This window comes from Nocardia violaceofusca NBRC 14427, from assembly GCF_963869435.1.
Lineage (GTDB): Bacteria > Actinomycetota > Actinomycetes > Mycobacteriales > Mycobacteriaceae > Nocardia > Nocardia aobensis.
Window position 1 is genome coordinate 281,485 of sequence record NZ_CAWMPM010000013.1, and the last position, 108,416, is coordinate 389,900.

Genomic DNA, 108,416 nt, shown 5'->3' on the forward strand with positions numbered 1-108,416 from the left:
ACGCCGATCCCGCTCTCGTCGACGTGCGCGATATCGGTGTCAGCTACTTCCTCGCCGGCATCATCGGCGTGCTGACCTATCACATCGCGTATCCGTGGCGGTGGGTGTATGTCGTGGCGGCCACGGCCTGTTTCGCCGCGCCGCCGCTGATCCACCTGACCTTCACGGGAGTCGGCCACTTCTCGGCCTTCCTGATCGGCCTGGCGTGCTACCCGCTCACCCGGACCCGGACCGCGCCGACGTGGAATCCGGCGCGGGCGTGGCGGGACCGCCACCGTCGCGCGCGCGCAGTCTAGTTCATCGGTGCGCCCCTGGAAAGCGAAGTGGCGCTGAGTGTTTGCGGCGTGCTAAGAGAGTGGACGTGTTGTGGTCTGCGCGTGTTCATCTCCACCCTCGTGTGTCGGTACCGGCGCCCCTTCGCGGGAACCGGCGTTTCGCGTGGTGACCGGAGGTATCGCGCGCGCCCGGATCGTCGCGCCGCCGCGGCCCGCAGCGGCGCGTTCGGCGTCGGGTCGGCCGGCGTCGGGCCGGGCCGAGACCGCGTCGAAGAGGACCGTCTACCGCGGTGACCTGGACGGCTTGCGCGGTGTGGCGATCGTGCTGGTGGTGGTGTTCCACATCTGGTTCGGCCGGGTCTCGGGCGGCGTGGACGTCTTCCTGGTGCTCTCGGGATTCTTCTTCACCGGACTGCTGGTGCGCCGCGCGGAGCGGGGAGCCGTCGGCATCGGATTCACACTGCGCCGCACCGGGCGGCGGCTGCTGCCGGCGATGGTCGTCGTCCTGGCCGCCGTCGTGGCCGCGACGATCTCCACGCGGCCCTATACGCAATGGTCGGATCTGGCGGGGCAAACCCTGGCGTCGCTGTTCTACTACCAGAACTGGCGACTCGCGACGAGCTGGTCGGACTACCTGGCCGCGGATCCGTCGGTGAGTCCGCTGCAACATCTGTGGTCGATGGCCGTGCAGGGACAGTTCTATCTGCTCGCCCTCGTCGTGGTGGCTGCGGTCGCCGCCGTGCTGCACCGTATCGACCGCATCGCGCTGCTGCGTCCTGTTCTGGCCGTTCTGATCGCACCGGCAGCCGTCGTGTCGCTGCTGTACGCGGCCCACGGGGCGGCAACGCATCAGGGCTGGAACTACTACGACAGCGGCGCGCGGCTGTGGGAGTTGCTCGCGGGGGCGGCGCTGGCGCTGGCCGGACCGGCCCTGCTGCTGCCGCGGATGCTGCGGGCGGTCACCGCGCTCGCCGGTCTGGCGGGCGTGCTGTTGTGCGGCTGGCTGATCGTCGACGGCGCCAACCGCTATCCCGGCCCCGCGGCGCTGGTCCCGGTGCTCGCCGCGGTGGCGGTGATCGCCTCCGGAAACAACGTCGCCGCGGGGGACATGCCGTGGCCCACTCGGATTCTCTCCTCGCGGCCGGCGCAGTGGCTCGGCGAGATCGCCTATCCGCTCTATCTGTGGCACTGGCCGATTCTCATCTTCTACCTCGCCGAATCGGGTCGCCCGCACGCCGGGCTGCGCGACGGCGCGCTGGTCGTCGCGGCGTCGCTGCTGCTGGCATGGGCGACGCACCTGCTCGTCGAACAGCCGTTGCGACTGGGGGCGCGCAGTACGCCGTTGAGTTCGTCGCCCCTGTATCGGCGCGGCGCCGGCACGCTGGTGTGCGCGGTGGCCGTTACCGTGGTCGCGGCCACGGGGGCATGGCAGTTCGGTGTGGTGCGCATGCATCCGGCGCCACCGACGCGGCCGCTGGATCGGGTGCTGTATCCGGGTGCGGAGGCGCTGGCGGCGGGGGCGCCGACCCCGCAGGCGCCGATGCGGCCCACGGTCTTGCAGGCTCCCGGCGAACTACCGCCGCCGACGCTCGACGGCTGTATCGCCGACTGGGACACCCGCGCGGTGGTCACCTGCACCTACGGCGATGCGAGCGCCACCCGCACCCTGGCGGTGGTGGGCAGTTCCCATGCCGAACACTGGGTTCCGGCGCTCCAGGAGCTCGCCGCACAGCATTCCTTCCGCATCCAGGTGTATCTGAAGATGGGCTGCCCGCTCACCCTGGCCGACGACGCCACCTACAAGGGGGAACCGATTCCCGACTGCCGGGACTGGTCGCGCGCGGTCCTGGACCGCCTGGCCGTCGACCGTCCGGACTGGGTGTTCACCACCGGCAGCCGGCCCCGCACCGGAACCGGCGACGAGACACCGCCCGAATATGTGGACGTGTGGTCGGCCCTGGCCGAACGCGGGCTCGACACCGTCACCATCCGCGACTCACCGTGGTTGCGCCACAACGAGATCCGTTACGCGGCGGCCGACTGCCTGGCCGGCGGCGGCGACCCGGTCAGCTGCGGTATGCGCCGCAGCGATGCGCTCGATCCGGTCGATCCGCAGCTCGAACCGGCCTCGCGCTACCCGAACATCTTCCCGATCGACCTGAGCGATGCGTTCTGCGATGCGTCGGTGTGCCCGGTGGTCGCCGGCAACATCCTGATCTACCACGACGAACACCATCTGACCTCGAGCTATTCGCGCTCGCTGTCTGGGGCTCTCGGCCGGGAGTTGGGACCGCTGCTGCACTGGTGGTAGTGCCGCGCGTCACGTGGGGCGACACCGCGGCTCGATAGCCAGTACCGTATTCCACGAGTGGCTCGAGCAGGAGGTGCCCGCACGTGGTGGGCGTTGAACAGGGTGGGGCGCGCCGGTGGGTGATGGCCGGGGTACTCGCGGTCGTCGTCGCGGCGATCGGCTTCGGTTCCGTGGAACCCGCGGCGCCGGATGGGCATGCCGGTCCGGCGGTGCCGGGCCTGAGCATCCAACCGGCCGAAGCCGGTGTGCCGATCCGGATCGCGTACGGCCGTGAAGCCGATACCTTCGGTGACCTCTATCTGCCCGCCGGTGGGCCGCTGTCCGGATCGTCCGGCCGGTGTCCGGTGGTGGTGCTGATTCACGGCGGCGGCTGGGCGCAGTACCGCGATCTGACCCAGTTCTCCGCGCAGGCCCGGCAGCTCGCCGAATCCGGTGTGGCGGTGTGGAATGTCGAGTATCGGCGGGTCAACGGCGCCGGCGGCTGGCCGGTGACGCTGACCGATGTCGACGACGCCGTCGCAGCCTTGGGCACGGTCGTCCAGCAGCGCGCCGGGGGCCGGCTCGATCTGGACAACGTCCATCTCGCCGGCCATTCGGCGGGCGGACAGCTGGCGGCATGGGTCGCGGGCCGCCGGACCGACGGCGAGGCCGCATCGCGCGGGTTGCGCATCCGCAGTGTGACGCTGATGGCCGCGGTACTGGATCTGGACTACGCGGTGGCGCACGGCAACGACGGATTCGTGCGCAAACTGCTGGGCGGTCTGCCCGACGAGGTACCCGACCGGTACCGGTATGCCTCACCGATCGTCAATCTTCCCCGGGGCGTGCACGTCACGGCCGTGCACGGCGACGCGGACCGGGTGGTGTCGGTCGAACAGAGCCGCCGCTACGCCGAGGCCGCCCGCCGCGCCGGCGACCCCACCGACCTGCACATCCTGCCCGGTGTCGGGCACGCCGAATTCACCGATCCGGGCTCCGCGGCATGGTCGGTGGCGCGGGTGGCGATTCTCGCGAGCGTCGCGGAATCGGCCTAGCCGGACACCGTCCCTGCCGCGCCCGGCCGCGACCGATAGTGTGGATTCGTGACGATGGCGGACAGACAGTACGGCGGCCGTGCGGTGACCGAACGCCGGGCCGAACGCCGTCAGCGTTTCATCGTCGCGGCGACGAAGGTGTTCGCCGAGCGCGGCTACGCGAACTGCTCGCTGGCCGATGTGTGCGCCGCGGCCGGACTGTCGAAGCGGCAGTTCTACGAGGAGTTCCAGACCCGCGAGGATGTGCTGATCGCCGCCTACGACCGGGTCCAGGACGAGGCCGCCGCAGCGGTCGTGCGGACTCTGGGCACGCTCTCACCGGCCGATCCGGCGCAGGCGATGGCGGTGGTGCTGTCGGCTTACCTCGACTCGATCACCTCCGATCCATACCGGGCCAAGCTGGCGTTCATCGAGGTGGTCGGCGCGAGCGACCGGATGGAGCAGCATCGCCGTGAACGCCGGCACGGCTGGGTCACCCTGCTGGAGATGGTGGTCGTGCCGATCGCGGGCCAGGGCGCGCGTCTGCGCGGCAGCGCCGCACTGTCGGCGAGTGTGCTGATCGGCGCGGTCAACGGTCTCGCCCACGAATGGTTGCTGATGCAGCCTCGTCCCGACGTGAGTGAGCTGACCGATCTCCTCATCCCCGTCGCGCTGTCGTTGATCGAGACCTGATCCGGTCGGTCAGCGACCGACTTCACGCGGTGCGCCGCACGGATTCCGTGGTTCACCCTACTGTTTACTGCATGGTTGCCAAGCGCTCGGAGATTCGTGTGGACAGCGAATTCGCGCGGTTGCGGACGATGGTGGTCGCGCGGTCGGAATTCCGTGGCCCGGCCGATCGGGCGGCGCTCGGTCACAGCCCGCCGGTGGAACCGCAGGCCGCCGAGATCATCGATGCGCTGTGGGGCAGGCGATTCGACGAGGTCTATCCGCAGCATCAGGCGGCCTGGGAGGCCGAACGCGACAATCTCGCCGCACTGCTGGAGTCGCACGGTGTCGAGGTGCTGCGCCCGCGACTGCTCACCGAGGCCGAGAAGCAGGCCCAGGCGCGGACGGGATATGCCAACTTCTTCGTGCGCGACCCGTGGTTCACCGTCGGTGCGAACGTGATCGAGGGTTCGCTGCAGTTCCCGCACCGTCGCCTCGAGGTCCTGACCAGCCGGCCGGTGCTGTGCGAGCGGGTGCTGGAGTCCGCGGCGGCCTACGTCTCGATCCCGATTCCCGAGGTGGCGCCGGCCGGTCAGGCCGGTCCGGGCCCGTACCTCGAGGGTGGTGACGTGGTGGTCCTGGGCCGTACCGTCCTCGTCGGCGTATCGGGTATGGCCACCGATGCCGCAGGGATCCGCTGGCTGGCGAAATACCTTGCGCCGCACGGTTTCACGGTAGTGCCGGTGCGCCTGCCGCCGCACGTGCTGCATCTGGACTGCGCGCTGGGGCTGGTCCGCGAGGGCCTGCTCGTCGCCTGCCCGGACCGGCTCCCGGACGGACTACCCGAACCGCTGCGGGGCTGGGAGTGTGTCGAGGTCGACGAGGACGAGGCGGCGCAGATGGCGACCAACGGCCTGCCCATCGACGCAGACACCTACGTCACCGATCCGGCGTTCGAGCGGGTCGGCGTGCAACTCGAACAGCGCGGCCTCACGGTGGAATATCTGGATTTCGGTGTATCACGCTTGTTCGGCGGTGCCTTCCGGTGCAGTACTCAGCCACTGTCGCGCGTCGACTGATCGGCGCCTATCGCGCGGGATCGAGCGAGTCCAGTTCGGCGCGCAGCTGGTCGACCTCCGCCGCGACCTCATCGCGAAGTTCTTCGCGCTCGGCCAGGCTCAGCCGCAGACTCTCGATCGTCTCGTTCATCGCCGCGAGTCGCCGGTCCGCGCCCTCGAGATGCCATTCGAGCACCGAACGCCGGTCGACGTCGGTACTGGCCGAACCCACCCACTCGACCAGATAGTCCAGCCACTGTGGTTGTTTCGGCATCGGCTCGTCGTCGTCCCAGCCGCGGCGCAGTGCTGGCTTGGGGGAGAGGACGCGCTCACTGTCGCCACCGTCCGGGGTGGGGGCGTGCAGCTGGATCAGGCTCAGCTTGCCCGCGCTGGTCACCACCGCGGTCACCCGATATCGCCCGGCGAGATGCATTCTGAGTTCGGCGGTGCCGCGCCCGTCGGCGTCCATCGCGCCCAGCCACGGGCCGTGCGCCGCGCTGAGAATCGATTCGAGGATGCCGAGCTGGCCGACGCCGCGTCGCAGGCGGGTCGCTCGCTTGCGCAGCTCCTCGGTCGTGGCGGTCATCTGATCCCAGTGCATACCCACGAACATAGTGGTCCCGCCGCGCCGGTTCCCCACCTCCGGTGAAGTGGGGAACCGTCCCGATCACTGCGCGGGCGTCGCGGCCTGCGCACTTCCGCTCGACAGTGCCTTCACCAGATCGGTGATGCCGGACGCGGAGCCGGTGCCCGTGGGGTCCGGCTCGCCCGGCGCCACCACCGGTGTCGCGGAGACGGCGTCGTCCGCCGCCGCGATGCCCGCACCACCGCACAACGCGGCCGCCGCGGCGGCACCGATCAGGGTCAGAGTTCCGAGTTTCTTCATTCGGATGAAGTCCTATTCCGTGGATGTCGTTGTGAATGCGGCTGCCGCATCGTCCAATTCACTACATCCGGACGAATCGGACCAGCCCCGAGTATCCGGGGCAGCAGTGCCGGGGGCGGCCGCCGTCGGTGCGCCGCAGGCTCCGGCCGATGCCCGGTGCTCAGCGGCCGGTGCCGTGCAATGCCGTGGCGGTGCGGGAATTCGGCGTCGACGCCGGATCCGGATAGGTGCCGAGCAGCCGGTCGGCGGTGCCGGAGCTGGTGACGGTGAACCAGTAGTGCTCGTTCTTGAAGTGATGCAGCCGGTGGTTGCGCCGGACCGCGGTGTAGAGGCGGGTGCGCGGCTGATAGTCGGTGTGGATCAGATAGTGGGTCCACTCGTAGGCCAGACCCAGCACGCCGACCACGGTCAGGAAGGTCGCTCCCAGTCCGATGCGCGGAAACGCCAGCACCGCAACGAGAACGAGAGCCGGGAAGAGCCAGAGGAAGGTCTGCCACGGGATGAAGATCAGGTCCACCCGGCGCGGATCGGCATGGTGTTCGCGATGTTTACGCGCGAGCAGTGAATCGAGGGTGAGCCTGCCGATCCGGCGGGGACGCCAATGCAGGATGCACACGTGGATCATCCACTCCGTCACCGGGAAGAACGCCAGCATCACCCCGGCGACCAGGGCGTCGGTGAGCTGCCAGTCGCCCACCGCGATCCGGGCGGCGAGCGCGCCCGCCAGCAGCGTGGCGATGATCCACGGCGAGGGGCGGCGCACGAAGACGCCGAAGGCGTCGGGCAGCGTCGTGGTCCGGCGGGGGGAGCGGGTCTCAGCGGTCATCGTCCGCACCTTCCATCGTGCGTATCACGGTGTCGAATTGTGTTGCGGCGACGCGCAACAGCGTGTCCGCGGCGGTGCGGGCAGCGGCGGGGTCGCCGCCGGCGACGGCCGCGGTGAGCCGGCGGTAGTGGTCGATACTGCCGACCTCGGGGGCCATTACACCCGCCAGCGCGACAATCGCGGGCTCGTAGACCTCACGCAGCGTGTTGAACAACAGCCGGAACACGATCGATCCGGTGCCGTCGACGATGTGGTCCCAGAATTTCAGCGCCTCGAGTTGCTGTGCGACCGGCTCCTGCTGTGCGGCAAGCGATTCCAGGCAGTCGCCGAGTTCGGCGTGCAGTTGCGCGCCGCCGTGCTCGGCGGCCAGGGCGGCGACCTCCCGGCCCAGGACCAGCCGCGCCTGCAGGATGCTCGCGACCACGGTGTGGTCGAACTCGCCGTTGCGCACGATGAGCCGGGGCAGCAGATCCAAACCGGCCGCACGACGGAAGTCGCGCACCGTGGTCGCCCCGCCCTGGCGCACGTCGATGAGCCCGGTGTGCGCCAGCTTGCGCAGTGCCTCGCGCACAGTCGGCCGCGACACTCCGAGTGCCTCGGCGAGCTGCCGTTCGGCCGGAAGGGTGGCGCCCGCGGGAAGTTCTCCGTCGAGGACCTCGGTCACGAGCTGGTCGAATACCGCGTCGGGGACCGTCTGCCGGTCGATCCGCTGAAAGGCCATGATCGGTACGGTAATCCCGCCATGGTCAGAGGTCAAGTGGTCAGACCAGTTCACTCGGTTTATTCCGGGGGATCCCCGCCTTCCGGCTACGATCGAGCTGTTCCGTCAGGTGCAGTGCTCCCGAGTTTCGCCCGGTGGCGGCTGTCGGGCCGGACCGGCTTTCGTACCCCGCCCAGTCGATCGAGGAGGATGTCCGTGACCGCCGATGAATCCGTGACCGAGAAGTCCGTACCCGCCGGGCAGCCGGAGACCGTGAAGGGGCCGATCGTTGTCGCCGTGGACGGCTCGCCGACCTCGCTGCAGGCGGTGGCATGGGCGGCCCGCGACGCGGCACTGAGCGGAGCACCGCTGCAGATCGTGCATTCGATCGCGATTCCGGCGAGTTTCGGTCCCGGCCTGGCCGCCGGTACGGCACAGCCGGATTGGTTGCGCACCGACGGTGAGCAGATCCTCACGCGCGCGACGGAGGTGGCTCGAGACATCGGCGGGCCGGATATCGATATCGACGCCGAACTGGGACTGGAACTGATCATCGGCGACATGCTGGTGCGATCGGAGACCGCCGGCGCACTGGTCGCGGGCAGTCGCGGGCGCGGTGCGTTGCAGCGCGGGCTGCTGGGGTCGGTCAGCTCGGCGCTGGTCCATCATGCGAAATGTCCGGTGGTGATCGTCAAATCCCATTCGGCCACCGACCCGGTCGCGGCGCGGCGTCCGGTGCTGGTGGGTGTCGACGGCACCGAGAACAGCGATCCCGCCGTCGACGCGGCCTTCGCCGAGGCGCACCGGCGTGGTGTGGAGCTGGTGGCGCTGCATTCGTGGAGCGACACCACCGGTCTCGACATCTCGATGTTCGGCTGGGATACGATCGTCCGCGCCGAACACGCCATGCTCGCCGAGCGGCTCGCGCCGTGGCGCGAACGGTATCCCGAACTGCCGGTCACTCTGCAGGTGGTGCGCGACAATCCCGCGAAATCGCTACTGGAGCAATCGGATTCGGCGCAACTGGTGGTCGTGGGCAGCCGCGGCCGGGGCGGATTCGCCGGAATGCTGCTCGGCTCGACCAGTGTGGCGCTGATCGGTTCGGTCGAATGTCCCATCATGGTGGTGCGCCGCTGACGGCGCACCACGACGCCCCGACCACGAGGAGATGTCATGTGCGTCCCGACCACCTGTACGACCTGCGGCAAGACCACCTGGTCCGGCTGCGGCGCCCACATCGACGAGGTGCGCGCGACGGTTCCGGCCGACCGGTGGTGTGGCGGGCACACCGACCCGGCGCCGGCGAAGCGCTGGTGGCAGCGCGGCTGACTCAGTCCTCGGCGACGATCACGTGGACGTCGATGTTGCCACGCGTCGCATTCGAGTACGGGCACACCTGGTGTGCCTTGTCGGCCAGCGCCTGAGCCTCGTCGCGAGACAGGTGCGGCAGTGACACCTCCAGGGTCACCTCGAGACCGAAGCCGCCCGCGTCGTTCGGGCCGATGCCGACCTTCGCGCCGACCGCGGAATCGCTGACGTCGACCTTCTCCTGCTTGCCTACGAGACGCAGCGCGGAGTGGAAGCATGCGGCATACCCGGCGGCGAACAACTGCTCCGGGTTGGTGCCCGCACCGCTGCCGCCCATTTCCGGCGGCGTCGCGAGGTCGACGTCGATCTTGCCGTCGGTGGTGCGGGCGTGGCCGTTGCGGCCGTCTCCGGTGGCCAGTGCCTCGGCGGTGTAGAGGATTGCCATATCGGTCATCGCTTTCTCTCGGTGGATGCGCCTTCGGCATCCGGTTCGGTATCCAGCGCGGCAGTCAGCCGGGCCAGTGTTTCGCGCAAGGTCACCAACTCGTCCAGGGACAGTCCGCCGCCGAATGCGGTGGCCATGCGCGCCGGAATGTCGCAGGCGCGTTCTCGCAGTGCGTCCCCGCGTTCGGTGAGCCGGATCTCGACCCGCCGTTCGTCGTCCGCGGCACGCCGGCGTTCGACGAACCCGGCGGCCTCCAGGCGTTTCAACAGCGGTGAGAGTGTGCCGGAATCCAGGGCGAGGGCGGAGCAGAGATCGCCGACGCCGCGCCCGTCGCGCTCCCACAGCGCCAGCATGACCAGATACTGCGGATAGGTCAGCCCCAGTGCGTCCAGCTGCGGCCGATAGCGGGCCGTCACCGCGCGGGAGGCGGCGTACAGCTGGAAGCACAGCTGCTGGTCCAATGCCAGCGGATCGGTCATGTAGATAAATGTAGGACGCAATAAAGTTGTGCACAACCTAAATGGGCTGTGTGCTGGATCACCTGTGATTGTCGCCTTGGTCGGCCGATGAGCGGCGGAACCGGCTCGGGCGAGATGTCGCCGTGGTCGGCGCCGTGGGAAGTTTCGGCGGCGCCCTGCCCATGGCGTACGGCGGTGATACTCGGTACATAATCCGTCTCAGTCCGAGCGTGTTCTCAGGCCGACGTCGCCCGCACGACCATCTCCGCGATCTCGTCGTCGCTCAGGGTGCTGCGTTCGACGAGTATGTGCGACAACACGGTCCGCACGATGATCTCGGCGGCTTGTTCCGGTGTCACGATCAGATCGCCGGCGCGTTGCAGCGACAGAAGTGGGGTCAGTAGCGCGGCCACGGTTTCGACGAGAGTGCGCTCGGACTCCATACGGGTGACCGCCGCGTTCAACAGCCACTGCGGTTCATGACCGCGGATGTATCGGAACGCCTCGTGGGCCCGCAGGTAGCGCAGTGCGAAAAGTGTTGCCGTGCGGGCCAATTCCGGTGTCGGTGCCGTCATGTCGACCACCTGGTACGCGGCGGCGATCATGGTGCCGATCTCGCGCCGGACGAGGGCGGCCACCAGTCCGTCCTTGTCGCCGAACTCCCGGTAGGTGGTCGCGCGCGATACGCCCGCGCGCCGCGCCACGTCGGTCAGGGTCAGGTCGGTCAGGCCGGATTCCGCCACGAGTTGCAGTGCGGCATCCATCAGTTCGGTCGCGGACCTGGTCACCGCCTCATTCTGCCTGCTCTGCCGGTGAAGGCGGGAATGGTGGTTGTTTCCTCGTACTTCTGAGACTAATTTGTACCACAGTCTCAGTGGTGCGATGAAGGTGGCTCGATGGCGAGAATCGGCGAACATGCGGTGGTCGTGGGGGCCGGAATGGGCGGTCTGCTGGCGGCCCGCGTGCTCAGCGACCACTACGACCGCGTGACCGTGATCGAGCGCGATGCGCTGCCCGACGGTTCGCAGGCGCGCCGGGGCGTCCCGCAGGGCCGGCATGTGCACGGGCTGCTGCCGCGCGGAAAGGACCTGCTCGAGGAGTTCTTTCCGGGATTCGAGGCGCAGCTGCGCGCCGCCGGGGCGGTCGACTGCGATGTGCTGGGGGAGGTCACCTTTCAGATGGCCGGGCGCACACTCGCGCAGGTCTCCACCGGCTATCGCGGTCTCCAGGCCAGCCGTCCGCATGTGGAACACCATGTGCGGCAACGTATCCTGTCGATTCCGAATGTGACGGTGCGTGATCGGTCCCAGGTGTCCGGTGTCATCACGAATCCGTCCGCGACGCGCGTCACCGGCGTCACCGTGCACGAGGCGGGCGGGCGGGAAGACCTCACCGCCGACGTCGTGGTCGCCGCGACCGGGCGCGGCGGGGTCGTCCCGGCCTGGCTGAGTGCCCTCGGCTATCCGCGACCACCGGAAGAGGGCACCACCATCGATATCGTCTACCGCAGCGCGTTCGTCGAACTCGAGCCGGGTGCGCTGGGGACCGACAAATCGCTGACCATCGGCGTGCGGGAACTCCCGCCGCGGGCCCTGGCTCTGTTCGCGGTGGAGGGGCGCAATCGCTACGTGCTCACCCTGATCGGGCACGCCGGCGAACAGCCACCCGCGGATCCGGCCGGCTTCCTGGACTTCGCGGCGGCCCTCGTTCCGCCGGACGTGCGCGCGGCGTTACGGCGCGGCGAACTGCTCACCGATATCGCCACCTTCCGCTACAAGGCCAACCTGCGCCGACGGTACGAACGGCTCGACCGGTTCCCGTCCGGCCTGCTCGCGGTCGGCGACGGTCTGTGCAGTTTCAGTCCCGTCTACGGCCAGGGCATGACGATCGCGGCGATCCAGATGCGGGTGCTGCAACGCTGCCTCGCCGCGGGCGGCGAACGCGACCTGGCCAGCCGCTTCTACACCGCCGTCACACCCGAGATCGATAACGCCTGGCAGCTCACCGTGATCGCCGACAGCGCGATGCCGCACGTCGGCCCGCACCCCGATCCGGCGATCCGCGCCGCGGTCGCGGTCCTCGACCCGGTGCTGGCCGCGGCCGAGCGTGATCCGGTCATCGCCGCCACCCTCTATCGCGTGATGGGGCTGACCCAGCGGCCGACCGCCCTGTTGCGTCCCGACCTGGTCGCCCGCATCGGGCTCGGCGCGGCGCGCGCGGCCGGCGAGGCGGCGCTGGTGGAGGCCGGACGCCGGGCCGGTCGAATCGGTGGGTTCGGCGCCGCGCTCGGCCCGGTACGGTGCCTCGCCGCCGGGAAACGCCGGTGACGTGAGCCTCAGGTGAGACCGAAACCGCCGGCCGGGTCGGTCCAGCGGGTGGCGTCGACCGTGGTGAGCAGTTCGGCCATGGCGCGCACGGCCGCGCGCATGGCGTCGACCGCGGCGGTTTCCTCGGGGTCGGTGGTCCAGGTCATGATCGGCTCCTGACGATTCAGCGGAGGGCAGTGGGGATCTCGGTGTGGTGGGTGGTGCGGCGTTGGTAGGCGTCGCCGGCGCGCAGGACGGTGGCTTCGCCGAAATGGTTGCCGGACACCGACATCGACAGGGGCAGACCGTCGGCGGTGGGGCCGATCGGCAGCGCGAGGGTGGGGTTGCCCAGTGGGTTCCAGTACGGGGTGTGCAGACTCGACAACACTCCCATCGGTTGCAGTTGATCCAGATCGGCTATCGCGGGGGCGCCGAGGTGTCCGGTCGGCGTCACCACCAGGTCGACCTTCGTCAGCAGTTCGGCCATCCGCTGCCTGCCGATGCGGCGAACCCGTTGAGCCTGAACATAATCCGGTCCGCTGACCGCATCCCCGCCGGCGAGGATGATGCGGGTGGCCTGTCCGTAGTCCGCCCAGCGTTCGCGCAGCGCGGGCCGGTGGTAGGCGTGCGCCTCCGCCAGCATCACCACGACATCGACCGCGGTCAGTTCCCGGTACATCGGCACCTCCACGGGTACGATCCGGGCGCCGGCCGCGGCGAGCACGGCCACGGCGTCGGAAAACCGTTGTGGCTGAGCGGGATCGATCCCACCGTCGGCGAACCGATCCAGATCGTCCACGCCGATGGTCAGTCCGCTCAGATCCCCCGTGAGCGCGCCCGGATAGTCGTCGACCGGTGTGTGCGCACTGTAGGGATCGGCCGGGTCGTATCCCGCCAGCACCGACAGCAGCAGGGCGCAGTCGGCGGCCGAGCGGGCCATCGGACCCGGATGGTCGAGGGTGTACCCCAGTGGAACCACGCCGGACTTCGGGACGCGGCCGAAGGTCGGCTTCAATCCGGTGATCCCGTTGAAGGCTGCCGGAATGCGGATACTGCCCGCCGTGTCGGTCCCGACCGCGCCCAGGAACATCCCGGCGGCCACGCCGCTGCCCGATCCCGAACTCGACCCGCCCGCCCAGCGGGACGGATCCCACGGATTACGCGGTACCGGAAAGGGTTTGGCCGGATCCGGGAGGCCGATGGCGAATTCCATCGTGGTCACCTTGCCGGTGACCACGGCGCCGGCCTCCTCGAGCCGGCGGACCACCGTGCAATCGCCGTGGGCGGCGCCCCACCCGGGATCGAGAACCAGGCTCTGCGCGGTGGTGGGCGCGGCGGCATGGGCGAGAATGTCCTTGATTCCCATCGGGATCCCGGCCAGCGGGCCGAGCGCAACGCCGGCCGCCAACTTCTCGTCGATGCGCGCGGCCTGTGCGACCGCGCGCTCGTCGAATCGCGACAGGTAGACGCCGAGCGTCGCGTCGTGTGCGTCGGCGGCGGCGAGGGCCTGTTCGATCAGCCGGGTGGCGGTGGTCTCGCCGGATCGCAGCGCCGCGGCGGCCTCGGTCAGTCCGGAGAGTACGGGTGGGTCGGCGAGAGTCATGGTCGTCCTTACCTCGGCGGGCGGTGGTGTCAGCGGGACAGGGTGGCGGTCATGTCGAGCCGGGGGATGGCGCCGAGTTCGAGCTGGATCTCGGCGCGGCAGGAACCCAGCGCGTAATCGACGGCGATACCGTCGCGGGTGCGGATGGTCTGTTCCACCAGCAGCACCGGCTCACCGGGCAGGATGTGCAGCAGTGCCGCGGTGCACTCGTCGGCGCGTGCGGCCTGGACGCCGACGTCGCTGCCGCCGACATCCACCCGGCCGCCGCGCAACAGGCTGTAGAAGTCGTCGCCGAACGTGGCCTGATCGATCCGCGTCGCCTCCGGCGCGCGCAAATAGTTGGTGAATACCGCGAGCGGGCGATCGTCGAGCAGCAGGACGTATTCGACGCACAGGCAATCGTCTCCGGGCCCGACATCGGCCAGATGGGCGGCGATCACCGGCGGCGCCGGGATCCAGGCCCAGTACAGCAGGCGTGGCGAGATCCGGCCGAGGGCCAGATGTTGCTCGAGCGTCCGGCCTTCCGGTGGCAGCGCGCCGGATACGACGTAGTGCTCACCGACCGCGACCGTGCCCACTCCGCGGCGGCGCTCGATCAAACCGTCGGCACGCAGCATGCCGAGCGCGGCGCGGACCACGTCGCGCGGGAGATGATGGCGCGCCATCAATTCCGGCTCGCCGGGCAACCGTCCGGCGCCGAACGAGCCCGCCCGCAAGTCCGCCCGCAGCAGATCACGCAGGCGCCGGGCGGGCAGTTGCGCTGCGGCCGGCAGGATTTCGCGCATCTGATCGCCGAACACCCGGCGGTCGTGAGCGGCTCGATCGGAGTGGAGCTGTTCGGAGCGGTGGTGCATGCCGGTAGCGTGCAGAGAATCCGCGTTACGCGACAAGGACTTCCGGTAAAGACCTGGTTACGCGGCCGACCGGGTCGGTGCGCAGCGGCGTTACCAGCGGTTTCCGGTGGCGCCGGACGGTATTTCGCGGTCGCGCGGCACGATGCGGTGCCGTCCGCAACCCCGGTATCGGAAGTTACGCGGGCGAATGGTGGGAGTGACACCGCCCGGGTGATCTGTCCGATCCGTTCAAGACGTGCGCGGCGGCGGCGAGGTTGACTGCGTGCGGAGAACGACGAGAACGGAGGTATCGGGGTGCGAGCACAGATCCATGCGATCACGCTGGGCGTGCGCGATCTGGAGGTGTCGTTGCGGTTCTACCGAGCGCTCGGATTGGAGTCGCCGGGGATCATCGGAACCGAATTCCGGCCGGATGCGGAGAATCCCGGTGGGGCGGTGGTCATGTTCACGCTCGGCAACGGGGTGACGCTGGCGCTGTACGGGCGCGACGATCTGGCCAAGGATGCGGGTATCCCGCCGGAACGTATGCACGGTTCCGCGATGAGTCTGGGCTGGTTCGTCGGCAGTGACGCCGAGGCGGAACGAGTTCTGGAGCTCGCCGGCGCGTCGGGCGGCACGGTGGTCCAGCCCGCGCGCACGCGGCCGTGGGGGATCTACGCCGGCTATTTCGCCGACCCCGACGGGCATCTGTGGGAAGTCGTGCACTTCGCTCGATCCGAAGCCCAGCCGGGAGCTGACTAGCCCGGTCGTCAACCCTGCGCGGAGTCGCCGCCGTCGCGGTACAGCGCGGCGATGGCGGAGATATCGGCGCCGGGATTCGTTCGCGCCGCATCCTCGTAACGCGTGCGGACGATTTCCGCCAACGGCAGGTGGGCACCCGCCTCCGCGGCGATGTCGACGGCGAGTCCCGCGTCCTTGGCGCCCAGGACGGTGGTCCACCATCCGTCCGGGGACGCGGTGAGTACGGCGTCGAAGCGGTTCGCCACCGCCGGGGCGACGACAGGCGCGTCGGCGAGCAGTTCGCGCAACTGGTCGTCGCCGAGTCCGCCGGAACGCCCCACGGTGAACGCTTCCGCCAGCGCCGCGACTCCGGAGATCAACAGGAAGTTCGTCGTCACCTTGGCGGTCAGCGCGTGTGCCGCAGAATCGTAGTGGCGCACCCGCTCGGAGAGCGTGCCGAGCAGCGGTGCGAGCCGGTCCCGCAGTTGCGCGGGCCCACCGGCCAGCAGCGTTGCCTTCCCGGCGGTGACCGTACCGGGCCCGCCCACGATCGGGAGCGCCAGAAACCGGTCACCGAAGCCGTCGGCGAGGGCGGCGCCCAATGCCGGGGAGACGGTCGAACAGTCGATGTACGGGGTCCCGGAATCGAGAGATGTCTGCAATTCGCCGAAGGCCACCGAGGTCACCGCCGCGTCGTCGGCGAGCGCGGTGAGGGCCGCGTCCACTCCCGACACGGCCGCCGCGACAGTTCCGGCCTCCGTCGCACCGGCCGAAATCAGTTCTCCCGCTTTACCTTCGGTACGGTTCCACACCGTCACCCGATGTCCGCCGTTGAGCAGGCGCGCGGCCACGGCGCGGCCCATCCGTCCCATTCCCAGTACCGCGATATGCACTGTTGCCTCCTCGTCCGGGTCGCGGTCGGCACATGGCACCGACCCTGTCCTTCCCACTGTCCCGCAGTTGTGCCGCACGGGTCGCGTTCGGCCTCGGTGATAGGCGAATCGTACAAGTGACCAGGAACGGCGCTGCGGTAGTATCGCCGGTGGGTGCGGCGAAGCGATTCTGCGCCACCATTTTTCGGTGCATTGCTGCGTTCGGGGGTGGTCCCGGGCAACTCCGGACCTCGAGCCTGGTTGTGATATAGATCACAATTCAGTACCGGCGCCGACTTTTGTGCTGAAAACCCTTTCCAACTGCTTTGCGTTATCTTTACTATTAGGCGCGTTGGGCCGCTGCCGGGCATCCATGTCCGGATGCGTCGCAGGCGCAACACATCTCGCGTCATCCGCTTCGCCCGCCCGCTCTCGATGCCAGTACATGTTCCACCGATGGACCGAACCGACACCGGTTCGGCGAAGGAGAAATATGTCCACCGACACCGACTCGGTCCGACGGACGTCACCTCGGGGCCTTTCGGTCGTTCTACGCCACGATCTACCCGCCTCCGTGGTGGTTTTCCTCGTCGCGCTACCCCTGTCCATCGGTGTGGCCGTCGCCATGGGCGCGCCGGTCGCGGCCGGTTTGATCGCCGCTGTGGTCGGAGGTCTGGTCGCCGGGCTGTGTGGCGGTTCGGTACTGCAGGTCAGCGGCCCTACCGCCAGCCTCACCGTCGTGGTGGCCGAATGCATCCACCAGTTCGGCTGGGCGACAACCTGTTTCATCACCGTCTGTGCCGGTGCGCTGCAGGTGGTGTTCGGCCTGAGCCGGATCGCGCGCGGCGCACTGGCCATCGCGCCCGTGGTGGTGCACGCCATGCTCGCCGGTATCGGCGTCGTGATCGCACTGCAGCAACTGCACGTCCTGCTGGGCGGGCAGACGTTGAGTTCGTCGTGGGCGAGCATCGTGCAGCTGCCGCATCAGCTGACGGTGATGCACGCCGGCGACGCGCTGGTCGGCGGGGTGGTGATCGCGATCATGCTGGGCTGGCGCTATCTACCGGGCCGGATTCGTGCGGTCCCGGCCCCGCTGGCCGCCGTGGTCGCGGCGACGGCGCTCGCGATGGTGGTGCCCACCAGCGTGGAACGCATCACGCTGCACGGGTCGTTGTTCGACGCGATGTCGTTACCGCAACTGCCGCACGGTAATTGGAGTGCGGTCGTGCTGACCGCGTTCACCATCGCGCTGATCGCCAGCGTGGAGACGCTGCTGTCGGCGGTGGCCGTCGACCGGTTGCGGCCGGAGTATCGCACCGACCTCGATCGCGAACTGCTCGGCCAGGGCGTCGCGAACATGACCTCCGGCATGCTCGGCGGCCTGCCCATCGCGGCGGTCATCGTCCGCAGTATCACCAACGCCAAGGCCGGCGCGCGGACCAAGGCCTCCACCATGCTCAGTGGCGTGTGGGTGCTGGTGTTCTCCGTCGCGCTGGTCGAGGTGGTGCGCCAGATCCCGAAGGCCGCTCTGGCCGGACTGTTGATCGTCATCGGTATCGGATTGGTGAAACTCGCGCATATCCGCCTCGCGCGCCGCGCCGGTGATCTGATCGTCTATGCCGCAACGGTTCTCGTGGTGATCTTCGGCAACCTGCTGCTGGGTATGCTGATCGGGCTGGTGCTGTCGTTCGCGCTGCTCATGTGGCGGGTGGTGCGGGTGGTGATCGTGGCCGCGCCGGTCGGCGACACCGGGCGCTGGCTCGTGACCGTGGACGGTTCGGCCACCTTCCTGGCCCTGCCGCGGCTCACCGCTCAGCTGGCGCGGATTCCCGCAGGCGTTCCGGTCACCGTGGAGATGACCGTCGACTTCATCGACCACGCCGCCTCCGACACCCTGCACGAATGGGCGCAGCGACACGAAAGCCTCGGCGGCACGGTGCAATTCGTCGAACTGGGCGCCGTGCGCATCGCCGACCTCACCGCGGGGCCACCCGCGCGCGGCCACGCCCGGCGCGTGCTCGACGACGTGCTCGCGCCCTGGCGTCCCACGACCCGCACCGATCGGATCGCCGCCGGGATCGCGGCCTATCACCGCGGGCACGCCCACATGATGCGGCCGCATCTGGACGAACTGCGGCACACCCAGGATCCGGAATCGCTGTTCGTCACCTGCGCCGATTCCCGCATCGTGCCCAACGTGATCACCAACAGCGGCCCGGGTGACCTGTTCACCGTGCGCAATATCGGCAATCTGATCCCCGCCGACGGGCGCGACACCTCGGTCGAGGCCGCGCTGGTCTACGCACTGAACAAACTCGACGTGCGCTCGATCGTCGTCTGCGGGCATTCCGGCTGCGGCGCCATGGACGCACTGCACCACGGTCTGCACACCGGCTCGGGTCTCGACGACTGGCTCGCCCACGGCCGCCCCGCGCTCGAGCGCTTCCGCGCCGGGCATCCGGTGGCGGCGGCGGCCGCGGCCGCCGGATACGGCGAGGTCGACCAGCTGGGCATGGTGAACGTCGCCGTGCAGATCGAGACACTGGCCGCCCACCCCGTCGTGCGGCGCGGAATCGAGGCGCGCGGTGTGGTGCTGTCGGGCCTGTTCTTCGATATCGCCACCGCCCGCGTCCTCGCGATCACGCCCGACGGTATCGCCGATATCGACGACCTCCGCCAGCCCGTGCCGGTCCCGGTTTCCTGAAAGGAGCATTCCCAGTTCTGGCAATTTCGCCGGATGGAAACGCGCGCCGAGCGGGCGCACAGTGGTGCCGGTGCAGGTCGGAGCTCCAGGCGAGTGAGGGCCGTCACATCGAATCCGGAACGTGTGCGAGGCTAAAGATCCTTTTCTAAGCCTTTGCTTAGTCTTTACTATTAGGGTTGCCCTCGCTTCCGGCTCACTGCTGGACAACGACGTCTCGCAGCTGAAATCGATGCCTGGAGAACATGTTCGACCGACCGGACCGCCGCGGCGGCTCCGGTGAAGGAGCAATATGTCCACCGACACCGTCGCTACGCCCAGACCCTCGGCCCCGCCGGGCCCCAGCTGGTCGGACCGGATGAACTCCGTCCTACGACACGATCTGCCCGCTTCCGTCGTCGTCTTTCTCGTCGCTCTGCCGCTCTCGATCGGCATCGCGGTCGCCACCGGCGCTCCGGTCGCGGCCGGACTCATCGCCGCCGCCGTGGGCGGCATCGTGGTGGGAACCCTGGGGGGCTCCGTCCTGCAGGTCAGTGGCCCGGCCGCCGGCCTGACCGTGGTCATGGCCGAGACCATCAATCAATTCGGCTGGAAGACAACCTGTTTCATCACCGTCTGCGCGGGCCTGCTGCAGATCGTGTTCGGCCTGAGCCGGATCGCGCGCGCCGCGCTCGCCATCGCACCGGTCGTCGTGCACGCCATGCTCGCCGGCATCGGTATCACCATCGCCTTGCAGCAGGTTCATGTCCTGCTCGGCGGATCCTCGCAGAGCTCGGCGTGGGAGAACGTCGCCGAGTTGCCGAATCAACTGCTGCACCTCAGCGGTATCGACGTCGTGATCGGCGGGCTGGTCATCGCGATCATGCTCGGCTGGCGCTGGGTGCCGGCCAAGATCCGCGTGGTTCCCGGACCGCTGGTGGCGATCGTGGTCGCCACCGCGCTGTCGCTGGTGCTGCCCGGAAACCCCGCCCGCATCACGATGAGCGGGTCGCTGTTCGACGCCGTCGGCCTGCCGGACATGCCCAGCGGAGACTGGAGCGGTGTCGCGCTGGCGGTGCTGACCGTGGCCCTGATCGCCAGCGTGGAAAGCCTGCTGTCGGCCGTCGCCGTCGACAAGATGCACAACGGACCCCGCACCAACTTCGACCGTGAGCTCATGGCGCAGGGTGCGGCCAACGTGACCTCGGGCATGATCGGTGGCCTGCCGGTCACCGGCGTGATCGTGCGCAGTGCGACCAATGTGACCGCCGGTGCGCGCAGCCGGGCCTCGGCGCTGCTGCACGGCGTCTGGGTGCTGCTGTTCTCGATCGCCCTGGTGGGCGTGGTCGAGCAGATCCCGAAATCGGCGCTGGCCGGTCTGCTGGTGATGATCGGCATCCAGCTGGTGAAGCTCGCTCACATCAAGATCGCGCACCGCACCGGCGAACTGGTGATCTACGCGGTGACCATCGCGGCGGTGGTGTTCTTGAACCTGCTCGAAGGTGTGCTGATCGGTCTGGTCGTCGCCTTCGCGCTGCTGCTGTGGCGCGTGGTGCGCGTCTCGGTCGAGGCCGCTCCGGTCGAGGGAACCGACCGGTGGCTGGTGAGCGTGGACGGCACCTGCACCTTCCTCGCCCTGCCGAAGTTGACCGGGCAGCTGGCCAAGGTGCCCGCCGGCGCGGACGTCCTGGTGGAGCTGACGGTCGACTTCCTCGACCACGCCGCCTACGACGCCATCCACTCCTGGGCGCAGCAGCACGAAAGCACCGGCGGTACCGTCGAATTCGTCGAGATCGGGACCGCGCGCATGGCCGATGCGGCCGAGCGTCCGCCGCGGCGCGCCCGGGCCCGCGGGCTGCTCGACGATGTGCTGGGGCCGTGGCGTTCCGAGGGTGGCAATCCCGTCGCCGCCGGTGTCGCCGCCTACCACCGCAGCCACGCCCACGTGATGCGGCCGCACCTGGACGAATTGCGCGACGGTCAGGACCCGGACTCCTTCTTCCTGACCTGCTCCGACTCGCGGATCGTGCCGAATGTGATCACCAACAGCGGTCCGGGTGACCTGTTCACCGTCCGCAACATCGGCAATCTGATCCCGGCGCGCGGCACCGATGTGTCGGTGGACGCCGCGTTGAGTTTCGCGCTGCACAATCTGTCGGTGCGCAACGTCGTGGTGTGCGGACATTCGGGCTGCGGTGCGATGAACGCCCTGCTGTCGGACCGGTCCGCCGGTCCCGATATCGACGACTGGCTGGCCCACGGCGCCGAGGCCCTGCAGCGCTACCGCGGCGGCCATCCGGTGGCGGCGGCCGCGGCGGCCGCCGGGTACGGCCCGGCCGACCAGCTGAGCATGGTCAACGTCGCGGTCCAGCTGGAGACGCTGCGGGAGCATCCGGTCGTCGCACGGGCCGTCGACGAGCGCGGTGTTGCGCTTTCGGGCCTGTTCTTCGATATCGGAACCGCACGGGTCCTCGAGGTCACCACGACCGGCATCGCCGAGATCACCGATGCCGAGAGACCCGGAATACCCGCCCGGAATCCGACCCACGCCTGATCCGGGCGCAGGGTGCGCGAGTTCGTCGGCCCGACAGCCGAACTCGCGCACCCGTCCACCTTCGCCGCGGCAGCCGTCCCGCCACGACCCGGGGACGGCTGCCGCGGCGCGCCTGAGCGTCGGCGTCGCCCGCGCCGATACGCTGAGCGGCGCACCCCGAAACCCTGCCGCCGTCTCGATCCGAGCGCGCCGGACATGCCATGGTGGACGTGGTGCATTCGCTGGATCGATGTGGATCGGAGTCGGATGGAAATGGTGGCGCAGTCGGCGGCGTCCGGGATGCCCGCCCAGGTGGCGGGCATCAAACTCACCGAGCCCGCGTGGCTGTCGGAACGGATCGCCGATATGGGAATCTCCTGGGGCACAGGCGATTCCCGTGTCTCCGGCACGCTGTGGTGGTGTATGGCCGCCTCGGCGCTGGTGGATCCGATCACCGAGGCCTACGCGACCGGCGCACCGGCACCCGACCCCACGCTGGAACGGCTGCGCTGCGAGATCCGGCCCGACGGTGGCATCGAGCGGACCGCGTCCGAATCGGCGGGCGATTCCGAGGCGGTCGGCGCCGCGCTGGGCGACACCCTGCGGCGCGTCATCCCGGTCGTGGCTCGGGTGACCGGCGCCGGTCCGGCAGCGCTGTGGGCGATCGTCGCCGACGCGATCGGCAACCGGGCCATCGACGCGGGCGACCCCGAGGCGGGCGCCCGGCTGGCCGCCCAGGTCGGGGAGCGGCTGCCCGCGCCGCGATTCACCGACATCGAGACGCGCACATTCGTGCGGCGCATCTCCTGCTGCCTGGTCTACGAGGTGCCCGGTTGCGATATGTGCACCAGCTGCCCCAAAAGGCCCGCTGCCGAGCGCGAGCGGCTGCTCACCGAGCTGGCCCGGCGCGGGTGAGCGGGCCGCGGCCGCTTGGCGGCCGGTCCATCGGCGCACGACCGGTACTGTCCCGATAGCATTGGTCGCGCCGGTGAGATTTCTGTTCGTCGACCGGCCCGGAACAAGAATGCCGACATGTCTAAGGAGAGCGCAGCCGTGACCACCTCAGCCCGCATAACCCCCGCCGCCCTCGTCCGGGTGCCGGCCGGGACGACGGCGGGCGCCGCGGTGCGCGAAGCGGGCCTGGCCACCAAGGGGCCTGATACCGTCGTCGTCGTCCGCGACGACGAGGGCAACCTGAGGGACCTGTCCTGGGCGCCCGAGACCGACGTCGAGGTCGAGGCCGTCACCGCCGGCTCCGAGGACGGCCGCAGCGTCATCCGCCATTCGGCCGCCCACGTGCTGGCCCAGGCGGTGCAGCAGGAGTTCCCCGAGGCCAAACTCGGCATCGGCCCGCCGATCAAGGACGGCTTCTACTACGACTTCCAGGTCGAGCGGCCCTTCACCCCCGAGGATCTGGCCAAGCTCGAATCCCGGATGAAGAAGATCATCAAAGGCGCGCAACGGTTTTCGCGCCGTGTGGTCGAGGTCGACGAGGCCCGGGTGGAATTGGCGAAGGAGCCGTTCAAACTCGAGCTGATCTCCGATAAATCGGGTATCGACGATCCGGAGGTCATGGAGGTCGGCGGTAAAGAGCTGACCATCTACGACAATCTCGATCCGCGCTCCGGCGAGAAGGTGTGGGGCGATCTGTGCCGCGGCCCGCACATCCCGACCACGAAATTCATTCCCGCGTTCAAGCTGACCCGCTCCTCGGCGGCCTACTGGCGCGGTGACCAGAACCGCGAGGATCTGCAGCGCATCTACGGCACCGCCTGGGAATCGCCGGAGGCGCTGGAGAACCATCTGCACGTCCTGGAGGAGGCCGAGAAGCGCGATCACCGCAAACTCGGACTGGAACTGGATCTGTTCTCGTTCCCGGACGAGCTGGGTTCGGGCCTGCCGGTGTTCCATCCCAAGGGCGGCATCATCCGCAAGGAGCTCGAGGACTATTCCCGTCGCCGCCACATCGCGGCCGGCTACGAATTCGTCAACACCCCGCATATCACCAAGGGACATCTGTTCGAGGTCTCCGGACACCTCGACTGGTACCGCGAGGGCATGTTCCCGGCCATGCATCTCGACGCCGAGTACAACGACGACGGCACCGTGCGCAAACCCGGCCAGGACTATTACGTCAAGCCGATGAACTGCCCGATGCACAATCTGATCTTCCGCTCGCGCGGCCGGTCGTATCGGGAGCTGCCGCTGCGGCTGTTCGAATTCGGGTCGGTGTATCGCTACGAGAAGTCCGGTGTCGTCCACGGGCTGACCCGGGTGCGCGGCATGACCCAGGACGACGCGCACATCTACTGCACCAAAGAGCAGATGCACGCCGAACTGACCTCGACGCTGCAATTCGTGCTGAGCCTGCTGCGCGATTACGGTCTCGACGATTTCTACCTGGAATTGTCGACCAAGGATCCGCAGAAATTCGTGGGCTCCGACGAATTGTGGGAGGAGGCCACCGAGACGCTGCGCAAGGTGGCCACCGATTCGGGCCTGGACCTGGTCCCGGATCCGGGCGGCGCCGCGTTCTACGGTCCGAAGATCTCCGTGCAGGCCAAGGACGCGCTGGGCCGTACCTGGCAGATGTCGACCATTCAGCTCGACTTCAACCTGCCCGAGCGCTTCGGCCTGGAATACACCGCCTCCGACGGCACCAAGCAGCGCCCGGTGATGATCCACCGCGCCCTGTTCGGGTCCATCGAACGATTCTTCGGCGTGCTCACCGAGCATTACGCGGGCGCGTTCCCGGCCTGGCTGGCGCCCGTGCAGGTGGTCGGCATCCCGGTCGCCGACGCGTTCGCCGACCATCTGGACACGGTGGTGGAGGAACTGCGTGCCCACGGGGTGCGGGCCGAGGTCGATCGCAGCGACGACCGGATGCAGAAGAAGATCTTCAATCACACCGCGCAGAAGGTGCCGTTCATGCTGCTGGCCGGCGAGCGCGATGTGAACGCCGGTGCGGTGAGCTTCCGATTCCGCGACGGCACCCAGGTCAACACCGTGCCGGTGGCCGATGCGGTGGCGACCGTCGTCGACTGGATCTCGCGGCGCGACAACGCCTCGCCGAGCGCGGAAGGATTCGAGGTCCGGACCGGTGGGGCGTGAGTGAGGGCATGGTGGAAGAGGCTGTGACGCAACAGGATCCGGGTCGGATCGTCGACACGGGAGCGGGGGACCCGGACCGGTTGCAGCGATTGTGGACGCCGTACCGGATGTCCTACATCACCGGTGCGGTCGCCGATCGCGACAGCCGCAACGGCCCGGCCGACGCCGACGCGCCCGCCGGCGCGGAGGAGACGACCTCGGCCGGGCTGAAGCACCCGTTCACCGAGATCCCGAAGATGTCGGACGAGGACGGACTGGTCATCGCGCGCGGCGAATGGGTGTTCGCGGTGCTCAACCTCTACCCGTACAACCCGGGCCACATGATGGTGGTGCCCTACCGGCGGGTGGCCGACCTCGAGGATCTCACCCCGGAGGAGAGCGCCGAACTGATGGCGTTCACCCAGCGGGCGATCCGGGTGATGAAGAAGGTGTCGCGACCCGAGGGTTTCAACGTCGGGCTGAATCTCGGCGGCGTGGCCGGGGGATCGCTGGCCGACCACCTGCATCAGCACATCGTTCCCCGCTGGGGCGGGGACGCCAATTTCATCACCGTCGTCGGCGGGGTGAAGGTGATGCCGCAGTTGTTGCGGGAGACGCGGGCCCTGCTGGCCGGGGCGTGGCACGAGGCGAAGGAAGTCGAGTAGCGTGCTGAGCTTCTTCGGTCGGGAGACGTTCGCCAAGGCGACCGCGCCGCTGGGACGGGCGCTGGTGAGCACCGGGCTCACGCCCGACGCGATGACGCTGATCGGCACCACCGCCTCGATCGTGGCCGCGGTGACGCTGTTCCCGACCGATCACCTGTTCTGGGGAACGATGGTGATCTGGCTCTTCGTCATGTTCGACATGCTCGACGGGGCGATGGCCCGCGCTCGCGGCGGCGGCACCAAATACGGTGCGGTCCTCGACGCCACGTGCGATCGCGTGGCCGACGGCGCCATCTTCGGCGCGCTCGCCTGGTGGTCGGTGTATCACGAGCACAGCAAGCACCTGTTCGTAGCGACGCTGGTGGTCCTGGTGACCTCGCAGGTGATCTCCTACGCCAAGGCGCGGGCGGAGGCGAGCGGGCTGTCGGCCGACGGCGGGATCATCGAACGCCCCGACCGCCTGGTCATCGTGCTGGTCGGGGCCGGCTTCACCGGCATCGGTGGCTATTTCGGCATCGAGTGGCTCACCTACGCGGTGTATGTCGCGATGTACATCCTGGCGGTGCTGAGCATCGTCACCGTCTTCCAGCGAGTCTTGGCGGTACGGAATTCGGCCGGTGCCCGCGATGTGATCGCGCCGGTGACCAAGGCCGACTCCGATACGGCGAAATGAAAGTGGTAGGGGCGTGACACAGATGAGGGCCGCGCTGACCGACCGGGCCTACGCGGCCGGGTGGCGACTGGTACGGGGACTGCCCGAACGCACCGCGCGCCGCGCGTTCGACGTCGGCGGCGACTGGGCGGCCCGGCGCGCGAACCGTGCCGCCCACCGCGGCGAGGGACCGAATCAATTGCGCCGCAACCTTGCCCGGGTGCTGGACGTCGACCCGCTCGAGGTGCCCGACGAGTTGGTTCGCGCCTCGATGCGCTCGTATGCCCGGTACTGGCGCGAGGCGTTCCGGCTGCCGACTCTGGACCATGCGGCGCTGGCGGATTCGCCGCTCATGCCGCCACCCCAGGGCATCGAAAATCTGGACGTCGCGCTGGCGCGGGGGCGCGGTGTGGTCTTCGTGCTGCCGCATTCGGGGAACTGGGATATGGCCGGGGTGTGGCTGGTGCAGCACTACGGCGGCCTCACCACGGTGGCCGAACGGCTGCAGCCGGAATCGCTGTTCGAGCGCTTCGTGGCCTACCGGGAGAGCCTGGGGTTCGAGGTGTTCCCGCTGACCGGCGGAGAGCAGCCGCCGTTCCGGCAGCTCGCGCAACGGTTGCGCGACAACAAGGTGGTCTGCCTGATGGGCGAGCGCGATCTGACCGGCAAGGGTGTTCCGGTGGAGTTCTTCGGCGAACGCACCTGGATGCCGGCGGGCGCGGCGAAACTGGCCATCGAGACCGGCGCCGCGCTGATGCCGGTGCACGCCTGGTTCACCGTGGACGAGCAGGGCCGCGAGGGGTGGGGGCTGAAAACCGAAGCGCCGCTGGATGTTTCGGCCGGTGTCGCGGCGGCCACCCAGCAGCTGGCGGACCGGTTCGCCGCCAATATCGCCGAACACCCCGCCGACTGGCATATGTTGCAGCCACTGTGGGAACGGGATCTGTCCGCCCAGCGCCTCGAGCGGATCGCGGCAGCGCAGGCCGTGCGCGGCGATGAGCGGTCCGCCGGAGACGCGGTGTCATGAGAATCGGCATGGTCTGCCCGTACTCGTTCGACGTGCCGGGCGGTGTGCAGTCACATGTCGTGGAGTTGGCGCAGGTACTGATCGAGCGCGGCCACAAGGTGAGCGTGCTGGCGCCGGCCTCCGACGACACCGAACTGCCGGAATTCGTCGTCTCGGCCGGGAAGGCGGTGGCGATTCCGTACAACGGTTCGGTGGCGCGACTGTCGTTCGGGCCGACCGCCTACACCCGGCTGCGGCGCTGGATCGCCGACAGCGACTTCGAGGTCCTGCACGTCCACGAACCCAACGCCCCGAGTATCTCGATGCTGGCGCTGAAGGTGGCCGAGGGACCCATCGTGGCCACCTTCCACACCTCCACCACCCGCTCGCTGGTGCTGGCGACCTTCCAGGGGGTGCTGCGGCCCTACCACGAGAAGATCAGCGGGCGGATCGCGGTGTCGGAGCTGGCCCGGCGCTGGCAGGTGGAGGCGCTGGGCAGCGACGCGGTCGAGATCCCGAACGGGGTCGACGTGCCGGCGTTCGCGAATGCGCCACGGCTGCCGGGATATCCGCGTACGGGCGGGACGGTGCTGTTCCTCGGCCGCTACGACGAGCCCCGCAAGGGGATGGCCGTGCTGCTGGGCGCACTGCCGAAACTGGTCACCCGCCATCCCGACGTGGAGATCCTGATCGTCGGCCGCGGGGACGAGGAACGGCTGCGCCGGGAAGCGGGGGAACACGCCGGACATCTGCGTTTCCTCGGTCAGGTCTCGGATGCGGAGAAGGCGTCGGCGATGCGCAGCGCCGATGTGTACTGCGCGCCGAATCTGGGCGGGGAGAGTTTCGGCATCGTGCTGGTGGAGGCGATGGCCGCCGGAACCGCCGTGGTGGCCAGCGAATTGGACGCCTTCCGTCGGGTGCTGCGCGACGGGACCGCGGGAGTGCTGGTGCCGGTGGGTGATTCCGCGGCGCTGGCCGAGGCGATCGACGGATTGCTCACCGACCGCGAGCGCCGCGAGGATCTGGTGCGCACCGCGGATCAGGTTGTCGGCGAATACGATTGGCCGGTCGTGGCCGAACAGATTCTGCGGGTGTACGAGACGGTCACCGTCGGCGACGCCCGGGTGAGGACCGCTGGATGATCACCTTCTCCGCGACGACCATCCTGGTCCTCGCGCTGATCGCGGCGGTCATCATCGCCATCGGAGTCTGGGCCTACTCCACCGCCAACCGGCTCGACCGCCTGCACGTGCGCGGTGACCAGGCCCGCGATGCGCTGGAGGCGGCCCTGGCGCGGCGCGCGGTGGTGGCCCGCACGGTCGCGATCTCGATGGCCGGGCCGTTGTCGGAGTCCACGGCGGCCGAACAGTCCACCCGGCTGATCGCGCTGGCCGACCGCGCCGAACGCGCCGACTGGAGCGATCGGGAGACGGCGGAGAACCAGCTCGCGGCCGCGCTGTCGGCGGTCGACATCACCTCGTTGCGTCCGCAGCTGGTCGCCGAACTCGCCGACGCCGAGGCGCGGGTTCTGATCGCGCGCCGCTTCCACAACGACGCCGTGCGCGACACTCTGGCGTTGCGTACCCGCCGCCCGGTGCGGTTGCTGCACCTCGGCGGCACCGCGCCGCTGCCCACCTATTTCGAGATCGCGGAACGGGTCACGCCGGCCGCGACCACCGGCCTCGAGGTCGACACCGTCCGCACCTCGGCCCGGGTGGTGCTGCTCGACGACGAGGACCGCGTGCTGCTGATGCGCGGCCACGACCCGCAGACCCCCGATTCGCCGTTCTGGTTCACCGTCGGCGGCGGCATCGAACCGGGGGAGACGCTGCGAACCGCGGCGGTGCGCGAGGTGTGGGAGGAAACGGGTCTGGCGCTGGACTCCACGCTGCTGCGCGGCCCGATCTGGCGGCGAGTCGCGGTCTTCCCGTTCAACGGCGAGCTGATTCGCTCCGAGGAGTTGTTCTTCGTCGCCCGGGTGCGCTGGTTCGATCCGAAACCCGCCGACCCGACCGTCTGGGAACGCCGCTGCGTGACCGCCTACCGCTGGTGTCTGCCGCCGGATATCGCCGAACTCGACCGGATCGGCGAAACGGTGTACCCGTACCACCTGGACAACCTGCTGGCCGAGGCGCTCACCGCCGCCGGTTCCGATCTCGAGCCGGAGGTTCGGTCCATCCGCTGAACCGCGGCGATTGTTCGCGTCGACTCACGCCGCAGCGTATCCGGTGAACGCGTCCGCGAGCACGACAACCATCCGGCCGCCCATCGCTTCCACCCTGGAGCGCAATCTCGGATCGCCGCTGGGCGGCAGCGACATCGACCAGGCGGTCGAACCGTCGCCGGCGTCGATCGCGTGCACGGTGATGCCGTCCGTGAGAACGAGGTGGCGACCGTCGGTGAGGCCGTCGCGCACCGTGTTCGCGAACCCCGCGGGCTGCTGCCACACCTGGTTTCCGTCGACGAGATCGAGGCCGGTGAGCGCCGTCGCGTCGGGCGATCGGACGATCACCGTGTGATCCACCACCCCTTCGACCGCGCCCTGGCGGCCCGCGGACTCGTCGCGGCCGATCTGTGGATTGGTCCACAGCACTCGGCCCGTCGTCCGGTCGTAGGCGCTCTCACCGGTGAGGATAGGCGGTGGGGACGCGGTCGCGGTCGGGTACCACTCGAGCAGGAAACTGGGGTTGCCGACCTCGGTGATCAGGTGACCGTTGCGATCGAGAAGGGTGACTCGTCCCGCGCTTCCGCCGCGATCGATCACCTGCGTGGCGATGATCCCGCCGTCGAATACGGCGCCGACGGGTGCGGTGAACAGCGGGTCGCCGGTGCGCAGATCGTAGACGCGAACGCCGCGGTCGTGGCCGTCCCGGAAGTAGTCCGGCGCATCGAGTCTCGGCCTGACCGGGTCGCCGGGAACCGGTGTCGGATACGTTCGGCGCCAGCTCGCCTCGATGTCGGCAACGGTTCCCCGCGTGACCACGGCGGTCATCGAGTCGGCGGTGCGACCGGCGACGGACACCACACCGTCGCGCACCGCAACGTCGATCACCTCGAAGTCCGTCGCGTGGTCCGTGGCGATCGCGCCGGTAGCGGCGTCGATGATCAGCACTCGGTGCGTGCCGCGGCAGGTCAGCTGTCCGTCGAAGACGCGCTCGTTACAGTTGAGGAGCTCGCCGGCGTCGATCTTCCACCGCACCGCGCCGGTGTCCGGATCGATACCGTACAACCGCACGGGACCGACCGCCGGTGCGGTACCGGGCCCGGGCACGCCGGGTACCGCGGTGGCCGCGACGATCATCGGCCCGGCATCCATCGGCGAACCGTGCCCGTGGTAGCTGTCCAGGCTGTGCGGCAACGCCAGCAGGACCGCACCGGGCTCATCGGACAGGTCGGCAGCGCGCAACGTCCATCGTGGTACCGGAGCGGAGTCGAGCCGAGGGGAAATTCGGAACCGGCCACCGGCCGCGGGGCCCTCCGGCGCCTGCTCCGGAGATCGGTTCACCCACACGACCGTCGCGACCGCCGCCACGACAGCCAGGATCAGCACCATGATCCCGATCCGGCGCGCGCCGGATCCGGTGAGCCGGCGTGCTGCCGTGTTCATACCCGCGACCTCTCTGTCGCTCCGGCCGGACCCCGGCCGAACTGTGCGAAAGCTGCAAGGTATCAGGTGTGTTCGAGACCCGCGACCACGAAGACCTCCCGTCGCAGGCAAGGCCGTAGCGCGAAAACGGACCGCTCACAGCCGATCTCGGATGTATCGGGATGCGGTGACGGAGCCGGCCGGCCGGGACCTGCCTCCGGCTGTTCGGTCAGTGGTGGCTCGACAGCTCGGTCGCGGCTGCCAGCTCCGGCAGGGGAATGGCCGGGTCGGACCAGGTGTCCGGGTCGTGCGTGGTGCGGGCCGCGATGAGAGTACGGGCGGTGCGCAACTCGGCCGGGCATGCGACGGCCGCGGCGGCGACCAGACGCCCGGCGCGCAGGCTCAGGGCGATGAACCGGCCGGGGGTGTCGGTGGTGCGGACCACGACCTCGTCCTCGGGCTGCGGCCGACCGGCGAATTGCATGGAGACGCCGTACTGGGTCGTCCAGCCCCAGGTGACCTCGTCCGACGGAACGGTTTGTCCGAGAATCGATTTCGCGACGGCGATGCCGTGTGCCTGGGCACTGTTCCAGTGTTCGGTGCGCCGGTGGACCCCGAATTCCGGATCGTAGACGGCCGCCGCGTCACCGGCGGCGAAGATGTTCGATGCCGAGGTGGTGTAGGACTCGTCGACGAGGATGCCGTCCCCGACGGCGAGTCCGGCCTGGCGGGCCAATCCGGTATCCGGTTCCGCGCCGATCGCGACGAGGACCGCCGCGGCGGTCCACCGGCGTCCGTCGACGGCGGTGGCTGTGACATCGCCACCGCCCCCGTCGATCCGGTCCAGCACGATCGCGTCGTGGATGTCGACACCGTTGTCGGCGTGCAGGTTTCGGCAGTGCTCGCCGACCACCCGCGGCGCAACCCGCTCCAGGGGCGCGTCGGCGGCGTGCACGATCGTCACCGCCGCCCCCAGTCCGCGCGCCGTCGCGGCGGCTTCACATCCGACCAGGCCGCCACCCACCACGAGCAGCGATCCACCGGTCACCACGGCCGCGCGCAACGCGTCGACATCCGCGGCGGTACGCAGCGTGTACGCGCCCGATTCGGGGCCGGGCAGTTCTCGTGCGCGGGCACCTGTCGCGAGCAGCAGCGCGTCGTAGCCGAGGGTTTCGCCGGTGCCCAGACGGATGCGGTCGCGGTCGACGTCGATGCCGTCGACCGTGGTCCCCAGGCGGACCTCGACCTCGAGTTCGCGCCACGATTGCGCGGACTCGAGCAGGAGCCGGCGTTCGTTCGCGGTGCCGGCGAGCAACTCCTTCGAGACCATCGGGCGGCGGTAGGGCAGCCGGTCCTCGGCGCCGAGCAGCACGATCTCGCCGGTGTAGCCCTCGGTGCGCAGGGTGCGGGCGGCGGTCGCGCCCGCGATCCCGGCGCCCACGATGACGATGCGTCCGGTCATGCGCGACTGACCTCGACCATCTCGAAATCCGCCTTGGCCGCACCGCAGTCGGGGCAGGACCAGTCGTCGGGAATGTCGTCCCAGCGGGTGCCCGGCGCGATGCCGTCCTCGGGCCAGCCGAGGGCCTCGTCGTATTCGAATCCGCATTGCAGGCAACGGAACAGCTTGTAGTCGGTCATGTCAGGGACCTTTCGTCGGGGCCGGGTCGTGGGTGGCGAGATCGGCGTGGAAATCCGGCTTCTCCCGCACGCCGCAGTCGGGGCAGCACCAGTCGTCGGGGATCGCGGACCACGCGGTGCCGGGTGGAAAGCCCTCGCGCGGGGCGCCGTCGGCTTCGTCGTACACGTAATCGCAGACGGGGCAACGGAATCGGGACATCAGGCGACCCCGTACTTCGCGAGGATCCGATCGCGCTTGCCGGGCTGGACGTTGACGCGGGTGATGTCACCGCCGTAGTGGGCGAGCACCCGCTCGTCCATCACGCGGCGCCACAGCGGCGGGAAATACGCGACGGTGATCATGCTGGCGTAGCCGCTGGGCAGATTGGGCGCGCCGTCCATACTGCGCAGGGTCTGATAGCGCCGGGTGGGATTGGCGTGATGGTCGCTGTGGCGCTGCAGGTGGTAGAGGAAGATGTTGGTGACGATGTGGTCGGAGTTCCAGCTGTGCTCCGGCGTGCAGCGTTCGTAGCGTCCGGCGGCCGTGCGCTGCCGCAGCAGGCCGTAGTGCTCGAGATAGTTGACCGTCTCCAGCAGCGAGAATCCGTAGACCGCCTGCAGTACCAGGAACGGCAGCACCCCGGGACCGAAGACCGCGGCCAGCGCGCCCCACAGCACCACCGACATCAGCCACGCGTTGAGCACGTCGTTGTGAATCGACCACGGCCGCTTGCCCATTCGCTGCAGCCGGGTCTTCTCGAGGGACCACGACGAGCGCAGGCTGCCCCACACGCTGCGCGGCAGGAAGGTCCAGAACGATTCGCCGAACCGGGAACTGGCCGGATCCTCCGGTGTCGCCACCCGCACATGGTGGCCGCGGTTGTGCTCGATGTAGAAATGGCCGTAGAACGTCTGCGCCAGCGTGATCTTCGACAGCCAGCGCTCCAGTTCGTCCTTCTTGTGGCCGAGTTCGTGCGCGGTGTTGATGCCGACACCACCCATGGTGCCGATGCTCAGAGCCAGGCCGATCTTGGATATCAGGCTCAGCCCGCCGTCGACGCCCAGCCAGGACAGATCGGCCGCGCTCCACAGATAGCACGCGAACACCAGGCTGAGCAGCTGGAACGGGATGTAGGCGTAGACGCAGTAGCGGTAGTAGCGGTCGTTCTCGAGCTGTTCCATCACCTCGTCGGGGGGATTCTGCCCGTCGGGCCCGAAGAATCGGTCGAGGATCGGCAGCAGCACGTACACCAGCAGTGGTCCGATCCACCACCACACGGACGCCGCGTGGTGCCAGCCCAGCTGGTGGAACAGCCACACCAGGCCGGTGGCGAGCAGGACCGCGGTCGGCGGGACGAGGCCGAACAGCCAGAGATGGCGCTTGCGGTCGCGCCACTGCGGCGGTGCGGTCCGGGTCGGATCGCCGATTCGGGATGTGGTCACGAAATTCTCCTCACGAACGGTGCGCGGAATGCGCGATGGAACGGTGCGTCCGGCGGACGGAGTGCGCGGACGGGGCGGGAGCGGCGCCTCACCCACCTCGATGTATTTACACTTTCTGAAGAAGTGTTCTCATTGAATACAGATCCATGCAAGTTGTCAATAGTGCGAACATTTTCGTGGACCGTGTACGATCATGGGCGTGGCTACCGTGCCGAACTTCCAGTCCGATATGCGCCGACTTCTGCGCGAGCGGGTCATCGAGACCGCTCGCGGCCTGGTCTGTACCGAGGGCTGGGGTGCGGTGAACATGTCGCGGGTGGCCAAGGAGGTCGGCGTCAGCCGGCCGGTGCTGTACAAGGAGATCGGCACCAAACAGGACCTCGCCGAGGTGGTGATCGCGAACGAGGTGGACGTCTTCCTGATCGGTATCGCCGAGCAGCTGGCGGCCCACCCGGACGATGTGATCGCCGGCCTGATCGCGGCCGTGGAGTTCACCCTGCGCAGCGGCGCGGACAATATGCTGCTCAAGGCGGTGCTGTCGGGCCGTTCGGCGCCCGATACCGCGCTGTTGCCGGCGCTGATGACCGAACCGGAACCCGTGCTCGGCCGGGCGATCGCCGCGGTCACCGCGACGGTTCGCGCGCAATACGAGCTGGCGTCGGTGGGTGAGGAGGAGCTGGCGTCGGCCGCCGAAACCGTTGTGCGCCTTGCCCTCAGTCATCTGTTCCAGCCGACCGGGCCGGTCGAACGGGCGCTGGAGCAGATCCGGGTCGTCGCCGTCGGGCTGCTCGAGCCGCTGCTGGCCGAGGTGTGACGGTGGGACGCGTTGGCGGTCAACACATTTCGTCGGAAATCCGCCGATCTCGCCGATACCCGGCCGTTGCCGGTGTGTGACAGGTCACCATCGGTTAGGGTCGAAACCGGTTTGCCGCACACCGAATCCGGCGAACCGGTGTGTGGAGGTGAGGTACCGAATGCATATGTCCTATCTGTTGTACGACTTCCTGCTGCCGTATATCGGCGAGCAGGCCGCGACGTACTGGGCGCAGCTGTTCGTCGTCGACCCGATCTGACGAACAGGTGGCGCCGGCCTGCGGTTTCGCACCGCCCGGCGCCACGGGTACCTGCCTTCGGCGCGCTCGTAGCGACGCCGTAGCGGCCGCCCGGCCCGGGGCGTGATCCCGGCCGTGGGAGGCGGACCAGTCCAGTGCTCTCGGACTGGCTATCTAGTGGCCTGATCGGGGCGCCTAGAATCGTGGAGGTTCGCATCGCAGCGATGCCTCCTCGAACGAATCCCCGATAATCAGGAGTTTGCCCGTGACAACGCCCGACACCACCTCGACGACCGGCACCGCCCGCGTGAAGCGCGGCATGGCCGAGATGCTCAAGGGCGGGGTGATCATGGACGTCGTCACCGCCGATCAGGCCAAGATCGCCGAGGATGCCGGCGCGGTCGCGGTGATGGCGCTCGAGCGGGTTCCCGCCGACATCCGCGCCCAGGGCGGCGTCGCGCGCATGAGCGACCCGGATCTGATCGACGGCATCGTCAACGCCGTCTCCATCCCGGTCATGGCCAAGGCGCGCATCGGCCACTTCGTCGAGGCGCAGATCCTGCAGAGCCTCGGCGTCGACTACATCGACGAGTCCGAGGTGCTGACCCCGGCCGACTACGCCAACCACATCGACAAGTGGCAGTTCACCGTGCCGTTCGTCTGCGGCGCCACCAACCTGGGCGAGGCGCTGCGCCGCATCACCGAGGGCGCGGCGATGATCCGCTCCAAGGGGGAGGCCGGCACCGGCGACGTGTCCAACGCGACCACCCACATGCGCAAGATCCGCGGCGAGATCCGCCACCTGCAGTCGCTGCCCGAGGACGAGCTGTTCGTGGCCGCCAAGGAGTTGCAGGCGCCCTACGAGCTGGTCCGTGAGATCGCCGAGACCGGCAAGCTGCCGGTGGTGCTGTTCACCGCCGGTGGTATCGCCACCCCCGCCGATGCCGCGATGATGATGCAGCTGGGCGCCGAGGGTGTCTTCGTCGGCTCCGGCATCTTCAAATCCGGCAACCCGGCCGAGCGTGCCGCCGCCATCGTGAAGGCCACCACCTTCTACGACGACCCCGATGTGCTCGCGAAGGTATCGCGCGGCCTGGGTGAGGCCATGGTCGGCATCAATGTCGAGGAGATTCCGGAGCCGCACCGCCTCGCCGAGCGCGGCTGGTAACCGTTCGGACACCGCTTCCGAGACAACCACGTCGCCGGGTCGTCCTGCACAGGACGGCCCGGCGTCGTCGTTCCCGGGCGTCACCCGCCGGCGACTCCCAGCGTGACCGGCTCGGTCCGCCCTGCGAACTTCGCGATCGCCGCCGGCGTCACCGGTGTGAAGAAGTTGACCAGGTTGCCGTCGGGATCGCGGACCAGCAGCGAGCGGTTGCCCCAGGGCATCGTGGCCGGCTCGGCGACCACCTCGGTGCCGGCGCCGGACAGCTCGCGATACACCCGGTCCACGTCGTCGACGAGGAATTCGGTGATCACGCTGTGGTTGTCCGACGCACGGGCGGAGCCGGGTGCGAACAGGGCGACGGTACGAGTGCTCGCGAGCGCGAGGGTGGCGACGCCGGTCTCGAGTTCGGCGAAATCCTCGTTCGCCCACCGAGCGCGTAATCCGGTGGCGCGCTCGTAGAACTCGGCCAGACGCGCGACGTCCGCGGTGATGATGCGGATCGAGACGAAATTCATGGGCTGCTCCTTGCCGTTCGAGGGTGTTTTCCGCAGCGTAGGAGCAATAGGGGACAGAATCGGTCCAGTATTCGCACTAGGGTCGAGATCATGGCTCGACCGACGGGACGCGTGCTGACCCTGCTCGAATTGCTGCAGTCCGGCGGCACCCGGACCGTGGCCGAACTCGCCGACCGGCTCGGGGTCGAGGGACGCACCGTGCGCCGATACGTGGACCACCTGATCGATCTCGACATTCCGGTGGAGTCGGTGCGTGGTCGCTACGGCGGCTATCGGCTCGCCCCCGGATACCGCCTGCCGCCGCTGATGTTCGACGACGACGAGGCGTTGGCGGTCCTGCTCGGCCTCCTGGCCGGCCGCCGAATCGGCTGGGCCGCAACGGATGTGACGGCGAGCGAGACGGCGGCCGCCAAGATTCGGAGGGTACTTCCCCAGCCGTTGCGCCGACGGCTCGACGTGTTGGTGGAATCGCTCGCATTCACCGATGCGCCGGCCGAATTCGCTTCCGCGGACGCCGCGGTGCTGCTGACGATCGCCGACGCGATACGCCACCACCGGCCGGTCACGCTCCGCTATACCGATCGCCACGGCCGCGCGAGCGAACGCACGCTGCACGCCTACGGGCTCGTCGCGCATTCCGGACGGTGGTACGTCACCGGTGTGGATCCCGGGCACGGCGGGGATCGCACCTTCCGCCTGGATCGCATCACCACCGCCCGAACCCTGCCGGGATCGTTCGACGCGCCCGGCGATATCGATCCGGTGCGGCGGGTGGTGTCCGGATTCGCCGCCGCCGACTATCGATACGACGTGCGGCTGCGCATCTTCGCTACCGTCGAGCAGATCCGCGCCCACCTGCCCGCGACGGTGGCGACTCTCGATGCGGCGGAGGACGCGGACGACGCGGCGGACTCGGACGCCGAGCGCTGGTGGGAAGTCGGTATCCGGGCGGAGCGGCTCGACTGGCTGCCGCCGGTACTCGCCGCACTCGATCGCCCGTTCGAGGTGCGGCATCCGGGGGAGTTGCGCGAACTGATCCTGGGGCTCGCCGCTCGCCTCGCGGAATCGGCCCGCCGCGGCGTCGTACCGGCCGGCGACTGAGGAACCGACCCGGGCGTCGGGGCCGATCCGGCCCTCCGGTGCCGACGGCTCGTGCCGGATGATGCGGCACGCTCGGTTCGTTCGCATCGCGCCGCGTCGAGCACCGTGGTGATCGGCACCCGGCAGCACATCCCCACGGCGTGAGCTCTCAGTGGTCGCGCGGCCATTCGTGGCCGCCGGAACGATGCGAGCGGTCGCCGAATAGCTTGTCGGGTACTGTTTTCCGGAAGTTGCCGGCTCCTGATGCGATGGGGCTCGAGGAGAATACAGCGAAGGGTGCACAACGAATGGTTGTGGGTGGAGCTGCGAGAACGGATCTCGACCTGGCAGCCGTACGCGCCTTCGTGGCCGCGGCCGAGGAACAGCAGTTCAGTCTCGCCGCCGTGGTTCTCGGCATCAGCCAGCAGGCGGTGTCGAAGCGAATAGCGAAACTCGAGGCCCAGCTCGGCGTGGCGCTGTTCGACCGCGTACCCGCCGGAATCGTGCCGACCGCCGCCGGTACGCGGCTGCTGCCGCATGCGCGCGCACTGCTGGCGGTGGCCGACACCGCGGTGGCGGCGGTCGGTGAGATGCCGCGCCCGCTGCGCGTCGCGGTACAGGGCGAGCGGCAGGGCGCGACCGAGCAGATGCGGTTCTACCTCGACCGCAATCCCGCCGCCGATACCGAGATCGTGATCTCGAACGTCTTCGTGACCTCGCGGGACATGGTGGTGCACGGCCGCGCCGACGCGGCGTTCGCCCGGCCCTCGGGTGGCCCCCGCCCGTTGCCGGCCGATATCGCGGCCGTGCCCGCGTACGTGGATCCGGCGCATCTGCTCGTCGGCCGAGATCATCCGCTGGCCGGGCGGTCGGCGGTGCCACTGGCCGAACTGGGCGCGTACACGGTGTGGATCCCGGGCGCCGGGGTGGCATCGGAGTGGGCCGACTTCTATCGCGAACTGAGCGAATTCTGCGGTGTCACAATCGATACCACGCCCCGCGACCGCACCCGGTTCCCCGGGCCCGACGGCATCGAAGCCATGCTCGCCCGCATCGCGGGCTCCGACACCCTGGCCACCGTGAGCAGCGACCACTTCCGCAATCCGTGGCATCCGCACATCCGGCGGGTGCCGATCGTCGACCCGACACCGGCCTATCCGCACGCGCTGCTGTGGTCGACGGCCAACACCCATCCGGGATTACCGCATCTGATCGAGCATTTCCGCACGACCTACAACCGCGACATCGCCGCCGGATGCTGGCTCCCCGTCGCCGACCGCGAACGTTTCGCCGGCTGACCGCCGCGAATGCCTTTGCGCCCCTGCGCATCCGAGGTGGCGACGCGGATCAGGCGCCGATCCGCAGCGCCGGGCGGTCCGGATGATCCCAGCGAACATCGAAGGTGGGCACGTCGTCGTGCTCGCGGTCGTGACGCAGTAGAGCGGGCACGGTCCACCGGTCCGCGGAATCGGTTCGCCGCAGCAGTGCCGCCTCCGACATCTGCAGCCGCACGGTGATATCGAAATCCAGTCCCCGGCCGAGCAACATCGGACCCGCGACCACCAGTACGAGACCCGGTTCGGCCGACTGCGTGCGCGCCCGGGCGGAACGGTCCTCGGCTTCGTCCCACAGCGCGGGCAGCCACCGCCCGCGCCGGCGCACCGCCTCCAGCACTTCGCGATCGAGCGCGGCGTAGTCGAACCAGGCTGTGCGATAGGTCATCTCGTCGCGCCCGAACTCCAGCCGCAGCGATGCCGGGCGAACGAAGTCGTGCAACCACACCCGCGCGGCCGGCCGCCCGAGCGTGCGGATCCGTTCGACGATCCGATCGGCCGGTTTCCGTGGTCCGGCGCCGTCGGCCCCGTCGACGGCCATCACGACCGGCCCCGGCAGCGCGAGGGTGGCCGCGACGACCCGCTCGACCAGCCCGTCCGCGGCGATCGGTTCGTATGCGGGCATCCGCCTATCATGCCCGCCACGGCGCGAATCGCGGAGAGTCGCCCGCCGCGCGCGTTTGCCATCGCATAGCCTGAGCGGGTCGATTCCGGACACGGCGGACACCTGCGAGGCGATCGAACACCTCGCGCAGGCCCGGCGGCACCGGTGATCGACGGTTGTCGCGAAGTCGAGGAGGTCGGAGTCCGTGGCGGTGCTGGTCCCGCGTGAACGTCCGAAGCGGTGGTCGCTCGACGACATCGTCGTCACCGATCCGCCGATCATCCGCCGGGCGATCGGCGCGGCGAGTATCGGCAACATCACCGAGTGGTACGACTTCGGTGTCTACGCGTATTTCGAGCCGACCATCAAGGACGTGTTCTTTTCCCATCTCGGGGACACCGCCGGCACGATCGCCACGTTCGGCCTGTTCGCGGTGGCGTTCCTCGTGCGTCCCTTCGGCGGCATGTTCTTCGGACCGCTGGCCGACCGCATCGGCCGCAACAAGGTGCTCGCCACCACGATGATCCTCATGGCGGCCGGCACCTTCGCCATCGGCTGTATCCCGGATCAGAACACGATCGGGATCTGGGCGCCGATGTTGTTGTTGTGCGCGCGGTTGCTGCAGGGTTTCTCGACCGGCGGCGAATACGGCAACGCCATGACCTTCATCGCCGAGTACGCACCCGACCGGCGGCGCGGATTCCTCGGCAGCTGGCTGGAATTCGGCACCTTCACCGGATATCTGCTGGGCGCCTTGGTCGTCACGCTCGCCGACGCCACCCTCACCGACGACCAGCTGCTGTCGTGGGGCTGGCGACTGCCGTTCTTCGTCGCCCTGCCGCTGGGTGCGGTCGGCGTCTATCTGCGGATGCGACTGGCCGACACCCCCGCGTTCGCCGCGCTGGAGAAGGAATCCGAGGAGCGGGAGAAGGCGAACAAGACCGGCGACGAGGCCAAGATCCTGGCCCGGCTGTGGCCGTACGTGCTGGTCTGTATGGGTCTGGTCGTCGCCTGGAACGTCACCAACTACATGCTGACCTCCTACATGCCGACCTACGTCACCTCGACCGTGCCCGACAGCACCGGCGGCGGCCTGTCGTCCTCGGCCTCGCAGTGGCTGCAGATCGCGGTGATGGTCATCGCGCTGCTGACCATCCCGGTGATCGGCCTGATCTCGGACCGGGTCGGCCGCAAACCGATCATCTGGACCGGCGTCATCGCCCTGATGGTGCTGGCGTTTCCGATGATTCTGCTGGTACGCACCGACAACGCGTTCGCCGTATTCCTGGGCCTGCTGATGATGGGGTTGACCCTCATCTGCTTCAGCGCGACCATGCCGTCCACCCTGCCGTCGCTGTTCCCGACGAAGGTGCGCGGCGCGGGGCTGTCGGTGTCGTTCAACGTGGCGGTCTCGCTGTTCGCCGGCACCACGTCGGTGGTGGTCGGCGCGCTCGTCGGCGCGACCGGCGATCTGAACTGGCCGGCGTACTACCTGATCATCGCCGGGCTGGTGGGTGCGGTGTCGGTGTATTTCCTGCAGGAGCCCAACGGCAGGCACATGTGGGGGTCGGCGCCGGCCGCGCAGTCCGAGGAAGAGGCGCGGGAACTGATCGGATCGCAGGGCGAACCGGCGTCGTGAGCGCTGTCACGGCGGAGAGTCGCTCGCCGGAGCGGGTTCGCCATCGCTTAGCCTGAGCGGGGCACAGGGCGGAAGGACGGTACATGGCGACGATCGAAGAGGCACTGGAGATCGAGCGGCTCGAGCGGGACATCTTCCGCGGCGCGATCACCAAGTCCCAGCTGGCGCGGACATTCGGCGGCCAGGTTGCCGGGCAGGCGCTGGTCTCGGCCGTGCGCACCGTGGAACCACGCTTCGAGGTGCATTCGCTGCACGGATACTTCCTGCGCCCCGGCAATCCCGCCGAGCAGACCGTGTACCTGGTGGAACGCATTCGCGAGGGCCGCTCGTTCTGCACCCGCCGGGTCACCGGTGTCCAGGACGGCGAGGCGATCTTCACCATGTCGGCCTCCTTCCACGTTGGCGACGAGGGCCCCGAACATCAGGATGTGATGCCGGAAGTCCCACTGCCGCAAGACATTCCGGACGAACGCGCCTCGATGAGCCCGGAGCGGCTGTGGCTGATGCGGGAATGGGAGCACTGGGACATCCGGCTGGTGCCGCAGGACGCGGTCGTCCGTCGCGACGGCCTGGCCTCCCAGCAGCAGGTCTGGTTCCGCTACCGCCACCCGCTGCCCGACGACCCGCTGTTCCACGTCTGCACCCTCGCCTACATGAGCGATATGACCCTGCTCGGTTCGTCGAAGGTCACCCACCGCGACGAGCCGACCCAGGACGCGTCGCTGGACCACGCGATGTGGTTCCTGCGTCCCTTCCGCGCCGACGAATGGCTGCTCTACGACCAGAACTCCCCGTCCGCGGGGTACGGCCGCGCGCTCACCAGCGGGCGGATCTTCAACCAGCGCGGACAATTCGTCGCGCAGGTCGTGCAGGAAGGGCTCATCCGCAAGCTGCGCCGGTAGGTGAGCGGCGCCACAACCACGACGGCCGCAGGCCACGACCGCGCCGCGCGACTCGTATGCTCGTGCCGTGAAACCGACCATTGGCGTGCTGGCACTGCAGGGTGACGTGCGTGAGCACTTCCACGCGCTGGCCGCGTGCGATGCCGAACCGGTGAGTGTGCGACGGGAATCGGAACTGGAATCCGTCGACGCGCTCGTGCTGCCGGGCGGCGAATCGACCGCGATCAGCAAACTGCTCGAGGTGTTCGGGTTGCTGGAACCGCTGCGGGCACGGCTGCGCGCGGGCATGCCGGCCTTCGGCTCCTGTGCCGGGATGATCCTGCTGGCCTCGGAGGTGCTCGACACCCGTCCCGACGCGCAGTCGCTGTCCGGCATCGATATGACGGTGCGGCGCAACGCCTTCGGACGCCAGGTCGATTCGTTCGAGACCGATCTCGACTTCACCGGCCTCGACGATCCCATCCGCGCGGTGTTCATCCGGGCGCCCTGGGTGGAACGCGTGGGCGCCGGCGTCGAGGTGCTGGCCCGGGTCCCGCACCGGCCCCGGCCGGGCACCGTGGTCGCCGAGGGCCCGTCGGTGGGTGACCCGCAGGATGCGGCGGGCCGGATCGTCGCGGTCCGGCAGGGCTCGGTCATCGCGACCTCCTTCCATCCCGAGGTGACCGGAGATCTGCGCGTGCACCGGCTGTTCGTCGACTCGGTCCGGGCCGCGGTGGGTGCCGGTACCTGTCGTTCGCCGTGCACCCCGGCCGGGCGGTGGGGGACCGGGCAGTAGACTGCACAGCGATCGCCGGAACGCAGATCGCGAATCTGCCCGGGCCTCGAGCACACCGACCTGAAGGAAGTAGGGAATGAGCGGCCACTCCAAATGGGCCACCACCAAGCACAAGAAGGCCGTGATCGATGCCAAGCGCGGCAAGATGTTCGCGAAACTCATCAAGAACATCGAGGTCGCGGCGCGCACCGGCGGTGGTGATCCTGGCGGAAACCCGACTCTCTACGACGCCATCCAGAAGGCGAAGAAGTCGTCGGTTCCCAACGACAACATCGAGCGCGCCCGCAAACGCGGCGGTGGTGAAGAGGCCGGCGGCGCCGACTGGCAGACCATCATGTACGAGGGCTACGGGCCCAATGGTGTTGCGGTGCTGATCGAATGCCTCACCGACAACCGCAATCGCGCCGCCGGTGAGGTGCGCGTGGCCATGACCCGCAACGGCGGCAATATGGCAGATCCGGGTTCGGTGGCCTACCTGTTCCACCGCAAGGGCGTCGTCACGCTGGAGAAGAACGGGCTCAGCGAGGACGACGTGCTGACCGCGGTGCTCGACGCGGGCGCCGAGGAGGTCAACGACCTCGGTGATTCGTTCGAGATCATCAGCGATCCCAGCGATCTGATCGCCGTGCGCACCGCGCTGCAGGAAGCCGGAATCGATTACGACTCCGCCGAATCCGGCTTCCAGCCCTCGGTGTCGGTCGCGGTCGACGCCGACGGCGCCCGCAAGGTGTTCAAACTCGTCGACGCGCTCGAGGACAGCGACGACGTGCAGAACGTGTACACCAACGTCGACGTCTCCGACGAGGTCCTCGCCGAACTCGACGACTGATCCGTACCGCCGCGGGCCGCTGCCGGATGCTCCGGCGGCGGCCCGCGGTGTATCAGGTGTGCACGGGCAGCCCGAGCCGCGCCGACACCCAGGGCAGCGACGAGGTGAACGCGGCCGCCGCGAACTGCCAGGTGTGCCCGCCCGGCGTGGTGTGGATGGTGCACTCGATGCCGACCGCGCGGCCCTGACCACATAGTTTCTCGGCGGCGCCCACCTCGCCGGTGTCCATGACGCCGTCCTGGCCGCCGACGCCGATGCGGCTCTCGTCGACCTGCGGCATGTGGAAGTGGCCGCCGCCGGGGTCCTTACCGGTGTGATCCTGGCGATGCGGCGGTGTCAGATCGTCGAACAGACCGGCGACACCGGTGTAGGGGCCGTGCTTCGCCATCACCGTCAACGGGTCGAAGCGGTCGTAGGCGGCCGCATCGCCGCCGTAGAGCCGCGCGATCGTCTGTTCCCTGGTGCCGGAGGTCGGGCCGAGATCGCCGGCGATGTCGACGAAGGTGTGGAACAGCTCCGGATGCATCACGGTCAGATCGGTGGCGCAGGTGCCGCCCATCGACCAGCCGATCACCGCCCACTTCGCCGGATCGGCGGGGACACCGAAATGCGAATCCACATAGGGCACGACATCTTTCGTGAGGTGGTCGGCGGCGGCGCCGCGCGGGCCGTCGACACATTCGGTGTCGTTGTTGAAGCTGCCCGAGGAGTCGACGAAGACCAGGACCGGGGCGCTGCCGTTGTTCGCGGCGGTGAACGCGTCGATGGCGGGCATGATCTGGCCGCTGCGCAGCCAGTCGGCGGGGGTGTTGAATTCGCCGCCGATCATCATCACGGCCGGCAGGGCGGGCGGCGCGGGCCCCGCGAACCAGGCCGGCGGCAGGTAGACGTATTCGGTGCGGTGCTTGAATCCGCTGGCGGCGTCGCCGGTGTCGATCGGCACCACCACACCGTGGGCGGGGTGGGTGTCGCGCATCGCGGCGAGTTCGTCCTGATCGGTCTGGTGGGGTAGCGGTCCGGCGGTCAGCGCACTCCACGCCGACTGCACGCTGGGGTAGTAGCCCACCCACTGGTTGAGCACCACCGCCGAGCTGGCGATCGCGAACGGCACCGCGACGATCGCGGCGGTGCGGTGCCACCAGCGCGCACCCGGCCAGCCGACGACCGCCAGGGTGATCGCGGCGACGGCCGCGCCCACGCAGATCCACAGCTGCACCGGAGCGGGATCGGAGGCCAGGCCCTCGTTGTTCATCACGGTGCGGGCGGTGAAGGCGGCCACCACACCGAGCGCGAGACAGATCGGGACCCGGATCAGCCACCACCGCCGGCCCCAGCGCGCGATCGCGATCACGAGCAGGACGGCGGCGACGATCTCGATGGTCAGTGGCAGCCAGCCGTGCAGCAGCGAGACGCCGTGATGAAAACCGTTGTAGGGGTTCAGTTTCGCCGAGGGCAGTTGCGGCGGCGGGGGTGGCGCCACCGCGGTGGCGGCGGCGGGCGCGGGCGCGGCGGGGGCGGTCGGCGCGGGCGTCGGCACATCCATGGGCGCTGGGAACACGGCGTAATTGTCGGTGGCGTTCCTCGAGAAACGCTGTGAACTCGCTCGGAGTCCGGTACGGCCGGGAGGTGGCGTAGTCCGCCGCCGTGTGAGCCCGGCGCGGGCACAATGGGACATATGGCCGAGATCGTGCTGGTGCGCGGGGATATCACCGAACAAGACGTGGACGCCGTGGTCAATGCCGCCAACTCCCGGTTGCTGGGTGGCGGCGGTGTCGACGGCGCGATCCACCGCAGAGGCGGACCCGAGATCCTGGCCGCCTGCGAGCAGTTGCGGGCGACGACCTATCCGGACGGGTTGCCCACCGGCGCGGCCGTGGCGACGACGGCGGGCAACCTGCCCGCCCGCTGGGTGATCCACACCGTCGGCCCGGTCTGGGCGGCCCAGCACGACCGCTCGGGCCTGCTGGCCTCCTGCTATCGCGAATCCCTGCGTGTCGCAGAAGAATTGGGCGCGCGCACGATCGCCTTCCCGGCGATTTCCACCGGTGTCTACGGCTGGCCGCTCGACGACGGCGCCCGGATCGCCCTCGACACCGTCCGGGCCGTCCGCACGGGCGCCACCGAGATCCGTTTCGTTCTGTTCGACGCGACCGCGCATCGAATCTTCGAATCCGCGCTGGCCGCATCGGAATAGGCGGGTTCGCCACCCCGCGGTACGCGGGCTAGCCGCGCTCGGGCTCCGTGTCGGTGGCCGCCGGTGCCGGGGCTCTCGGTTAGACTTCGAACAATTGTTCGCGACTCGACAGGGGTGCATTTCGTGCGCGTGATGGGTGTCGACCCCGGGCTCACCCGGTGCGGCCTGAGCATCGTCGAGGGCGGGCTGGGGCGGCAGGTCACCGCGCTCGACGTCGACGTGGTGCGCACACCCGCCGATATGGACCTCGCGCAGCGGCTGCTCGGCGTCGCCGACGCCGCCGAGCACTGGATGGACACCCACCGGCCCGAGGCGGTCGCGATCGAGCGGGTCTTCTCCCAGCACAACGTCCGCACCGCGATGGGCACCGCGCAGGCCGGCGGGGTGATCGCATTGGCGGCGGCACGTCGCGGCATCCCGGTCGCCTTCCACACCCCGAGCCAGGTCAAGGCCGCGGTGACCGGCAACGGCTCCGCGGACAAGGCTCAGGTGACCGCCATGGTGACCCGCATCCTAGGCTTGCAGACGGCGCCGAAACCGGCTGATGCGGCCGACGCTTTGGCGCTGGCGATCTGCCACTGCTGGCGGGCGCCGATGCTGGAGCGGATGGCGAAGGCGGAGGCCCAGGCCGAACAGGCGCGACGCAGATACGCCGAAAGGCTTGCCCAGCAACGAAAGGCGGTGACCAGGTGATCGCGTCGGTGCGCGGTGAGGTGCTGGAGATCGGTCTCGACCACGCGGTGCTGGAAGCCGCGGGCGTCGGTTATCGGCTCAACGCCACTCCCTCCACGCTGGCCGGTCTCACCCGCGGCGACGAGGCCCGCCTCTACACCGCGATGATCGTGCGCGAGGATTCGATGACGCTCTACGGCTTCGCCGACACCGAGGCGCGCGATCTGTTCGGACTGCTGCAGACCGTTTCCGGTGTCGGTCCCCGGCTGGCGATGGCGGTGCTGGCGGTGCTCGAGCCCGAGGCGCTGCGAAAAGCGTTGGCGGAGAGCAATGTCGCGGCACTGACGCGGGTGCCGGGAATCGGAAAGCGCGGTGCCGAGCGCATGGTGGTCGAATTGCGCGACAAGGTGAATCTGGTTCCCGTGCAGTCCGCACCGCCGGGCGCGGCGCCCGCCCCGGTCGTCACTCCGGTGCGTGATCAGGTCGTGGAGGCGTTGATCGGTCTCGGCTTCCCGGTGAAGCAGGCCGAACCGGCCGTCGACGGCGTCCTCGCAGAACAACCCGAGCTCGGGACCTCGCAGGCGCTGCGAGCCGCCTTGGCGATTCTCGGCCGGAACCGGTGACGCCGATGCACGAAGACGAATTTCCTTCCGGCGCCGAGGATGTCGAGACCGGCGCGGACGGGGGCGAATCCGCGGTTACCGCGAACTATCTGACGTCCGACGGTGACATCGAGGCCGGGCTGCGCCCCAAATCCCTCGACGACTTCATCGGCCAGCCCCGGGTGCGCGAACAGCTGGCCCTGGTGTTGCGCGGTGCGACCCAGCGCGGCGGCACCCCCGACCACGTCCTGCTGTCCGGCCCGCCTGGACTGGGCAAGACCAGTATGGCGATGATCATCGCCGGCGAGCTCGGTACCGCACTGCGCATCACGTCCGGTCCTGCCCTGGAACGCGCGGGTGACCTGGCCGCGATGCTCAGCAACCTGGTCGAGGGCGATGTGCTGTTCATCGACGAGATCCACCGCATGGCCCGCCCGGCCGAGGAGATGCTGTATCTGGCGATGGAGGATTTCCGGGTCGACGTCGTGGTCGGCAAGGGACCGGGAGCGACCTCGATTCCGCTGGAGATCGCGCCGTTCACCCTGGTCGGAGCGACCACGCGCTCGGGCGCGCTGACCGGCCCGCTGCGCGACCGCTTCGGTTTCACCGGCCATATGGACTTCTACGAGCCCGAGGAACTGCAGCGCATCCTGCAGCGCTCGGCGGCGATCCTCGGGGTGCGCATCGAATCCGACGCGGCGGCCGAGATCGCCGGCCGCTCCCGGGGTACGCCCCGCATCGCCAACCGGCTGTTGCGCCGCGTGCGCGACTACGCCGAGGTGCGGGCCGACGGCCTGGTCACCCGGGACATCGCCAAGGCCGCGCTGGCGGTCTACGACGTCGATTCGCTGGGGTTGGACCGGCTCGACCGCGCGGTCCTCGGTGCGCTGGTCCGCGGCTTCGGCGGCGGACCGGTCGGGGTGTCGACGCTGGCGGTGGCCGTGGGGGAGGAGGCCGCCACCGTCGAGGAGGTGTGCGAACCGTTCCTGGTCCGTGCCGGGATGGTGGCGCGCACCCCGCGCGGGCGGGTCGCCACCGCCGCGGCCTGGGAACATCTGGGCCTGGTGCCGCCGCCGGATCTGGTCTTCGGATCCATCGAGGTCCGGGGCCGCGAAGCCCAGCCCACGCTCGACCTGTTCGACTGATCCGGTCCGGCCCGGTCGTAGGGCCGCGCTAACTCACCAGCGCCGCGACCGCATCCACGAAGGCATCCACCTCGGCGGAGTGATAGGCGCGGACACCGGCCCCGGCCGTGCCGAATTCGGGCCTGATCGCCGCGACGTCCCATCCCGTGGCGGTCTGTGCCAGCACTGCCGCCACGCGCTCCCGGAACGCGTCGACCTCGTCGGCGACATATCCGCTCCGTCCCAGCGGCGGGGCCGAGAACCGCAGCCGCGAGACGTATTCCGCCGAGGGCGGCCACGCCACCTGCGGCCGGGCCGGGCCGTAGCGCGCGAATTCCAGTTCCACACAGGCGCGATCGAGAAACGCGTCCACCTCGTCGCGGTCGTAGTCGCGGCGGCCGGGGGCGGCCAGGCCGAATTCGTGCCCGCGAATGGCGGCCGCACTCAGCGCGGCCCGGCCCGCGAAGGCATCGGCGAGGGCGGCGCAGAACGCGTCGACCTCGGCGGGGTCGTAGCCGCGGTGCCCGATCGGGGCCCGCCCGAATCGGATCCCTCGCACATACTCCGGCGTCACCCGCACATTGTTACTACACCGCTCCGCCGGCGCGCACCCCGTCGATCAACAGTCGCGGAATCGCCTGGGCCAGACCCGCGGTCGACTCCGGATCGGGATCGCGCAGCCCGTGCACGATGGCCGCCAGCAACATGCCGGTCACCGCCTTGGCCGTATTGGCGGCGTCGAGATCGGCCCGCAGATAGCCGAGTTCCACCCCGTGTTCGAGATATCCGGTGGTCAGCGCGTCGGCGGTGTCGAGCAAGCCGTAGAGCCGCATCGTCAATTCCGGATCGATACCGGTCGCCTGGAACAGCAGCAACTGCGCGACCCGCCGGTCCTCGAGGAAGATCCGATGCAGCGCCACCCCGATCCGGTCCAGCTGATGCCGGTAGTCATCGAGTGAGGTCGCCGCGTCGGGCGCGTTCTCGGTTCCGAGCGCTTCGATGATCCGCGCGGCCAGATCGTCGATCACGTGGTCGATGATGTCGCGTTTGTTCTCGAAGTAGCGATAGAACGTCCCGTGCCCGATTCCCAGGGCCATGGCGATATCGGCGATTCCGGTGGCGTGATAGCCCTTGTCGGCGAAGCAGGCGAAGGCGGTGTCGATGATCTGTTGCCGCAGTTCGGCCTTGCGTCGCTCCAGATGTGTGGATGGCTTCGGCACGGAGCCGATGATACGGTGTTCCGCAACGGAATGATGTGTCATTCCGTATCAGATACGTCAGGTAACAGGGAGGTTCGGCGTGGCACCTCGATACGACGCCGTGGTGGTCGGTGCGGGATTCGGCGGTATGGGGGCCGGGATCCAGCTGGATCGTCTCGGCCTGAAGAATTTCGTGATCCTCGAACGGGAGGACGGCCTGGGCGGCACCTGGCACGTCAACCACTACCCGGGCCTGGCGGTCGACATCGCCTCGGTGACCTACTCCTATTCGTTCGAACCGAATCCGCACTGGTCGCGACTGTTCGCCCCGGGCGCCGAGCTCAAGAAGTACGCCGAGCACATCGCGGACAAATACGACCTGCGCCGCCGGATGCGGTTCAACCAGGTCGTCGGCGGTGCTCGCTGGGATTCCGAGCACGCGTACTGGGTGGTGTCGGTCGAGGGAGGCGAGACCCTCACCGCGCGCTATCTGCTCACCGCGACCGGATTCCTGTCCCAGCCCTACACCCCGCCGTTCCCGGGCATCGACAGTTTCGCCGGCAAGATCATCCACACCACCGCCTGGGAGGATGACTTCGACCTGACCGGCCGGCGCGCCGCGGTCATCGGCACCGGCGCCACCGCCGTGCAGCTCGTCCCGGAGGCCGCGAAGAAGGTCGCGGAACTGACCGTGTTCCAGCGCACCCCGATCTGGGTCGTGCCGAAGGTCGACACCGCCATCCCGAAGCCGGTCCAGCAGCTGTTCGAGAAGCTGCCGCTGACCCAGAAGGCGGCCCGGCTGGTCAACACCGGCGCGCTGGAACTGCTGATGGTCTCCGGCGTGCTGCACTACAAGCAGGCCAGATTCGGCAACAAGGGCGCCGCGCTGCTGGCGAAGGCGCACCTGCGCGCCCAGGTGCGCGACAAGCAGACGCGGGAGAAGCTGACCCCGCACTACGACTTCGGCTGCAAGCGGCCCACCTTCTCCAACACCTACTTCAAGACCTTCAACGAGCCGCACGTGCGGCTCGAGACCAATGCGATCGACCATGTCGAGGCCGACGGCATCGTGACCGCGGACGGCCACAAGACCGAGATCGACACCCTGATCCTGGCGACCGGATTCAATCTCTGGGATGTGAACTTCCCAGCCGTCGAGATCATCGGCCGCGACGGGGTGAATCTCGGAAAGTTCTGGCGCGACAACCGTTTCCAGGCCTACGAGGGCATCACGGTGCCGAAGTTCCCCAACTTCTTCAGCCTCAACAGCCCCTACTCCTACAGCGGTCTGTCCTACTTCACCACCATCGAGGCGCAGATGAAGCATATGGACCGGCTGCTGCGTGAGGCCCGGCGGCGCGGTGAGCAGGTCTTCGAGGTGCGCGAAGAGGCCAACGCGCGATTCCTGGACTACGTGACCGAGAAGCTCGGCTCATCGGTGTTCTACGCGGGCGATTGCTCGACCGCCCGCAGCTACTACTTCAACCAGCACGGCGAGGCCGCGCTGCTGCGCCCGAACAGTACTGTCACCACCCACCGCGAAGCGGTGAACTTCCCGCTCGACGACTACGTCTACGGCGCACCCGCGGCCTGAGACACCGGCGCGGACGGGGTTCGCGCCGGTGTGGCGCACCCCGCCGCGCACACCGCGGGTGTGGCGATATTCCAGGTTGCTGGCAGACTGTGTGGGTACAGCCCATCCAACCCACCAAACTAGGACCGACTACGACGATGGCGAACCTGCTGTTTCCGCTGCTACTGGTAGTTCTGCTCGTACCGATGTTTCTCGGTGTCCGCCGCCAGAAGCGCGAAGCGCAGAAGGTCGCCGATATGCAGGAGAACGTGAAGGTGGGTGACCAGGTCACCACCACCTCCGGTCTCTACGGCACCGTGGTCGACCTCGACGAGGAGACCGTCGACCTGGAGATCGCCGAGGATGTGGTGACCACCTGGCTGCGCGCCGCCATCCGCGATGTGCGCCCCACCGGCGACGCCGCCGACTCCGCCGAGGCGGATTCCGCCGCGGACGAGTCGGACGACGAGGCGATCGCCGGCACGACGGTGGAGGGTGCTGCCACCAACGGGACCAACGGATCGGCTGCCGCGAGCGGCTCGGCCAACGGTTCCTCCCCGGTGTCCGGTGCGGAGGAATCCGTCGAGGACACCGCAGCCCGGCTGCGCAAAGACTGACCCGCTTCCGCCGTCGCAGCGCTCACCGCCGCGACGGCGGTGCGGCGTGTCCGTGGGCCCGCGTCCGCCGGTGCTCCATGTTCGCAGGTCATGCCGCAATTCCGGCCGCCACCCTCACCGCCTAGGAGATATGTACTGTGCCACCTTCCAAGGGAACGGGGCATCCGCTGCGGCTGCTCGGCGTCTACGCCGTGCTGCTCGCGGTGATCTACGCGTTGGTGTTCTTCACCGGTGACAAGTCGCCGGAACCCAAGCTGGGAATCGACCTGCAGGGCGGAACCCAGGTCACGCTGACCCCGCGCACGCCCGACGGCGGTAAGCCCAGCAAGGACAGCCTCAAGCAGGCCCAGCAGATCATCGAATCCCGGGTCAACGGCCTCGGTGTGGCCGGTTCCGAGGTGGTGATCGACGGCAACAACCTGGTCATCACCGTGCCCGGCAACGACGGGCAGCAGGCGAAGTCGCTGGCCACCACCGCCAAGCTCTATATCCGCCCGGTGGTCGGCCAGCCGCTTCCGGTGGGGCCCGACGGCAAGATCCAGACCGGTGCCGGTGGCGAGCCCGCACCCGGTGCGGAACAGCCCGGCACCCCGCCGGCGAACACTCCGGAGCCGGCTCCGGGGGCGGGGCAGCAGGCCCCCACGCCGGGTGCGTCGCCGGGTACCGAATCCAAGCCGTCGAACGAATCCGGCACCGCCTCGGGGACGGCTTCCTCGGGTGAGATGTCCGGTACCGGCGAATCCTCGGGCACGACCGCGCAGAACCGGGTCTTCCCGGCTCCGGCACAGGCCCCGACGACGCCCGCACCCACTCCGGCACCGTCGCCGCAGTCGGGAGCGCCGAATCCGGCGCTGACGCCGCAGCAGCAGGCCAAGCAGGAGATCGACGCGGCGCGGGCACTGCGCCAGAGCACCGACCCGCAGGTCCAGCAGCTGGCGGCCCAGCAGCTGGACTGCCACAAGCCCGATCCGCTGGCCGGTAACGACGATCCGAAGCTGCCGCTGGTGACCTGCTCGTCGGACGGCAACGAGGTGTATCTGCTGGCCCCGATGCGCATCGATGGCCAGGACATCAAGGATGCGAGCTCGTCGCTGAACCAGCAGTCGCAGTGGGCGGTCGATCTGACGTTCAAGAACGCCGACGCCTGGGCCGACCTCACCAAGGAATACCTGCAGAAGCAGGTGGCCTTCACCCTCGACTCGAAGGTGATCAGCGCGCCGGTCGTGCAGCAGGGCCCGCAGCTCGGCGGCACCACCCAGATCACCGGTCAGTTCAACGCCTCCACCGCCAAGGAGCTCGCCAACTCGCTGAAGTACGGTTCGCTGCCGCTGTCGTTCGAGGTGTCGGAAGCGTCCACGGTGTCGGCGACGCTGGGCCTGGCCTCACTGCACGCCGGTTTGATCGCCGGTGCGATCGGGCTGATCGCGGTGCTGCTGTACTGCCTGCTCTACTACCGGATGCTCGGCTTCCTCGCCGGGTTCTCGCTGGTGGCCTCGGGTGTGGCGGTGTACGGCATCATCGTGCTGCTCGGCCGGTGGATCAACTTCACCCTGGACCTGGCCGGTATCGCCGGTCTGATCATCGGTATCGGTATGACCGCGGACTCGTTCGTCGTGTTCTTCGAACGCATCAAGGACGAGATGCGCGAGGGCCGCAGTTTCCGCTCGGCCGTCCCGCGCGGCTGGGCTCGCGCGCAGCGCACCAACCTCTCCGGTAAGACCGTCAGCCTCATCGCCTCGGTGGTGCTCTACATCCTGGCGGCCGGTCAGGTGAAGGGCTTCGCGTTCACCCTCGGCCTCACCACCGTGCTCGACGTGGTCGTGCTCTACCTGGTGACCTCGCCGCTGATGATGCTGGCCTCGCGCTCGCCGTTCTGGGCGAAGCCGTCGGTCAACGGTCTGGGCGCGGTGCAGCAGGTCGCGCGGGAACGCAAGGCGGCCGGAACTCTCGTAGGGACGGGGGCACGATGAGCGACAATCGCAGTCAGGTGTTGGAGGAACCACTCGTGGACGAGTCGCTGCCCACCGCGGACGCACCGAAGCACGGATTCTTCGAACGCCTCTACACCGGCACCGGCGGCTTCCAGATCGTCGGCCGCCGCAAGTTGTACTACGGCATCGCCGCGGTGCTGGTACTGATCGCGGTGCTGAGTATCGCGGTGCGCGGCTTCACCCTCGGCATCGATTTCGCCGGCGGTACGAAGATCCAGATCCCGGCGACCAGCGGTATGAGCACGACCTCGGTCGAGGACACCTACTCGCAGGCACTGGGACACAGTCCGGTGACCGTGCAGAAGGTCGGTTCGGGTTCCTCGGCCTCGTTCGAGATCCGTTCCGAGACACTGGATTCCGCGCAGCAGGACAAGATCGCGGATGCGCTGTTCACGAAGTACCATCCGAAGGATGCCAGCGGTACGGCCAGCCGCAGCGTCATCAGCGTCACCGAGATCAGCGAGACCTGGGGTGGGCAGATCACCCGCAAGGCGCTCATCGCGCTGGTGGTGTTCGTCCTGTTGACGATGATCTACATCGCGATCCGATTCGAACGCGACATGTCGATCGCCGCGATCGCCTCGCTGTTCTTCAACATGATCGTCACCGCCGGCATCTATTCGATCGTCGGCTTCGAGGTGACGCCCGCCGCGGTGATCGGTCTGCTGACGATTCTGGGCTACGTGCTCTACGACAACGTCGTGGTGTTCGACAAGGTCGAGGAGAACACCCGCGGCGTCCTGCATCTGACCCGGCGCACCTACGGTGAACAGGCCAACCTCGCCGCCAATCAGACGCTGATGCGTTCGATCAACACCACGGTGATCGGCATTCTGCCCATTGTCGGCATGCTGGTGATCGCCGTCTGGCTGCTCGGTGTGGGCACGCTGAAGGATCTCGCGCTGGTGCAGCTGGTCGGCATGATCGTCGGCGCCTACTCGTCGATCTTCTTCGCCGTGCCGCTGCTGGTGTCTATCAAGGAGCGCTTCGGCCCGGTGGCCGCGCACACCCGCAAGGTGCTCGCCAAGCGTGCCGCCGGCGATTCCGGCCGCACGGGTGAGACGCCGGCCCGTCGCGCCTCCGGTGCGCCGGTGGCCACCCGCACCCGCGACAGCGGTTCCGCCGCACCGAGACCCGGTGCCCGGCCCACCGGGAAGCGGCACAAGAGAACCCACTGATGAGGGGAAGGGGGTCGGATCGCGTGCGGCGGACGCTCCGGCGGACATTCGGTGTGATCGCGGCCGGTGCACTGGTCACCGGCGTGATCGCGGGTTGTTCGAGCAAGAACCAGGTGCCATCCATCGGATATGCCGTCGACGCGGTGCCGGCCACCTACAACGGCGGAAGTTCGGCCGGTGTCGCGGGCGGTTCCGCGGCGCTGTTCTCCCGCGTGCTGACCGGGTTCTTCTACACCGGCCCGGACGGCCAGCCCGTCGCCGACACCGATGTCGGCACCGCCAACGAGGTGGCCGGCGAGGCGCAGACCATCCGGTACCGGCTCAACCGCGACGCGGTCTACTCCGACGGGGTGCCCACCTCGTGTGACGATCTGGTGCTCGAATGGGCCGCGCGCAGTGGGCGGTTCACCAAACCCGGCCCGGGTGGCGCGATTCCGCTGTTCGACGCCGCCTCGACCACCGGCTATTCCGATATCGAACGGGTCGAATGCCAGCCCGGCTCGAAGGACGCGACCGTGGTGTTCCGGCCCGACCATCACTTCCTGGCCTGGCAGACGCTGTTCAACGCCGGTGATCTGATGCCGGCGCACATCGCCGCCAAGGCCGCGGGTGTGCCGAATGTGGTGGCGGCGGTGCAGTCCGGGGACCAGGCCGCACTCGATCGGCTGGCGCAGTTCTGGAACACCGGCTGGAATCTGAAGTCCGGTGACATCAACGCCGACCTGCTGCCGTCCTCGGGGCCGTACCGCATCGAGTCCTACAGCGGCGGCGACGGTTTGGTGCTGGTGAAGAACGAGAAGTGGTGGGGCAACAAGCCGGCCACGCCCCGCGTCGTGGTGTGGCCCAAGAACGCCGATCTGAAGAAGAGGATCTCCGACAACTCCGTCGAGGTGGTCGACATCGGGGCGGGCTCGGTGAAAGACCTGAGCTTGAACAAGTTCTCGGTGAATCAGGAACCGGGCCGCGGCGCCGAGCAGCTGGTGCTGTCCACCGCGGGTGTCTTCGCCTCCGCCGACGCCCGGCGCGGGTTCGCGCTGTGTGTCCCGCGGCAGGCGTTGTTCGACACACTCGGGCATCCGGGTTTCGACGACAAATCCGGCCTGGGCTCCGGGCCTCTCAATTCCCGCACGGTACAAGCAGATTCGGTGTACTACCCGGCGATCACGGGACCGGCGGACAAATATCGCGCGGGCGACGCGCCGGGTGCGCAGCGGGCTCTCGCGGCAGCCGGGGTGGCCAACCCCACGATCCGCATCGGCTATCGCAGCCCCGACGACCGCCGTGCCCGCACCGTCGCGATGATCGGCGATGCCTGCAAGGCGGCGGGTGTGACCGTCGTCGACGCCGGTGCGGCGGACTTCACGCCCGCGGAACTGGGCGCCGGCAAAGTGGACGCCGTACTCGGCGGCACCGCGGCGGCCGTGGGCCCGGCCGGTTCGCTGCCGGGGATCGAGGCGACCGCGGCGCTGCGCACCGGTCAGGGCGTGAATTTCGGGCGCTTCGGCAACGGGCGTTACGATGCGATCGCGGATCAGCTTGCGGCGGACGACAATTCGGTGGCGGTGTTGAGTCTCGACACCGAGGCCGAGAATCTGCTGTGGAACGAGATGCCGTCGATCCCGCTGTTCAACACGCCTCGGACCGTCGCGTTCGGGAAGGGCCTGGAGAACGGGGTCGCGAGCCCCACCAAGGCCGGTGCGGGCTGGAATATGGACCGCTGGGTGTTGCGGCGGTGAGCGTTCTCGGACGCTGGATGAGGGAGCGGGTGTAGATGAGTAAGCACACGATGGTGGAAACGGCCGAAACCGCGGAGGAGAAGGTCGCGCGGACCGCCGAGGTGGTCGGGCGCCTGACGCGCTGGCACGACGATTTCCCCACCCCTGGTGTGCGTTTCGCGGACCTGACCCCGGTGTTCGCCGACGCCGAGGGCTTCCACGCGGTGATCGAATGCCTGGCCGCCTGTGCTCCCGACGCCGATCTGGTGGCCGGGGTGGACGCGCGCGGATTCCTGCTGGGCGCCGGTGTGGCGGCGCTGCTCGGGACCGGTGTGGTGGCGGTGCGCAAGGGCGGCAAACTGCCGCCGCCGGTGCTCTCCCGCGAGTACACCCTCGAATACGGCTCCGCCGCATTGGAGATTCCGGCCGACGGCATCGAACTCACCGGCCGCAAGGTGTTGCTGCTCGACGACGTTCTCGCCACCGGTGGCACGCTGGCCGCCGCCGCGGAACTGTTCCGCACCGGCGGGGCGCAGGTGGCCGCGGCCGCGGTGGTACTCGAGATCGGCGAACTCGGCGGGCGTGCTCGCCAGGGCGACTATGCGCTGACCTCGATCGTGCGGGTGTGAGTCGCGTGTCGGTTGTAGGGCGCGCGCGGGGATCGTTATGCTGACGCGCGGCAAGGGACCCGGATGAACGACCGACGGACGATCGCATGAACGAGTACCGCAGTGCGCGCGACAGTGCCGGAACCGGACACGCCGACCGGTGGTGGCGATGAGCCGCAGCCGGCGTACCCGCGTCGGGGCAGCGCTCGCGGGCGCCGTGGGCGTCGCGTTCGTCGTCGGCGGCGCGACCGCTGCGGCTACTCCTTCGGTGGCGCTGCGGGGCGGCGCCACCATCACGGCCCGGGTCACGGGGGAGAAGGCCGGGCAGACCTGCCGGATCACCGGTTCGGGTATCGATATGCCCTGGCGTACGGTCGGTTCGGACGGCTCGGTGGAACTGGACAGCGGACCGGTTCCGTCGGGGCGGCACAACGCTCGCGTCGTCTGCCGGGATCCGCGCACGGGCGCGGCCTCACAGCATGCGGTGGGTAAGGAAGAGGACGTCTTCACCGGCCATTGGGCTCCGGCCTTCGAATTCCTCCACCATCATCGGATGGAATTCCTTACCCCGCACGAACGCTGATACCTTCCGACGTCGAGTCGATCCACTTCCGCGGGCTCAGATCCGCGCCAGCAGGCGCGCGATGATCCCGGTCACCACGAGCCAGAACACCGCTGCCAGGCCGTAATTGATGATGACGTCCCAATCGTGGGAGCCGGTGTTGAACAGGCCCGGGAAGAACAACGCCAGCGGTTCGGCCAACCCTTTGATGAAGGTGAAGAAGCGGTTGGTCTGGTTGGCGTCGAAGATCTGCAGCAGGATGTAGACGATCTCGATCAGTGCGAGGACACCGCCGATCGTGCTGACGATCGCCGCCAGCCCACCCGTGCGGTTTGTCCCATAGGTTCTATATCTGTACATGTCGGCCGAATACCCGCCTGACGGCGTTGAACGCAGCCGATTTTGTCCAGAGGTCTGGACTGTCCAGAAATGTGAGCGCTGCTCTTGACAGAGGGGGGCCGGTGCGCGATGATTGAGTCATCGAAGAGAGCACCGCTCACAAAAGCGAGGAGTAGTCATGAACACCACCCGGTACATCGCGCCCACCGGTATCGACCCGATCATGAACCGGATGTTCAACGTCCTGCCGAAATGGGGCATCAGCGTGATGGGATCCCGGCTGCTGGCCGTGCGCGGTCGCACCTCCGGGGAGTGGCGGACCACGATGGTCAATGTCCTGCAGGATGCGGACGGGACCCGGTATCTGGTCGCTCCTCGTGGTCGCACCCAGTGGGTTCGCAATATCCGCGTCGCCGGCGGCGGAGAGCTGCGGCTGGGACGCAAGACCGAGGCGTTCACGGTGACCGAGGTCGCCGACGCCGACAAGGTGCCGGTGCTGCGGCTGTATCTGAAGAAGTGGGGCTGGGAGGTCGGCAAATTCTTCGAGGGCGTGACCGCCGATGCCACCGACGCGGAACTCACCGCCATCGCACCCGGCTTCCCCGTTTTCCGGATCAACTGAGCCACAACGACTTCCGTCGCCGGTGACAGATATCACCAGCAATGTGATCTTGCGACTCCTTCGCCGGTTCGCTAGAGTTGTCGAGTCTTGTTTCCGTTGATCGGAGTCGTGCCGTTGCTCTTCTGAGGTAGCCATCGCGTGGCCCGCACTTCTGCGCGCCATTCCCGCCGCCCTCAGGAGCACGCATATGTCTATTTCGGCGATTTCGCTGTCCGATCTCACCTTCACCTGGCCCGACGGCACCCCGGTGTTCGACGGTCTCGACGCGGTACTCGGACCCGGCCACATCGGTGTGGTGGGTAGTAACGGAGCCGGGAAATCCACCCTCTTGCGGCTGATCACCGGGGAATTGCGCCCTGTCCGCGGTTCGGTGACGGTCGCCGGGCGGCTCGGATATCTGCGCCAGGACCTCGGGTTGGCCGCAGGTCAGCGCGTCGATGCCGTCCTCGGTATCGGTGGCGTGCGGGCCGCGCTGCACCGCATCGAATCCGGCGCCGGCACCGACGCCGATTTCGACCGTGTCGGAAACCGCTGGGATGTCGAGGAATCGGCGATCGCGTTGCTCGGCCGCCTGGGCCTGAACTACCTGGCCGACGATGTGGCACAACTGGATCGGCGCCTGGAAACCCTCTCCGGTGGCGAGACGATACTGCTCGGACTGGTGGCCGAACTGCTGCGCGAGCCCGACGTGCTGTTGCTCGACGAACCCACCAACAATCTGGATTCCGCTGCCCGCCAACGGCTTTACGATGTGGTCGAGGGCTTCGCAGGCACCGTGCTGACCGTCAGCCACGACCGCGAACTGTTGCGACGGGTCACCACCGTCGCCGAACTGCGCCGCGGTGAGATCCGCACGTTCGGCGGTAACTTCGACGATTACGAGCAGATCGTCGAGGCCGAACAGGAGGCCGCTCGCGCGGCGATCCGCGATGCCCGCAGCGATGTGCGCAAACAGTCGCGGGAACTGGTCGAGGCCAGGATCAAACTGGACCGGCGCCTGCGCTACGGGCAGAAGATGTGGGACACCAAGCGCGAACCGAAGATCGTGATGGCCGAGCGCAAACGGCAGGCGCAGGTCTCGGCCGGCAAACTGCGCAACAACCACATCGCCAAGGTGGAGGAGGCTCGATCGACCCTGGAACAGGCCCAGGAACTGCTACGCGACGATCGTGAGATCCGCGTCGACCTGCCCGGAAGCAGGCTGTATCCCGGTCAGGACGTGGTGGCGTTGGAAGAGGTGCGGCTGGCCAACGGGCCGGTGGTCACGTTGCGGGTGAGCGGTCCCGAACGTATCGCGCTGACCGGGCACAACGGCGCCGGTAAGACCACGCTGCTGCATCGGCTCGTCGCGGAACCGCCGAAGGTGCCGTGGCGGCTGCTGCCGCAGCGGCTCGACATCTTCGACGAGCGATCGTCGGTCTTCGACAACGTGTCCGCCGCCGCTCCGCACGCCGGTGCCGAACGGATTCGCGCACAGTTGGCGCGGTTCCTGTTCCGCGGCGGCGACGCCGATGTCGCGGCGGGCGCGCTCTCGGGTGGTGAGCGGTTGCGGGCCGCGCTGGCGATGTTGCTGCTCGCCGAACCGGCACCGAAACTGCTGCTGCTCGACGAGCCCACCAACAACCTGGACCTGCCCAGTCTCCGCCACTTCACCGAGGCGCTGACCAGCTTCGAGGGAGCGCTGATCGTGGTCAGCCACGACCCGCGCTTCCTCGACGAGATCGGCGTCACCCGCCGGCTGGACCTCACCGCGGACGGGTTGGTGGATGAAACGGGCTCCGGAACCGGTTGAACGAACGGGGTGGGTCGAGCCGGACCGGTGCGCGCGCGGGAAAACTCCTACTAAAGTGGGTGTTCTGGGCTGTTGAAGCGGTCGGCTAGGGTGTGGCGATCGAGGCGTGAGAGGTGGTGGCATGACTCAGCATCTGGAGAAGGCGAATGCCGGGAATTCGGCGGCCGGTGATGCCGCGCCGGCTGCCGCACCGGCGACGCCGCCGGCCGCCCCCGCCGCACCGCGTCCCGCTGCGCCGAAGTCCGGCGCCGACCGAGGCGGTCAGCCGCCGGCCTCGTCCCCGTCCCCGCGCAACATGCCGATGAAGCAGCCGGGCACACCGGCCGCGGTGCCGAGTTCGGCCTCGCGGCGGGTGCGGGCCCGGCTGGCTCGCCGGATGACCGGGCAACGGGGTATCGCCGCGGTCAAGCCGGTGCTGGAGCCGCTGGCGACCGTGCACCGGGAGCTGTATCCCAAGGCGAATCTGCAGTTGCTGCAGCGCGCCTTCGACGTGGCCGACGAGAAGCACTCCCATCAGTTCCGCAAGTCCGGCGACCCGTACATCACCCACCCGCTGGCGGTGGCCAACATCCTCGCCGAACTGGGGATGGACACCACCACGCTGGTGGCCGCCCTGCTGCACGACACCGTCGAGGACACCGGCTATTCGCTGGACGAGCTGACCGCGGATTTCGGTTCCGAGGTGGCCCATCTCGTCGACGGCGTGACCAAGCTGGACAAGGTCAACCTGGGCGCGGCCGCGGAGGCCGAGACCATCCGCAAAATGATCATCGCGATGGCCCGCGATCCGCGAGTGCTGGTGATCAAGGTCGCCGACCGGCTGCACAATATGCGCACGATGCGCTTCCTGCCGCCGGAGAAGCAGGCGAAGAAGGCGCGCGAGACGCTGGAAGTCATTGCGCCACTGGCACATCGGCTCGGTATGGCCACGGTCAAATGGGAGCTCGAGGATCTGGCGTTCGCGATCCTGCACCCGAAGAAGTACGACGAGATCGTGCGCTTGGTGGCCGACCGCGCCCCGTCCCGCGACACCTACCTGGCGCGCGTGCGGGCCGAGATCGTCAACACCTTGGCGGCGAGCCGGATCAACGCGATCGTCGAGGGCCGGCCCAAGCACTACTGGTCGATCTATCAGAAGATGATCGTCAAGGGTAAGGATTTCGACGACATCCACGACCTGGTCGGCATCCGGATCCTGTGCGACGAGGTGCGGGACTGCTACGCCGCGGTCGGTGTGGTGCATTCGTTGTGGCAGCCGATGGCGGGCCGGTTCAAGGACTACATCGCGCAGCCGCGCTACGGCGTGTACCAGTCGCTGCACACCACGGTGGTGGGTCCGGACGGCAAACCGCTGGAGGTGCAGATCCGCACCCAGGACATGCATCGCACCGCCGAGTTCGGCATCGCCGCGCACTGGCGCTACAAGGAGACCAAGGGCAAACATTCCGGCGACGCCGCCGAGGTCGACGATATGGCCTGGATGCGGCAGCTGCTGGACTGGCAGCGGGAGGCCGCGGACCCCGCGGAGTTCCTGGAGTCGCTGCGGTTCGACCTGAAATCCCCGGAGATCTTCGTGTTCACGCCGAAGGGCGATGTGATCACGCTGCCGCAGGAATCGACTCCGGTCGACTTCGCCTACGCCGTCCATACCGAGGTGGGCCACCGCTGTATCGGCGCGCGGGTCAACGGCCGGTTGGTGGCGCTGGAACGGCAGCTGGAGAACGGTGAGGTCGTCGAGATCTTCACCTCGAAGGCGCAGAACGCCGGCCCGAGCCGGGACTGGCAGAACTTCGTGGTCTCGCCGCGGGCGAAGGCCAAGATCCGGCAGTGGTTCGCCAAGGAACGCCGCGAGGAGGCGCTGGAGGCCGGTAAGGAGCAGATCTCCAAGGAGGTCCGCCGTTCCGGTCTGCCGCTGCAGCGGCTGATGAGCGTGGACGCGATGTCCGCGCTGGCGCACGAACTGCACTATGCCGACATCTCCGCGCTGTACGCGGCGGTGGGGGAGAACCAGGTCTCGGCGCATCACGTCGTGCAACGCCTGATGGCGCAGCTCGGTGGCGTCGGCGACGTGGAAAACGAACTGGCCGAACGGAGTACGCCGTCGACGCTGCCGGCGCGGCAGCGCACCATCGGCGATGCGGGCGTCGAAATCCCCGGCGCCCCCGGTACGGTCGCGAAGCTGGCCAAATGCTGTACCCCGGTCCCGGGCGACGAGATCATGGGCTTCGTGACTCGCGGCGGCGCGGTGAGTGTGCACCGGACCGATTGCACGAACGCGGATTCGCTACGCGCGCAACAGGAACGGATCATCGAGGTCAAGTGGGCGCCGTCGCCGTCGTCGGTCTTCCTGGTGGCGATTCAGATCGAGGCGCTGGACCGCACCCGGCTGCTGTCGGATGTGACCAAGGTGCTGGCCGACGAGAAGGTCAACATTTTGTCCGCGTCGGTGATGACCTCCGGTGACCGGGTGGCGATCAGCAAGTTCACCTTCGAGATGGGCGATCCCAAGCATCTCGGGCATCTGCTGAACGTGGTCCGCAACGTGGAGGGCGTCTACGACGTCTACCGGGTGACCTCGGCGGCCTGATCCGCGGGCGGCAGTTCCGCTTGGGCTCGCGACAGCTGGACCGCGGCCACGCACATCACCAGCACCGAGGCGATGACGACGATGGTGCCGGCCGTACCGGTCCGCAGTCGCTCGTCCAGCACGGTGAGACCGAGGAACGCGGCGCCGAGCGGTTCGGCGACGGTGAAGGCCGGTAGCGAGGCCGACAGCGCCCCGACCTGGTAGCCGCGCTGTTGCAGATAGAGCCCCACGATGCCCGCGGCCACCAGGGTGTACGTCTGCCAGTTGGTGAGCGCCGTGGTGAGGCCGTGTCCGAACAGCTGGATGACGTGCTGGGTGAGCGCGGCGGAAACGCCGAACAGCAGACCGGCCGCGGTCCCCAGCATGAGTGCCTGCAATCCGGTCACCCGGATCACCACCGCGATCACGACCGCCGCGGCGACCACGCCGAGAACCAGAATCAGCGGCCACATCCAGGTCGACCACGGCGCGTCGGAGATGCCCTCGGTGGGATCGCCGACGACGAGGAAGCAGGCCAGTGCGGCCGAGAGTGCGCCCGCGTGCGCCCACATGACCGGAGTGACCGGTCGGCGGCTGTAGTGCGCGGCCAGCGGTAACGCGAAGACCAGTGCGGTCACCAGAATCGGCTGCACGATCAGCACCGATCCCAGCGCCAGCGCCACGACTTGGAACACGAAGCCGCCGGCGTCGCCGATGATGCCGGCCCACCAGCGCGGATTGCGAACGAGCTGGGCTACCAACGCGTCACCGGCCGGCACGTCGGCCGCCGCCCGTTGCTGGGCGACCGCCGACACGGCGAACAGCACGGCGCCGATGAAGGCGCAGACGACCGCGGCGACGGGAAAGTTGCTCACCCGATCAGTGTGCCGCCCGCGACCGGCGGCCACGGCATCGGGATCGGTGTACCGATCCGAGGCGGTGTGATGCGGGGCCCGTGAAAGGACCGGGGGAGCGCGAGACCGGCGAAGGCACCGGCATCGGGCGGCGCGGTCCCTCCGAATAGCCGGAATGCCCGGAACGGGCGAATGGCAATTGTTCGGCAACCTATTTCGCGGGGGTGTCCGGAGTGGCGGCGAGTTGCCCTCGGCCAGGCCCGAATTGCGCGTTCGCCCCGGTGTTGCCGAGGCCTCGGGCGGCTGTCGATCCCGGTCGGTCGCCCGGTCCGCGGTGAATCCTTCGCGCAGGTAGGAAGGTTCGGCGACGGCGATCGCGGATGTGCTCGCGCACCGGCGGAGGGCCTGCACTCCGAGCCGGATTCTGTTACGGTTTATTGCGTTTCGGGGTGCGCGCGATGTTCGGCGACAACTCGAATCCACATGATGATCGCCGGACGGGTCGCAGTGGCACTCGACCCTCAGAACTGTTGCAGACAGCGGGTTTAAAGGGGGTCAGATCATGCTGACCGTGCTGACATGCTCGGCGGCGACCGTACCGGTCGCCTCGGGCCTTCGCCGCGGATGTGGCGCACCCACATTCGCGCCGGCCCTCGATCGGGCGTTCGAGATACCCCCCTTCACACCCCTTGACCTGCGTGGATGTGGTATCGCCCGAATCTCGGCGGCGTCGGACGGCGCGTCGAGTTCGCCGAATTCGTCGGGTACGGGACAATTTCCGTTCGGGAAGGGCCTCGGTGACGCCGCACCCGGTGGTGTGCCGTCGGCGCCGTCCCACGGCGGTACCGCTGACAACAACTACCCGTTCTCCACGAACTGATCGCCGAGAGGGTCCGACGATGCTGCACGACGTGCCCGGCTCCGCGGGGATGAGGGAATGTTGAAGCCGTACAAAGAAGTCCAACGGTGGTTCCCGGCGCTGGAACCCGAACACGCCGTGCCCGCGGCCGCGCCGGGGGAATCCGACGCCGTCGACGACGAGGCGGACCCTGGAGCGGCGCGGTATCCGCACTACATCCGCGACACCGAGCCCGAACCGTTCGACATTCCGTTCGCCGACGAACCGGCCACGCGACGCAGCGAATTCGTCGGGGGCTGGACCGACTGGGTCGGCAGCCACGCGCCCGGACCCGATGACGACTATCCGGTCCACGAGGGTGAGGTGCTGCGCCTGCCCCGCGACGCCGAGAACGGCGAGGGCCGGACCCGGGGCCGCCGCCGGACGCGGGCGGCCGGTGCCGACGGCGACGATGCGGAGGGATCCGGGGCGCGTTCGCCGGTGGACGATTCCGACGAGCGTGACGACGTGGACACAGACGACGTGGATACCCCCGAGTGGATTCTGCCGCCCCGGCGCGAGCACGGCGACGGCGGCGCGGGACGGATCGTGCGCCGCGCCCCGGGGCCGGCCTCTCCGGCCCTGCGTGACTACATCCGCCCGAGCCGGTTGCGGGTCGCGCTCGTCCTCGCGGTAGCCGTGTTATTGCTGGCGCTCGCAGGCTGTTTCGCGCTGTATTTGCTGCGCTCCGGTGACGGCGGAAAGCAGTCGATGGCGCCGCTGCCGGTACGGCCGGCGGTGGGCGACGAGGCGCCGATGCTGCGGCTCACCTCGGCGTTCGGCGCCGATTCCGGCGCGCGGGTGGGTTCGGCGGCGCACTGCCCGACCGAACGGTCCGCGCGCGTGGTGCGCGGCGCCGAGGTCGGCGGCACCGATTCCGGGCCGGACGCGATCATGTGGTTCCAACACGCGTTCTACGTCGAACGCTCGGCCGAGCGAGCGCGCGAGGTGGTGGCGCCGAACGCGGCGGTCTCACCGGCGCCGGTGATCCAGCGCGGCATCGCCTCGGTGCCGCTGGGCACCGACTATTGCGTGCGGGTGGTCACGTTGGACGAGAACAGGTATTCGGTGGAGGTGACCGAACGGCGGCCGGGCGCGACCCCCGCCACCTACGACAAGCAGTTGGTGACCACCGCGGTGGTCGGCGGCCGCACCCTGATCACGGGCATCACGGCCGGGTAAGAGGAGAGCTGAGATGGGACAGGACTGGAGCCGATGGCTCGACGAGACGTCCGACGCGGACGTCGCGGCGAGCTCGCGACCGCGTGGACGGGCGCCGGTGGTCCGGTTGCGCAAGGGTCGGCGTGACGACGGCGAGGGTGGCGGCCTGCCGCGCCCGATTCTGGTCGTGGGCGGCTGCGGAGGGGCCGGAACCACCACCACCGCACTGGGACTCGCGGGCGAACTGGGCGCGGAGGCCGCGGCGGTGGCCGTGGACGCCACCGTCGCCGGCAGCGATCTGGCCCTGCGCGGCGCCGACGAACATCTGAGCCCGATCAGTCTGCAGCAGTGGCTGTACGGCCGCGGTGACGACGAACCGGCGCCGCTGAAGGAATGTCTCTCCCAGGCGAGCTCTGGTATCGGCCTGCTGTGGCGCGACGCCTCCCCGCTGCGCCGCCGCGCCACCTATCTGACGGTGGCCCGGGCCGTCGCCGACGCCGGCTACACCCCGGTGTACGACGGCGGCAGCCCGATCGCCGCCCGTCAGCTGCGGCCGCTGCTCGAGGACGCGGAAGTGGCTCTGGTGCTGTCGATTCCGGCGCGTGCCGACGCGGCCAATCGTTTGCGGGTCACGCTGGAATGGCTCGACGACGAGTTCGGCGGCCATGCCGAGGGGCAGGGCGGTGGCATCGTCGGTGACACCACCATCGTGGTCTCACATCAGTTGCCCGGCAACGACTCTCGAGTGGCCGATCACCTGCGCGAACATCTCACCGGCTGGGTCCGCGACATCCGCGAGATCCCCTACGACACCCACCTGGCGCGCGGAGAGCTGGTGCGCCACAACGCACTCGACGCCGAAACCCGGAGGGCGTACCGGCGGCTGCTGGGCGGGATGGCATCATGACCGCGGCCATGAAGGAACCTCGCTCATCCGAAAACCCGCCTGCGGCAGGCGTTGTCGCACCGGCGGAGTCCCGTCGCGCGCCCATCTGGGATCGTCCGGTGCCGGGCGCCGGACGGGCGCCGCTGGTGTGGTTGCTGGGGGTGCACGGCGGCGCGGGAGCCAGTACCCTCGCGCATGTGCTTGCGCCTGCGGCGGATTCGCACCGGCGCTGGCCCGGTGTGTTCGAACGCGAATCACCTTTCGTGGTGCTGGTCGCCCGCGAGACCATCGCCGGGCTGACCCGCGCCCATGATCTGCTGCGCCAGCACCGGGCCGGGCTCGCCGGGCCGAGCGAGGTGCTGGGCCTGGTGACCGTGGCCGCGCGCCCGGGCCGGATCCCGGCCGAGATCCGGCGCTACCGCGATGTGGTCGGCGCATTGGCCGGGGAGGTGTGGCAGATGCCCTGGATCGAGGAGTGGACGCTGGTCGAACCCGATCAGCTGCCGGTGTGGTCGCCGAGCGACCCGCCGCCACAGCAGCGCAAGCGCAAACTCGATCCGCTGCAAGAAGTTCCGCACGAGGTGGACGCGCTGGGAATGAGCATCGTCGACCTGGTGCGGGAGACGGTCGGCGCCGGTTCGCAACAGGAGGAGCAACGATGATCGTGCCCGGACGTTGTGCTGCCGCGACCACGCCGACAGCTGTTTCCGACGGTGTACCTCCGGTACCCGGCTTTGTATTCCGATCACCTATTGAGAAGGACGCTCGATGAGTACCATCCTGGCCGCTGTACACGAGACGTACGGCGTTGTTCTCGCTCAGGTCGGGAACCCGACACCCGAGACGCCGCCGGCCGCCGACAAGCTCATGAAACTGGTGCGCTACTTCACGTGGTTCGTGCTGCTGTCGGGCATCCTGGGCATCACCTACGCCGGTGGCCGCTTCGCCTGGGAGAAGTGGACCGGCGGCGGGCTGGAATCGCCGAAGATGGTGGCGGGCGCCATGATCGGCGGCATCGTCGCCACCAGTGCGGGCACGATCATGAACGCAGTCATCGGGTCGTGAGGGGCGCCGCGATCGTGCTGGCCTACAAGCAGATGCCCGCGGACGTGATCGAACCGATCATGCAGCTGATCAACTGGTTACTGTGGTGCGTGCTGTTGCTGTGCCTGGCCTGGATGATCATCTCCGCGGGCCGGCTGTGGTCGGCGATGCGCGACGACATGGCCGTCAACGACGCCTCGCACGGCATCGTGATGAGCCTGATCGGCGCCATCGTGGCCAGTTCGGCAAGTGCGATCGCATTGACCCTGCTTCCTGCGTGAGCCGGTGACAGATTTCCGCATGCCCGCCGATGACACCACGGCGACAACCACATTCGACGAAACGACAGTCGACGACGACCCGCGACGGGAGGTGACGGTATGAGCAACAAGGACACCTACGACGAGCGCAGCGGCATCTCCTTCGGTGTCATCGTCTCCGCGGCCGTGATCGCCCTGATCGTGATCGTCGGCGTCTTCGTCTACCTCGGCCGTGACACCTCCTCTTCCGATGCCCGGAAAACGGATCCGCCGCCCTCGCCCGTCGCGGGCTCGGGCGCGACCGGATTCGCCGAACCCGATACGGACCTGTTCCGTCGCCGCGTCGATATACCCAACAATCCTGCGGGACAACCACTTCCGCAGAACCCCGCACAGCAGCACGACTCGTCGGATCCGGACTGGCTGACCGCGGCACCCGCCGGCACCACCGAACCACGTGGCTGGCAGCGGGTCTACGGCGCCTCGGTGCCGTTCTCCACCAGCGACGGTCCGACCCGGATCGATGACAAGGGACTGGCCGTCGGCTATTCCCACACACCGCAGGGGGCGGCATTGGCGGCGGCGCAGATCACCTATCGGCTCAACGCGCGGCCCGGCGACCGGGATCTGTACGTGCGCCAGGTGCGGGTCTCGGCCCAGCAGGTCGCGGCCTACGACAAGGCGCGCGGTGACGGCAAACTGCCCGATCAGCAGCCGGCGCGGATCACCAGGTACCTGGTCGCCCCCGACGCGTTCCAGATCGAGAACTACGCCGACGATATGGCGATCGTGCGGCTCGCCGCCCGCGGGCCGGTCAACGACGGCAAACAGATGTGGGCGGCGATCCGGCTGGTCATGGTGTGGGACAACGGGGATTGGCGACTCAAACCCACCGACAGCAGAGCCACGCCGAGCGAATACGTCGACACCCTGCAGGGGTGGACCCGATGGTGAGCACAGCGATTTCGAGAAAGGCACGAGAGTCAGCCGATGGTCCGGATCGATTCCCTGCGACGCATCGAGGAGTGGATCTCATGGTGAGGCGCATCGTCACGATCTTCGCGGTCGTGTTCACCGTCATGATCGCGACCCCGACGGTGGCCTACGGGCAGACCTACGGATTCGACCCGACCTGCAACGAGATCCACGACGATCTCGACGGTCTGGGCCTGCCCGGCATATCGCTCGGCGACGCCGCCTCCGCGGCGTGCAAGGCCGGCAATGCCGCCACCCATCCCGGTGACGCCGCCAACGCGGTGAAGGACAAGGCGTGGGATTCCACCTTCGGCAAGGTGGTCGACTCGTTGATGAACGGTCTGGGCGAGGCGCTGATCCTGGCGCTGACCTTCTGGATGAAGGTGCCCAACGATCGCATCAGCGACGGCGGAGCGCTGTTCCAGAAGATCAACGACTACACCTATCAAGCGCAGATCCTGCTGCTGATCGTGTCGGTGATCCTGTCCGGCGCCAGACTCGCCGAAGCCAGACGCGGCGCGGCACTGAGCGAGGCCGCGGAATCGTTCCGGATGTTCGCCCGGGTGATCTTCAGTTCCTGGATGCTGGGCGCCGTGGTGGTCGCGGGTACACAGGCCTCGGATCGCTTCTCGCAGTGGGTGATCGAGGACGCCACCAACGGCAATGCCCGCAGCCTCGCCGAGCTGATGGTGAAAACGTCGAAGCTACAAGCGTTTTCGCCCGGCCTGGTGCTGATCATCGCGATCGTCGGCCTGCTCGGCGCGCTGGCGCAGATCGTGCTCGCGATCGTGCGCCAGGGCATGCTGGTGGTGGCCGCGGGCGTGCTGCCGCTGGCCGCGGCGGCGTCGGGCACCAGTACCGGACGGCAGGCCTATCCGAAGCTGATCGGCTGGATCATCGCGTTCATGCTGTGGAAACCGGTCGCCGCGATCGTCTACATGATCGCCTTCGTCACCGCCGGTGACACCAACTCGACCACGCCGACCTCGGGTCTGCCCGACGCCGATCAGGCGCAGCGGATGCTGGTCGCGATCGTGCTGCTGTGCAGCGTCGCCTTCGTCCTGCCCGCGCTGATGCGACTGGTCACCCCGGCGGTGGCGATCGTCGGCAGCGGCGGTTCGGGTCTGGCCGCCACCGGTGGTCTGCTGCTGGGTGCGGCGGCGCTGGGCGCGGTCGGCACCAAGGCGGTCGGAGTGCGCGGCCAGGCGGCGGCCGGCGCGCCGGGATATGTGGGCCGCAACGGCGGTCAGCGTCCGCCCGGCGGCACCGGCCGCGGCGGCAGTCCACGGCCCGTGCCGCCGCGCGGCCCGCGCCCGGGCGGCGGTGGCGGGGGTCAGCAGGCGCCCGCGAGTCCGCGCGCCCCCGGCGGTGCGGCGGCGGTACCATCCGGCGCGTCGCGAGTCATGAACAACATCGCGACGGCCCGGGCCGCGGGCGCGCATCTCAACCGCGCCGACGAAGCCATGGGCGATATCGCCGGTGACCGCTGGGCCAACCGCGCACCCGACCTCGGCAGGAGCACCATTCCGCGATGACGACGACCGACACCTACGAGCGCCGCTCGTACGGGCTGTGGCAGAAGCCCCGCAGCGCAGGCCTTTTCGGGTTGCGCTGGGGGGAGACGGTGCTCGGCTTCGTCGTCGTCATCACCGCCCTGATGACGGCGCTGGTCGCCGGGCCGAAACCGGCGCTGTTCGTCGCGATCATCGGTCTGGTCGTGATGGTTCCACTGGTGTGGCGGACGGGGGGCCGCTCCGGTTACGAGACGGGATTGATGATGTTCCATTGGTTGCGCGGCCGCGGCAAGGGCGAGCACGTCTATCGCGGCGGCCGGTTCTCCCGCATTCCCGGCGGCGTCGCGCGCCTGCCCGGACTGATGGCGCCGTCGCGGCTGTACGAGGGAATCGACGCCGGCGGCTACAGCTTCGGGATGATCCATCTGCCGCAGTTCGCGCAGTACACGGTCGTACTGCGGGCCTGGCCGCAGGGACACGAGGCGGTCGACCAGCCGGTGATCGATCGGTGGGTGTCCGCCTGGGGCACCTTCCTGGCCTCGCTGGGCCAGACCTCCGACATCGTCGCGGTGGTTCCCGTGATCGACACCGTCCCGGAGACCGGAAACCGTCTGCTCACCGAGGTTTCCACGATCACCAGGCCGGAATCGCCGGCGCTGGCCCAGCAGGTGATGTACGAGCTGGCGACCGAATTGCCGCAGGAGCGCGTGCAATTGCTGCCGCGGGTGGCGCTCACGTTCAAGGCCACCACCGCCGAACGACGCAAGAATCCGGCCGAGGAGGCCGTCGAGATCGGCCGCCGGTTGCCGGGGATCTGCGCGGCGCTGGCCGAAGCGGGCGTGCGCGCGCAGCCGATGTCGGCCGACGAGGTGATCTCGTTCATCCGCCGCAGCTACGACCCGGCCGCGCAGGCCGATCTGGAAGTGGCCGCCGGCGAGATCGGCGGGCACGGGCTGGATTGGGCCGACGCGGGCCCGATCTCGCACGAGGAACGCTGGGACCAGTTCATCCACGACGGCGGCCGCTCGGTCACCTGGGAGATGGACGCCGCACCCGAGGGCGCGGTCGACGAGCGGGTGTTGCAGCGGCTGCTGGCGCCGAATCCGGAGGTCCCGCGTAAGCGGATCGCGATCGTCTACCGGCCGCATTCGGCCGCCGACGCCGCCGAGATCGTGGACGACGACTACAAGAACGCGCTGGTCGCGCAGCAGAGCGAACGAGGTGTCGTCTCCGCCTCGGCGACGCTGCGGGTCGGCGCCACCCAGCAGGCGCGCGAGGAACAGGCGCGCGGCCACGGTGTGACCCGGTTCGGCGCGCTCGTCACCATCACCGAACCGCTGCGCGGTGATCTGCCGCGGATCGAAGCGATTACCCGCGACCTGTCCACACAGGCCCGGTTGAAGATCCGGCGTTGCTACCGCTACCAGGCGGCGGCCTTCGCGGCCTCACTCGGCTGCGGGGTGATCCTGCCGGAACACGCGAGTATTCCCAAGGCATTGGCGGGGTGAGCGCAGATGGCAGGTGAGCACGAGCCACCGGTCCGCTACCGGGGCGAACCCCCGCGCTACAGCGAGCGGGTGGTGGATCCGGAGAACCCGGTCCAGGCCCGGCCGCGCACGCGGACGGCCCACGACGACGAGTGGGGCATCGAGGCCTACGCGCCCGGCCTGCCCCGCTCGGAATACGGTGGCGCACCTGCTGATTGGGACGACGTACCGCTGCGCCCGGCGCGGCGGCGGGCGCGACGCGAGGAGGGCGAACACGCTCGCCCGGACGCCGCCGCGCCGCCGGAACACGGTGGGCGTGCGACGGGGCATTCGCGCACCGGAGCCGGTGTCGACGGTGCGGGACGCACCCGAGGCGCCGCGGCTCCCCGGCGGGAGGCCGAACGCCGCCCCGCGCCCGAATCGGGTGCGGGCGAGGGTGCTCGTTCCGCGCGGAATACCGAATACGATGCGCCACAACGGCGTCCGGGAGGTGAGCGGATCTCCGACGAGCGCGGCTCGGGAAGCCCACGCCGGCGCGGTGACGATGCGGCGAGGCCCGGATCCGCCGGTGAGCGTTCGATGCGGCGGGCCGAGCCGGAGCCGGGCCGCAGGCGTCCGGCGAACGGCGACCGGGACGGATCGGTCGGGCGCGACGAGAACCGTCGCGGGGCAGGCGATGCGAGTGGCGCCCGCGGCCGTGCGGGCGGGGACGCGATCGAGTCCGAGCGGAACCGGGGCGGCCGGACGACGTCGCAGTCGGCACGCGACCGGTCGGCCGACGGCCGGGAAGCCGAACGGTCGAGCACGCACCCGCGCCGTGCTGCCGGATCGGACGGCAGTGCAGCGCCGCGAAGGGCGTTGCCGGAGAACACCGGGACGGGCAACGACGTCGCGACGACCGGCGCGACGGCGCCGCGAACCAGCAGCCGGATCGCGGGCGTGGAGGACAGCGCAGATCGCGAAAGCCATGGGGCCGAGCGCGATACGGATACCCCGCCGACAACGAGCGGCCCTCGACGGCAGGGGGCCGGTGCGCCCCGGTCCACGCCGGGCGACGCGAACTCGCCGACCGCGACGCGGCCGGTGCCGAGCCACCACGACTCGCCGGACCAGGGTGCGGATCTCGTGGACGGCGACCGCGCCGCGCGGGCCGAGGAGGCCGAGCGGGGCGACTCGCCCGTTGGCGGCTTCGCGGACAGCGCCGACTCCGTGCGTTCCCGTGCGAGCGGTCCAGCCGAGGCGGCCGGCGGCGTCTCCGCCGACGACGGGATCGCGGCCCGCTCCGGCGGTGAGCCGACTGCCACGTCACGCGGCGCCGACGACGATGCGGCGCACGACAATTCGGCCGGGGCACGTACCCGGCGCCGGGTGGGCGGGCCGGAGGACCGGCCCGACGATCGAGAGATGTCCTATGCGCATGGCACCCCGCAATCGGCCGAGCTGCCGGCCGGATTCGACCAGGTATCGCCCGAGACGCGCGGAGGGCGCTACATGACCGGCGACTACGAGCCGGCGCCGCGGCGGAGTACGCGTACCGAATACGGCGCAGGAACGGCGCGCCGGCGCACGGAGACGCCGCCCACCCGGCGCACGGGCCGGGGTCAGCGCACGCTGCGTGATCGCAACGGCTCGAAAATGGCCTCCTACGAACAGCTGTCGCGAGCGTCCCGAGCGGATGCCGAGGCGGGCAACCGGCGGGATCGGCGCAGCAAACCGGTCAAGAAGAAGAATCAGGGCCCGCCCCTGCTCGACGATGCGGCCCGGGCGCGGCTGGAGGCGGTGGCCCGCGAGGGCGCCGGATTGCGCGCCGCGTGGGCGGCGTTCCGGATCCGCACCGACGACCTGCGCCGCGTCAACGCCGCGGCCCGCATCGAATCGGTCGTCGAGGACGGATTCGACCGTGGCACGGCACAATTGACCGATCGCGGTTACGTCGGAGCCGGCGGCGGCCGGATGAACGTGGTGGGCCGCCCCGTCGAATACCGCGCCACCACTGCGCAGGTCGCCGGCCTGTGGCCGTGGTCGGTCGGCGCCGGCGCACCGCTGATCGGCACCCCGCTCGGCTCGCATCTGCACACCGGCGCGCCGGTGTGCTTCGACCCCATGAACTGGTTCATGCGCGGCAGCTTCATCACCGCGCCCAGCCTGTTCGTGCTGGGGCTCAACGGTTTCGGTAAATCCTCGCTGGTGCGCCGCATCGTGCTCGGCGGTGTCGCCCAGGGGATCACGCCGCTGATCCTGGCCGATGTGAAACCGGACTACCGCAAGCTGGTGGAGATGGTCGGTGGCCAGGTCATCGACCTCGGCTACGGGCACGGCAAACTGAATCCGCTCGCGGGTGGTGTGCTCGGCTCGATCGTCCCGTTGCTGGACGACCTCCCCCAGTTGCAGTTGCAGGTGACCCAGGAACTGCGGGCCCGCCAGGTCACGTTGATCGCCGGTCTGGTCGAACTCGTGCGTGGCGCCCGCGTGCGCGACTACGAGGAGACCTTGATCTCCACCGCGCTGCGCATCCTGTACCGCGAAGGCAGTGGCTTCGCGCCGGAATCACCGCCCATCATGGAGGATCTGCTCGAGGTGGTGGTCGGCGGCGGCCAGGAGCTGATGCTCGACGCCGGCGCCGACAACACCGAGGAGTACCACGAGGCCACCAAGGGCTTGCGGCGGTCGCTGCGGGCGCTGACCCAGGGGCCGTTCGGTGCGGTCTTCAACGGTCAGACCACCACGCCGATCGACACCTCCTCGGTGGCGGTCTGCATCGACGTCTCGCACATCCCGACCGGGGACAAGAAGCTCAAAGCCGGTGTGATGCTGGCCTGCTGGGCCGACGGGTTCGCGTCGGTGGAGGCCGCGCACGTCCTCGCCGACGGCAAACTGGGGCCGCAGCGGTACTTCCAGGTCGTCATGGACGAGCTGTGGCAGGTGCTGGGACTCGGTGACTTCATGGTCGACCGCGTCGACGAACTGACCCGACTGCAGCGCGGCATGGCGACCTCGCTGATCATGATCAGCCACACCATCAAGGACCTGCAATCGCTCGGATCCGAGGCCGCGATCGCCAAGGCGCTGGGCTTTCTGGAACGCGCGCGCGCCAAGATCTTCGGCGCGCTGCCCCCCGAGGAGATCAACCGCCTGGACTCGACGATCCCGTTCACCTCCGCCGAGGAGGAGATGGTCACCAGCTGGTCGGCCCCGCAGGCGCTGACAGGTGAGGCGCTCAAACCGGGGCAGGCCCGCCCGCCCGCGCCCGGCACGGGAAAGTTCCTGCTCAAGATCGGTGAGGATCGCCGCCCCGGTATCCCGTTCCACATGGAGTTCACCGTGTCGGAAAAAGAGAGCGGAATCCACGAGACCAACCAGCGTTTCAGCGAATTCACCGAATCCACGGCCCGGCGGGGCGACGAGGGGAGTGCCGCGTGATGCCGCACAGGTCATACCGGAGAGTGTCGCCGCAGGTGCGGAAGGCGGCGGTGGAACAGGTCGTCGCGCTCACCGACAAACTGCGCAGCGAGTCGGAGGCCTGCCGGGTCGTCGCCGAACAGATCGGCGTGCACACCAATTCGGTGCGCAACTGGGTGCGTGCCGCGGAGGGGCCCAGCCTGGAACGGATGGACGCCGTGGCCCTGCGCCGCAAAGTGGCGCTGCTGCAACAGCAGTTGGCGGCCGCGGCGGAAATGAATCGCACCCTGGTGGAAACCCTGAACGAAACTCGCCGCGCGACATGACGGGTGCGCGGTGAACGCGAGAACCCTCACCGCCCTCGTGCTCGGCGGTGTCGTCTCTCTGATCACTCTCGTGGTGGTGATCGTGCTGCCCTCCTCGGAGGATCCGTGCGCCGATCAGCCGACCACGCCCGGTTCGGGACTGCCGGACACCTCCGGCGCGCCGTGGGCGGCGCGGGCGCCGGAGTCGGGTTCCACCACACCGACCGCGACTACCGACCCGCGCGGCTCGACGACGGCAACCCCCGGTGTGGCGGATATTCCCGCGGCACAGGCGAATCCGAGTGTGACGGGCGCGCCGTCGCTGGCCGCGGGAATCGCGCCGATCCGGCGCACCTGGCCGCTGCCGGGCGGATCCTTCACGGTGTCGGACACGTTCGGCGCCCGTGGCGGCACCCATCTCGGCGTGGATCTGGCCGCGCCGGACGGCACCCCGGAGTTCGCGGTGGCGGACGGTGTCGTCGTCGCCGCCGGTCCCGCCTCGGGTTTCGGCAACTGGATCGTGATCGACTCCGTCGACGTCAACGGCCGCCCCTTCTCCGCCGTCTACGGCCACGAGTGGGCGAGCGGGGTGAAGGTGCGGGTCGGTCAGCGGGTGCGAGCCGGTCAGGAGGTCGGCGCGGTCGGATCGGCGGGCGAATCCACCGGTCCGCACCTGCATTTCGAGATCGTGCCCGGCGGGCGCCTGACGGGCGGGCATCAGATCGATCCGCTGCCGTGGCTCGACGGCGCGTTGACGCCCAGCGGCGGTGGCGCGTTCCCGTATTCGGCGAACCCGCTGTGCAGCCGGGGATTCGGCAGCGCCGGCGGTGCACTCGCCGACGGCAAGGTGCCGCCGGAGCTCGAAATCTGGTATCGCCGCGCGGGTTCGCTGTGCCCGGAGATCACCGCCTCGGTGCTGGCGGCGCAGGGCCGTCAGGAATCCGGATTCCAGCGCGGGCTCACCTCGCCCGCCGGCGCCGAGGGACTGGCCCAATTCCTGCCCACCACGGCCCGGGCCACCGATCCCGACGACGGGCGCCCGTACCTGCTCGACGCCGACGGCAACGGGCAGGCCAGCCTGTGGGACGACGGCGACGCGATCATCGCCCAGGGGCGTTACATGTGTTCGATCGCCCATCAGGTCGAGCGGTGGATCGGCGAGGGCAAGGTGCACGGCGATGTGGTGCCGCTGTCGCTGGCCGCCTACAACGCCGGCGAGGGTGCGGTCCTCGCCTCGGGTGGAATGCCCAATCAGGTGGCCGCGCACTTCTCCGAAACCCGGCCCTACGTCACGAATATCCTCGCCATGGAGGCGCAGTACCGGGCGCCCGGATCGATGGGCCGATTCCAGCCCGGCCACGGTTCGGCGGGCGCCGACATCCTCGCCGCGGCCCAGCAGTGGAAGGGCACCCCGTACGTGTGGGGTGGCGGTGGTCCGCAGGGGCCGACCGGCGGTGGACTCGACGGTCCGGGCCTGACCTCGGCCGCGGTGTTCGCGGCCTCCTCGGGCGCGAAGACGTTGCCGCAGACCGCGGAACAACAGTGGGAGGCGGGGGCCGAGGTGCCGATGCGCAACGCCCAGCCGGGCGATCTGGTGTTCTCCCGCTTCGGGTTGCGCGGCCCGGCCGAGGTCGGCATCTACGCCGGCGACGGCCGGATGATTCGTGCCGCCGACCCCTCGGGCGTGAGCGAGGCGCCCGTCCCCGGTGACGCGCGGTTACGGAGGGTGTTGTGACGACACGACGCGGTGCGGGACCGATAACCTGGAAACAGCGCCCGGCGTTCCGGGCGCCGGGCCGCCGACCTACGGCACGGGCCGTCTACGCGAACCTGGTGGTGATGCTGGTGGTGAGCGTCGCACTGCTGTCCGGCTGCGCGGGAGGGTCCGAGCAGGCCGGACCACCGGCGTCGGCCACGTCGACGCCGCGTCAGCTCGAGGCCGCTCCGGCACCCGATCCCGGCACTCCCGACGGTGTCGCCGTCGCCGCCTTGCGCGAGATCTTCACCTGGTATCCGGCTACCGAGGCGCAGGGAGCGTCGCTGGCCCGGGCGCGGAAGTGGCTGGGCCCCAGCCTGCTTCGCACACTCGACGCGCCGCCGGGCCAGGAGACTCCGAAACCGACACTGCGCTGGGCCGAATGGGGGCGTTCGGGCGTGCGCGTGGAGGCCTTCACCTTCGCCTCCGGCGAACAGGCCCCGGGCAACGGCGATTCGGACCACCAGCAGTTCAAAATCGGTATCGAGCAGACCGCCGTGCACTCCGACGGTTCCCGCGAGACGCTACCCCCCACGACGGTGATCGCCACCGTCGTCCGCACCCCCGACGGCTGGCGGCTCGACGGATTCCGTTGAGCCACGGCCACATACTCGGTCACCTCAGGAGGCGAGATGGCGAAGAAGGTGAAGGACCCGGCCGATCCGGGACCGGACCTCGCCCTGTATCTGATCTACATCGGTTTCGCGGTGGTCGGCACCCTCTGGGTCGCCCTGCACCTGGGCAACAAGCTGTCGACGGTGCCCCAGGACGTACCGATCAACCCGATCGCCTGCATCGCGAAGATCGCCCGCGGACAACTGGAGTGGCCGACCGCCTCGACGGTGATCGTGCTGCTCGTCGTGCTGGTCGTCGCCGGCATCGTGTTCGTGCGGCGGGAGATGAAGAAGCGCCGCAGCCGCGGGAAGCTGCCCGTCGACGACAAGGCCCAGTACATGGGCAGCGGCGGCGCGATCGCGGCACTCACCGAGGCCGGGGTCCGGGACAAGGCCCGGCAACTGGGCGTGCGGCTCGGCTACGAGGATTCGCCCGGCGTGCCGATCGGTGTCGGGGTGATAGACGGTGTGATGCTGTTCGGCTCCTACGAGGATCTGCATCTCGACATCTGGGGTCCGCGCCAGGGTAAGACGACCTCTCGGGTGATTCCGGCGATCCTGTCGGCGATCGGCCCGGTGCTGGTCACCTCCAACAAGCGCGATGTGGTCGATGCGACCCGAGATGTGCGGGAGGGTAAGGGGTCTCGTGCCTTCGTCTTCGACCCGCAGGGTGTCGCGGGTGAGACGCACGCCACCTGGTACTGGGATCCGCTGGGCTGGGTCGACGCCCGGCACGAGGGCTGTGAGATGCGCGCGGCCCGGCTGGCCGGCCACTTCGCCGATGCCGAGGACAGCGACGGCACTCCCGACAGCTACTTCGACCCGGAGGCCGAAGATCTGCTCGCCGGTCTGTTCCTCGCCGCGGCCGTGGCGAACCGGCCGATCACCCAGGTGTGGGAGTGGGTGACCGATCCGAGCAATACCGAATCGGTGCAGTTGTTGCGCGCCGCGAGCCACCACCTGGTCGCCTCCGGCCTGGCGCAGCAGTACAACACCGCCGAACGCGTCCGCGACAGCATCTTCGGCACCGCGAAGAAGATGGTGCGCTGCCTGAAACTGTCGAACGTGCACCAGTGGGTCACCCCCGGCGGTGACCGCTACCAGTTCGACGAATGGGATTTCCTGGACCGGAATTCGACGCTGTACTGCCTGTCGCTGGAGGGACGCGGTTCGGCGGGCCCGCTGGTCAGCGCCCTCACCGAAGCCGTCGTCGACGTCGCGATGCGCAAAGCGACTCACGAACACCTGGGCCGGCTGTCCATTCCGTTGCTCGCGGTGCTGGACGAGGCGGCCAATATCGTGCGCTGGAAGGATCTGCCGAAGCAGTACAGCCACTTCGGATCTCGCGGCATCGTCGTGATGACCGTGCTGCAGTCCTGGGCGCAGGGCGTACGGTGCTGGGGGCAGGCCGGGATGGAGGCGCTGTGGGCGGCGGCCAATATCAAGGTCCTCGGCCCCGGAATCGACGATATGGCATTCCTGGCCGCCCGCTCGGAGGCGATCGGCGACTACGACTCCATCTCGTCGTCTGTCTCGGAATCCAAAGGCGGCAAGAGTTATTCGCGTTCGCTGGGCTCCTCGCGAACCCTCAATCCGAACGCATTGGCCACCCTGCCGCGCGGGCGGGCCGTGGTGTTCTCCTCAGGTGCGCCGGCGGTGCTCGTGCGCACCGTGCCGTGGTGGGAAGGGGAGTACGCTGCCGAGGTGCGCAAGTCGATCGAACAGCATGATCCGCAGCGCCGCACCACCATGAGTGATCTCGTGGGCGAGCGGACGGTCCTCGACGGCGGGTCGATGCCCGGTGAGCCGCCCGCGACCTACGGACAGCCCGAGGAGGTTCGCCCGCTGTGAACGACCAGCCCCAGGACATGATCTACTCGAACGTGGTCGAGTTCGTGGAGAACTACCTCAGCCTCATCTATCGGCGTCAGGTCACCGACCTCACCGACACGGTGTGGTGCCCCGAGTGGTGGAAGCACGCCGAGGCGGCGATGCGACTCGAAGCCCTGTGGCGCGCATGGGAATACCTGCGCCAGGATCCGCAGACGGGCATGAGCGTGTGGTTCCTGGACCACGCCGACCCGCATATGGGGAGGCTGTTCGATCCGCGCGGGCCGTTCAAGTACTGCAGTGTGCGCAACGGTCACAAGGATATGCTCAGTCCGCTCCCGCTCACCCCGCCGCAGCAGGGCATGTTCGGCGAACCGAGCAAGGCCGACCCGAACAAGGCCTGATCCGCCGGCTCGAGGCCGATCTGCCTGGTTGACGCGAAAACGATTGTGCCGCCGCCCGTTCGGGGTCGGCGGCACAATCGTGAGCGGGTTGGTCAGCGGTTGCGTTCGCGGTTGCGTTCGCGTTCGCGCATCCGCTCGTCGTGTTCCCGCGCCCGGGTGACCCGTGGCGGTTCCTCCGGCCGGGTGCGGACCGCGGCCTGCGGCGGCTGCGCCTGACTGACATCCATGAGCATGCGCACGGCCGCCAATTCCGGCGCGACGCCGACACGGGACAGATGGGCGGCCAAGGCCTGCCGCCGCTCGGGAGAGTCGTAGCGGGTCAGTTCGCGTTCACGTGCCTTCTGCCGGTCGGCGGCGGCGCGGGCGCCGCGCGCCACCCGGGAGTGTTCCAGGCCCTTCTCCAGCGAGATACCCCGTTCCAGAGCGGGGCGCTCGAGCATCCGGGCCAGTTCCAGGTTGCGCGGATCCTTCGCCTTGGCTTCGCGGGCCTCGCGCAGCAACCGCTCGCGGGTCTCCTTCACCCGCTCCTGGGTGACCTTCACGCGCGCTTCGGCTTCGCGCTGACCACGTTCGCGGGTGCGCAGTGCGACCAGGGTCGCAAGCTGCAACATTTGCCTCATCAAAGCCGCTGTCTCGCGGCCGATGTCGTCGAGTTCCTCGGCCATTGCCTGCTCCCCGATGCTGCAGTTGTCTCTGTGGACGATTCTGATGCTTCGTATCGGACTCCGCCACACGAACGGTCGATTCGCCGTGGCGGCGCCCCACCTTCAGCGCAGTCCGTTCTACGAGATTACCAGCGCGGAGCAGGGCAGCCTAACCCCGGATCCGGTCCATCGCAGGCGGATCCGGGGCCGCGCCGGGGGCTCAGCTCAGTTGCATCGTCTTCACGGTGACCGGCTGCTTCGGCGCGCCGTCGCCGGTCGAGGGATCCTCGACGCCGTCCTTGGCGATGGCGTCGAGCGTCTTCAGCCCGGCCTCGTCGACGGTGCCGAAGATGGTGTACTGCGGCGGGAGCTGGGAATCGCCGTAGACGAGGAAGAACTGGCTGCCGTTGGTGTCGGGGCCGCTGTTGGCCATCGCCACCACGCCGCGCTTGTACTGCACCGGAACGCGCTGCGCGTTGGGGTCGCCGGGGGCGAATTGGTCGGTCGGGTATTCGTTGGGGAAGGCGTAGCCCGGCCCGCCGTTGCCCTGACCGCTGGGATCGCCGCACTGCAGCACCTTCAGCCCCTCGCCGGTGGTCAGGCGGTGGCAGGGGGTGCCGTCGTAGAACTTCTGCTGCACCAGGCTCACGAAACTGTTGACCGTGCAGGGGGATTCACCCGCGTTGAGCGAAATGCCGATCGGCCCGCGGTTGGTGTCGACGGCGACCTTCGGGGAGCCGGTGGTCGAGACCTCGGTCTGCTCGGGCTTGTGCACCGGTTTGGCGGCCTGACCCCCCTCGGCGTAGGAGCAGCTCACCGTCGCGGTCTTCGGCTTGGCCTCCGGCGGCGCAGCGGCCTGCGGGGTGGACGAGAGCGAGGCGTCGGGGGTCTTCGCCGCGGCGTTGGGAGTGTCGTCGCCGCGGGTCAGGTAGTAGATCCCGACGCCGGCCGCGACGACCACGACCACACCGAGCGCCGATCCGGCGATCGCCAGCTGCTTACGCTTGCGCGCACGCTGCGCCTGTCGCTCCAGTCGGCGTTCCAGCTTGCGCTTGGCCGCCGCTCGTCGCTGTTCGTTGGTCGGCACTACCCGGTCCTCCCGTGTCGGTTGCTTATCGGCATAAGAGTGTGCCATCACTTCCTGAGACGACCCCTAACTTCCCCCGATCGTTCCGTACAATTGCCCAGCTCGGCTCGGTGGAGGGCGAACCGGTTGGACTTGCCGTGTCCGGGTGGGGGAAACTGGACCATTGTGACCAAGACCAGCAGCTTCACCGCCCCGAAAGGGATTCCGGAATATGTGCCGCCCGCCTCGGCGGAGTTCGTCGCCGTACGGGACGGCCTCGTGCGCGCCGCGCGACTGGCCGGATACGGGCATGTGGAGTTGCCGGTCTTCGAGGACACCGCGCTGTTCGCGCGCGGGGTGGGTGAATCGACCGATGTGGTCACCAAGGAGATGTACACCTTCGCCGACCGCGGCGAACGCAGTGTGACCCTGCGGCCGGAAGGCACCGCGGGCGTCATGCGGGCGGTGATCGAACACGGACTCGACCGCGGCCAGCTGCCGGTCAAACTGTGCTATTCCGGCCCGTTCTTCCGCTACGAGCGGCCCCAGGCCGGTCGCTACCGGCAGTTGCAGCAGGTGGGCGTGGAGGCGATCGGCGTCGACGATCCGGCGCTGGACGCCGAGGTGATCGCCGTCGCCGACGCGGGCTTCCGGTCGCTGGGACTCGAGGGCTTCCGGCTCGAGATCACCTCGCTCGGCGACGAGACCTGCCGGCCGCAGTATCGGGAACTGCTGCAGGAATTCCTGTTCGCGCTGCCGCTGGACGAGGACACCCGCCGGCGCGCCGAGATCAACCCGCTGCGGGTGCTCGACGACAAGCGCAAGGAGGTCCGCGCCCTGACCGCCGACGCGCCGCTGATGCTCGACCACCTCTCCGACTCCGCGAAGGCCCACTTCGAGCAGGTGCTGGGCCACCTGGACGCGCTCGGCGTGCCGTACGTGATCAATCCACGCATGGTGCGTGGCCTGGACTACTACACCAAGACCACCTTCGAGTTCGTCCACGACGGCCTCGGCGCGCAGTCCGGTATCGGCGGCGGTGGCCGCTACGACGGGCTGATGGCGGAACTGGGCGGCCAGCCGCTGTCCGGGATCGGGTTCGGACTCGGCGTCGACCGCACCATGCTGGCACTGCGGGCCGAGGGTAAGGCCGCGGGCGAACCGGCGCGGGTCGACGTGTTCGGCGTGCCGCTGGGGGAGGCCGCGATGGCCCGGCTGGTCGTGCTCGCGGCCGAACTGCGCGCGGCCGGGATCCGGGTCGATCTGGCCTACGGTGGACGCGGCGTGAAGGGCGCGATGAAGGCGGCCGACCGGTCCGGTGCGGCCTTCGCGCTGGTCCTCGGCGACCGTGATCTGGCCGACGAACAGGTGGGCTTGAAGGACCTCGGCTCCGGCGACCAGCGTCAGATCCCGCTCGCCGAGGTCGTGGCGCAGGTGTCGGCGGCGCTGGCCGGGCAACGGTAGTACGGTCCGAGGATGTCTCGAATCCCGTGGCGCGCATCGGTTTCCGGTCAGCGGCCGGTCCGGCCCGGCGCACGCGGATGAGCGCGGCCTCGTGAACGACGCGAATTCCGCGGCGCCGCGACCGGTCGGCCTCGACCTCATCGCCCCCGAGCTGTACGCGCCGATGCTGCGGCGGCTGGCGCTGGGCGCGATCGGCGCGGGTGTCGTCGTCGGTGTGGTGGTGGGGCTGGTCGTGAGCTGGCCGGCCGGTGTCGTGGTCGGCGGGGTGCTCGGCGCGCCGACGGCGATCTACGCGCTGGCGGTCCGGCGGCGGCGAATGTGGTTGTCGGGCACGGTGATCGAGGCTCGGACGCTGGTGGGCCGGCGACGGCTCGACGTCGCCGCGGCGACGGGCGTCGAGGTGCTCGTGTACCCGGGGCGGCTGAGCCGGATCGCGCTGCGGATCACCGCCGGTGGCCGGACCCAGACCGTGCCGCTGGCGATGTACACCGATGCCGGCAGCGGACGAGAACTGCACATCCTGGGGTTGCGCACACTCGCCGACGCGCTCTCGTCCGCGGAGCTGGCCGCCGCGCTGGCATTGTCCGGATTGCTGGTCGGGCAGTTGCGGGCCGAGGCTCGTGACGCCGGGCTGGAGGAGCGGCCGCTGTATCGGGCGGTGCAACTGGTGCGGGCGCGCGACATCGTGCAGCCGGTGCGGCTGAGCGACAGCGATATCGCGACGCTGAGTCGCGACATCACCTCCTGATCGCTGTTCGGGATGAATCGGGCATAGTTCGTCGCTTGGGGGAGCCGTGCGGACGATATGTGGTCACGGTTTCGTAACGGGGTCGCCAACAGGTGAATGGAAGCACGTTTCGCATTCGTCCCGGTGGGCAACCTCTCGGCTTACTTCGTCGACCGTGAATCTGGGCGTCTGGCCAGGTCTGTGACCACACCGGTATCCCGCAACCCCTGGTTTGACGCCTTTCATGTCTGGAAATACCGAGTCGCACAGCGAACACTGAGAGTCGCAAGTTTTTCACGATCGGAGAGTTCGAAAACGAAGGGTTCGCCATGCATACCATCAAATTCCGCAAAGCAGCCGCGGTTGCCGCCATCGCAGTGGCCCTCGGTGCTGTCGTAGCCCCCGCAGCGTCTGCCGCGACCCCATCGGGTACCTCTCCGACGGCGAGCGACATCGACGGTTCCGTCGCGATCTGCTTCCCCTTGGGCAGTGTCGTCTGGTGCATCTGAGCTGTCACGAGAAGGGGTGCCGCCGGAGGGGTGGCGCCCCTTCCGTGTGTGCAGGTGGCGGGCGAGCCCGCCGGACGGATTGCCGAAAACGGTTGCGCGACGGTAGGGATTCGCTCGAGCTGTCTGGTTGCTCACGGTGACGGGTTTCGGCCGGTGAGGGTCGTTAGGGTGAAGATCGAAGCCGACCGTCGAGTTCTCGTGAACAAGGAGTTGTCGTGAGCAATGCCGCCCGCACGCCCGTGACCGTCACCGTCACCGGAGCCGCCGGTCAGATTGCCTACGGGCTGCTGTTCCGCATCGCCTCCGGCGCCATGCTCGGGCCGCGGACACCGGTGCGGCTGCGGTTGCTGGAGATCCCGGCGGCCGTCGGCGCCGTCGAAGGGGTGGCGATGGAGCTCGAGGACGGCGCTTTCCCGTTGCTCGAATCGATCGACATCAGCGACGATCCGTGGGTGGGATTCGACGGCGCCTCGGTCGCCGTCCTGGTCGGCGCCCGCCCGCGCACCGCCGGGATGGAGCGTTCGGATCTGCTGGCGGCCAACGGCCCGATCTTCACCGATCAGGGGGCCGCCATCAACGCCAGTGCGGCCGACGATGTGAAGGTGCTGGTGGTCGGAAATCCGGCCAATACCAACGCCTTCATCGCCATGAGCAATGCGCCCGACGTGCCGGCGGCGCGCTTCACCGCGCTGACCCGCCTCGACCACAACCGGGCCATCGCCCAGCTCGCGGCGCGCAGTGGCGCCCCGGGCTCGTCGATCACGCGAATGACGGTGTGGGGCAACCACTCCGCGACGCAGTATCCGGATATCAGCCACACGCTGATCGGCGGGCGGCCGGCCGATCGAGTGATCGACGATCCGGCCTGGGTGCGCGAGACCTTCATCCCCACCGTCCAGCAGCGCGGTACCGCGATCATCGCCGCACGCGGAGCGTCCTCGGCGGCCAGTGCGGCGAGTGCGGCCATCGACCACATCCACGATTGGGTGCTGGGCACCGCGGCCGGTGACTGGGTGTCGATGGCGGTGCCCTCCGACGGCTCCTACGGGGTGCCGGAAGGGCTCATCAGTTCGTTCCCGGTGACGTGCGCCGGTGGTGAGTACTCGATCGTGCCGGATCTGGAAATCGGCGAATTCTCGCGTGAGCGTATCGATCTCAGCGTCGCCGAACTCGCGGCCGAGCGCGAGGCGGTGATCGATCTCGGCTTCGCCAAGCGGGGCTGAGCCGATCGACCGCTCGCGCTGCCGATCACACCTTGGCGATGACCTTCTCCGCGTACTTCTCCAGATGCGCGATCTTGTCCGCGAGCGGTTCGGTGTCGTCGCCGGCGACGTACGGGTAGCGGAAGCCGACGATCACATCGGTGACGCCCTTGTCCTCGAGCCGCTTGATGCCGTCGGTGGTGTAGGCGTCCAGCGAGGCCGCGTGGATCTCGAACGGCGTGGATGCGTCACGCTCGGAACGCAATTCGTTCAGCCGGGCGAGCATGCGGTCGAGATCCTCGGGATCGCCGCCGGCGTGCATCCAGCCGTCGCACAGGCGCACGGCGCGTCGCAGCGCGGCATCGCTGTGCCCGCCGACCAGGATCGGCAGCGGTTCGGTGGCGCCCGGGGTGATCTTGATCTTCGGGATGTCGTAGAACTCGCCGTGGTATTCGAAGTACTCGCCACGGGAGAGGCCGCGGACGATTTCGATGCATTCGTCCATGCGCTTGCCGCGTCGCTCGAACGGCACGCCCATGATCTGGAAGTCCTCGGGCCACGGGCTGATGCCGACGCCCAGCGAGAACCGGTTGCCGCTGAGGTAGGCGAGGGAGGCGGCCTGTTTGGCGACCAGCACCGGCGGGCGGATCGGCAGCTTCACGACGAAGGGCGTGAACCGCAGCGTCGTGGTCACCGCGGCCAGCGCCGCGGAGAGGATGAACGCCTCGATGAACGGCTTACCGTCGAGGAATTCCCGGTTGCCGTCCGGGGTGTACGGGTAGGTCGAATCCGACTCCGCGGGATAGGCGACGCTGTCGGCGATGGTCATACTGTGGAATCCGGCCGCCTCCGCGGCCTGTGCCAGCGGTACGTAGTGCGCCGGATCGGTCATCGCCTCCGCGTAGGTGAAACGCATCGGTGGTCCTCTCGGGTGTTGCCGATATGAAACTAGAACAGATTCTAGTTGTGCTGGCGATCCTAGTGGGATAGGCAGTGCGTTGTCCCGAGTTCGGCCACTGATCGGTCGAATGAACCTGTTCTAAGTCCGGCTCCCGACGCGGAATGGCCCGGACCGTACGGTCCGGGCCACTCCGGTGCGATGGTGCGGCTGCCGTGCCGCGGCGATCAGAGCTGGTCGTTCTCGTAATCGCTGATGAGCTCGTCGGAATGGGTCTGGCCGATGACCTCGGGCGTGGTCTCTCCCAGCGGGCCGGTGAGGTCGGTGTTACCGGTGAGGCTCTGATAGTTCTGCACCGTGCGGCCGCGATCGTCGTCGGCGTTGCGCTGCCCGGCCGCACCGGGTGTGCCGCCGCCCATGAAACCCGAACCGGGCGTGCCCTGGCCGGGCATACCGGGCATGCCGGGGCCGAACGGCATCCCCGGGATCCCGGGGCGGCCGCCGGGCACCGCGGACCCGAGGCCGGGCTTGGCCGCCGCGCCGCCACCGGACGCGGTGCCGCCGAGTCCTCCCGTGAGGCCGCTCAGCGCGCCACCGCCACTGCCGCTCATCGAACCCGGGTGCGCGCCGTTACCGCCGAAGGCGCTGGCATGCGTCGAAGTCCCCGACAGCCCGGAGCCGCTCAGGTCACCGAGACCGGCGGCCTGGGTGTCCGCGCCGCCGCCCGACAGCAGGCTCTGGGCCTGCTCCACGATCGGCTGCCCGACGTTCTGCGCCACCGCCTGCGCGGCATCGGCCGCCTGCGGTGCGTACTGGCCGGCGAGCTGGTTGACCACGTTCGCCAATTGGCCTGTGTAGCCACCCAATTCGCCGCGGGTGGCGTTCACGATCGTGACCGCCTGGCCGAGATGTTCGGTGGCCGCGGCGATCAGCGTGGCCTGGCCCGGGGGAGTGAAGGCGACGGGAGCGAGCGCGCCGGCCTGGGTCGCGAAGGACTGGGCGACCTGAGTGAGCTGGACGTTGCCGCGCTGCACCACCGCCGCGGCCTCGTCGGTGAGTTTCGAGATGTCGAAGCCACGCTGGCTGGCGTCCTCACCGTGGGCCTGCACCTGCTGGCCCGCGGTCTGGGCGCTGGTGGCCGACTGGCCCTGCCAGACCTGCTCGACCGACTTCATCGCACCCATGCCGATCTGCATGGCGCTCTGGATGACCTGCGAGGACTGACTGAGCAGATCGGCCGGATTCAGTGCCCCCATCACACCGGTGCCGAAACTCGACAGCAGGTCGAGGAAAGGTTTGAACAGCACGTCGATCCCCGGCAGTGCGGGCAGCGCCATACCGCTCATCAGCGCGGCCACCGGATCGGCCGGCATGGGCGGCAGATTCGCCGGCACTGCCGCGGCGGCCGGGGCGGCGGCCTGCTGGACCGCACCGGCGGCACCGTCGAGTGCGGCGGGCGCCTGATTCAGTGCGGCCTGGGCGCCGTCGAGCACGTGCTGCGCGCCGGGTACTGCGCCGAGCGCACCGGCGGCCTGATGCAACACGTCGTGGCCGGCGCCGAGCAACGGCGACGCGGCGTCGCCGAGCACTCCGGCGTGGCCGTCACCGGCATCGGGGGCGCCGGAACCCCCGCCGGGCAGGTGCGGAGCGCCGATTCCGTGGGAACCGTTGTCCTCGAACTCTTTCCGCGCGGTGGTGAAGGCCGGTGCCGAGGCGGGCGGTGTATCCGGCGGCAGCTGCGGCAGTGAGATATCGGTGATCGGGCCCTGCTGTGCGGCCGAGGCGAGCGTGTCGTCCGGAAGGGAGGCCGGTGCGGCGGGCGCGATCGGTGAAGTGTCGGCGGCGGGCGCGGCCGGGGCGGCGATGACGCCGCTGTCGGTACCGGAACCGATGGTGTGCACCGATCAGCCTCCGATCGCGTTGCCGATGGCGCCCAGGGCGCCGGCGGCGGCTGCGTCGTTGTCGCCGAGGATCGCGACGGTGCCGAATGCGGACTGCCCCAAGTGATTACATTTGGCCGACAGGTCGTTGACATCGCTGCAATGCAGGACCTGCGCCGCCGCGAACATCGCCAGGTAGTCGGCGCCGATGAGCCCGAAAACGGGCGTCATCGCGGCTACGTGCGTCGCGGTGTCCATATCGGCCGCGCCGGCGATTTCGGTTCCGATGCTCTGATGTGTCGCCCCGAACGCGCTGATCGCGCTCTGGTCGGCGGTGAGATCGCTCATCGAACTTGCCCCCCAATCATCGTGGTCAACTCAGTCGTCAACGTCGAACAAGCCTCGGCGACCGGGCGTCGACCGGAGGCTGGGCTGGCCTCAATATAACCGACCCGGCCGACGCGATTCGAGTCCGACAAACTAGAACTTGTTGCAAATTAGAACGGGTTCTATATTCTCGTCGCATGAAGGTCGCAGTCACCGGCGCAGCCGGCTTCCTTGGCACGAATCTGCTTCACCAGCTGGTGGAGCGCGGTCACGAAGTGACCGCCATCGACCGGGTTCGGCCCTCCGGCGCAACGGATCCGAGTGTGACCTGGGTGAGCGGCGACGTGCTGGACCCGGCATCGATGCGTTCGGCTCTGGCCGGGGCGGAGGTGGTCTACCACCTGGTCGCCGTGATCACTCTCGCGCATCGCAACGACCTGGCCTGGCGGGTGAACACCGAAGGTGTGCGTGTGGTGGCCGAAGCCGCGCTGGCGGTCGGCGCCCGGCGCATGGTGCACGCCAGTTCGATCCACGCCTTCGATCAGTACAGCTGCGGCGGCCGCATCGACGAGAACGCGCCGCGCTCGGTCGATCCGGCGTTGCCCGTTTACGACCGCTCCAAGTTCCAGGGCGAGGTCGAATTGCGTGCGGTCGTCGACCGGGGGCTGGACGCCGTGATCTGCAATCCGACCGGCGTCTACGGGCCGGTCGACCACTCCGACTCCCGGATCAACACGACGCTGTGGGATGCCGCGCGCGGACGGGTGCCGGTGATGATCGGCGGCGGATTCGATCTGGTCGACGTGCGTGACGTCGCCACCGGCCTGATTCTCGCCGGCGAGCGCGGGCGCACCGGAGAGAACTATCTGCTTTCCGGGGCGATGGTGACGATGCTCGAGGTCACCCAGCTCGCCGCCCAGGTCAACGGGAAGCGGGGCCCGCGCTTCGCCATTCCGGCCAAGGTGATCTCCGGGGCACTGCCGGTGCTGGAACCGATCGGGAAGATGCTGGGCAGCGACCGGGTGTCGCGGGCGGCGATGGGAGCGCTGCTGTCGGCACCCGAGATCGACGGGACCAAGGCGCGGACCGAACTCGGCTACCTGCCCCGGCCGACCGAGGAAACCGTGCGTGACCTGGTGGCCTTCTACAAGGGTGAGTCGGTGCGCACGGTCGCGAGCAGTATGGCCTGACGGGTTGTTCCGGCCGGCGCCGCGGCATGGAGGGGGTGCGTGTGCGGCGCGGTCCTTGACATCGAATCGAACGGGTGTTCGACTGGACGGGTGCGATGGCAGAACCAGAACCCGGCAGCCGATGACGGCGCGCTCCCAGGGCTGGAGCGTGCCGGATTCGTCCGCAGCGTGCAGACGCCGGACTTCGAGGGCGTCACCTTCCACGAAGTGCTGTGCAAGAGTGCGCTGAACAAGGTGCCGCAGCGTTCGGCGGTGCCGTTCGAATGGACGATCAATCCGATGCGCGGCTGTTCACACGCCTGCAGGTACTGCTTCGCCCGCCCCACCCACGAATATCTGGACCTGGACGCCGGGCGTGATTTCGACACCCAGATCGTGGTGAAGACGAACGTGGCCGCGGTGCTGCGCCAGGAATTGCGCCGCCGTTCGTGGCGGCGCGACCCGGTCGCGCTGGGCACCAACACCGATCCCTATCAGCGGGCCGAGGGGCGTTATCGCCTGATGCCGGGGATCATCGCCGCCCTCACCGACGCGGAGACACCCTTCTCCATTCTCACCAAGGGCACGCTGCTGCGGCGGGACCTGCCGCTGCTGGTGGAATCGGCCCGGGTCGTCCCGGTGAGCCTGGCGGTGTCGATCGCGACGGTCGACGAGGACCTGCATCGCGCGGTCGAGCCGGGTACGCCCGGCCCCCGGGCGCGGCTGGAACTGGTGCGGTCGCTGGCCGAGGCCGGATTCGACGTGCATGTGATGGTGGCTCCCGTCATCCCGTATCTCACCGACGACCTCGACCATCTGGACCGATTGTTCGGCGCGATCGCGGCGTCGGGCGGGGCGCGGGCCACCGTGCTGCCCATGCATCTGCGCGGAAGTACCCGGGGCTGGTTCCTGCAATGGCTGGCCGAACATCACCCGGCGCTGCTGCGGCGATACCGGCAGTTGTACGGTCGTGGGGCGTACGTCACACCGGAGTACTCTGCGTGGTTACGGCAGCGAGTGGATCCGCTGCTGGCCCGGTATCGGCTCGATCGGCACCGGGGCCTACCGGCGCGGGGCCGGGCCGCGGGCCCCTCCGAGCCGGACGGTGACGTACAGGCAATACGGTCCGACCCGCAGTTGGCGTTGTTCGGTTGATCGCTCCGCCGGATACCGGCGGACCCACCGGCCCCTGGGGGCCCGGTCGCTCGCGGCCGAAATTCGTTGTACCGCATGCTCGCCGGGTTGTTCGTTCCACGAATTCTCCGGCGAGCCGCGGAGTAACTTGGCGTGTGGTACCTCATCCCTACGAGGAAGTGATGCAGGCGCATGGTGTCGAATCAGGGCGTTGACGGCCCCACCGGCAGCGAAAAATTGGAGAAGGTCGTCATCCGCTTCGCCGGTGATTCCGGCGACGGTATGCAGCTGACCGGAGACCGATTCACCCACGAGGCGGCCGCCTTCGGCAACGACCTCGCCACCCAGCCGAATTTTCCGGCCGAGATCCGCGCACCCCAGGGCACACTCCCCGGGGTGTCGTCGTTCCAGATCCAGATCGCCGACTACGACATCCTCACCGCCGGCGATCAGCCCGACGTGCTGGTGGCCATGAATCCGGCCGCGCTCAAGGCGAACATCGACGATCTCGCCCGAGGCGCGACGGTCATCGTCAATACCGACGAATTCACCAAACGCACCCTCGCGAAGGTCGGCTACGAACGAGACCCGCTGACCGACGACAGTCTCGGTGACTTCGTGGTGCACCGGGTGCCGATGACGTCGCTGACCCTGACCGCCACCGAACCGGCCGGGGTCGGCAAGAAGGACGGCCAGCGCGCGAAGAACATGTTCGCCCTGGGGCTGCTGTCGTGGATGTACGGCCGCCCGCTCGGCGGTACCGAAGCCTTCATGCGCGAGAAGTTCGCCGCCACACCGGAAATCGGCGAGGCGAACGTGCTGGCGTTCCGGGCCGGCTGGAACTACGGCGAGACGACCGAAACCTTCGCCACCACCTACGAAGTCGCGCCCGCCGCGCTGCCGCCGGGCACCTACCGGCAGATCACCGGCAATACCGCCCTCGCCTACGGCGTGATCGCGGCCGGGCAACTGTCCGGGCTGCCGGTGTTCCTCGGCACCTATCCGATCACTCCGGCCTCCGACATCCTGCACGAACTGAGCAAGCACAAGAACTTCGGCGTCACCACCTTCCAGGCCGAGGACGAGATCGCGGGAATCGGTGCGGCACTGGGTGCTTCGATCGGTGGCGCGCTCGGCGTGACCAGTACCTCGGGTCCCGGGCTGGCGCTGAAAAGCGAGACCATCGGCTTGGCGGTGATGACGGAACTGCCGCTGGTGATCATCGACGTCCAGCGCGGCGGCCCCTCGACCGGCCTGCCCACCAAGACCGAACAGGCCGATCTGCTCCAGGCGCTGTACGGGCGCAACGGTGAATCGCCCGTCGCCGTGGTGGCGCCGCGGTCGCCGGCGGACTGTTTCGCGGCCGCGGTGGACGCGGCGCGCATCGCGCTCACCTACCGCACCCCGGTACTGCTGCTGTCCGACGGTGCCATCGCCAACGGCTCCGAGCCGTGGTCGATCCCACGGGTCAGCGACCTCGAGCCGATCGACCCGGCATTCGAACCACCGGCCGAAGAGGACGCCGCGGACGGACACTCGTTCCAGCCCTACGCGCGCGATCCGGAAACCCTTGCCAGGCCGCTGGCCAGGCCCGGAACCGCCGGCCTCGCTCACCGGATCGGCGGCCTGGAGAAGGCCGACGGCAGTGGCAACATCTCCTACGATCCGGCCAACCACGAACTGATGGTCCGCTTGCGTCAGGCGAAGATCGACGGCATCGCGGTGCCCGACCTCGAGGTCGACGATCCCGACGGCACCGCCGAGCTGCTGCTGATCGGCTGGGGCAGCTCCTACGGCCCGATCGGCGAGGCGTGCCGGCGGGCGCGCCGCCGCGGCGTACCGGTCGCGCAAGCGCATCTGCGCCACCTCAACCCGCTGCCCGCCAACACCGGCGAGGTGTTACGGCGCTATCGCCGGGTGGTCGCGCCGGAGATGAACGGCGGCCAGCTGGCGCTGTTGCTGCGCGGCAGATATCTGGTCGACGTGCAGCCGTGGACGAAGGTGGCCGGGACCGCCTTCTCCGCACAGGAGCTGGTCGGCGTGATCGACGCGGCGCTGGACGGATCCATCGGCGAGCTGGAACAGAACAAGGCCTTCGATGCCCGGGCCCGGGCGACCTATCGCACGACAGGGGGATACCGATGACCATCATCGACACCTCGCTCATCGGCGCCGATCTCGGCCTGTCCGGCGTCTCCGGAGTACCCGGCGCGGACGGGCCGCAGAAGGTCAAGGACTTCACCTCCGATCAGGAGGTGCGCTGGTGCCCCGGATGCGGTGACTACGTCATTCTCGCGACCGTGCGCGGTTTCCTCGCCGAGCTGGGCCTGCGACGGGAAAACCTGATGTTCGTCTCAGGCATCGGATGTTCCAGCCGGTTCCCGTACTACCTGGACGCCTACGGCATCCACTCCATTCACGGCCGTGCCCCGGCGATTGCCACCGGACTCGCGGTGACCAGGCCGGATCTGTCGGTCTGGGTCGTCACCGGCGACGGTGACGCCCTCTCGATCGGCGGCAATCACCTGATCCACGCGCTGCGCCGCAACGTGAACATGACGATCCTGCTGTTCAACAACCGGATCTACGGCCTGACCAAGGGCCAGTACTCACCGACCTCCGAACCGGGGAAGGTGACCAAGTCGACGCCGCTCGGCTCGATCGACCACCCGTTCAATACGTTGTCGGTGGCGCTGGGAGCCGAGGCGAGTTTCGCCGCGCGTGCCCTCGACTCCGACCGCGCCGGCCTCACCGAGGTGCTGCGCGCCGCGGCCGAGCACCGCGGCACCTCGTTCGTGGAGATCCTGCAGGATTGCCCGATCTTCAACGACGGCTCCTTCGACGCGCTGCGCCGCGACAACGCCGAATCCCACCTGATCCGCTTGCGGCACGGGGAACCGATCCGCTTCGGCGCGGACGGCGAATTCGCCGTGGTGCGCAACGGTTTCGGGCTCGAGGTGGTCGCTTCGTCGGAGGTCGCCGAGAGTGAGATCGTGGTGCACGACGCCCGGTGCGAACGGTCCGAATACGCCTATGCGCTCTCGCGGTTGACCTCCCAGGATCTGACCCACGTCCCGATCGGCGTCTTCCGCGACGTCACCCGCCCCACCTACGACGACGGGGTCCGGGCGCAGACCGCGGTGGCTGTCGAACGCGCACCGGTCGGACCGCGGTCGCTGCAAAACCTGCTCAACGGCCGCGAGACCTGGACCGTCGGCTGATCGAAGGGACCGGCGGCCCGCAACGATTGCGTCCCTGAGCTTTTCGGCGCCCCGGTCGCGAGGACGCGATCGGGGCCGTAGGGGCCGGAATCAGCGGTCGGCGACGAACGCGTCGACCAACTTCTTGCACAGGTCCGCGAAGCGGGTGCGGTCGGCTTTCTGGGCGTCGGTGAGTCCGTCGGTGCCGCCGGGGGAGTACACCACCAGGTGCACGTCCTGGTCGGGTGTGGCGCCCAGGAAATCGAGCAGGGTGGACCCGCCGCTGCCGTCCTTGGGCATACCCAGATCCGCGGCGGCCAGTTTCTTCGCCTCCTCGGCGGCGGCATGGACCGCGTCGAGGGAGACGTGTCCGTTGCGCTGCTGCGGTGCCTTGTCGGCGGGACGGTCCGGATCGGCGGCGTCGGGGCTGTTCACCGCATGCCCGTCCGAATAGACGAGCAGCGTCGGCGCCGGCGTCACCCCGGCGTGCTCCCCGCCCGGAATCGTGGTCAGCGCCACCGACAGTCCGGCCGCGGGTTCGTCGGCCACGGCCGTCATCGCGCCGCCGGCCACCGTCAGTGCCGCGGCGCAGACCGCCACCGCCGCCCGCACACCCGGCATTGTTCGTCTCGCACCGCCGATAACCCGCATATCGTTCACTCCTGCCCTCCACCCGTCCCGGTCTTGCCGATCATTGTGCCCGCACCGCTGCCGGTATCCACCCGACTTGCCCGTTCGAAAACTCCGCCCGGCCCGGTTCAGCGCAGCGCCGGCGGATTGTTCAGATCCGGTGCCGAGAAGGTGTCACATGCGGCGACCTGGCCGTTCCGGTAGCCGGTCAGGAACCACTTCTGGCGCTCGTTCGACGAACCGTGCGTCCATCCCTCCGGATTCACCCGGCCGGTGGCGGCCTTCTGGATCCGGTCGTCGCCGACCGCCGCGGCGGCGGAGAGCGCGTCTTGAATGTCGCTGTCGGACAACGGTTTCAGCAGCGGCTGGGAACCGCCGGGGGCCGGTGTCTTGTCCGCGTAGCTCGCCCACAGCCCGGCGTAACAGTCGGCCTGCAATTCGAGGCGAACCGATCCGGAATCAGGGCCTTTGGGATCGCGCTGCGCGCGGCCGCTGTCGCCCAGCAGGTTCTGGATGTGATGCCCGAATTCGTGCGCCACCACGTACTCCTCGGCCAGCGGACCACCCGCCGCCCCGAACTTGTCGCGCAGCTCCTGGAAGAACCCGGTATCGAAATAGGCCTTGCGGTCCGCCGGACAGTAGAAGGGGCCGACCGCGCTGGTCGCGTTGCCGCATCGGGTGTTGACCGACCCGGTGAACAGCGTCACCCCGGGTTTGGTGTACTGCACCCGGGTCTGACGCGGCAGGACCCCGCCCCAGACGCCGTCGAGACTCTGCGCGGTCAGCACCACCCGGCACTGTGCGTACCGGTTCGCATCACCGTTGGTCTTGCAGACGGAGGTATCGACGCCACCGGTCTGCGTTCCCGACGTTCCGCTGCCGAGCAGATTGCCCGGATTCACGCCGAACAGCACCGCGAGAATCAGCACGATCAAGCCACCGCCACCGCCCAAGGCGAGCTTGGGGCCCATGCCGCCGCCGGTGGAGACCCGGTCCGGATCGATATCCATACCTTCGTTGAAGGTCATCGTTGCTGCTCCTGTGGATCGAGTGGGCTGCTCGGCGCTCGGTCAGCCGAAACAACCTCTACAGCTTGGCATGAGCGTCCACGGCTCGGGAGACGAGTGGCGTCGTGTCCACCGAGTGACACCGGGAGTCGGATATCGGTTTCCGTCCGGCCGACGCGCCTCACTACCATGGGGGCGCACCAGGTCATCCCGTGCCCGGTGCACCGTGTCGTCGAAAGGATTCCCGTGCTGCGCACCCACTTGGCTGGTTCGCTGCGAAGCGAGCACGCCGGTCTGACCGTCACCCTCACCGGCTGGGTGGCCCGGCGGCGAGACCACGGTGGCGTGATCTTCATCGATCTGCGCGATGCGTCGGGGGTCGCGCAGGTGGTCTTCCGCGAGGGTGTGCCGGCCGAACAGGCCCACAAGCTCCGGGCGGAGTACTGCGTGCAGGTCACCGGTGTGGTCGAGGGACGTCCGGACGGCAGCGAGAACCCGAATCTGCCCACCGGTGCGATCGAGGTCAACGTCACCGAACTCGTGGTGCTCAACGAGGCCGCGCCGCTGCCCTTCCAGCTCGACGAGCAGCCCGGCGAAGAGGCGCGCCTGAAGTATCGCTACCTCGATCTGCGCCGCGAGGGCCCCGCGCACGCCATCCGGCTGCGGTCGAAGGTCAACGCCGCGGCCCGCGAGGTGCTGGCGCAGCACGCGTTCGTCGAGGTCGAGACCCCGACGATGACGCGGTCCACGCCGGAGGGCGCGCGCGACTTCCTGGTGCCCGCCCGGCTGCAGCCCGGCAAGTTCTACGCCCTGCCGCAGAGCCCGCAGCTGTTCAAGCAGTTGCTGATGGTCTCGGGGGTGGAGCGGTACTACCAGATCGCCCGCTGCTACCGCGACGAGGATTTCCGCGCCGACCGCCAGCCCGAGTTCACCCAGCTCGACCTGGAGATGAGCTTCGTGACCCAGGAGGATGTGATCCTGCTGGCCGAGGACATCCTGGTCGCGCTGTGGAAGCTGGTCGGCCATGAGATCCCCACGCCGATTCCGCACATGACCTACGCGGAGGCGATGCGCCGCTACGGCAGCGACAAGCCCGATCTGCGCTTCGGCATCGAGATCACCGAATGCGCCGAGTACTTCAAGGACACCTCCTTCCGGGTCTTCCAGGCGCCGTATGTCGGCGCGGTCGTGATGCCGGGCGGAGCGAGCCAGCCGCGGCGCCAGCTCGACGCCTGGCAGGAATGGGCCAAGCAGCGCGGGGCGAAGGGCCTGGCCTACATCCTGGTCGGTGAGGACGGCATCCTCGGCGGCCCGGTCGCCAAGAACCTGTCCGACGCCGAACGCGAGGGCCTGGCCAAGCACGTCGGCGCGGCGCCTGGCGACTGCATCTTCTTCGGCGCCGGAGAGGCGAAGTCGAGCCGGGCGCTGCTGGGCGCGGCGCGTGGCGAGATCGCGCGCAAGTGCGGCCTGATCGACGAGGACGCCTGGGCGTTCGTGTGGATCGTCGACGCCCCGATGTTCGAGCCCGCCGCCGACGCCACCGCGAGTGGCGATGTGGCACTCGGACATTCGGCCTGGACCGCGGTGCACCACGCGTTCACCTCGCCGAAGCCGGAGTCCATCGACACCTTCGACACCGATCCGGGCGCGGCGCTGGCCTACGCCTACGACATCGTCTGCAACGGCAACGAGATCGGCGGCGGCAGTATCCGCATCCATCGCCGTGACGTGCAGGAGCGGGTGTTCAAGGTCATGGGCATCAGCCACGACGAGGCGCAGGAGAAATTCGGATTCCTGTTGGACGCCTTCGCCTTCGGCGCGCCGCCGCACGGCGGAATCGCCTTCGGCTGGGACCGCATCACCGCACTGCTGGCCGGGGTGGATTCGATTCGCGAGGTCATCGCGTTCCCGAAGTCCGGTGGCGGCGTGGACCCGCTGACCGAGGCGCCGGCGCCCATCACCGCGCAGCAGCGCAAGGAAGCCGGCCTCGACGTGGTGCTCGACGAGCACGGCAAGCCGAAGGCCTGATCCGGAACCGGATGTGCCGCCGCGGTCGTGGGCAGTCGCGGCCGCGCACCGGTTAGTCTGCAGATCGTCCGGCGCCACCCGGTGCCGGACGATCGTGCCGACGACAGGGGACTGGGGTGCTGCACCTGCGGGCGGTCTGCCCACCGGAGTCGACCGACGCCGCGGTGACCGCGCTGCGGGCCGAACCCGGCGCCACGCTCATCACCGTGCAGCGCGGCGTCTCGGTCGAGCCGCCCGGTGATCTCGTCCAGGCCGATATCGCTCGCGAATCGGCCAACGATGTGCTGGCCGGTCTGCGTGGGCTGGGCATCGGCGACTACGGCGGCATCATGCTCTCGCCGGTGGAGACGGTGCTGTCGGCGCCGGCCGACCGCGCGGTCGAGGCGGCGCCGGGCGATCCGTCGGATGCGATCGTCTGGGAGGAACTGCTCGCCCAGACCCACGAGGAATCGACGCTCAATCCGACCTTCCTGGCGTTCATCACGATCGCGTGCCTGCTGGCCGTCGTCGGTGTGGCCACCGATTCGCCGGTGACGGTTGTCGGCGCCATGGTGGTCGGACCCGAGTTCGGACCGCTGGCCGCCGTCGCGGTCGCGGTGGTGCGCAGGGACTTCCGCCTCGCCCGCCGCTCGATCCTGGCCCTGCTGATCGGTTTTCCGGTGGCGATGGGGATCGCGACGCTGGCGTCGCTGGTGTGGGAGCAGTTCGGCTGGATCACCGTCGACCGCATCCACGCCATCCGCAACGTGGACTTCATCTACGAGGTGGGCCCGTTCTCGCTGGTGGTGGCCCTGTTGGCGGGTGCGGCGGGGATGATGTCGCTGGTGACCGCGAAATCGGCGGCGCTGGTCGGCGTGTTCATCTCGGTGACGACGATTCCGGCGGCCGGTTTCGCCGCCGTCGCCGCCACCGTCGGCGAATGGCACAAGGCATTCGAGTCGATCGGCCAGCTGGGCGTGAACATGGTCGGCATCGTCGTGGCGGGCATCATCGTGCTGCAGTTGCGTCCCCATCACGGGCACGCGCTCGGCCCGCCACGTCCGAAGCGACGGAACATCCTGTCGCGCTGGTGGTTCGGCGACGAATGAGACCGCTCAGGCGATCAGGCCGCCGGTGAGCATCCGGTAGGAGTAGGTGACCGCGATGACGGTGAGCGGTCCCACCACCAGCAGACCGATGCCGCACAGCGCCGTGGCGACGATCGTCAGCGCGGCGACTGTCAGGGCCAGCAGCAGTGTCGGCACGAAATTCGAGACCACCAGCTGCACACTGGATTTGATCGCGCTGAACGGATCGAGATCCTGGTCGATGACGTAGTGCAGCGAGAACATGCACAGATAGCCCACGACGAGTGCCGGCACGATGCACAACACCGCGCCGACGCAGGCCGCCACGAAGACGAGCAGAGCGGTGATCAGCACGTTGCCGGCGTTGACGAAGCTGAAGAACGACGCGAAATCCGGTGGCGTCCCGTCGGTTTCGTACAGGGCGCCGCGGATCATCGCCGCCTGCAGCAGCCAGACCACGACCGCGGCGAGCAACCCGATCAGCACCACCGGCATCAGCGAATTCATGTGCGTGACGTTCACCACCACCGTCACCATCAGGTAGGCGACGAAGCCGACGAGCGTTATCGCGACCCACGGAATCGGATTGGCGCGGAAGCGATCCCACGCGAAGCTGAGCGCCCGGCCGACATTGAGCGCCGGCGCACCGGCGTATCCCGGCGGCGCGCCGTACCCGGGCGCGCCCTGCGGCGGCATGCCGTTATCCGATGCGCCCCAGGTCGGATCGGCGGGCGGCGGATAGGCGCCCGGCGGGACGCTGCCGGGCGGGCCGTAGGTGGGGCCGGGCTGTCCGTGCGTTCCGGGTGGCGGTGCCACCGGGGGCACCCCGCCCGGGGTGACCTGGGGCGGCTCGCCCGGAGCGCCGCCGTACTGCGGCGTGCCGTATTGCGGTGCGCCGGAGCCCTCGAACTGCGGATAACCCGCGGCTCCGGCCATTTCGGGCCGGCCCGGCGTTGCGGAATGTTCGCCTGGCACGGCGCCGGGTCGTGCGGGACCGGTGGGATGCTGCCCGGGCCGGCTCTCCGGTCGCCGTTCACCGCCTTCGCCGGTGTCGCGGGGTGCGGACTGCGGGGAGTCGGTCATCGTCGGACCTTTCGAATCACCTGGGTTCTGGTGCGGCACACTGCAGTTGAGATTTCGACACAACCGGACACGGCCGGGCGTGTCAAGCGACGGGCCGCGGCATCGGGCCGGATCCGCGACCCGGCCGACGATGAGCGTAATGAGCATCTCGGTCCGGTCGCAGCCGCTCGGCGGGGACACGCCGACGACGCGCGAAAGGTTGCCGATCCGCTCGCTGAAAGTGACCTGGAGCGAGTAACTTGGTTGGCGATGACCGCACTATTGGCCGAACGCGCCGCCGAAGTCGTGTCCGCGGCACAACAGTTGCTCACGAAGCGCATGGGTGCTGCGGTGAAGCTGAGCGATCCGATCGAACTCAGCGGCAGTGGCAGGACGACGGTGCTGCGCGTACGCGTAGCGGAGAACTCGTTCTCACTTCCTCGCACCCTGATCGTCAAGCAGGTCCGTGGCGCCGCACAGGAGCGCCGGATCGGCGGGCTGGCGCCGGGGGTCGCGAGCATAGACTCGGCGTTCCTGCGCGAGGCGGTGTCCTACCAGTTCACCACCGCACTCAGCAGCGAGCACCGGCCCGGTGCCTATCTGCTGGCCCACAGCCTGCCGGATCGGCTGCTGATCCTCAGCGATCTGGGCGAGAACATGTCGCTCACCTCGGTGCTGCAAACCGGCGCCGAACCCGCCACCCGCAACGCCCAGATGGCGTTCGCGCAGGCGCTGGGCCGTATGCACGCCGCCACGGTCGGCCGGGAGGCCGATTTCGTGGCGCTGCTGCGGCGAGTGGAAGTGGTGCACCGGGTCGACGGCATCGCCCAGCAGGCCGAGGCCGCGATCGGTGAGGTACCCGGAATGCTGGCCCGCGAGGTCGGCATCGACGTGCCGGGCGAGATCGCGGAACGCATCGTGCGGGGCAATCGCCTGTTCTCCGCGGGCCGCTTCCGCGCGTTCAGCCCCTCGGACCTGTGTCCGGACAATGTGATCCTCAACGACGAGGGTGCCCGGTTCCTCGACTACGAATGGGGCGGTTTCCGCGACGCCACCCTCGACATCGCCTACGCGCTGGTCTCGTTCCCGGGCTGCCTGTGCGATTTCGAACTCTCTCGCGAGCGCGCGCATCAGATGGTGGAGGCCTGGCGCTCGGAGGTCGTGGGCGTGTGGCCCGCCCTCGCCGACGACGACCTGCTGGCCGAACGCATCCTCGAGGCCCGGCTCATCTGGGTGTGGCTGACGACCTTCTGGTTCCTGCCCGCCGATCACACCCGCATCGCCGCGGCCCGCGAACACGGCCTGTCGGTGCCGCGCTCGGCCGCGCTGATCAACCGCTGGGCGGCGCTGGCCGAGGATGCGCGCTGCACCGGCGACGACACACTCGGCGACTTCGCCGAGCATGTCTCCGCCACCCTCGAGGAACTCTGGGAGGAGTGACTCAGCGGGCCGGTCGCGGTCCCACGATCGAGGCTCGTTCCATGATTCGCATCTGTGGCCAGTAGTCGCTGGCGGCGTAGTGCTGCACGGCCCGGTTGTCCCAGAAGGCGACGGTGTCGGGCTCCCAGTGCAGCCGCACCTGGTGTTCCGGGTAATCGGCCTGGCGGCAGAGCCGGTCCAGCAGGTCGTGGCTCGCCTCGGGATCCATGCCGTCGATCCGGTCCACGAAGATGCGATTGACGTACAGGTGCCGGCGTCCGGTCGCCTCGTGTGTGCACACCACAGGGTGGCTGACCGGCGGATGCTGGGCGCGCAGCGCCTCCTGCGCCGCGGCGGTCTGCCCGCGGCCGAAGGCACGGGTGTAGTCGTGGGTCGCGGTGAGGTCGTCGATCCGGGTCCGCGTCTCGGCATCGAGGGCCTCGTAGGCGGCGTACATATCCGAGAACAGCGTGTCGCCGCCGATCTCGGGAACGGCGACGGCGTGCAGGATCGCGCCCATCGACGGCTGCGGCCGCCAGGTCACGTCGTGATGCCAGATGTTCTCGACGCCCGCCATCGTCGGGGTCTTCTCGAAGCGGACCAGCTCCGGCTGCTCGGTGTTGGACGGGATGAACGGATGCACCTCGAGGGTGCCGAAGCGCGCCGCGAACGCGACGTGGCGGGCGGGCGTCAGCGGTTGCTCGCGGAAGAACAGCACCTTGTACTCGTGCAGTGCCCGGCGCAGTTCGGCGATCACCTCCGCGGGCAGCTCCCGGGTCAGATCCACGCCGCTGATCTCCGCGCCGAGGCTGACGCCGACCTGACGGGCGTCGAAATGCTGCCAGCGCAGTGCGGCCAGACGGTCACGTTCGGCGACCAGATGGGTGAACGGGCCCGCGATCAGCGGAAATCCCGGCAGTGGAAACGAGCTAACGGGGTAGTGCGTACGCGGTTCGGTCTCCGCGGCGGTGGTCTGCGTCATGGCGGTTCCTTCGGCGATCGGACGACTGTAGTCGATTGACTACACCGGTATTCGCTACTGTAGCCCGATGTCCGAGAACCCGCCATCGACTCCGCGTCCTGACGACTCCGGCGCCGCGCCGGTCGGTCGCGACGCAGTCGTCGCGGCGGTCACGGAGGCCGCCGCCGACCTGTTCGCCGAACGCGGCCCGGCCGCGACCTCGATCCGCGACATCGCCGAGCGTGCCGGGGTCAACCACGGCCTGGTCTTCCGGCATCTCGGTGCCAAGGATCGGCTGGTCGGGGCCGTGCTGAGCTATCTCGGGGAGCAATCGGGCGCGGTGGCCGCCGCCGGGCAGCTCACCGCCACCGATCCCCGGCTGCGCCGCCATCTGACCGTGCTGGCCCGCTGCATCCTCGACGGCTATCCGGTCGGCGAGCTGCAGGAACAGTTCCCCGTGATGGCGATGCTGATCGAGCATCTCCGGCCGCAGATGGACAGCGATCGCGCGGCCGGACTGGCGGTGGCCCATCTGGCCGCCTTCACCATGGGCTGGCAGCTGCTCGAACCGTTCCTGCGCAGCGCCGCGGGCCTGCGCGAGCTGACCGATGCCGAACTGCGGGCGTCGATCGAGGCGCAGGCCGGGCGAATTCTGCGCCCCGACCCCGCCTCGCCCTGAGTGTCGGTGCTCATCGGTACCGTCGAGGCGTGAGCGAAGGGTTGTTCGAGGCGCCGGAGGTGGAGGAAGTGTCCGGCGCATCCGCCGCATTGCCGCCGGCGGGCAGGATGTCGCCGCTGGCGGTGCGGATGCGGCCCGCGAGCCTGGACGAGGTGGTCGGCCAGCAGCACCTGCTCGGCCCGGGATCGCCGCTGCGCCGCTTGATCGAGGGGTCGGGTGCGGCATCGGTGCTGCTCTACGGCCCGCCCGGGACGGGCAAGACGACGCTGGCCGCGCTCATCTCGACCGCGACCGGCCGTCGTTTCGAGGCGCTCTCGGCATTGTCGGCGGGCGTCAAGGAGGTGCGCGCGGTCATCGAGCTGGCGCGGCGGCGGCTGCTCGCGGGGGAGCAGACCGTGCTGTTCATCGACGAGGTGCACCGGTTCTCCAAAACCCAGCAGGACGCCCTGCTGGCCGCGGTGGAGAACCGGGTGGTGTTGCTGGTCGGGGCGACCACGGAGAACCCGTCGTTCTCGGTGGTGTCGCCGCTGCTGTCGCGGTCGCTGGTGTTGCAGTTGAAGTCGTTGTCGGACAACGATATTCGCATCGTACTGCGTCGCGCGATCGACGATGAGCGAGGTCTGGCAGGGCAGTACACCGTTACGGAGGCGGCGCTCGACCACATCGTCCGCATCGCCGGCGGTGACGCGCGCCGATCGCTGACCGCCCTGGAGGCCTCGGCGGAATCGTCGCTGGACGGCACGGTGGACGTGGATCTGGTGGAGGCCAGCGTCGACAAGGCCGCGGTTCGCTACGACCGCGCCGGCGACCAGCACTACGACGTGATCAGCGCGTTCATCAAATCGCTGCGGGGGTCCGATGTCGACGCGGCGCTGCACTATCTGGCCCGGATGATCAGCGCGGGCGAGGATCCGCGCTTCATCGCGCGGCGATTGATGATCCAGGCGTCCGAGGACGTCGGCATGGCCGATCCGACCGCCCTGCAGACCGCGGTCGCCGCCGCGCAGGTGGTGCAGCTGGTCGGTATGCCGGAGGCGCAGCTGGCGCTCGCGCACGCCACCATCCACGTGGCCACCGCGCCCAAATCGGGTGCGGTCGCGGCGGCCATCGGCGCGGCCATGTCCGATATCGCGGCCGGTAAGGCCGGTGCGGTGCCACCCCACCTGCGCGACGGGCATTACGCGGGGGCGGCGAAAATGGGCAATGCGCAGGGCTACAAATACCCGCACGACCACCCGGACGGGATCCTCGCCCAGCAGTATCCGCCCGACGAACTGGTCGGCGCCGACTACTACACCGCGACCGATCACGGCTACGAGCGCGAGATCGGGCCGCGGGTCACCAAGTTGCGGCGGATCGTCCGAGGGCGCTGAGACACGGGCGCGCCCACGACCGCTGAAAACCGGCTGGACCGCGCCCGGTAGGCTGGATATTCGTGCAGACCCACGAGATCCGACGGCGTTTCCTGGACCACTTCGTCCGTGCCGGCCACACCGAGGTACCCAGTGCCTCGTTGATCCTGCCGGACCCGAACCTGCTGTTCGTCAATGCGGGCATGGTGCAGTTCAAGCCGTATTTCCTGGGCCAGGAGGCGCCGCCGTTCGCGCGTGCGACCAGCGTGCAGAAGTGCGTGCGCACCGGCGATATCGAAGAGGTGGGCGTCACCACCCGCCACAACACCTTCTTCCAGATGGCGGGCAACTTCTCCTTCGGTGACTACTTCAAGGAAGGTGCCATCACCTTCGCCTGGGAACTGATCAGCAAATCTCAGGAGGAGGGCGGATTCGGCTTCGATCCGGAGCGGATCTGGGTCACCGCCTACGAGAGCGATCCCGAGGCCGCCGAGATCTGGCACCGCGTCGCCGGAATCCCGACCGAACGCATCCAGTTCCGCGACGGCAAGGACAACTACTGGGATATGGGCGTGCCCGGTCCCGGCGGGCCGTGTTCGGAGATCTACTACGACCGCGGACCCGAATACGGCGCCGAGGGCGGCCCGGTCGCCGACGAGGATCGCTACCTCGAGATCTGGAATCTCGTGTTCATGCAGGACATCCGCGGCGAGCAGAGCCCCAAGCTGGGCTATCCGCCGGTGGGGTCGCTGCCGAAGAAGAACATCGATACCGGTATGGGCATCGAACGCGTGGCGATGCTGCTGCAGGGTGTGGACAACGTCTACGAAACCGATCTGCTGCGCCCGATCATCTCCAAGGCCGAGGAGCTGACCGGTAAGAGCTACGGCGTCGAACACGCCGACGACGTGCGCTTCCGCGTCATCGCCGACCACGCCCGCACCTCGGCGATGCTGATCGCCGACGGCGTCAACCCCGGCAACGACGGCCGCGGCTACGTGCTGCGCCGCTTGCTGCGCCGGATCGTGCGCTCGGCCCGGCTGCTGGGCGCCGAGAAGCCGGTGATCGGCGAATTCATGAAGGTCGTCAGCGATCTCATGTCGCCCTCGTACCCCGAACTGGCTACCGACTTCACTCGCATCGAGACCGTCGCCGTGGGTGAGGAGACCGCCTTCCTCAAGACGCTGAGCACCGGGTCGAAACTGTTCGACGACGCGGTCGCCGAGGTGAAGGCCACAGGCGGGCGCACCCTCGCGGGCAGTGAGGCGTTCACCCTGCACGACACCTACGGTTTCCCGATCGACCTGACCCTGGAGATGGCCGCCGAGGCCGGGCTCGAGGTCGACGAGTCGGGCTTCCGCACGCTGATGGCCGAGCAGCGGCAGCGCGCCAAGGACGATGCGCAGGCGCGCAAACACGCCCACGCCGACCTGTCGATCTACAAGGAACTGGTCGACCGGGGCGCCACCGAATTCACCGGATTCGACGAACTGGCCACCGAGGCACGGGTTCTCGCCCTCATCGCCGACGGTGTGCGGGTCCCCACCGCGACCGCCGGGCAGGATGTCGAGGTCATCCTCGATCGCAGTCCGCTCTATGCCGAATCGGGCGGTCAGATCGCCGACCGCGGCAGCCTCACCGCCTCGGGCACGGAACTGCGCGTCAACGACGTGCAGAAGATCGCCAAGAAGCTGTGGGTGCACAAGACCACCGTCGAGCGCGGGCAGATCACCGAGGGCGATGCCGTACTCGCTCAGGTCGATCCGGCGTGGCGGCGCGGCGCCACCCAGGGCCACTCCGGCACGCACATGGTGCATGCCGCGCTGCGGCAGGTGCTGGGCCCCAACGCGGTTCAGGCCGGTTCACTGAACAAGCCCGGATATCTGCGGTTCGACTTCAACTGGCAGGGCCAGCTCTCGGAGTCGCAGAAGGCCGATATCGAGGCCGTGTCCAACGACGCGGTCGGCTCGGACTTCCCGGTGAACACCTTCGTCACCGATCTGCCCAAGGCCAAGTCGATGGGCGCGCTGGCACTGTTCGGCGAGAACTACGGGTCCGAGGTGCGGGTCGTCGAAATCGGCGGGCCGTTCTCGATGGAACTGTGCGGCGGTACCCACGTCGAACATTCGTCGCAGATCGGGCCGATCACACTGCTCGGCGAATCGTCGGTCGGTTCCGGTGTGCGTCGCGTGGAGGCGTTCGTCGGGCTGGATTCCTACAAGTATCTGGCCAAGGAGCGGGCCCTGCTGGCCGGTGTGGCCGCCTCGCTGAAGGTGCCCTCCGAGGATGTGCCGGCCCGGGTCGAGCAACTGGTGGAACGGCTGAAGGTCGCCGAGAAGGAACTCGAGCGCACCAAGGCCGCGGCCGTCCTGTCGCAGGCGGGGACCTACGTCGAGCAGGCCCAGCGCGTCGGCAAGGTGCTGCTGGTCGCGGCCGCGGCCCCGAAGGGCGTCGGCGCGGGCGATCTGCGGACCCTGGCCACCGATATCCGCGGCCGGTTCGGCAGTGAACCGGCGGTGGTCGTGCTGCTCGGCAACGCCGACGGCAAGGTCCCGTTCGTGGTCGCGGTGAACAAGCCCGCTCAGGAACTCGGTGTGAAGGCCGGCGATCTGGTCGGCAGCTTCGGTTCGAGTATCGCGGGCCGCGGTGGCGGTAAGCCGGAGATGGCGCAGGGCGCCGGCTCGGATCCGTCCGGTATCGAGGCCGGCCTGGCCGGCGTGCGCGCGCGGGTGGCCGAGATCGCCGCCTGATGGACAATTCCGATAATTCGGAGCCCTCGGAACCGGAGCCGTCCCCATCGGGGGCGGCTCCGGAAGCCGGGGCCGCCCGGCCGGACGACATTCCGGCCGAACGCCCCAGCGCGCGGACCGATCCCGGTCGCGGCCGGCGGATCGGCATCGACGTGGGAACCGTGCGCATCGGAGTGGCGGCCAGTGACCCGGACGGGATCCTGGCGACGCCGGTGGAGACGGTCCCGACCGTCAAGGGTGGAAAACGAGGTCCGGCAACCGATCTGATCCGGGTAGCCGAGATTGTGCGGGAATACGAGGCGGTCGAGGTAATCGTCGGTCTGCCACGCACATTACGTGGGGCCAGTGGCTCGTCGGCACAGTTGGCCGCCCGGTTCGCGCGACGTTTGCGGGACATGATTCCTGGTGTGCCGATACGACTTTCCGACGAACGTTTGACTACGGTGTCAGCTGCACGTGCATTGCGGGACAGTGGAGTTCGCGCGCGCGGCCGGCGGCAGGTCATCGACCAGGCGGCTGCCGTGTCGATCCTGCAAGGGTGGTTGGACGAACGGAGTGCGGTGTTGAACTCGGCCGGTGCAGACGAGGCCAGGTGGTCGGATGAGTGACCGCTGGTCCCGGGCCGGAGAACGCTCGCGCCGGCGCGCCGACGAGCAGCAGCGGCGCTACCGGCGCGGCGGTGCGCACCGTAGCGCCACCGACGAGTGGGACGACTACGAGGACGACGACACCGCCGTCATTCCGCGCTACGTCGACGAGGACGAACCGGCCGCGCATTACGCCGATCCCGCCGCGGGATACGACGCTCGCTACGACCACGAGCTCGCCGACGCCGGATACGCGGATCCCGATTACGCCGACCCGGATTACGCCGACGACTACGCCGAACCGGAGTACGAGCGGACCGGCCGCAGCGGCCATCGGTATCGTCGCGACGAGTACGACTCCGAGACCGATATCGAACCGATCGCCGTCGCGGAGCCGGAACCGGCGCCGGCCGCCAGGCGCGGCACCCGGGCGAGC

The 108,416-nt window shown here is 68.9% G+C and carries 100 protein-coding genes and 1 pseudogene (1 of these 101 running past the window's edge); 69 read left to right on the forward strand and 32 right to left on the reverse strand.

Annotated features, from left to right (window positions below):
• From AC5592_RS13220 to AC5592_RS13240, 5 genes are all read left to right on the forward strand, one after another.
• Positions 1 to 296, forward strand: the end of a protein-coding gene (locus tag AC5592_RS13220) for a rhomboid-like protein (RefSeq protein WP_063064333.1). 370 nt of this gene lie to the left of the window's left edge; only the last 296 of its 666 coding nucleotides appear in the window; its start codon lies off the left edge, out of view; its stop codon occupies positions 294 to 296.
• Between the two features lie 145 nt (positions 297 to 441).
• A complete protein-coding gene (locus tag AC5592_RS13225) occupies positions 442 to 2,586 on the forward strand; it encodes an acyltransferase family protein (RefSeq protein ID WP_371507205.1) in 2,145 nt (714 codons plus the stop codon).
• A gap of 83 nt (positions 2,587 to 2,669) precedes the next feature.
• Positions 2,670 to 3,620, forward strand: coding sequence for an alpha/beta hydrolase family protein (locus tag AC5592_RS13230; protein ID WP_232329335.1), 951 nt, complete (start codon positions 2,670 to 2,672; stop codon positions 3,618 to 3,620).
• Positions 3,621 to 3,674: 54 nt separating this feature from the next.
• The gene (locus AC5592_RS13235) at positions 3,675 to 4,292 is read left to right on the forward strand and encodes a TetR/AcrR family transcriptional regulator (RefSeq protein WP_083871248.1); all 618 of its coding nucleotides are present in this window, start codon (positions 3,675 to 3,677) and stop codon (positions 4,290 to 4,292) included.
• Positions 4,293 to 4,363: 71 nt separating this feature from the next.
• Positions 4,364 to 5,347, forward strand: coding sequence for a dimethylarginine dimethylaminohydrolase family protein (locus AC5592_RS13240; RefSeq protein ID WP_063064334.1), 984 nt, complete (start codon positions 4,364 to 4,366; stop codon positions 5,345 to 5,347).
• Positions 5,348 to 5,354: 7 nt separating this feature from the next.
• Here the strand turns inward: AC5592_RS13240 and AC5592_RS13245 are convergent, their stop codons facing one another.
• The 4 genes from AC5592_RS13245 to AC5592_RS13260 all read right to left on the reverse strand — a co-directional run bounded on the left by AC5592_RS13245 (position 5,355) and on the right by AC5592_RS13260 (position 7,759).
• A complete protein-coding gene (locus tag AC5592_RS13245) occupies positions 5,355 to 5,927 on the reverse strand; it encodes a hypothetical protein (protein WP_146161136.1) in 573 nt (190 codons plus the stop codon).
• Positions 5,928 to 5,993: 66 nt separating this feature from the next.
• Entirely contained in the window at positions 5,994 to 6,212 is a 219-nt protein-coding gene (locus AC5592_RS13250; protein WP_036505405.1) for a hypothetical protein, read from the reverse strand.
• A gap of 160 nt (positions 6,213 to 6,372) precedes the next feature.
• Positions 6,373 to 7,038 (reverse strand): sterol desaturase family protein, encoded by a 666-nt coding sequence (locus AC5592_RS13255; protein WP_063064335.1) that lies wholly within the window; start codon positions 7,036 to 7,038, stop codon positions 6,373 to 6,375.
• A complete protein-coding gene (locus AC5592_RS13260) occupies positions 7,028 to 7,759 on the reverse strand; it encodes a FadR/GntR family transcriptional regulator (RefSeq protein ID WP_036504192.1) in 732 nt (243 codons plus the stop codon). The genes AC5592_RS13255 and AC5592_RS13260 overlap by 11 nt, the downstream gene beginning before the upstream one ends.
• A gap of 195 nt (positions 7,760 to 7,954) precedes the next feature.
• Between AC5592_RS13260 and AC5592_RS13265 the strand changes: the two genes are divergently transcribed.
• On the forward strand, positions 7,955 to 8,875 hold the full coding sequence (locus AC5592_RS13265) for a universal stress protein (protein WP_232329336.1): 921 nt from the start codon (positions 7,955 to 7,957) through the stop codon (positions 8,873 to 8,875).
• Positions 8,876 to 8,911: 36 nt separating this feature from the next.
• On the forward strand, positions 8,912 to 9,067 hold the full coding sequence (locus tag AC5592_RS13270) for a DUF8730 family Cys-rich protein (RefSeq protein ID WP_167331982.1): 156 nt from the start codon (positions 8,912 to 8,914) through the stop codon (positions 9,065 to 9,067).
• Position 9,068: 1 nt separating this feature from the next.
• On the opposite strand, the gene AC5592_RS13275 is transcribed toward AC5592_RS13270, so the two are convergent.
• From AC5592_RS13275 to AC5592_RS13285, 3 genes are all read right to left on the reverse strand, one after another.
• A complete protein-coding gene (locus AC5592_RS13275) occupies positions 9,069 to 9,491 on the reverse strand; it encodes an organic hydroperoxide resistance protein (RefSeq protein ID WP_036504197.1) in 423 nt (140 codons plus the stop codon).
• A gap of 5 nt (positions 9,492 to 9,496) precedes the next feature.
• Positions 9,497 to 9,970, reverse strand: a complete 474-nt coding sequence (locus tag AC5592_RS13280) for a MarR family winged helix-turn-helix transcriptional regulator (RefSeq protein ID WP_036504195.1) — start codon at positions 9,968 to 9,970, stop codon at positions 9,497 to 9,499.
• A gap of 215 nt (positions 9,971 to 10,185) precedes the next feature.
• Positions 10,186 to 10,737 carry a TetR/AcrR family transcriptional regulator gene (locus AC5592_RS13285; protein ID WP_232329337.1) on the reverse strand — a complete coding sequence of 184 codons (552 nt, stop codon included), beginning with the start codon at positions 10,735 to 10,737 and terminating at the stop codon, positions 10,186 to 10,188.
• Positions 10,738 to 10,845: 108 nt separating this feature from the next.
• On the opposite strand from AC5592_RS13285, the gene AC5592_RS13290 reads away from it, so the two are divergent.
• Positions 10,846 to 12,276 carry an FAD-dependent oxidoreductase gene (locus AC5592_RS13290; RefSeq protein ID WP_063064336.1) on the forward strand — a complete coding sequence of 477 codons (1,431 nt, stop codon included), beginning with the start codon at positions 10,846 to 10,848 and terminating at the stop codon, positions 12,274 to 12,276.
• Positions 12,277 to 12,284: 8 nt separating this feature from the next.
• Here the strand turns inward: AC5592_RS13290 and AC5592_RS13295 are convergent, their stop codons facing one another.
• The 3 genes from AC5592_RS13295 to AC5592_RS13305 are packed head-to-tail and all read right to left on the reverse strand — an operon-like array spanning position 12,285 to position 14,712.
• Positions 12,285 to 12,422 (reverse strand): hypothetical protein, encoded by a 138-nt coding sequence (locus AC5592_RS13295; RefSeq protein WP_157121813.1) that lies wholly within the window; start codon positions 12,420 to 12,422, stop codon positions 12,285 to 12,287.
• Positions 12,423 to 12,439: 17 nt separating this feature from the next.
• Positions 12,440 to 13,858, reverse strand: a complete 1,419-nt coding sequence (locus tag AC5592_RS13300) for an amidase (RefSeq protein ID WP_036502922.1) — start codon at positions 13,856 to 13,858, stop codon at positions 12,440 to 12,442.
• A 29-nt stretch (positions 13,859 to 13,887) separates the two neighbouring features.
• Complete coding sequence (locus AC5592_RS13305; RefSeq protein ID WP_063064337.1) at positions 13,888 to 14,712, reverse strand: GntR family transcriptional regulator; 825 nt, start codon at positions 14,710 to 14,712, stop codon at positions 13,888 to 13,890.
• 294 nt (positions 14,713 to 15,006) lie between these two features.
• On the opposite strand from AC5592_RS13305, the gene AC5592_RS13310 reads away from it, so the two are divergent.
• Positions 15,007 to 15,453: a VOC family protein gene (locus tag AC5592_RS13310; RefSeq protein ID WP_036502919.1), complete on the forward strand. Its 447-nt coding sequence runs from the start codon at positions 15,007 to 15,009 to the stop codon at positions 15,451 to 15,453.
• 8 nt (positions 15,454 to 15,461) lie between these two features.
• On the opposite strand, the gene AC5592_RS13315 is transcribed toward AC5592_RS13310, so the two are convergent.
• Positions 15,462 to 16,364 (reverse strand): NAD(P)-dependent oxidoreductase, encoded by a 903-nt coding sequence (locus AC5592_RS13315; protein ID WP_157121815.1) that lies wholly within the window; start codon positions 16,362 to 16,364, stop codon positions 15,462 to 15,464.
• Between the two features lie 433 nt (positions 16,365 to 16,797).
• Here AC5592_RS13315 and AC5592_RS13320 point away from each other — a divergent pair, with 433 nt between their 5' ends.
• The 9 genes from AC5592_RS13320 to AC5592_RS13360 all read left to right on the forward strand — a co-directional run bounded on the left by AC5592_RS13320 (position 16,798) and on the right by AC5592_RS13360 (position 29,115).
• Positions 16,798 to 19,008: a SulP family inorganic anion transporter gene (locus AC5592_RS13320; RefSeq protein WP_063064339.1), complete on the forward strand. Its 2,211-nt coding sequence runs from the start codon at positions 16,798 to 16,800 to the stop codon at positions 19,006 to 19,008.
• Between the two features lie 289 nt (positions 19,009 to 19,297).
• Entirely contained in the window at positions 19,298 to 21,538 is a 2,241-nt protein-coding gene (locus AC5592_RS13325; protein ID WP_063064340.1) for a SulP family inorganic anion transporter, read from the forward strand.
• A gap of 246 nt (positions 21,539 to 21,784) precedes the next feature.
• A complete protein-coding gene (locus AC5592_RS13330) occupies positions 21,785 to 22,432 on the forward strand; it encodes a (2Fe-2S)-binding protein (protein WP_084506629.1) in 648 nt (215 codons plus the stop codon).
• Between the two features lie 117 nt (positions 22,433 to 22,549).
• Positions 22,550 to 24,628 (forward strand): threonine--tRNA ligase, encoded by a 2,079-nt coding sequence (gene thrS / locus AC5592_RS13335; RefSeq protein ID WP_210743177.1) that lies wholly within the window; start codon positions 22,550 to 22,552, stop codon positions 24,626 to 24,628.
• Between the two features lie 8 nt (positions 24,629 to 24,636).
• Positions 24,637 to 25,272 carry an ATP adenylyltransferase gene (locus AC5592_RS13340; RefSeq protein WP_036502908.1) on the forward strand — a complete coding sequence of 212 codons (636 nt, stop codon included), beginning with the start codon at positions 24,637 to 24,639 and terminating at the stop codon, positions 25,270 to 25,272.
• A 1-nt stretch (position 25,273) separates the two neighbouring features.
• Complete coding sequence (pgsA, locus tag AC5592_RS13345) at positions 25,274 to 25,945, forward strand: phosphatidylinositol phosphate synthase (protein ID WP_036502906.1); 672 nt, start codon at positions 25,274 to 25,276, stop codon at positions 25,943 to 25,945.
• A 22-nt stretch (positions 25,946 to 25,967) separates the two neighbouring features.
• Positions 25,968 to 26,951, forward strand: a complete 984-nt coding sequence (locus tag AC5592_RS13350) for a phosphatidylinositol mannoside acyltransferase (protein WP_051024727.1) — start codon at positions 25,968 to 25,970, stop codon at positions 26,949 to 26,951.
• Positions 26,948 to 28,072 (forward strand): glycosyltransferase family 4 protein, encoded by a 1,125-nt coding sequence (locus AC5592_RS13355; RefSeq protein WP_063064341.1) that lies wholly within the window; start codon positions 26,948 to 26,950, stop codon positions 28,070 to 28,072. Before AC5592_RS13350 ends, AC5592_RS13355 begins: the two co-directional genes overlap by 4 nt.
• Positions 28,072 to 29,115, forward strand: a complete 1,044-nt coding sequence (locus AC5592_RS13360; protein WP_036502934.1) for an NUDIX hydrolase — start codon at positions 28,072 to 28,074, stop codon at positions 29,113 to 29,115. The genes AC5592_RS13355 and AC5592_RS13360 overlap by 1 nt, the downstream gene beginning before the upstream one ends.
• Before the next feature lie 24 nt (positions 29,116 to 29,139).
• Here AC5592_RS13360 and AC5592_RS13365 read toward each other — a convergent pair whose 3' ends face one another.
• From AC5592_RS13365 to AC5592_RS13385, 5 genes are all read right to left on the reverse strand, one after another.
• Positions 29,140 to 30,537 (reverse strand): outer membrane protein assembly factor BamB family protein, encoded by a 1,398-nt coding sequence (locus AC5592_RS13365; RefSeq protein WP_063064342.1) that lies wholly within the window; start codon positions 30,535 to 30,537, stop codon positions 29,140 to 29,142.
• Positions 30,538 to 30,745: 208 nt separating this feature from the next.
• Positions 30,746 to 31,978, reverse strand: a complete 1,233-nt coding sequence (locus AC5592_RS13370; RefSeq protein ID WP_063920296.1) for an NAD(P)/FAD-dependent oxidoreductase — start codon at positions 31,976 to 31,978, stop codon at positions 30,746 to 30,748.
• On the reverse strand, positions 31,975 to 32,157 hold the full coding sequence (locus tag AC5592_RS13375; protein WP_036502897.1) for a rubredoxin: 183 nt from the start codon (positions 32,155 to 32,157) through the stop codon (positions 31,975 to 31,977). The genes AC5592_RS13370 and AC5592_RS13375 overlap by 4 nt, the downstream gene beginning before the upstream one ends.
• A 1-nt stretch (position 32,158) precedes the next feature.
• Positions 32,159 to 32,356: a rubredoxin gene (locus AC5592_RS13380; protein ID WP_036502895.1), complete on the reverse strand. Its 198-nt coding sequence runs from the start codon at positions 32,354 to 32,356 to the stop codon at positions 32,159 to 32,161.
• Entirely contained in the window at positions 32,356 to 33,579 is a 1,224-nt protein-coding gene (locus AC5592_RS13385; RefSeq protein WP_063064401.1) for an alkane 1-monooxygenase, read from the reverse strand. Before AC5592_RS13385 ends, AC5592_RS13380 begins: the two co-directional genes overlap by 1 nt.
• A gap of 199 nt (positions 33,580 to 33,778) precedes the next feature.
• Between AC5592_RS13385 and AC5592_RS13390 the strand changes: the two genes are divergently transcribed.
• Both AC5592_RS13390 and pdxS read left to right on the forward strand, forming a co-directional pair.
• Positions 33,779 to 34,393 carry a TetR family transcriptional regulator gene (locus tag AC5592_RS13390; protein WP_063920304.1) on the forward strand — a complete coding sequence of 205 codons (615 nt, stop codon included), beginning with the start codon at positions 33,779 to 33,781 and terminating at the stop codon, positions 34,391 to 34,393.
• Between the two features lie 503 nt (positions 34,394 to 34,896).
• A complete protein-coding gene (pdxS, locus tag AC5592_RS13395; protein ID WP_062997834.1) occupies positions 34,897 to 35,799 on the forward strand; it encodes a pyridoxal 5'-phosphate synthase lyase subunit PdxS in 903 nt (300 codons plus the stop codon).
• Between the two features lie 80 nt (positions 35,800 to 35,879).
• On the opposite strand, the gene AC5592_RS13400 is transcribed toward pdxS, so the two are convergent.
• A complete protein-coding gene (locus AC5592_RS13400; RefSeq protein ID WP_063064343.1) occupies positions 35,880 to 36,314 on the reverse strand; it encodes a VOC family protein in 435 nt (144 codons plus the stop codon).
• A gap of 90 nt (positions 36,315 to 36,404) precedes the next feature.
• On the opposite strand from AC5592_RS13400, the gene AC5592_RS13405 reads away from it, so the two are divergent.
• Entirely contained in the window at positions 36,405 to 37,415 is a 1,011-nt protein-coding gene (locus tag AC5592_RS13405; RefSeq protein ID WP_036502892.1) for a helix-turn-helix transcriptional regulator, read from the forward strand.
• A 293-nt stretch (positions 37,416 to 37,708) separates the two neighbouring features.
• A complete protein-coding gene (locus tag AC5592_RS13410) occupies positions 37,709 to 38,692 on the forward strand; it encodes a LysR family transcriptional regulator (protein WP_198163823.1) in 984 nt (327 codons plus the stop codon).
• A gap of 49 nt (positions 38,693 to 38,741) precedes the next feature.
• Here the strand turns inward: AC5592_RS13410 and AC5592_RS13415 are convergent, their stop codons facing one another.
• A complete protein-coding gene (locus AC5592_RS13415) occupies positions 38,742 to 39,353 on the reverse strand; it encodes a nucleoside/nucleotide kinase family protein (RefSeq protein WP_036502888.1) in 612 nt (203 codons plus the stop codon).
• Between the two features lie 184 nt (positions 39,354 to 39,537).
• Between AC5592_RS13415 and AC5592_RS13420 the strand changes: the two genes are divergently transcribed.
• The 4 genes from AC5592_RS13420 (at position 39,538) to AC5592_RS13435 (ending at position 43,477) form a co-directional block, all read left to right on the forward strand.
• Positions 39,538 to 40,971, forward strand: a complete 1,434-nt coding sequence (locus AC5592_RS13420) for an MFS transporter (protein WP_036502887.1) — start codon at positions 39,538 to 39,540, stop codon at positions 40,969 to 40,971.
• A gap of 83 nt (positions 40,972 to 41,054) precedes the next feature.
• Positions 41,055 to 41,873: an acyl-CoA thioesterase gene (locus AC5592_RS13425; RefSeq protein WP_036502884.1), complete on the forward strand. Its 819-nt coding sequence runs from the start codon at positions 41,055 to 41,057 to the stop codon at positions 41,871 to 41,873.
• Positions 41,874 to 41,940: 67 nt separating this feature from the next.
• The gene (gene pdxT, locus AC5592_RS13430; RefSeq protein ID WP_063920297.1) at positions 41,941 to 42,648 is read left to right on the forward strand and encodes a pyridoxal 5'-phosphate synthase glutaminase subunit PdxT; all 708 of its coding nucleotides are present in this window, start codon (positions 41,941 to 41,943) and stop codon (positions 42,646 to 42,648) included.
• A 76-nt stretch (positions 42,649 to 42,724) separates the two neighbouring features.
• Complete coding sequence (locus AC5592_RS13435) at positions 42,725 to 43,477, forward strand: YebC/PmpR family DNA-binding transcriptional regulator (RefSeq protein ID WP_036502880.1); 753 nt, start codon at positions 42,725 to 42,727, stop codon at positions 43,475 to 43,477.
• A gap of 52 nt (positions 43,478 to 43,529) precedes the next feature.
• Here AC5592_RS13435 and AC5592_RS13440 read toward each other — a convergent pair whose 3' ends face one another.
• Positions 43,530 to 45,014 (reverse strand): alpha/beta hydrolase, encoded by a 1,485-nt coding sequence (locus tag AC5592_RS13440; RefSeq protein ID WP_371507207.1) that lies wholly within the window; start codon positions 45,012 to 45,014, stop codon positions 43,530 to 43,532.
• A gap of 138 nt (positions 45,015 to 45,152) precedes the next feature.
• Between AC5592_RS13440 and AC5592_RS13445 the strand changes: the two genes are divergently transcribed.
• The 4 genes from AC5592_RS13445 to ruvB all read left to right on the forward strand — a co-directional run bounded on the left by AC5592_RS13445 (position 45,153) and on the right by ruvB (position 48,090).
• Entirely contained in the window at positions 45,153 to 45,671 is a 519-nt protein-coding gene (locus AC5592_RS13445) for an O-acetyl-ADP-ribose deacetylase (RefSeq protein ID WP_063064346.1), read from the forward strand.
• 123 nt (positions 45,672 to 45,794) lie between these two features.
• Positions 45,795 to 46,364 carry a crossover junction endodeoxyribonuclease RuvC gene (ruvC, locus tag AC5592_RS13450; RefSeq protein ID WP_030513910.1) on the forward strand — a complete coding sequence of 190 codons (570 nt, stop codon included), beginning with the start codon at positions 45,795 to 45,797 and terminating at the stop codon, positions 46,362 to 46,364.
• Positions 46,361 to 46,966 (forward strand): Holliday junction branch migration protein RuvA, encoded by a 606-nt coding sequence (gene ruvA / locus AC5592_RS13455; RefSeq protein WP_036502860.1) that lies wholly within the window; start codon positions 46,361 to 46,363, stop codon positions 46,964 to 46,966. The genes ruvC and ruvA overlap by 4 nt, the downstream gene beginning before the upstream one ends.
• Before the next feature lie 5 nt (positions 46,967 to 46,971).
• Complete coding sequence (gene ruvB, locus AC5592_RS13460; RefSeq protein ID WP_063064347.1) at positions 46,972 to 48,090, forward strand: Holliday junction branch migration DNA helicase RuvB; 1,119 nt, start codon at positions 46,972 to 46,974, stop codon at positions 48,088 to 48,090.
• 28 nt (positions 48,091 to 48,118) lie between these two features.
• Here ruvB and AC5592_RS13465 read toward each other — a convergent pair whose 3' ends face one another.
• Together AC5592_RS13465 and AC5592_RS13470 are read right to left on the reverse strand one after the other, a co-directional pair.
• Positions 48,119 to 48,643, reverse strand: a complete 525-nt coding sequence (locus tag AC5592_RS13465) for a DivIVA domain-containing protein (RefSeq protein WP_063920305.1) — start codon at positions 48,641 to 48,643, stop codon at positions 48,119 to 48,121.
• A 13-nt stretch (positions 48,644 to 48,656) separates the two neighbouring features.
• A complete protein-coding gene (locus tag AC5592_RS13470) occupies positions 48,657 to 49,298 on the reverse strand; it encodes a TetR/AcrR family transcriptional regulator (protein WP_371507208.1) in 642 nt (213 codons plus the stop codon).
• Between the two features lie 70 nt (positions 49,299 to 49,368).
• On the opposite strand from AC5592_RS13470, the gene AC5592_RS13475 reads away from it, so the two are divergent.
• From AC5592_RS13475 to AC5592_RS13505, 7 genes are all read left to right on the forward strand, one after another.
• A complete protein-coding gene (locus AC5592_RS13475; RefSeq protein WP_063064349.1) occupies positions 49,369 to 50,862 on the forward strand; it encodes a flavin-containing monooxygenase in 1,494 nt (497 codons plus the stop codon).
• A 137-nt stretch (positions 50,863 to 50,999) separates the two neighbouring features.
• A complete protein-coding gene (gene yajC / locus AC5592_RS13480; protein ID WP_063920298.1) occupies positions 51,000 to 51,458 on the forward strand; it encodes a preprotein translocase subunit YajC in 459 nt (152 codons plus the stop codon).
• 137 nt (positions 51,459 to 51,595) lie between these two features.
• Positions 51,596 to 53,428, forward strand: coding sequence for a protein translocase subunit SecD (secD, locus tag AC5592_RS13485; RefSeq protein WP_063064350.1), 1,833 nt, complete (start codon positions 51,596 to 51,598; stop codon positions 53,426 to 53,428).
• Positions 53,425 to 54,627, forward strand: a complete 1,203-nt coding sequence (gene secF / locus AC5592_RS13490) for a protein translocase subunit SecF (protein WP_063064351.1) — start codon at positions 53,425 to 53,427, stop codon at positions 54,625 to 54,627. The genes secD and secF overlap by 4 nt, the downstream gene beginning before the upstream one ends.
• On the forward strand, positions 54,627 to 56,363 hold the full coding sequence (locus tag AC5592_RS13495) for an ABC transporter substrate-binding protein (protein WP_063064352.1): 1,737 nt from the start codon (positions 54,627 to 54,629) through the stop codon (positions 56,361 to 56,363). The genes secF and AC5592_RS13495 overlap by 1 nt, the downstream gene beginning before the upstream one ends.
• Positions 56,364 to 56,398: 35 nt before the next feature.
• On the forward strand, positions 56,399 to 56,971 hold the full coding sequence (locus tag AC5592_RS13500) for an adenine phosphoribosyltransferase (RefSeq protein ID WP_063064353.1): 573 nt from the start codon (positions 56,399 to 56,401) through the stop codon (positions 56,969 to 56,971).
• Positions 56,972 to 57,119: 148 nt separating this feature from the next.
• Positions 57,120 to 57,533, forward strand: coding sequence for a hypothetical protein (locus tag AC5592_RS13505; RefSeq protein ID WP_157121819.1), 414 nt, complete (start codon positions 57,120 to 57,122; stop codon positions 57,531 to 57,533).
• 36 nt (positions 57,534 to 57,569) lie between these two features.
• Here the strand turns inward: AC5592_RS13505 and AC5592_RS13510 are convergent, their stop codons facing one another.
• Positions 57,570 to 57,872, reverse strand: a complete 303-nt coding sequence (locus tag AC5592_RS13510; RefSeq protein WP_051024720.1) for a hypothetical protein — start codon at positions 57,870 to 57,872, stop codon at positions 57,570 to 57,572.
• A 157-nt stretch (positions 57,873 to 58,029) separates the two neighbouring features.
• Here AC5592_RS13510 and AC5592_RS13515 point away from each other — a divergent pair, with 157 nt between their 5' ends.
• The 3 genes from AC5592_RS13515 to AC5592_RS13525 all read left to right on the forward strand — a co-directional run bounded on the left by AC5592_RS13515 (position 58,030) and on the right by AC5592_RS13525 (position 62,852).
• Complete coding sequence (locus AC5592_RS13515) at positions 58,030 to 58,473, forward strand: nitroreductase/quinone reductase family protein (protein WP_063064354.1); 444 nt, start codon at positions 58,030 to 58,032, stop codon at positions 58,471 to 58,473.
• A 187-nt stretch (positions 58,474 to 58,660) separates the two neighbouring features.
• Positions 58,661 to 60,265, forward strand: coding sequence for an ABC-F family ATP-binding cassette domain-containing protein (locus AC5592_RS13520; protein WP_063064355.1), 1,605 nt, complete (start codon positions 58,661 to 58,663; stop codon positions 60,263 to 60,265).
• 295 nt (positions 60,266 to 60,560) lie between these two features.
• Positions 60,561 to 62,852 carry a RelA/SpoT family protein gene (locus tag AC5592_RS13525; RefSeq protein ID WP_269750183.1) on the forward strand — a complete coding sequence of 764 codons (2,292 nt, stop codon included), beginning with the start codon at positions 60,561 to 60,563 and terminating at the stop codon, positions 62,850 to 62,852.
• Here AC5592_RS13525 and AC5592_RS13530 read toward each other — a convergent pair.
• The gene (locus AC5592_RS13530) at positions 62,828 to 63,706 is read right to left on the reverse strand and encodes a DMT family transporter (RefSeq protein WP_063064404.1); all 879 of its coding nucleotides are present in this window, start codon (positions 63,704 to 63,706) and stop codon (positions 62,828 to 62,830) included. The genes AC5592_RS13525 and AC5592_RS13530 overlap by 25 nt on opposite strands.
• A gap of 916 nt (positions 63,707 to 64,622) precedes the next feature.
• On the opposite strand from AC5592_RS13530, the gene AC5592_RS13535 reads away from it, so the two are divergent.
• The 14 genes from AC5592_RS13535 (at position 64,623) to AC5592_RS13600 (ending at position 80,218) form a co-directional block, all read left to right on the forward strand.
• Positions 64,623 to 65,765: a DUF8176 domain-containing protein gene (locus AC5592_RS13535; RefSeq protein ID WP_036502835.1), complete on the forward strand. Its 1,143-nt coding sequence runs from the start codon at positions 64,623 to 64,625 to the stop codon at positions 65,763 to 65,765.
• 13 nt (positions 65,766 to 65,778) lie between these two features.
• The gene (locus AC5592_RS13540) at positions 65,779 to 66,651 is read left to right on the forward strand and encodes a hypothetical protein (RefSeq protein WP_036502833.1); all 873 of its coding nucleotides are present in this window, start codon (positions 65,779 to 65,781) and stop codon (positions 66,649 to 66,651) included.
• A complete protein-coding gene (locus tag AC5592_RS13545; protein WP_030513930.1) occupies positions 66,648 to 67,292 on the forward strand; it encodes a P-loop NTPase family protein in 645 nt (214 codons plus the stop codon). The genes AC5592_RS13540 and AC5592_RS13545 overlap by 4 nt, the downstream gene beginning before the upstream one ends.
• 106 nt (positions 67,293 to 67,398) lie before the next feature.
• The gene (locus tag AC5592_RS13550) at positions 67,399 to 67,695 is read left to right on the forward strand and encodes a hypothetical protein (RefSeq protein WP_030513931.1); all 297 of its coding nucleotides are present in this window, start codon (positions 67,399 to 67,401) and stop codon (positions 67,693 to 67,695) included.
• The gene (locus tag AC5592_RS13555) at positions 67,692 to 67,955 is read left to right on the forward strand and encodes a hypothetical protein (RefSeq protein ID WP_306304678.1); all 264 of its coding nucleotides are present in this window, start codon (positions 67,692 to 67,694) and stop codon (positions 67,953 to 67,955) included. The genes AC5592_RS13550 and AC5592_RS13555 overlap by 4 nt, the downstream gene beginning before the upstream one ends.
• Positions 67,956 to 68,054: 99 nt before the next feature.
• Positions 68,055 to 68,888 (forward strand): DUF8175 domain-containg protein, encoded by an 834-nt coding sequence (locus AC5592_RS13560; RefSeq protein WP_063064356.1) that lies wholly within the window; start codon positions 68,055 to 68,057, stop codon positions 68,886 to 68,888.
• Between the two features lie 80 nt (positions 68,889 to 68,968).
• Positions 68,969 to 70,444 carry a hypothetical protein gene (locus AC5592_RS13565; protein WP_063064405.1) on the forward strand — a complete coding sequence of 492 codons (1,476 nt, stop codon included), beginning with the start codon at positions 68,969 to 68,971 and terminating at the stop codon, positions 70,442 to 70,444.
• Positions 70,441 to 71,931 carry an SCO6880 family protein gene (locus AC5592_RS13570; RefSeq protein WP_063064357.1) on the forward strand — a complete coding sequence of 497 codons (1,491 nt, stop codon included), beginning with the start codon at positions 70,441 to 70,443 and terminating at the stop codon, positions 71,929 to 71,931. Before AC5592_RS13565 ends, AC5592_RS13570 begins: the two co-directional genes overlap by 4 nt.
• A gap of 6 nt (positions 71,932 to 71,937) precedes the next feature.
• Complete coding sequence (locus AC5592_RS13575; protein WP_232329340.1) at positions 71,938 to 75,330, forward strand: hypothetical protein; 3,393 nt, start codon at positions 71,938 to 71,940, stop codon at positions 75,328 to 75,330.
• Positions 75,331 to 75,365: 35 nt separating this feature from the next.
• Positions 75,366 to 75,635: a transposase gene (locus tag AC5592_RS13580; RefSeq protein WP_227463133.1), complete on the forward strand. Its 270-nt coding sequence runs from the start codon at positions 75,366 to 75,368 to the stop codon at positions 75,633 to 75,635.
• A gap of 10 nt (positions 75,636 to 75,645) precedes the next feature.
• On the forward strand, positions 75,646 to 77,349 hold the full coding sequence (locus AC5592_RS13585; RefSeq protein WP_036502805.1) for a peptidoglycan DD-metalloendopeptidase family protein: 1,704 nt from the start codon (positions 75,646 to 75,648) through the stop codon (positions 77,347 to 77,349).
• Positions 77,346 to 77,966 carry a hypothetical protein gene (locus AC5592_RS13590; protein ID WP_232329341.1) on the forward strand — a complete coding sequence of 207 codons (621 nt, stop codon included), beginning with the start codon at positions 77,346 to 77,348 and terminating at the stop codon, positions 77,964 to 77,966. The genes AC5592_RS13585 and AC5592_RS13590 overlap by 4 nt, the downstream gene beginning before the upstream one ends.
• Positions 77,967 to 78,002: 36 nt before the next feature.
• A complete protein-coding gene (locus AC5592_RS13595; RefSeq protein WP_063064358.1) occupies positions 78,003 to 79,835 on the forward strand; it encodes a type IV secretory system conjugative DNA transfer family protein in 1,833 nt (610 codons plus the stop codon).
• Complete coding sequence (locus AC5592_RS13600) at positions 79,832 to 80,218, forward strand: DUF4913 domain-containing protein (RefSeq protein WP_232329342.1); 387 nt, start codon at positions 79,832 to 79,834, stop codon at positions 80,216 to 80,218. The genes AC5592_RS13595 and AC5592_RS13600 overlap by 4 nt, the downstream gene beginning before the upstream one ends.
• 92 nt (positions 80,219 to 80,310) lie before the next feature.
• On the opposite strand, the gene AC5592_RS13605 is transcribed toward AC5592_RS13600, so the two are convergent.
• Both AC5592_RS13605 and AC5592_RS13610 read right to left on the reverse strand, forming a co-directional pair.
• On the reverse strand, positions 80,311 to 80,829 hold the full coding sequence (locus AC5592_RS13605; RefSeq protein WP_232329343.1) for a hypothetical protein: 519 nt from the start codon (positions 80,827 to 80,829) through the stop codon (positions 80,311 to 80,313).
• Positions 80,830 to 81,082: 253 nt separating this feature from the next.
• Positions 81,083 to 81,949, reverse strand: a complete 867-nt coding sequence (locus AC5592_RS13610; protein ID WP_036502797.1) for a peptidylprolyl isomerase — start codon at positions 81,947 to 81,949, stop codon at positions 81,083 to 81,085.
• 165 nt (positions 81,950 to 82,114) lie between these two features.
• Here AC5592_RS13610 and hisS point away from each other — a divergent pair, with 165 nt between their 5' ends.
• The 3 genes from hisS to AC5592_RS13625 all read left to right on the forward strand — a co-directional run bounded on the left by hisS (position 82,115) and on the right by AC5592_RS13625 (position 85,851).
• A complete protein-coding gene (gene hisS, locus AC5592_RS13615; protein ID WP_063064359.1) occupies positions 82,115 to 83,392 on the forward strand; it encodes a histidine--tRNA ligase in 1,278 nt (425 codons plus the stop codon).
• A gap of 91 nt (positions 83,393 to 83,483) precedes the next feature.
• Positions 83,484 to 84,140: a hypothetical protein gene (locus tag AC5592_RS13620; protein ID WP_063064360.1), complete on the forward strand. Its 657-nt coding sequence runs from the start codon at positions 83,484 to 83,486 to the stop codon at positions 84,138 to 84,140.
• Between the two features lie 703 nt (positions 84,141 to 84,843).
• Positions 84,844 to 85,851, forward strand: coding sequence for a malate dehydrogenase (locus AC5592_RS13625; protein WP_063064361.1), 1,008 nt, complete (start codon positions 84,844 to 84,846; stop codon positions 85,849 to 85,851).
• Between the two features lie 25 nt (positions 85,852 to 85,876).
• Here the strand turns inward: AC5592_RS13625 and AC5592_RS13630 are convergent, their stop codons facing one another.
• From AC5592_RS13630 to AC5592_RS13640, 3 genes are all read right to left on the reverse strand, one after another.
• Positions 85,877 to 86,746, reverse strand: a complete 870-nt coding sequence (locus AC5592_RS13630) for a TIGR03619 family F420-dependent LLM class oxidoreductase (protein WP_063014369.1) — start codon at positions 86,744 to 86,746, stop codon at positions 85,877 to 85,879.
• 209 nt (positions 86,747 to 86,955) lie between these two features.
• Positions 86,956 to 88,629 carry a hypothetical protein gene (locus tag AC5592_RS13635; RefSeq protein ID WP_157121821.1) on the reverse strand — a complete coding sequence of 558 codons (1,674 nt, stop codon included), beginning with the start codon at positions 88,627 to 88,629 and terminating at the stop codon, positions 86,956 to 86,958.
• Between the two features lie 3 nt (positions 88,630 to 88,632).
• On the reverse strand, positions 88,633 to 88,956 hold the full coding sequence (locus tag AC5592_RS13640) for a type VII secretion target (protein ID WP_036502785.1): 324 nt from the start codon (positions 88,954 to 88,956) through the stop codon (positions 88,633 to 88,635).
• Positions 88,957 to 89,132: 176 nt separating this feature from the next.
• Between AC5592_RS13640 and AC5592_RS13645 the strand changes: the two genes are divergently transcribed.
• From AC5592_RS13645 to AC5592_RS13660, 4 genes are all read left to right on the forward strand, one after another.
• Positions 89,133 to 90,125: an NAD-dependent epimerase/dehydratase family protein gene (locus AC5592_RS13645; RefSeq protein WP_036502783.1), complete on the forward strand. Its 993-nt coding sequence runs from the start codon at positions 89,133 to 89,135 to the stop codon at positions 90,123 to 90,125.
• A gap of 90 nt (positions 90,126 to 90,215) precedes the next feature.
• Positions 90,216 to 91,259, forward strand: coding sequence for an Rv2578c family radical SAM protein (locus tag AC5592_RS13650; RefSeq protein ID WP_063064362.1), 1,044 nt, complete (start codon positions 90,216 to 90,218; stop codon positions 91,257 to 91,259).
• Between the two features lie 171 nt (positions 91,260 to 91,430).
• A complete protein-coding gene (locus AC5592_RS13655; RefSeq protein WP_063064363.1) occupies positions 91,431 to 93,383 on the forward strand; it encodes a 2-oxoacid:acceptor oxidoreductase subunit alpha in 1,953 nt (650 codons plus the stop codon).
• Entirely contained in the window at positions 93,380 to 94,459 is a 1,080-nt protein-coding gene (locus AC5592_RS13660; RefSeq protein ID WP_063064364.1) for a 2-oxoacid:ferredoxin oxidoreductase subunit beta, read from the forward strand. Before AC5592_RS13655 ends, AC5592_RS13660 begins: the two co-directional genes overlap by 4 nt.
• 90 nt (positions 94,460 to 94,549) lie before the next feature.
• On the opposite strand, the gene AC5592_RS13665 is transcribed toward AC5592_RS13660, so the two are convergent.
• Together AC5592_RS13665 and ypfJ are read right to left on the reverse strand one after the other, a co-directional pair.
• The gene (locus tag AC5592_RS13665) at positions 94,550 to 95,050 is read right to left on the reverse strand and encodes a hypothetical protein (protein ID WP_157121823.1); all 501 of its coding nucleotides are present in this window, start codon (positions 95,048 to 95,050) and stop codon (positions 94,550 to 94,552) included.
• A gap of 146 nt (positions 95,051 to 95,196) precedes the next feature.
• The gene (gene ypfJ, locus AC5592_RS13670) at positions 95,197 to 96,096 is read right to left on the reverse strand and encodes a KPN_02809 family neutral zinc metallopeptidase (protein WP_036502771.1); all 900 of its coding nucleotides are present in this window, start codon (positions 96,094 to 96,096) and stop codon (positions 95,197 to 95,199) included.
• Positions 96,097 to 96,321: 225 nt separating this feature from the next.
• Here ypfJ and aspS point away from each other — a divergent pair, with 225 nt between their 5' ends.
• Both aspS and AC5592_RS13680 read left to right on the forward strand, forming a co-directional pair.
• Positions 96,322 to 98,103 carry an aspartate--tRNA ligase gene (aspS, locus tag AC5592_RS13675; protein WP_063064408.1) on the forward strand — a complete coding sequence of 594 codons (1,782 nt, stop codon included), beginning with the start codon at positions 96,322 to 96,324 and terminating at the stop codon, positions 98,101 to 98,103.
• 116 nt (positions 98,104 to 98,219) lie between these two features.
• Positions 98,220 to 99,191, forward strand: a complete 972-nt coding sequence (locus tag AC5592_RS13680) for a DUF389 domain-containing protein (RefSeq protein WP_051024718.1) — start codon at positions 98,220 to 98,222, stop codon at positions 99,189 to 99,191.
• A gap of 6 nt (positions 99,192 to 99,197) precedes the next feature.
• Here AC5592_RS13680 and AC5592_RS13685 read toward each other — a convergent pair whose 3' ends face one another.
• Positions 99,198 to 100,253, reverse strand: coding sequence for a DUF2189 domain-containing protein (locus AC5592_RS13685; protein WP_063064366.1), 1,056 nt, complete (start codon positions 100,251 to 100,253; stop codon positions 99,198 to 99,200).
• Positions 100,254 to 100,502: 249 nt separating this feature from the next.
• Between AC5592_RS13685 and AC5592_RS13690 the strand changes: the two genes are divergently transcribed.
• Positions 100,503 to 101,672: a phosphotransferase family protein gene (locus AC5592_RS13690; RefSeq protein ID WP_030513960.1), complete on the forward strand. Its 1,170-nt coding sequence runs from the start codon at positions 100,503 to 100,505 to the stop codon at positions 101,670 to 101,672.
• 1 nt (position 101,673) lies between these two features.
• On the opposite strand, the gene AC5592_RS13695 is transcribed toward AC5592_RS13690, so the two are convergent.
• Complete coding sequence (locus AC5592_RS13695; RefSeq protein ID WP_083870843.1) at positions 101,674 to 102,633, reverse strand: TauD/TfdA dioxygenase family protein; 960 nt, start codon at positions 102,631 to 102,633, stop codon at positions 101,674 to 101,676.
• A 67-nt stretch (positions 102,634 to 102,700) separates the two neighbouring features.
• On the opposite strand from AC5592_RS13695, the gene AC5592_RS13700 reads away from it, so the two are divergent.
• The 5 genes and pseudogenes from AC5592_RS13700 to AC5592_RS13720 form a co-directional block, all read left to right on the forward strand.
• Positions 102,701 to 103,291 carry a TetR/AcrR family transcriptional regulator gene (locus AC5592_RS13700; protein ID WP_063064367.1) on the forward strand — a complete coding sequence of 197 codons (591 nt, stop codon included), beginning with the start codon at positions 102,701 to 102,703 and terminating at the stop codon, positions 103,289 to 103,291.
• A 29-nt stretch (positions 103,292 to 103,320) separates the two neighbouring features.
• Complete coding sequence (locus AC5592_RS13705; protein WP_084506635.1) at positions 103,321 to 104,664, forward strand: replication-associated recombination protein A; 1,344 nt, start codon at positions 103,321 to 103,323, stop codon at positions 104,662 to 104,664.
• Between the two features lie 62 nt (positions 104,665 to 104,726).
• Positions 104,727 to 107,393 (forward strand): alanine--tRNA ligase, encoded by a 2,667-nt coding sequence (gene alaS, locus AC5592_RS13710; RefSeq protein WP_063064369.1) that lies wholly within the window; start codon positions 104,727 to 104,729, stop codon positions 107,391 to 107,393.
• Entirely contained in the window at positions 107,393 to 108,001 is a 609-nt protein-coding gene (ruvX, locus tag AC5592_RS13715) for a Holliday junction resolvase RuvX (protein ID WP_083870842.1), read from the forward strand. The genes alaS and ruvX overlap by 1 nt, the downstream gene beginning before the upstream one ends.
• Positions 107,994 to 108,416, forward strand: a pseudogene (locus AC5592_RS13720) (hypothetical protein); the annotation flags it as partial. The gene ruvX and the pseudogene AC5592_RS13720, both read left to right, overlap by 8 nt.

Excerpts from the sequence above, each read along its gene's own strand:
- AC5592_RS13235 (WP_083871248.1), top strand. The coding sequence starts at position 3,675 with ATGGCGGACAGACAGTACGGCGGCCGTGCGGTGACCGAACGCCGGGCC.
- AC5592_RS13240 (WP_063064334.1), top strand. The coding sequence starts at position 4,364 with ATGGTTGCCAAGCGCTCGGAGATTCGTGTGGACAGCGAATTCGCGCGG.
- AC5592_RS13245 (WP_146161136.1), bottom strand. The coding sequence starts at position 5,927 with ATGCACTGGGATCAGATGACCGCCACGACCGAGGAGCTGCGCAAGCGA.
- AC5592_RS13250 (WP_036505405.1), bottom strand. The coding sequence starts at position 6,212 with ATGAAGAAACTCGGAACTCTGACCCTGATCGGTGCCGCCGCGGCGGCC.
- AC5592_RS13255 (WP_063064335.1), bottom strand. The coding sequence starts at position 7,038 with ATGACCGCTGAGACCCGCTCCCCCCGCCGGACCACGACGCTGCCCGAC.
- AC5592_RS13260 (WP_036504192.1), bottom strand. The coding sequence starts at position 7,759 with ATGGCCTTTCAGCGGATCGACCGGCAGACGGTCCCCGACGCGGTATTC.
- AC5592_RS13270 (WP_167331982.1), top strand. The coding sequence starts at position 8,912 with ATGTGCGTCCCGACCACCTGTACGACCTGCGGCAAGACCACCTGGTCC.
- AC5592_RS13275 (WP_036504197.1), bottom strand. The coding sequence starts at position 9,491 with ATGGCAATCCTCTACACCGCCGAGGCACTGGCCACCGGAGACGGCCGC.
- AC5592_RS13280 (WP_036504195.1), bottom strand. The coding sequence starts at position 9,970 with ATGACCGATCCGCTGGCATTGGACCAGCAGCTGTGCTTCCAGCTGTAC.
- AC5592_RS13290 (WP_063064336.1), top strand. The coding sequence starts at position 10,846 with ATGGCGAGAATCGGCGAACATGCGGTGGTCGTGGGGGCCGGAATGGGC.
- AC5592_RS13295 (WP_157121813.1), bottom strand. The coding sequence starts at position 12,422 with ATGACCTGGACCACCGACCCCGAGGAAACCGCCGCGGTCGACGCCATG.
- AC5592_RS13300 (WP_036502922.1), bottom strand. The coding sequence starts at position 13,858 with ATGACTCTCGCCGACCCACCCGTACTCTCCGGACTGACCGAGGCCGCC.
- AC5592_RS13305 (WP_063064337.1), bottom strand. The coding sequence starts at position 14,712 with ATGCACCACCGCTCCGAACAGCTCCACTCCGATCGAGCCGCTCACGAC.
- AC5592_RS13320 (WP_063064339.1), top strand. The coding sequence starts at position 16,798 with ATGTCCACCGACACCGACTCGGTCCGACGGACGTCACCTCGGGGCCTT.
- AC5592_RS13325 (WP_063064340.1), top strand. The coding sequence starts at position 19,298 with ATGTCCACCGACACCGTCGCTACGCCCAGACCCTCGGCCCCGCCGGGC.
- AC5592_RS13330 (WP_084506629.1), top strand. The coding sequence starts at position 21,785 with ATGGAAATGGTGGCGCAGTCGGCGGCGTCCGGGATGCCCGCCCAGGTG.
- thrS (WP_210743177.1), top strand. The coding sequence starts at position 22,550 with ATGTCTAAGGAGAGCGCAGCCGTGACCACCTCAGCCCGCATAACCCCC.
- AC5592_RS13340 (WP_036502908.1), top strand. The coding sequence starts at position 24,637 with ATGGTGGAAGAGGCTGTGACGCAACAGGATCCGGGTCGGATCGTCGAC.
- AC5592_RS13350 (WP_051024727.1), top strand. The coding sequence starts at position 25,968 with ATGAGGGCCGCGCTGACCGACCGGGCCTACGCGGCCGGGTGGCGACTG.
- AC5592_RS13355 (WP_063064341.1), top strand. The coding sequence starts at position 26,948 with ATGAGAATCGGCATGGTCTGCCCGTACTCGTTCGACGTGCCGGGCGGT.
- AC5592_RS13365 (WP_063064342.1), bottom strand. The coding sequence starts at position 30,537 with ATGAACACGGCAGCACGCCGGCTCACCGGATCCGGCGCGCGCCGGATC.
- AC5592_RS13370 (WP_063920296.1), bottom strand. The coding sequence starts at position 31,978 with ATGACCGGACGCATCGTCATCGTGGGCGCCGGGATCGCGGGCGCGACC.
- AC5592_RS13375 (WP_036502897.1), bottom strand. The coding sequence starts at position 32,157 with ATGACCGACTACAAGCTGTTCCGTTGCCTGCAATGCGGATTCGAATAC.
- AC5592_RS13380 (WP_036502895.1), bottom strand. The coding sequence starts at position 32,356 with ATGTCCCGATTCCGTTGCCCCGTCTGCGATTACGTGTACGACGAAGCC.
- AC5592_RS13400 (WP_063064343.1), bottom strand. The coding sequence starts at position 36,314 with ATGAATTTCGTCTCGATCCGCATCATCACCGCGGACGTCGCGCGTCTG.
- AC5592_RS13405 (WP_036502892.1), top strand. The coding sequence starts at position 36,405 with ATGGCTCGACCGACGGGACGCGTGCTGACCCTGCTCGAATTGCTGCAG.
- AC5592_RS13415 (WP_036502888.1), bottom strand. The coding sequence starts at position 39,353 with ATGCCCGCATACGAACCGATCGCCGCGGACGGGCTGGTCGAGCGGGTC.
- AC5592_RS13425 (WP_036502884.1), top strand. The coding sequence starts at position 41,055 with ATGGCGACGATCGAAGAGGCACTGGAGATCGAGCGGCTCGAGCGGGAC.
- AC5592_RS13435 (WP_036502880.1), top strand. The coding sequence starts at position 42,725 with ATGAGCGGCCACTCCAAATGGGCCACCACCAAGCACAAGAAGGCCGTG.
- AC5592_RS13445 (WP_063064346.1), top strand. The coding sequence starts at position 45,153 with ATGGCCGAGATCGTGCTGGTGCGCGGGGATATCACCGAACAAGACGTG.
- ruvB (WP_063064347.1), top strand. The coding sequence starts at position 46,972 with ATGCACGAAGACGAATTTCCTTCCGGCGCCGAGGATGTCGAGACCGGC.
- yajC (WP_063920298.1), top strand. The coding sequence starts at position 51,000 with ATGGCGAACCTGCTGTTTCCGCTGCTACTGGTAGTTCTGCTCGTACCG.
- secF (WP_063064351.1), top strand. The coding sequence starts at position 53,425 with ATGAGCGACAATCGCAGTCAGGTGTTGGAGGAACCACTCGTGGACGAG.
- AC5592_RS13495 (WP_063064352.1), top strand. The coding sequence starts at position 54,627 with ATGAGGGGAAGGGGGTCGGATCGCGTGCGGCGGACGCTCCGGCGGACA.
- AC5592_RS13500 (WP_063064353.1), top strand. The coding sequence starts at position 56,399 with ATGAGTAAGCACACGATGGTGGAAACGGCCGAAACCGCGGAGGAGAAG.
- AC5592_RS13505 (WP_157121819.1), top strand. The coding sequence starts at position 57,120 with ATGAGCCGCAGCCGGCGTACCCGCGTCGGGGCAGCGCTCGCGGGCGCC.
- AC5592_RS13510 (WP_051024720.1), bottom strand. The coding sequence starts at position 57,872 with ATGTACAGATATAGAACCTATGGGACAAACCGCACGGGTGGGCTGGCG.
- AC5592_RS13515 (WP_063064354.1), top strand. The coding sequence starts at position 58,030 with ATGAACACCACCCGGTACATCGCGCCCACCGGTATCGACCCGATCATG.
- AC5592_RS13520 (WP_063064355.1), top strand. The coding sequence starts at position 58,661 with ATGTCTATTTCGGCGATTTCGCTGTCCGATCTCACCTTCACCTGGCCC.
- AC5592_RS13525 (WP_269750183.1), top strand. The coding sequence starts at position 60,561 with ATGCCGATGAAGCAGCCGGGCACACCGGCCGCGGTGCCGAGTTCGGCC.
- AC5592_RS13535 (WP_036502835.1), top strand. The coding sequence starts at position 64,623 with ATGTTGAAGCCGTACAAAGAAGTCCAACGGTGGTTCCCGGCGCTGGAA.
- AC5592_RS13540 (WP_036502833.1), top strand. The coding sequence starts at position 65,779 with ATGGGACAGGACTGGAGCCGATGGCTCGACGAGACGTCCGACGCGGAC.
- AC5592_RS13545 (WP_030513930.1), top strand. The coding sequence starts at position 66,648 with ATGACCGCGGCCATGAAGGAACCTCGCTCATCCGAAAACCCGCCTGCG.
- AC5592_RS13550 (WP_030513931.1), top strand. The coding sequence starts at position 67,399 with ATGAGTACCATCCTGGCCGCTGTACACGAGACGTACGGCGTTGTTCTC.
- AC5592_RS13560 (WP_063064356.1), top strand. The coding sequence starts at position 68,055 with ATGAGCAACAAGGACACCTACGACGAGCGCAGCGGCATCTCCTTCGGT.
- AC5592_RS13565 (WP_063064405.1), top strand. The coding sequence starts at position 68,969 with ATGGTGAGGCGCATCGTCACGATCTTCGCGGTCGTGTTCACCGTCATG.
- AC5592_RS13570 (WP_063064357.1), top strand. The coding sequence starts at position 70,441 with ATGACGACGACCGACACCTACGAGCGCCGCTCGTACGGGCTGTGGCAG.
- AC5592_RS13575 (WP_232329340.1), top strand. The coding sequence starts at position 71,938 with ATGGCAGGTGAGCACGAGCCACCGGTCCGCTACCGGGGCGAACCCCCG.
- AC5592_RS13595 (WP_063064358.1), top strand. The coding sequence starts at position 78,003 with ATGGCGAAGAAGGTGAAGGACCCGGCCGATCCGGGACCGGACCTCGCC.
- AC5592_RS13605 (WP_232329343.1), bottom strand. The coding sequence starts at position 80,829 with ATGTTGCAGCTTGCGACCCTGGTCGCACTGCGCACCCGCGAACGTGGT.
- AC5592_RS13630 (WP_063014369.1), bottom strand. The coding sequence starts at position 86,746 with ATGCGTTTCACCTACGCGGAGGCGATGACCGATCCGGCGCACTACGTA.
- AC5592_RS13640 (WP_036502785.1), bottom strand. The coding sequence starts at position 88,956 with ATGAGCGATCTCACCGCCGACCAGAGCGCGATCAGCGCGTTCGGGGCG.
- AC5592_RS13645 (WP_036502783.1), top strand. The coding sequence starts at position 89,133 with ATGAAGGTCGCAGTCACCGGCGCAGCCGGCTTCCTTGGCACGAATCTG.
- AC5592_RS13655 (WP_063064363.1), top strand. The coding sequence starts at position 91,431 with ATGGTGTCGAATCAGGGCGTTGACGGCCCCACCGGCAGCGAAAAATTG.
- AC5592_RS13660 (WP_063064364.1), top strand. The coding sequence starts at position 93,380 with ATGACCATCATCGACACCTCGCTCATCGGCGCCGATCTCGGCCTGTCC.
- ypfJ (WP_036502771.1), bottom strand. The coding sequence starts at position 96,096 with ATGACCTTCAACGAAGGTATGGATATCGATCCGGACCGGGTCTCCACC.
- AC5592_RS13685 (WP_063064366.1), bottom strand. The coding sequence starts at position 100,253 with ATGACCGACTCCCCGCAGTCCGCACCCCGCGACACCGGCGAAGGCGGT.
- AC5592_RS13690 (WP_030513960.1), top strand. The coding sequence starts at position 100,503 with ATGACCGCACTATTGGCCGAACGCGCCGCCGAAGTCGTGTCCGCGGCA.
- AC5592_RS13695 (WP_083870843.1), bottom strand. The coding sequence starts at position 102,633 with ATGACGCAGACCACCGCCGCGGAGACCGAACCGCGTACGCACTACCCC.
- AC5592_RS13700 (WP_063064367.1), top strand. The coding sequence starts at position 102,701 with ATGTCCGAGAACCCGCCATCGACTCCGCGTCCTGACGACTCCGGCGCC.
- ruvX (WP_083870842.1), top strand. The coding sequence starts at position 107,393 with ATGGACAATTCCGATAATTCGGAGCCCTCGGAACCGGAGCCGTCCCCA.